Origin of the sequence: Lentilactobacillus kribbianus (assembly GCF_013184075.1) — a bacterium.
Lineage (GTDB): Bacteria > Bacillota > Bacilli > Lactobacillales > Lactobacillaceae > Lentilactobacillus > Lentilactobacillus kribbianus.
Genome location: NZ_JABEQQ010000001.1, coordinates 286,640 through 401,982 on the forward strand (window position 1 = coordinate 286,640; position 115,343 = coordinate 401,982).

The 115,343-nt window shown below is 38.9% G+C and carries 101 protein-coding genes, 3 rRNA genes and 1 riboswitch (1 of these 105 cut by a window edge); of the genes, 41 read left to right on the forward strand and 63 right to left on the reverse strand.

The features are described 5' to 3' along the window. Positions 1-9: 9 nt before the first annotated feature. Complete coding sequence (locus tag HII32_RS01660; protein WP_172187673.1) at positions 10-198, reverse strand: hypothetical protein; 189 nt, start codon at positions 196-198, stop codon at positions 10-12. A gap of 296 nt (positions 199-494) precedes the next feature. Here HII32_RS01660 and HII32_RS01665 point away from each other — a divergent pair, with 296 nt between their 5' ends. The 3 genes from HII32_RS01665 to HII32_RS01675 all read left to right on the forward strand — a co-directional run bounded on the left by HII32_RS01665 (position 495) and on the right by HII32_RS01675 (position 2,059). After that, positions 495-656 carry a hypothetical protein gene (locus HII32_RS01665; protein ID WP_172187674.1) on the forward strand — a complete coding sequence of 54 codons (162 nt, stop codon included), beginning with the start codon at positions 495-497 and terminating at the stop codon, positions 654-656. Positions 657-690: 34 nt separating this feature from the next. Beyond that, positions 691-1,485, forward strand: coding sequence for a type I methionyl aminopeptidase (map, locus tag HII32_RS01670; RefSeq protein WP_172187676.1), 795 nt, complete (start codon positions 691-693; stop codon positions 1,483-1,485). A gap of 70 nt (positions 1,486-1,555) precedes the next feature. Further along, a complete protein-coding gene (locus HII32_RS01675) occupies positions 1,556-2,059 on the forward strand; it encodes a phosphatidylglycerophosphatase A family protein (protein WP_172187677.1) in 504 nt (167 codons plus the stop codon). Here HII32_RS01675 and HII32_RS01680 read toward each other — a convergent pair. Further along, positions 2,056-2,700, reverse strand: coding sequence for a DNA-3-methyladenine glycosylase (locus HII32_RS01680; RefSeq protein ID WP_343034636.1), 645 nt, complete (start codon positions 2,698-2,700; stop codon positions 2,056-2,058). The genes HII32_RS01675 and HII32_RS01680 overlap by 4 nt on opposite strands. A 30-nt stretch (positions 2,701-2,730) precedes the next feature. On the opposite strand from HII32_RS01680, the gene HII32_RS01685 reads away from it, so the two are divergent. Continuing rightward, positions 2,731-3,090, forward strand: coding sequence for a DUF488 domain-containing protein (locus tag HII32_RS01685; protein WP_172187679.1), 360 nt, complete (start codon positions 2,731-2,733; stop codon positions 3,088-3,090). A 114-nt stretch (positions 3,091-3,204) separates the two neighbouring features. Here HII32_RS01685 and HII32_RS01690 read toward each other — a convergent pair whose 3' ends face one another. The 4 genes from HII32_RS01690 to HII32_RS01705 all read right to left on the reverse strand — a co-directional run bounded on the left by HII32_RS01690 (position 3,205) and on the right by HII32_RS01705 (position 6,229). Then, positions 3,205-3,861 (reverse strand): DUF3862 domain-containing protein, encoded by a 657-nt coding sequence (locus tag HII32_RS01690; protein WP_172187681.1) that lies wholly within the window; start codon positions 3,859-3,861, stop codon positions 3,205-3,207. Positions 3,862-4,090: 229 nt separating this feature from the next. Beyond that, positions 4,091-5,152, reverse strand: a complete 1,062-nt coding sequence (locus tag HII32_RS01695) for a hypothetical protein (protein ID WP_172187683.1) — start codon at positions 5,150-5,152, stop codon at positions 4,091-4,093. Between the two features lie 8 nt (positions 5,153-5,160). Then, positions 5,161-5,601, reverse strand: a complete 441-nt coding sequence (locus tag HII32_RS01700) for a hypothetical protein (protein WP_172187685.1) — start codon at positions 5,599-5,601, stop codon at positions 5,161-5,163. Between the two features lie 193 nt (positions 5,602-5,794). Then, positions 5,795-6,229 (reverse strand): VOC family protein, encoded by a 435-nt coding sequence (locus tag HII32_RS01705; RefSeq protein ID WP_172187687.1) that lies wholly within the window; start codon positions 6,227-6,229, stop codon positions 5,795-5,797. Positions 6,230-6,402: 173 nt separating this feature from the next. Here HII32_RS01705 and HII32_RS01710 point away from each other — a divergent pair, with 173 nt between their 5' ends. Continuing rightward, the gene (locus tag HII32_RS01710; RefSeq protein WP_172187688.1) at positions 6,403-6,960 is read left to right on the forward strand and encodes a DUF2179 domain-containing protein; all 558 of its coding nucleotides are present in this window, start codon (positions 6,403-6,405) and stop codon (positions 6,958-6,960) included. A gap of 2 nt (positions 6,961-6,962) precedes the next feature. On the opposite strand, the gene HII32_RS01715 is transcribed toward HII32_RS01710, so the two are convergent. Next, a complete protein-coding gene (locus HII32_RS01715) occupies positions 6,963-7,736 on the reverse strand; it encodes a ribonuclease H family protein (RefSeq protein WP_216655616.1) in 774 nt (257 codons plus the stop codon). Positions 7,737-7,854: 118 nt separating this feature from the next. Here HII32_RS01715 and HII32_RS01720 point away from each other — a divergent pair, with 118 nt between their 5' ends. Further along, the gene (locus HII32_RS01720; RefSeq protein WP_172187690.1) at positions 7,855-8,286 is read left to right on the forward strand and encodes a hypothetical protein; all 432 of its coding nucleotides are present in this window, start codon (positions 7,855-7,857) and stop codon (positions 8,284-8,286) included. Between the two features lie 141 nt (positions 8,287-8,427). On the opposite strand, the gene HII32_RS07850 is transcribed toward HII32_RS01720, so the two are convergent. Next, positions 8,428-8,550, reverse strand: a complete 123-nt coding sequence (locus HII32_RS07850) for a hypothetical protein (RefSeq protein ID WP_281355375.1) — start codon at positions 8,548-8,550, stop codon at positions 8,428-8,430. A gap of 208 nt (positions 8,551-8,758) precedes the next feature. Between HII32_RS07850 and HII32_RS01725 the strand changes: the two genes are divergently transcribed. The 4 genes from HII32_RS01725 (at position 8,759) to HII32_RS01740 (ending at position 12,736) form a co-directional block, all read left to right on the forward strand. Then, positions 8,759-9,178: an OsmC family protein gene (locus HII32_RS01725; protein WP_172187692.1), complete on the forward strand. Its 420-nt coding sequence runs from the start codon at positions 8,759-8,761 to the stop codon at positions 9,176-9,178. Positions 9,179-9,401: 223 nt separating this feature from the next. Next, a complete protein-coding gene (locus HII32_RS01730) occupies positions 9,402-11,471 on the forward strand; it encodes an ATP-dependent Clp protease ATP-binding subunit (RefSeq protein WP_172187694.1) in 2,070 nt (689 codons plus the stop codon). 271 nt (positions 11,472-11,742) lie between these two features. Then, a complete protein-coding gene (locus HII32_RS01735) occupies positions 11,743-11,946 on the forward strand; it encodes a cold-shock protein (protein WP_172187696.1) in 204 nt (67 codons plus the stop codon). Positions 11,947-12,184: 238 nt separating this feature from the next. Continuing rightward, positions 12,185-12,736 (forward strand): NADPH-dependent FMN reductase, encoded by a 552-nt coding sequence (locus tag HII32_RS01740; protein ID WP_172187698.1) that lies wholly within the window; start codon positions 12,185-12,187, stop codon positions 12,734-12,736. 48 nt (positions 12,737-12,784) lie between these two features. Here HII32_RS01740 and HII32_RS01745 read toward each other — a convergent pair whose 3' ends face one another. Beyond that, on the reverse strand, positions 12,785-13,822 hold the full coding sequence (locus HII32_RS01745; protein ID WP_172187700.1) for a lipoyl protein ligase domain-containing protein: 1,038 nt from the start codon (positions 13,820-13,822) through the stop codon (positions 12,785-12,787). 72 nt (positions 13,823-13,894) lie between these two features. Here HII32_RS01745 and HII32_RS01750 point away from each other — a divergent pair, with 72 nt between their 5' ends. Beyond that, on the forward strand, positions 13,895-14,278 hold the full coding sequence (locus HII32_RS01750) for a glycine cleavage system H family protein (protein ID WP_172187702.1): 384 nt from the start codon (positions 13,895-13,897) through the stop codon (positions 14,276-14,278). 80 nt (positions 14,279-14,358) lie between these two features. Further along, positions 14,359-14,562: a P8 family protein gene (locus HII32_RS01755; RefSeq protein WP_172187703.1), complete on the forward strand. Its 204-nt coding sequence runs from the start codon at positions 14,359-14,361 to the stop codon at positions 14,560-14,562. 37 nt (positions 14,563-14,599) lie between these two features. On the opposite strand, the gene HII32_RS01760 is transcribed toward HII32_RS01755, so the two are convergent. Then, entirely contained in the window at positions 14,600-14,914 is a 315-nt protein-coding gene (locus tag HII32_RS01760; RefSeq protein ID WP_172187705.1) for a DUF7671 family protein, read from the reverse strand. A 113-nt stretch (positions 14,915-15,027) separates the two neighbouring features. Here HII32_RS01760 and HII32_RS01765 point away from each other — a divergent pair, with 113 nt between their 5' ends. Beyond that, positions 15,028-15,861: a DegV family protein gene (locus HII32_RS01765; protein ID WP_172187707.1), complete on the forward strand. Its 834-nt coding sequence runs from the start codon at positions 15,028-15,030 to the stop codon at positions 15,859-15,861. Between the two features lie 48 nt (positions 15,862-15,909). Here HII32_RS01765 and HII32_RS01770 read toward each other — a convergent pair whose 3' ends face one another. From HII32_RS01770 to HII32_RS01780, 3 genes are all read right to left on the reverse strand, one after another. Further along, positions 15,910-18,660 carry an MMPL family transporter gene (locus HII32_RS01770; protein WP_172187709.1) on the reverse strand — a complete coding sequence of 917 codons (2,751 nt, stop codon included), beginning with the start codon at positions 18,658-18,660 and terminating at the stop codon, positions 15,910-15,912. Positions 18,661-18,673: 13 nt separating this feature from the next. Beyond that, positions 18,674-19,285 carry a TetR/AcrR family transcriptional regulator gene (locus HII32_RS01775; RefSeq protein ID WP_172187711.1) on the reverse strand — a complete coding sequence of 204 codons (612 nt, stop codon included), beginning with the start codon at positions 19,283-19,285 and terminating at the stop codon, positions 18,674-18,676. 72 nt (positions 19,286-19,357) lie between these two features. Next, positions 19,358-20,272, reverse strand: coding sequence for a DMT family transporter (locus HII32_RS01780; protein WP_172187713.1), 915 nt, complete (start codon positions 20,270-20,272; stop codon positions 19,358-19,360). A gap of 184 nt (positions 20,273-20,456) precedes the next feature. Here HII32_RS01780 and HII32_RS01785 point away from each other — a divergent pair, with 184 nt between their 5' ends. Beyond that, positions 20,457-22,199, forward strand: a complete 1,743-nt coding sequence (locus HII32_RS01785) for a phospho-sugar mutase (protein WP_281355376.1) — start codon at positions 20,457-20,459, stop codon at positions 22,197-22,199. A gap of 179 nt (positions 22,200-22,378) precedes the next feature. After that, entirely contained in the window at positions 22,379-23,251 is an 873-nt protein-coding gene (locus HII32_RS01790) for a DegV family protein (protein WP_172187717.1), read from the forward strand. A gap of 43 nt (positions 23,252-23,294) precedes the next feature. Here the strand turns inward: HII32_RS01790 and HII32_RS01795 are convergent, their stop codons facing one another. Both HII32_RS01795 and HII32_RS01800 read right to left on the reverse strand, forming a co-directional pair. Further along, positions 23,295-24,923, reverse strand: a complete 1,629-nt coding sequence (locus HII32_RS01795) for an ABC-F family ATP-binding cassette domain-containing protein (RefSeq protein ID WP_172187719.1) — start codon at positions 24,921-24,923, stop codon at positions 23,295-23,297. 110 nt (positions 24,924-25,033) lie between these two features. Beyond that, positions 25,034-25,696, reverse strand: coding sequence for a histidine phosphatase family protein (locus tag HII32_RS01800; protein ID WP_172187721.1), 663 nt, complete (start codon positions 25,694-25,696; stop codon positions 25,034-25,036). Between the two features lie 140 nt (positions 25,697-25,836). Here HII32_RS01800 and HII32_RS01805 point away from each other — a divergent pair, with 140 nt between their 5' ends. After that, the gene (locus HII32_RS01805) at positions 25,837-26,487 is read left to right on the forward strand and encodes an MIP/aquaporin family protein (protein WP_172187723.1); all 651 of its coding nucleotides are present in this window, start codon (positions 25,837-25,839) and stop codon (positions 26,485-26,487) included. A 60-nt stretch (positions 26,488-26,547) separates the two neighbouring features. Here HII32_RS01805 and HII32_RS01810 read toward each other — a convergent pair whose 3' ends face one another. From HII32_RS01810 to gnd, 3 genes are all read right to left on the reverse strand, one after another. Then, positions 26,548-27,186, reverse strand: coding sequence for an NAD(P)H-binding protein (locus tag HII32_RS01810; RefSeq protein ID WP_172187725.1), 639 nt, complete (start codon positions 27,184-27,186; stop codon positions 26,548-26,550). A gap of 155 nt (positions 27,187-27,341) precedes the next feature. Next, positions 27,342-28,460 (reverse strand): NAD(P)-dependent alcohol dehydrogenase, encoded by a 1,119-nt coding sequence (locus tag HII32_RS01815; protein ID WP_172187727.1) that lies wholly within the window; start codon positions 28,458-28,460, stop codon positions 27,342-27,344. 132 nt (positions 28,461-28,592) lie between these two features. Beyond that, positions 28,593-29,498 (reverse strand): phosphogluconate dehydrogenase (NAD(+)-dependent, decarboxylating), encoded by a 906-nt coding sequence (gene gnd / locus HII32_RS01820; protein WP_172187729.1) that lies wholly within the window; start codon positions 29,496-29,498, stop codon positions 28,593-28,595. Positions 29,499-29,815: 317 nt separating this feature from the next. Between gnd and HII32_RS01825 the strand changes: the two genes are divergently transcribed. The 3 genes from HII32_RS01825 (at position 29,816) to HII32_RS01835 (ending at position 32,042) form a co-directional block, all read left to right on the forward strand. Beyond that, positions 29,816-30,454, forward strand: a complete 639-nt coding sequence (locus HII32_RS01825; protein WP_172187731.1) for a DedA family protein — start codon at positions 29,816-29,818, stop codon at positions 30,452-30,454. A gap of 164 nt (positions 30,455-30,618) precedes the next feature. Continuing rightward, positions 30,619-31,524: a GH25 family lysozyme gene (locus tag HII32_RS01830; protein ID WP_172187733.1), complete on the forward strand. Its 906-nt coding sequence runs from the start codon at positions 30,619-30,621 to the stop codon at positions 31,522-31,524. A 101-nt stretch (positions 31,525-31,625) separates the two neighbouring features. After that, positions 31,626-32,042, forward strand: coding sequence for a C40 family peptidase (locus HII32_RS01835; RefSeq protein WP_172187734.1), 417 nt, complete (start codon positions 31,626-31,628; stop codon positions 32,040-32,042). Between the two features lie 29 nt (positions 32,043-32,071). Here the strand turns inward: HII32_RS01835 and HII32_RS01840 are convergent, their stop codons facing one another. The 4 genes from HII32_RS01840 to lplA form a co-directional block, all read right to left on the reverse strand. Then, on the reverse strand, positions 32,072-32,974 hold the full coding sequence (locus tag HII32_RS01840; protein ID WP_172187736.1) for an aldo/keto reductase: 903 nt from the start codon (positions 32,972-32,974) through the stop codon (positions 32,072-32,074). Positions 32,975-33,284: 310 nt separating this feature from the next. After that, on the reverse strand, positions 33,285-33,752 hold the full coding sequence (locus tag HII32_RS01845; protein WP_172187738.1) for a hypothetical protein: 468 nt from the start codon (positions 33,750-33,752) through the stop codon (positions 33,285-33,287). Between the two features lie 5 nt (positions 33,753-33,757). Continuing rightward, complete coding sequence (locus HII32_RS01850) at positions 33,758-34,183, reverse strand: hypothetical protein (protein WP_172187739.1); 426 nt, start codon at positions 34,181-34,183, stop codon at positions 33,758-33,760. Between the two features lie 79 nt (positions 34,184-34,262). Then, complete coding sequence (gene lplA / locus HII32_RS01855) at positions 34,263-35,273, reverse strand: lipoate--protein ligase (RefSeq protein WP_172187741.1); 1,011 nt, start codon at positions 35,271-35,273, stop codon at positions 34,263-34,265. 164 nt (positions 35,274-35,437) lie between these two features. Here lplA and HII32_RS01860 point away from each other — a divergent pair, with 164 nt between their 5' ends. From HII32_RS01860 to HII32_RS01875, 4 genes are all read left to right on the forward strand, one after another. Continuing rightward, a complete protein-coding gene (locus tag HII32_RS01860; protein WP_172187743.1) occupies positions 35,438-35,896 on the forward strand; it encodes a universal stress protein in 459 nt (152 codons plus the stop codon). Positions 35,897-35,972: 76 nt separating this feature from the next. Next, positions 35,973-36,863, forward strand: a complete 891-nt coding sequence (locus HII32_RS01865) for an RluA family pseudouridine synthase (RefSeq protein WP_172187745.1) — start codon at positions 35,973-35,975, stop codon at positions 36,861-36,863. A gap of 430 nt (positions 36,864-37,293) precedes the next feature. Beyond that, entirely contained in the window at positions 37,294-38,820 is a 1,527-nt protein-coding gene (locus HII32_RS01870; protein ID WP_172187747.1) for a helix-turn-helix domain-containing protein, read from the forward strand. Then, positions 38,813-40,312: a helix-turn-helix domain-containing protein gene (locus HII32_RS01875; protein ID WP_172187749.1), complete on the forward strand. Its 1,500-nt coding sequence runs from the start codon at positions 38,813-38,815 to the stop codon at positions 40,310-40,312. Before HII32_RS01870 ends, HII32_RS01875 begins: the two co-directional genes overlap by 8 nt. A gap of 55 nt (positions 40,313-40,367) precedes the next feature. On the opposite strand, the gene HII32_RS01880 is transcribed toward HII32_RS01875, so the two are convergent. After that, positions 40,368-42,770 carry a phosphoketolase family protein gene (locus HII32_RS01880; protein ID WP_172187751.1) on the reverse strand — a complete coding sequence of 801 codons (2,403 nt, stop codon included), beginning with the start codon at positions 42,768-42,770 and terminating at the stop codon, positions 40,368-40,370. A 293-nt stretch (positions 42,771-43,063) separates the two neighbouring features. After that, positions 43,064-43,795, reverse strand: a complete 732-nt coding sequence (locus HII32_RS01885) for a GntR family transcriptional regulator (protein WP_172187753.1) — start codon at positions 43,793-43,795, stop codon at positions 43,064-43,066. 125 nt (positions 43,796-43,920) lie between these two features. On the opposite strand from HII32_RS01885, the gene ybaK reads away from it, so the two are divergent. After that, positions 43,921-44,421 carry a Cys-tRNA(Pro) deacylase gene (ybaK, locus tag HII32_RS01890; RefSeq protein ID WP_172187755.1) on the forward strand — a complete coding sequence of 167 codons (501 nt, stop codon included), beginning with the start codon at positions 43,921-43,923 and terminating at the stop codon, positions 44,419-44,421. 1 nt (position 44,422) lies between these two features. Continuing rightward, entirely contained in the window at positions 44,423-45,157 is a 735-nt protein-coding gene (locus tag HII32_RS01895; RefSeq protein ID WP_172187757.1) for a hypothetical protein, read from the forward strand. A 62-nt stretch (positions 45,158-45,219) separates the two neighbouring features. Here the strand turns inward: HII32_RS01895 and nrdG are convergent, their stop codons facing one another. The 8 genes from nrdG to HII32_RS01935 all read right to left on the reverse strand — a co-directional run bounded on the left by nrdG (position 45,220) and on the right by HII32_RS01935 (position 57,544). After that, the gene (gene nrdG / locus HII32_RS01900) at positions 45,220-45,816 is read right to left on the reverse strand and encodes an anaerobic ribonucleoside-triphosphate reductase activating protein (protein ID WP_172187759.1); all 597 of its coding nucleotides are present in this window, start codon (positions 45,814-45,816) and stop codon (positions 45,220-45,222) included. Further along, positions 45,806-47,977, reverse strand: coding sequence for an anaerobic ribonucleoside-triphosphate reductase (gene nrdD, locus HII32_RS01905; protein ID WP_172187761.1), 2,172 nt, complete (start codon positions 47,975-47,977; stop codon positions 45,806-45,808). Before nrdD ends, nrdG begins: the two co-directional genes overlap by 11 nt. A gap of 244 nt (positions 47,978-48,221) precedes the next feature. Further along, positions 48,222-48,887, reverse strand: coding sequence for an HD domain-containing protein (locus HII32_RS01910; protein ID WP_425483249.1), 666 nt, complete (start codon positions 48,885-48,887; stop codon positions 48,222-48,224). Positions 48,888-48,992: 105 nt separating this feature from the next. After that, positions 48,993-50,135, reverse strand: coding sequence for a glycerate kinase family protein (locus tag HII32_RS01915; protein ID WP_172188743.1), 1,143 nt, complete (start codon positions 50,133-50,135; stop codon positions 48,993-48,995). Positions 50,136-50,151: 16 nt separating this feature from the next. Further along, entirely contained in the window at positions 50,152-51,438 is a 1,287-nt protein-coding gene (locus HII32_RS01920; RefSeq protein WP_172187763.1) for a GntP family permease, read from the reverse strand. 222 nt (positions 51,439-51,660) lie between these two features. Next, positions 51,661-54,291, reverse strand: a complete 2,631-nt coding sequence (adhE, locus tag HII32_RS01925; protein WP_172187765.1) for a bifunctional acetaldehyde-CoA/alcohol dehydrogenase — start codon at positions 54,289-54,291, stop codon at positions 51,661-51,663. A 209-nt stretch (positions 54,292-54,500) separates the two neighbouring features. Beyond that, the gene (locus tag HII32_RS01930) at positions 54,501-55,028 is read right to left on the reverse strand and encodes a DUF1836 domain-containing protein (RefSeq protein WP_172187767.1); all 528 of its coding nucleotides are present in this window, start codon (positions 55,026-55,028) and stop codon (positions 54,501-54,503) included. Between the two features lie 152 nt (positions 55,029-55,180). Then, positions 55,181-57,544, reverse strand: a complete 2,364-nt coding sequence (locus tag HII32_RS01935) for an HAD-IC family P-type ATPase (RefSeq protein ID WP_172187769.1) — start codon at positions 57,542-57,544, stop codon at positions 55,181-55,183. Positions 57,545-57,710: 166 nt separating this feature from the next. Between HII32_RS01935 and HII32_RS01940 the strand changes: the two genes are divergently transcribed. After that, a complete protein-coding gene (locus tag HII32_RS01940; protein WP_246224794.1) occupies positions 57,711-58,550 on the forward strand; it encodes an aldo/keto reductase in 840 nt (279 codons plus the stop codon). Positions 58,551-58,585: 35 nt separating this feature from the next. On the opposite strand, the gene HII32_RS01945 is transcribed toward HII32_RS01940, so the two are convergent. Next, the gene (locus HII32_RS01945; RefSeq protein ID WP_172187771.1) at positions 58,586-58,996 is read right to left on the reverse strand and encodes an Hsp20/alpha crystallin family protein; all 411 of its coding nucleotides are present in this window, start codon (positions 58,994-58,996) and stop codon (positions 58,586-58,588) included. Positions 58,997-59,229: 233 nt separating this feature from the next. Here HII32_RS01945 and HII32_RS01950 point away from each other — a divergent pair, with 233 nt between their 5' ends. From HII32_RS01950 to nrdI, 3 genes are all read left to right on the forward strand, one after another. After that, on the forward strand, positions 59,230-60,603 hold the full coding sequence (locus tag HII32_RS01950) for a hemolysin family protein (RefSeq protein WP_172187772.1): 1,374 nt from the start codon (positions 59,230-59,232) through the stop codon (positions 60,601-60,603). Positions 60,604-60,686: 83 nt separating this feature from the next. Continuing rightward, the gene (locus HII32_RS01955) at positions 60,687-63,761 is read left to right on the forward strand and encodes a YfhO family protein (protein ID WP_172187774.1); all 3,075 of its coding nucleotides are present in this window, start codon (positions 60,687-60,689) and stop codon (positions 63,759-63,761) included. 49 nt (positions 63,762-63,810) lie between these two features. Continuing rightward, a complete protein-coding gene (gene nrdI, locus HII32_RS01960) occupies positions 63,811-64,278 on the forward strand; it encodes a class Ib ribonucleoside-diphosphate reductase assembly flavoprotein NrdI (protein WP_172187776.1) in 468 nt (155 codons plus the stop codon). 50 nt (positions 64,279-64,328) lie between these two features. Here nrdI and HII32_RS01965 read toward each other — a convergent pair whose 3' ends face one another. Next, complete coding sequence (locus HII32_RS01965; RefSeq protein WP_172187778.1) at positions 64,329-65,513, reverse strand: MFS transporter; 1,185 nt, start codon at positions 65,511-65,513, stop codon at positions 64,329-64,331. A 156-nt stretch (positions 65,514-65,669) separates the two neighbouring features. Continuing rightward, on the reverse strand, positions 65,670-66,419 hold the full coding sequence (locus HII32_RS01970) for an Ig-like domain-containing protein (RefSeq protein ID WP_172187780.1): 750 nt from the start codon (positions 66,417-66,419) through the stop codon (positions 65,670-65,672). Positions 66,420-66,690: 271 nt separating this feature from the next. Between HII32_RS01970 and zwf the strand changes: the two genes are divergently transcribed. Next, a complete protein-coding gene (gene zwf / locus HII32_RS01975; protein ID WP_172187782.1) occupies positions 66,691-68,166 on the forward strand; it encodes a glucose-6-phosphate dehydrogenase in 1,476 nt (491 codons plus the stop codon). Between the two features lie 172 nt (positions 68,167-68,338). Continuing rightward, positions 68,339-69,766 carry an NADP-dependent phosphogluconate dehydrogenase gene (gene gndA, locus HII32_RS01980; protein WP_172187784.1) on the forward strand — a complete coding sequence of 476 codons (1,428 nt, stop codon included), beginning with the start codon at positions 68,339-68,341 and terminating at the stop codon, positions 69,764-69,766. Positions 69,767-69,820: 54 nt separating this feature from the next. Here gndA and HII32_RS01985 read toward each other — a convergent pair whose 3' ends face one another. From HII32_RS01985 to xylA, 5 genes are all read right to left on the reverse strand, one after another. Then, the gene (locus tag HII32_RS01985) at positions 69,821-70,042 is read right to left on the reverse strand and encodes a hypothetical protein (RefSeq protein WP_172187786.1); all 222 of its coding nucleotides are present in this window, start codon (positions 70,040-70,042) and stop codon (positions 69,821-69,823) included. Positions 70,043-70,131: 89 nt separating this feature from the next. Further along, on the reverse strand, positions 70,132-70,902 hold the full coding sequence (locus tag HII32_RS01990) for a (S)-acetoin forming diacetyl reductase (protein WP_172187788.1): 771 nt from the start codon (positions 70,900-70,902) through the stop codon (positions 70,132-70,134). 86 nt (positions 70,903-70,988) lie between these two features. Further along, complete coding sequence (locus tag HII32_RS01995) at positions 70,989-71,333, reverse strand: hypothetical protein (protein ID WP_172187790.1); 345 nt, start codon at positions 71,331-71,333, stop codon at positions 70,989-70,991. A 151-nt stretch (positions 71,334-71,484) separates the two neighbouring features. Next, positions 71,485-71,652: riboswitch (M-box (ykoK) riboswitch) on the forward strand. Between the two features lie 587 nt (positions 71,653-72,239). Further along, complete coding sequence (xylB, locus tag HII32_RS02000) at positions 72,240-73,754, reverse strand: xylulokinase (protein ID WP_172187792.1); 1,515 nt, start codon at positions 73,752-73,754, stop codon at positions 72,240-72,242. Between the two features lie 73 nt (positions 73,755-73,827). Further along, entirely contained in the window at positions 73,828-75,177 is a 1,350-nt protein-coding gene (xylA, locus tag HII32_RS02005) for a xylose isomerase (protein WP_172187794.1), read from the reverse strand. Between the two features lie 341 nt (positions 75,178-75,518). Here xylA and HII32_RS02010 point away from each other — a divergent pair, with 341 nt between their 5' ends. Continuing rightward, the gene (locus HII32_RS02010) at positions 75,519-76,925 is read left to right on the forward strand and encodes a sugar porter family MFS transporter (protein ID WP_172187796.1); all 1,407 of its coding nucleotides are present in this window, start codon (positions 75,519-75,521) and stop codon (positions 76,923-76,925) included. 85 nt (positions 76,926-77,010) lie between these two features. Here the strand turns inward: HII32_RS02010 and HII32_RS02015 are convergent, their stop codons facing one another. The 4 genes from HII32_RS02015 to HII32_RS02030 all read right to left on the reverse strand — a co-directional run bounded on the left by HII32_RS02015 (position 77,011) and on the right by HII32_RS02030 (position 83,272). After that, positions 77,011-78,189 carry an ROK family protein gene (locus HII32_RS02015; protein ID WP_172187798.1) on the reverse strand — a complete coding sequence of 393 codons (1,179 nt, stop codon included), beginning with the start codon at positions 78,187-78,189 and terminating at the stop codon, positions 77,011-77,013. A 155-nt stretch (positions 78,190-78,344) separates the two neighbouring features. Beyond that, positions 78,345-78,461: ribosomal RNA gene (gene rrf / locus HII32_RS02020) — 5S ribosomal RNA — on the reverse strand. A 77-nt stretch (positions 78,462-78,538) separates the two neighbouring features. Beyond that, a 23S ribosomal RNA gene (locus HII32_RS02025) occupies positions 78,539-81,456 on the reverse strand. A gap of 241 nt (positions 81,457-81,697) precedes the next feature. Further along, a 16S ribosomal RNA gene (locus HII32_RS02030) occupies positions 81,698-83,272 on the reverse strand. Together the 16S, 23S and 5S rRNA genes form the textbook arrangement of a ribosomal RNA operon. Before the next feature lie 490 nt (positions 83,273-83,762). Between HII32_RS02030 and HII32_RS02035 the strand changes: the two genes are divergently transcribed. Beyond that, positions 83,763-84,932 (forward strand): thiolase family protein, encoded by a 1,170-nt coding sequence (locus tag HII32_RS02035; RefSeq protein ID WP_172187800.1) that lies wholly within the window; start codon positions 83,763-83,765, stop codon positions 84,930-84,932. Between the two features lie 52 nt (positions 84,933-84,984). On the opposite strand, the gene HII32_RS02040 is transcribed toward HII32_RS02035, so the two are convergent. Continuing rightward, positions 84,985-87,579 (reverse strand): hypothetical protein, encoded by a 2,595-nt coding sequence (locus HII32_RS02040; protein WP_172187801.1) that lies wholly within the window; start codon positions 87,577-87,579, stop codon positions 84,985-84,987. Between the two features lie 293 nt (positions 87,580-87,872). Between HII32_RS02040 and HII32_RS02045 the strand changes: the two genes are divergently transcribed. Together HII32_RS02045 and HII32_RS02050 are read left to right on the forward strand one after the other, a co-directional pair. Continuing rightward, positions 87,873-88,406: a GNAT family N-acetyltransferase gene (locus HII32_RS02045; protein WP_172187803.1), complete on the forward strand. Its 534-nt coding sequence runs from the start codon at positions 87,873-87,875 to the stop codon at positions 88,404-88,406. A 40-nt stretch (positions 88,407-88,446) separates the two neighbouring features. After that, complete coding sequence (locus tag HII32_RS02050; protein WP_172187805.1) at positions 88,447-88,638, forward strand: hypothetical protein; 192 nt, start codon at positions 88,447-88,449, stop codon at positions 88,636-88,638. A gap of 56 nt (positions 88,639-88,694) precedes the next feature. Here HII32_RS02050 and HII32_RS02055 read toward each other — a convergent pair whose 3' ends face one another. From HII32_RS02055 to HII32_RS02090, 8 genes are all read right to left on the reverse strand, one after another. Beyond that, positions 88,695-89,432, reverse strand: coding sequence for an amino acid ABC transporter ATP-binding protein (locus HII32_RS02055; RefSeq protein WP_172187807.1), 738 nt, complete (start codon positions 89,430-89,432; stop codon positions 88,695-88,697). After that, positions 89,432-90,127 (reverse strand): amino acid ABC transporter permease, encoded by a 696-nt coding sequence (locus tag HII32_RS02060; RefSeq protein WP_172187809.1) that lies wholly within the window; start codon positions 90,125-90,127, stop codon positions 89,432-89,434. Before HII32_RS02060 ends, HII32_RS02055 begins: the two co-directional genes overlap by 1 nt. A gap of 26 nt (positions 90,128-90,153) precedes the next feature. Beyond that, a complete protein-coding gene (locus HII32_RS02065) occupies positions 90,154-90,957 on the reverse strand; it encodes a transporter substrate-binding domain-containing protein (protein WP_172187811.1) in 804 nt (267 codons plus the stop codon). Between the two features lie 27 nt (positions 90,958-90,984). After that, positions 90,985-91,593 carry a L,D-transpeptidase gene (locus tag HII32_RS02070; protein WP_172187813.1) on the reverse strand — a complete coding sequence of 203 codons (609 nt, stop codon included), beginning with the start codon at positions 91,591-91,593 and terminating at the stop codon, positions 90,985-90,987. An 89-nt stretch (positions 91,594-91,682) separates the two neighbouring features. Further along, a complete protein-coding gene (addA, locus tag HII32_RS02075) occupies positions 91,683-95,438 on the reverse strand; it encodes a helicase-exonuclease AddAB subunit AddA (protein ID WP_172187815.1) in 3,756 nt (1,251 codons plus the stop codon). A gap of 2 nt (positions 95,439-95,440) precedes the next feature. Beyond that, positions 95,441-98,989: a PD-(D/E)XK nuclease family protein gene (locus HII32_RS02080; protein ID WP_172187817.1), complete on the reverse strand. Its 3,549-nt coding sequence runs from the start codon at positions 98,987-98,989 to the stop codon at positions 95,441-95,443. 70 nt (positions 98,990-99,059) lie between these two features. Further along, positions 99,060-99,428: a hypothetical protein gene (locus HII32_RS02085; RefSeq protein WP_172187819.1), complete on the reverse strand. Its 369-nt coding sequence runs from the start codon at positions 99,426-99,428 to the stop codon at positions 99,060-99,062. An 11-nt stretch (positions 99,429-99,439) separates the two neighbouring features. Beyond that, a complete protein-coding gene (locus HII32_RS02090; protein WP_172187821.1) occupies positions 99,440-100,000 on the reverse strand; it encodes an NAD(P)H-binding protein in 561 nt (186 codons plus the stop codon). A 239-nt stretch (positions 100,001-100,239) separates the two neighbouring features. On the opposite strand from HII32_RS02090, the gene HII32_RS02095 reads away from it, so the two are divergent. Further along, entirely contained in the window at positions 100,240-101,550 is a 1,311-nt protein-coding gene (locus tag HII32_RS02095) for an NCS2 family permease (protein ID WP_216655617.1), read from the forward strand. An 85-nt stretch (positions 101,551-101,635) separates the two neighbouring features. Continuing rightward, a complete protein-coding gene (locus HII32_RS02100) occupies positions 101,636-102,154 on the forward strand; it encodes a QueT transporter family protein (protein WP_172187823.1) in 519 nt (172 codons plus the stop codon). A 196-nt stretch (positions 102,155-102,350) separates the two neighbouring features. Here HII32_RS02100 and HII32_RS02105 read toward each other — a convergent pair whose 3' ends face one another. Continuing rightward, entirely contained in the window at positions 102,351-102,908 is a 558-nt protein-coding gene (locus tag HII32_RS02105; protein ID WP_172187825.1) for a M15 family metallopeptidase, read from the reverse strand. 334 nt (positions 102,909-103,242) lie between these two features. Next, positions 103,243-104,703 (reverse strand): cardiolipin synthase, encoded by a 1,461-nt coding sequence (gene cls / locus HII32_RS02110; protein WP_172187827.1) that lies wholly within the window; start codon positions 104,701-104,703, stop codon positions 103,243-103,245. 307 nt (positions 104,704-105,010) lie between these two features. Here cls and HII32_RS02115 point away from each other — a divergent pair, with 307 nt between their 5' ends. Then, positions 105,011-106,180: a baeRF6 domain-containing protein gene (locus tag HII32_RS02115; RefSeq protein ID WP_172187829.1), complete on the forward strand. Its 1,170-nt coding sequence runs from the start codon at positions 105,011-105,013 to the stop codon at positions 106,178-106,180. Between the two features lie 50 nt (positions 106,181-106,230). Here the strand turns inward: HII32_RS02115 and HII32_RS02120 are convergent, their stop codons facing one another. Both HII32_RS02120 and HII32_RS02125 read right to left on the reverse strand, forming a co-directional pair. Further along, positions 106,231-107,502, reverse strand: coding sequence for a sensor histidine kinase (locus HII32_RS02120; protein ID WP_172187831.1), 1,272 nt, complete (start codon positions 107,500-107,502; stop codon positions 106,231-106,233). Then, positions 107,486-108,181: a response regulator transcription factor gene (locus tag HII32_RS02125; RefSeq protein ID WP_172187833.1), complete on the reverse strand. Its 696-nt coding sequence runs from the start codon at positions 108,179-108,181 to the stop codon at positions 107,486-107,488. Before HII32_RS02125 ends, HII32_RS02120 begins: the two co-directional genes overlap by 17 nt. 145 nt (positions 108,182-108,326) lie before the next feature. Here HII32_RS02125 and HII32_RS02130 point away from each other — a divergent pair, with 145 nt between their 5' ends. Continuing rightward, positions 108,327-108,863 (forward strand): hypothetical protein, encoded by a 537-nt coding sequence (locus HII32_RS02130; RefSeq protein ID WP_172187835.1) that lies wholly within the window; start codon positions 108,327-108,329, stop codon positions 108,861-108,863. Positions 108,864-108,915: 52 nt separating this feature from the next. Here the strand turns inward: HII32_RS02130 and HII32_RS02135 are convergent, their stop codons facing one another. From HII32_RS02135 to HII32_RS02150, 4 genes are all read right to left on the reverse strand, one after another. After that, positions 108,916-110,241: a C1 family peptidase gene (locus HII32_RS02135; RefSeq protein ID WP_172187837.1), complete on the reverse strand. Its 1,326-nt coding sequence runs from the start codon at positions 110,239-110,241 to the stop codon at positions 108,916-108,918. 113 nt (positions 110,242-110,354) lie between these two features. Beyond that, on the reverse strand, positions 110,355-110,906 hold the full coding sequence (locus tag HII32_RS02140; protein ID WP_172187838.1) for a DUF536 domain-containing protein: 552 nt from the start codon (positions 110,904-110,906) through the stop codon (positions 110,355-110,357). Positions 110,907-110,953: 47 nt separating this feature from the next. Continuing rightward, positions 110,954-111,709: an exodeoxyribonuclease III gene (locus HII32_RS02145; protein ID WP_172187840.1), complete on the reverse strand. Its 756-nt coding sequence runs from the start codon at positions 111,707-111,709 to the stop codon at positions 110,954-110,956. 46 nt (positions 111,710-111,755) lie between these two features. Continuing rightward, on the reverse strand, positions 111,756-111,962 hold the full coding sequence (locus tag HII32_RS02150; RefSeq protein WP_172187842.1) for a hypothetical protein: 207 nt from the start codon (positions 111,960-111,962) through the stop codon (positions 111,756-111,758). A gap of 93 nt (positions 111,963-112,055) precedes the next feature. Between HII32_RS02150 and HII32_RS02155 the strand changes: the two genes are divergently transcribed. After that, positions 112,056-112,697, forward strand: coding sequence for a histidine phosphatase family protein (locus HII32_RS02155; protein ID WP_172187844.1), 642 nt, complete (start codon positions 112,056-112,058; stop codon positions 112,695-112,697). Between the two features lie 61 nt (positions 112,698-112,758). Here the strand turns inward: HII32_RS02155 and lepB are convergent, their stop codons facing one another. Then, entirely contained in the window at positions 112,759-113,349 is a 591-nt protein-coding gene (gene lepB / locus HII32_RS02160; protein ID WP_172187845.1) for a signal peptidase I, read from the reverse strand. A 224-nt stretch (positions 113,350-113,573) separates the two neighbouring features. On the opposite strand from lepB, the gene HII32_RS02165 reads away from it, so the two are divergent. Next, on the forward strand, positions 113,574-114,764 hold the full coding sequence (locus HII32_RS02165; RefSeq protein WP_172187847.1) for a multidrug effflux MFS transporter: 1,191 nt from the start codon (positions 113,574-113,576) through the stop codon (positions 114,762-114,764). 210 nt (positions 114,765-114,974) lie between these two features. On the opposite strand, the gene HII32_RS02170 is transcribed toward HII32_RS02165, so the two are convergent. Further along, positions 114,975-115,343, reverse strand: partial view of a bacterial Ig-like domain-containing protein gene (locus tag HII32_RS02170; protein WP_172187849.1) — the end only. It continues 594 nt past the right edge of the window; 369 of the gene's 963 nt are visible here — the last part of the coding sequence; the start codon falls outside the window, past its right edge — the gene reads right to left on this strand; its stop codon occupies positions 114,975-114,977.

The following is a 115,343-nucleotide window of genomic DNA, read 5'->3' on the forward strand; positions in this document are numbered from 1 at the left end:
AGATCGATTCTACTGGTTTTTATTTAATTGCTTAGCTACCATTTCGGTTAGTAATTCAGTTTGAGCCTGATCAACTTGATTGCTTAAACTCATTAATTTTTTAGCTAGTGCCGCTACTCGAATCATAATCACGCCTACAACCAAAATCAAAGTAACAGTAATCCAAGTAATCCAACTACTAATTGTTAAAATATCCATCTACTCCGCCTCTTTTAGTTGTTGTTGAAGTTCCTTTAAGTGTTGTAATTGAAGCTTCTTATTTTCAATTTTTTGATGATATATTTTATTAATTTTGATAGCTAATATCAGCAAAATTATTGAAACAACTAGCATCAGTATTAAAACAATCATTTTGATACCCCTTTATAATTTGATTTCTTTTAATTCTACTCCTATAATTGACCATTACAAGGTTTCCAGCATTCATTAATGATTAATTGGAACCATTGGTCTATAATAAAACTGATACTAACCAGGAAGGAAACGGTGTAATTATGAAATTAACTGAATACCTCCATGATCAGTTGGCCTTTTTAGATGGTCAGCTTCACGAAGCTAAAGAACAAAATAACGAAACCATGGCCTATCTTGTTGATTCCAAAATTTCAGAAGTGAAATTAATTTTAGAGGCTATCCAAAAAGGCATCATCGATTAATAATAACAATTTTATAAAAGGAAGGAATTACACATTGATCACTTTAAAATCTGCTCGCGAAATTGAAAAAATGGCTGCATCCGGGGCCATTTTGGCTGGCGTTCACGTTGGTTTGCGCGACCTTATCCAACCCGGCTTAGACACTTGGGACATTGAAACTTTCTCTCGTGACTACATTGAATCACACGGTGCCACCGCATCTGAAATCGGTTTTGACGGTTATAAATTCGCTACTTGTGTTTCCATTAACGACGAAGTGGCCCATGGGATCCCTCGGAAGGGCTTAAAACTTAAAAAAGGCGATATCGTTAAAGTTGATATGTGTGTTAACTTGGACGGCTTTGAAAGTGACTCCTGCTGGTCATATGCCGTAGGTGAAGTTTCCCCGGAAATTACCAAATTAATGGATGTTACTAAAACTGCCCTTTATCTCGGTATTGACCAAGCTGTCATTGGTAATCGGGTTGGTGATATTGGTGCGGCCATGCAACAATATATTGAAGACGAAAACGGCTTTGGTGACGTTAAGGAATTAATTGGTCACGGTATTCAACCAACCATTCACGAAGCCCCTAACGTTCCCGGTTATGGTATCGCCGGTAAGGGTCCTCGTTTGCGTGAAGGAATGACCATTACGATTGAACCAATGGTTAATACCGGTACTTGGCAAATTGCCGATCGTTATGATGCTAAAGATGATTGGACTTATTATGTTTCAGCTGATAATACGCCTTCAGCACAATATGAACACACTTTAGCTATTACTAAAGAAGGTCCTAAGATCTTAACTTCTCAAGATCCTGAATTTGATAAAAAATACTTACTATAAAATTCTACAAGGCGCGAAGCAACTAATTGCTTCGCGTTTTTGTATAATATAGTTTAAGGATGTGAAAAAAATGAATAATAAACAATTTAAATACCCAGATACTGCTGCCTTTGAATATGTTACTAATGCTTTGGCAGCCAGAGGGGTTACTTATAAAGATATTGCTGACATTGCTTATCAAATGCAAAGTAATTTTATTGATGATCTAGACATTAAAGAGGTTCAAAAGGATACCATCAGTGTTTTGCATAAACGAGAAGTGTTAAATAATGCCATGGTCGGTCTAGAACTGGATCGTTTAGCTACTGAAGGTCAATTAAGTGAACCCCTTGAAGCCATTATTCGAAATGATGCTGGTGTTTTTGGAGTCGATGAAGGATTAGCCCTAAGTATCGCCAATATTTACGGCACGATTGGGGTTACCAATTATGGCTATATCGATCGTAACAAGGTCGGTATTATTAAGAAACTCGATGAAGATAAAAATGAACACGTTAGTAACACCTTTATTGACGATTTAATTGGTGCGATTGCTAGTGCGGTTTCTGCCAAAATAGCTCATCGATACAGTTAAACTTGCCAACCATAGTTTATGGCATCTACCTCTTTTTTTCTAATTTTGGAAACATAGGGGTTTCCCGCTACAAAAAAACGTAGTGGCCGATCCGCCCAATCACCTTGATGTTCTACTCCAATACGACTACTATGTTGAATTTGCTGCGGTTGTTTGCGTTTAGATAGGTCAATAAATAATGGTGCTTGATTAGCCAAACCACCATTTAAAATCAGGTTGTTAATCCCTAGAGCGGCCATTACTTTACCAGGACCATTAGTAAGAGATATCCCGGTTTGGTAGCGATTTAATTCCATTTGTTCAATGCCTTGTATTGGTTGAATAGCCCGCACTAGAACACCTTGGGGGACACCCTGTGTTTGCGTTGCAACATCGAACAAATAATGACCATAAATCGAATAAATATAAATCGTGCCTGGTGGTTCATATAATGGATCGTTAGCAGCCGTATGGCGTCCCTTATAAGCGTGTGCAGCAGTGTCAACTTCACCTAAATAAGCTTCGGTTTCTACAATAAGGCCGCTGAGAGTAATTCCTTGAGAAGTCACGTAATTTAACGTCGTGCCTAATAAGTTTTGTGCGATTTGACCAGTGGTGCCCGTTTGATAAAATTTAATGCCAGCTGATTTTGAAATTGTCACTTTAATATCCTTTCTGTGGAGGCTTTTCTTATGCAAATTGAAATTCAACGAATTTATGATAAACCAGTAGATACTGATGGTTACCGAATTTTAATCGATAGACTCTGGCCGCGAGGCGTATCTAAGCTTAATGCCCACCTCGATTTATGGGCCAAAGAAATTGCTCCATCTAGTGAATTAAGATCTTGGTTTAATCATGATGCTAGTCGGTTTGACGAATTTTGGCAACGTTATTTAGCCGAATTAAATCAAAATCCTGCTACTTCATCATTTGTGGCAATGGTTAAACAAAACCTTGTTAAACAAAAGATTATCTTATTATATGGCGCTAAAGATCGCCAACATAATAATGCCCTCGTTTTACAAGATTATTTAAAGAATAACCTTTAATTGAAAAAGCAAAAAACCCGCTAAATTGATTAATTCAATTTAACGGGTTTTTAGTTGCATTGGAAATTAAGTGGAAGGCTGGACAGCGTTATTTAATATTAATTTCCATTATTATTAAGCTAAAGTCTTTTCAGTTAACTTCATGTCCTTGAACTTAAGAGTAGCGTTCTTAGCATCTACAGTGTACTTCAAGGTTTGATGTGAATCTTTTTCAGAACCAGTTACAGTTTCATCCATTGGAGTACCAAGGTCCTTCTTAACGGTGTCATACATGTCACCCTTCTTAACCTTGTCGTACTTAGCTTGAGTAAGTTTAGCACCCTTAGTTAAACCCGTAAAGCTCTTAGAAACGGCCTTCTTGTTAACAAATTCAACTTGAACAGTAGCACCTTTAAGTGATGAATCAACATCGGTCCAAGATAAGATAGTCTTCTTTTCAGATTTAGATTCAGTCTTACTGTCACTAGATACATTTGTATTAGCAGTAGTAGTGCTACTTACCTTTTCTGCTTTAGAACCTAGGTATTCTTTTACCTTAGCTTCAGAGGTTCCGCCCATACCGGTCTTTTCGTTACCAGTAGTAATCTTGTCAAATTCAGTCAAGCTGGCTTTCTTATCTGATTTCATTGAAGATGAAGAAGCTTTTGATGATGAAGTTTTTTCAGTCTTCACTGAACTAGAACTCTTAGCCTTGTCAGAACTCTTAGAACCACAGGCAGTCAAAGTCAAAGTAGCTAATAAAGCGGTTGCAATTGTAATTGTTTTCTTCATAATAAAATCCCCCCGATTATGTACAGCTTTTAAAGACATCAGATTTTGGTCTAGTTTTTGTTCTTTGTTCCTCTTTGTTACTTTCATGTTAAATTCTAGCTGTATTTTTAAAAAAATCAAAGCACTTGACTCGCAATCGTAATAAAAGGTTCCAAAAGTTTGCCTGAAAGCCATTACATACTAGGATAATTTCAACTTTTATTTTTATGGGTGACTACCTAGCATTTTTTTATTTATCTGATACCTGAGTATTACCATAACGTTCAATTAATTTCATTTGATTTGTCTTATTTTGCGTTACTTGGACGCCACTGATAGTATGCTGACCAGCAGCAATTAAACGTACTGCCGCTCGGCTTACATGATAGCCATTAAACGAATTATCATCAATTTTAACGTTCAAGGTGTTAAGCATATGACCATAATGATTAGAAATAATAATACAATCTTCCGGGCGTGAGCGTTTCATAGTTGAATTAAATTGGTTGTGAGAAATATCAATGTCACTTGCCGATTCAAAATGAATGGAGGCTCCAAAATAAGCGGTATCAGATCCCATTCCGCTTAATCGGATTGGATCATTAACCGTATTATAAGTGAACGTAATGTGATTAATTTCTCGACTATTACTACTAATTGTGTCGTGTTGTCCAATTGGTGATTGAGCTAACGAAACTAAGCGTTTGCCATCATATTCAGGTTGCCAAGTATTATGGGTCACCGTGATATAAGATGATGGTTCACCGTTAAAGTAGCCCTCACCATATTGATTGAATCGGTTACCGCCACTATCATAATTAGCATAGTCGGTTTGAATAGTTTCTGCATACTCATCATGATCGCTTATTTCACGAATTCTTTGAGTATCTAAGGTATGGCTGTAACCATAAAAATCATTGTTGTTAATATTAATATTCTTGCATCCCATTAAATCAAACACATGGCCGCCAATAGCACTGGTTTGGTGAAAACTAATACCACTAATATTGGCATTGGTAGTTCTTAATAAGCGAAATGTATGACCACCACTACCAATATAGCCACCCTTCCATTGAAGACCACTATTTAAAATGCCATAAAAACAACCTCTTTTTCCCGTAAAAGAAGCACCGGTAGCGTTGATTTTAACATTTTTAGCCGTTGGCAATTTAACGTCACCGTTCATTTTAAAGTTTCCTACCAAAATAATCGTTTCATTTTTTCGAGCTCTTTTAAACTTACTATTTAAGGTGCCATTAGTTTGTTGAGTAACCCTTATTTTTAGTTCTTTAAATTGACCACCAAATTCCAATCGAATAGTTACTGAACCAGCTTTTTTCCCTTAAACGTTCCATTTTGGTTAACCGTAGCTACTTTAACGTTACTCGAACGCCATTTTAATTGTCCCGTCGCGTTTAAAATTTGACCATTTAATCGTTGTTTTTGTCCAACTACCAAGTGGTTACTGCCGGTGAGTTTTAACTCCGGTTTGGTGGTTGATGCCGCTTCTTTAGTTGGTTGATTAGTCGTGGTGGCTGGTTGATTAACGGTGTTACTACTGGTCGTTGAAGTTTTTTCTTTAGGTTGCTGTGGGAAATTTTGATCTGCACCGATACTATCATTAGAATCTGATGGTTGGTGATTATCGCTTACAGTGGTTGCTTCATTAGTCGTAACTGCTTTGGCTAGTGCCGGATCATTAAACCATGACGTTAAAAGTAATACCACTGTCAATAAAAACCACCAGCCTACCTTCTTCATGTCATCATCTCCTATATATCCATCCCTATCAAATATCACGTTATGAAATTATGTAAGCCCTTAACAATTTAATGTTAGCACTTTCACGAACTAATAACTTCATTAACGTCTTCTTAAATAATCTATCCTGATCAACTAGCTCATCCTAACAAAAAAGCACCAATATCTTGTTAGATATTGGTGCTTTTTATTATTATTTTACTGCATTAAAAATCCAGGTTACCCCGTATTTATCCACTATTTGACCAAGCTTGTTTCCAGTTGGTCGCTTTTCATACGAATTAATCACTTTTACTTCATTAGAATTAGATACTTGCTGATATAATTGTTCTAACGCATTAGTTGCCGTGGAATCATCTAATTCCACTCGCAACATCAATGATACCAGTGATGATCCTACTGGTTTTCCCAGAAAACTATCAGCACAACATACCTCATGCCCTAAAATTTTAAAACCGGCACTCATAGTAAGTTCTTCCAAGTCGATATCGACATTTAATGCCAACTCATCAGCTTGTTTGGGTGTTGGAATATTACGATAAACATCTGTTACTCCAAACACTCGTTGATAATATTCCAGAGCGCTTTTCGTATTTTCAAACATCAAGTACGGAATTAACTCTGCCATTAAACAAATAACCTCATCTTCTTGTTTAAATTCAATTACTAATTAAGAATATCTCGCCAGGTCTTAATTGTCAATTTGACAACTACAAACCAATTCATAAATGCTTAAATCAGCATTTTAAAAATACCAGTGCTAAACTAAAGATTAAAAGGTCCTGTTTAGGAGGTGAGCAGATGAAATTAGCCGCAACTATTTTCGTCTTAAATGCATTATATATTTCCATTAACACATTTCGAACAATGTTAGTAGTTAAGGGTCACCGATATTTGGCGCCCATTGTGGCAGTCGTTGAAGAATTAATCTATGTTATGGCCTTGGCCATTGCCCTACAGCATATTGATAGTAAGTTAAATATCGCTGCTTATGCTATTGGGTTTGGGGTTGGTATCTATATTGGTATCATTATTGAAGATCGGATTGCTTTAGGCTACGTTAATTTCCAAGTAACCGTTCAAATTGATCCGACTAACCCACTGCATGCTCATAATGAAGAGTTACCAGAAAACCTACGTGAAAAGGGTTATGGTGTTACCGTTTCTCATGCTGATGGTCGTAGCGGTCCGCGGTTGGTACTAAGTATTTTAGCACCTCGAAAAGCCGAGCGGAGGCTCATGGAACAAATTAAAGAGCTTTCGCCAGATGCCTTCATTATGGTTCAAGAACCGATCGAACTTTCTGGTGGTTTTTGGAGTAAAGAAGTCGACAAACGTTATCACAAGGTTAACAAATAAGATTAGTCATCAAACAAGCCTAGTTGCTTAGTCCCGTGGGTTGATTTATTCACGAAGCTAGTAGCAACGGGCTTTTTATTTGGTGTCATGTCATCCATCGTTTGGTTTAATAATTGATCGACAAAAACGTTGCCGGAATTATCAGCATGACCTTTAGTCCAAACAAACTGTAAATGATTAAACTGTGATAATAATTGATCTAATTGACGCCAAAGTTCACTATTTTTTAATTCAGCATTCCCACTACGATGCCAGTTACGCCGTTTCCAACAAGCTAACCAACCCTTATTAATTGCATCTAATACATATTTAGAATCCATTACTATGCGAATACTTTCATGTTGTAATTGTCGTTTAGCTAAATACGTCAGGGCTTTTACTAATGCCATAATCTCCATGCGATTATTAGTGGCTCCCCATTCACCAGCTGAATCACTAACCACCTCGTTATTAGGTAATTCAAGTCGGTAAGCCCATGCGGCTTTATCACTCGTTAAAACATGACCACCAGCAACATTACCGTGATTTCTGGAACCGCCATCCGTAAAAGCAATAATTTGGGCCGACTTTAATGGTTCGGTGGCCATCGGCTGAGACCGTTTATGAGCTGGCACCCCGGTTTTTGATGATCCTGTCATAAAGGCTCTTGCTTCTGCTCCAGTAGCAAAGCTCTTATACACCGCCCCAGAAAAGCCACTAACTTGTTTTTTAGCGGCATCCCAAGTGTTATATACTCCCGGACGCCGCCCCTTTTTCACAGCATAAAACTTGCTCATAATAATTGCCTCCTCAGTTAAAAAAATTAATAAATGATAATGAAAGTTGTAATTACTTTAAAATTAATAAATTTTGTGCGAAAATAAAAAGTAAAGCAAAAAGGGGGAGATACCTCACATGTCCCAATCTAATGCCCAACTAATTACCATTGATGATGCTCGGGCTCTACTAAAGGATCGTAGTAACCAACTTAATGAACGATTCCCTAAACTAAAGCGACAAGGTAAATTCATTTTACCTGATTTTCGTTTGACCAGACAACGAAAAGCGTTTAAAATTCGTCGCCATACTTTCTTGCAACATCATGCTCGTTCCTATGTTGCGTTTGACTCTGAAAATGGTCAAACTTTATGGATGCACAACTTTCCCAGCTTAACGGAAGCCCTATTTTGGTTAAATACCGGCTTAAAGCCCACTGATAGTGACACTAATGTTTCATTTCAACAGTGGAAAGCGCAACACGAGGATGATATTTTGGCAATGAAAGATGAACTAAGAGCCCTCTCCAAGCAGCGTAAGGAACAAGCTCACGCCCACAAGGTAAAATAAAGTGGCTGTCTTAGATAGTTAAATTATTTTAAAATAAATCTTCATCAAGTAAAAAGGATTCAATATCAATTGATATTGAATCCTTTTTTGGAATATAAAAAACACTACGACGACCATGGCTATCGTAGTGTCTTTTTTTAATTATTTAGCTGGTGCTTGTTTAAGGAACTTTTGCAAATCTGCAACTTCCTTGTTACGCTTTTCAGCTTTTTTTACATTAATTGGTCGACGGCCTTGTACACCGTGTGGATGACAAATACGCATAATAACAGGTCTCCTTATCTTAAATGTTGCTTCAGTTAATTCCTAATTTCCAATAGACCTATTAAGTATAATACAGAACCCAATCAAAATGCAAATTTGACCAGGAAGAAATTTTATAAGCAAATTTTTTAGCGAAAACGCTTTTTTGGGCTAAACTTATTTTAAATACTATCATTGAACTCAGGCAACCCCATCAGGAGGTTTTATAATGGGAAAATTAATCGCTCACACCAAGTTAAGAAAAGTGGGCCGACAAGTTCTGAACCAAGTAGGCCCCCACGTTTTCATTACTGATGAACCCCTGTCATTACACGGGACCGATGCTGGTCCTAGCCCGGTGCAGTATTTACTCAGCACGCTGGGGTCTTGTCTGGCTATCAGTGCCAAAAGTATCGCTGAACATGATCCCGACCTTGAGCTTAGTCTTTTTAATGTAGATGTCGTGGGCGAAACCACTACTTTTGCCGATAAATCATCTAAGTTGATTCAAGTTACCATGCGTATTACCTGTCAAACTAACCTGGATCCGGATAGTCAAGCTGAGTTCATTGATCATGCGCTACACATTTGTACGGTTCATAATACTATTAAAGCAGCAGTACCAATTACCATTGAAATTCTATCTTAATAACTTTTTGTGTTAGCACTCTATAATAATTAGTGCTATTTTTTAAAATGTTATATTTGTTCATCGTTGATATAACTATGTTTTATATCTAAAAAACGTGAGCATATCTTTTGTAATCATAACAATAAGGTGATAATATTTAAGTTGTGTAAAGAAACAAAGCTTTCTTATTGCCGCATCATTACAGTCAGACAATCACTCGATTTAAGGGAGGAATTTTTGAATGAATAATAATGATCTTTTCGGATTTAATAATTTAGATGATATTTTAAATGACCCATTTTTCCGCGACGCCTTTAACAATGGCAACAGTCGCATGACCATTAACGGCCAACCGGTCTCTAAAGACCAATTACGACAAATGCAAGCTAATAATGGTCAACAACCAGTACGTCAACAACAGCCTAAAAGCAATCATCCATTGCTTGATGAATACGGTACTGATATGACCCAAATGGCTAAAGACGGTGATTTAGATCCCGTTATCGGTCGTGATAATGAAATCGAACAAATGGAAGAAGTTTTAAGCCGTCGTAGTAAGAATAACCCTGTGCTCATTGGTGAAGCCGGGGTTGGTAAAACTGCCGTGGTGGAAGGCTTAGCTCAAAAAATTGTAGATGGTGACGTTTCTGAAAAATTACTGAATAAACGCATCATCTCTATTGACGTCGTTTCCTTAGTACAAGGGACTGGAGTTCGGGGTCAATTTGAAGAAAGAATGAAACAATTAATCGACGAAGTATCTGAAAACAGCGATGTTATTCTTTTCATCGATGAAATTCATCAAATCGTTGGTGCCGGTTCAACTGGTGAAGGCGATAAAATGGATGCCGGTAATATTTTGAAGCCTAAATTGGCTCGAGGTGATTTCCAATTAATTGGGGCCACCACTAACGCCGAATTCCGTGATATTGAAAAGGACCAAGCCCTAGCTCGTCGTTTCCAACCTATTACGGTCAACGAACCTAACGAAAAAGATACGATTCAAATTTTGGAAGGCTTAGCTCCTAAATACGAAAAGTACCACCACGTTCACTACACTCCAGATGCTTTGCAAGCTGCTGTAGTTTTAGGTAATCGCTATATTCAAGATCGAATGAATCCTGATAAAGCAATTGATTTAATCGATCAAGCCGGTGCTAAGGTTGCGATGAGCTCTCATTTATCAAAAGACAAAGCCACCTTACAACAACAAGCAGAACAATTAGAAGTGCAAAAGAATGAAGCTTCCAATAATGAAGATTTCGAAAAAGCGGCTCAATTAAAGGATAAGTTAGGTAAGATTAATCATCAAATTAACGCCATTGACGATGGTGAAGAAGTCGAAGTTCCCGACGTTACCGTGGAACAAATTCAAGCTGTCGTTGAAAAAATTACTGGCGTCCCAGTTACTAACGTTAACGAAGACGAAGTTAGTCAATTAAAGAACCTGGATAAAGACATGAAGGCTGAAGTTATCGGCCAAAATAAAGCCATTGACTCTATTGCTGCTGCCGTTAAACGTAGTCGGGTTGGCTTTACTGAAAGCAATCGTCCAATTGGTAGTTTCTTATTTGTTGGCCCTACCGGGGTTGGTAAAACTCAAACCGCTAAGGCTTTGGCTAAGGAATTATTTGGTACTGAAGATTCTATGATTCGCTATGATATGTCTGAGTACATGGATAAAATCAGTGCTAGCAAGCTCATCGGTTCTGCTCCTGGTTATGTGGGTTACGATGAAGGTGGTCGCTTGACCGAAGCTGTTCGTCGTCATCCATATAGCTTGATTTTGATGGACGAAATCGAAAAAGCTCATCCCGATGTTTTAAACCTCTTATTACAAATTTTAGATGATGGTCGTTTAACTGATGCACACGGTAAAACCGTTGACTTCAGTAATACCGTTATCATCATGACTAGTAACGCTGGTCAAGACAACATTGAAGAACAACCAGATGTTATCGAACGACTCAAGCCTTACTTTAGAATTGAATTCTTGAACAGAATTGACGATATTATTCAATTTAAGTCCCTTTCAAGAGAAAACATCCTAAAGATTTTAGACTTGATGTTAGCCGAATTAAGTCAACGAGTAGAAAACGCTCGAGGCATTACCTTTACGGTGACTAACGATGCTAAGAGTAAGTTAGTTGATTTAGGTTACAACGAACAAATGGGTGCTCGCCCAATGCATCGGGTGATTACTAAAGAAATTACCGATCAATTAACCAACGTTTACTTGTCAAATCCTGATGTTAAGGAATACAAGGTTGCTGTTAAAGAAGGCAATATCGTGGTAGAACCCGCAAAATAATTAAATAATTTCTATAAGACCGCCAACCCCATAGTCGGCGGTCTTTTATTATCAAAAAGTCCGTTAAATATTGTTATTAAAACCTTTTTCGTGGATTTAATCGTTTGACAATCTGGTGGGTTGTTGGTATATTATTGTCAATGTGTTTTAGAGTTTCACTTTATTAAGGTACTTGTTTTATAGCTTTATGAAATAACTCCTTAATCATGTTCAACTAGTTAAGATGCATTATAAATATTAAAATGCGCACGGCGCAAGGAGGTTTCATATTATGAAACAAGGTACTGTTAAATGGTTCAACGCTGATAAAGGTTACGGCTTCATTACTACTGACGATGGTGACGTATTCGTTCACTTCTCAGCTATCAACAAAGATGGTTTCAAGTCACTTGACGAAGGCCAAAAAGTTACCCTTGACGTTGAAGACAGCGACCGTGGCCCACAAGCTGCTAACGTTTCTGTTGTTGAAGACTAATTTTAAAAAACTAAAATTAAACTTTACAATTTAAAGGATATATGACATGAGTCATAATTCGTAAAAGACCCGATATCAAAGATATCGGGTCTTTTTTGTTTGCTAATATCAGTGTCAAATCCCCCTCTTTTTTCTGCCAATGATATTATTAAGTTAACAGTTGCATTTATTCCCAGATTAGGAGTATAATAAACTTAACTTATTAAAAGTAAGTAACTTTATTTGGAGGTATCACCATATGACAAATGTAGGTGTAATTGTAGGGAGTTTACGTGAAGGTTCCTTCACTAAAAAAATTGCTAAAGCCGTTGCTGATCAACTACCAGCCGACTACAACGTTTCATTAATCGATATCAACTTGGATCTTTACAACGAAGATTTAGATGTTGATGGTAAAGTTCCCGCTTCTTGGACCAAATTCCGTGAAGCGATGAATAATGTGGACGCCGTTATTTTTGCCACACCAGAATATAACCGTTCTATTCCTGGTGGTTTAAAGAACGCGATTGATGTTGGTTCTCGTCCAATGGGATCAAGCATTTGGGACAAAAAGCCCGCACTTATCATTAGTGTTTCTCCAGGTGCTATTGGTGGTTTCGGTGCTAATATGGCCCTACGTCAATCACTTGTCTTCTTGAATATGCCAGTAGTTCAACAACCCGAAGCTTATATCGGTGGAGTCACTAACATCTTAGATGATAATGGTGAAGTAACCAGCCAACGTGAGTTATCTTACTTTAAGTCGATTGCTGACACATTTGTTGATTTAATCAATAAAATGAATAGCTAAAATTATAATAAAAAGGTTCGCTATCAACTGATAGTGAACCTTTTTTATTTATGAAATTAAGCCTTGATTATTTTGCAAACTACTTAAAATAAAGTCAGTTAATTCTTTTTCACTAATATTTCTGAGTTTACCTGGATAAATGGCCGTTCTAATTCCCTTGGCATCAGCCGTTTGACCAATTAGTTGCTTTGCCACTAAATCCAAATCTCCCTCAACTGGGAAAAACGGATTGAATTTAAACCGCAAGAAGTGGTCATCCATTATGGAAAAATTAATTTCCATCTTACCAGCTACTAAGTCGCGGGTAAAGTAACGATCATAGCCCGGATTACGACCAAAATTCCATTCATCGGTCCCATAAGTATCGGCTAACCGCTTATCAATAATATCCCAATCATCACTATTAATGGCGTAATCTTCAATATCATCAAGTTGTTTTACGTCAAAAATAGCTTTTAACAATATATCCCGTAATTCTGCCATCGTCATTCCGGTTGGCAAATAATCGCCTAAATTTATCATCTCGGCCACTTTAGGATCATCCGTAGTATTCTCATTAAGATGAGTTTCTGCGTCGTTCAAGACGTTTTTAGCGTCATTAAAATCCATATCATATAAAATGGTACCGCTAACTTTTACGGTATTATCAAATTGAGCCATATTCAACTTAGCAAATGCTTTATCGTGAAACAGTAACCGGCCACTTTTAACCTCTAACTTAGCATCAATTCCTAGGTCTTTTAAGGCGGTTAAAATGGGTTGCGCATAGTAAGCATAATCCCCAAAATGCTTTTCTCCTTCAGTTATGATGGCCTCAAAGATCAAAGTTCCAAAGTCATGAAGGACTACCCCACTATCAGTAGTTCGCCAGGCTAATTGAAATCCATGTTCGTGTAGATAAGAAATATTGACGGTTTCCCAAACATTTTGATTTCGTCCAATGACCACAGCGGGTTGGTTGATATACATCATTAACCCATTTCCAGGTAACTTCAAATCACTAACCAAATAATTTTCAATCGCCTGATTAACGCGGGCATCATATACTGGTTTATTATTGCGCTTAACATCAACTAAATACATCATAAATCTCCCTTCACTTATGTCTTAATGTCATTATAGTGTATAATTATAAGAAAATGTAATGAGGTGACTCTTATGGCACAAACAAGTTGGTGGCAACAAATAAATGATGCTTTAGATGAATCCAAGAGTACTGATGAATCTGGACCGATTACGGTCAAAGATGGTATCTGGTACCGCACCTTGCCTAATGGCCATTATTTAATGGGAATTGATCAATCAGTGATTGATCGTCTAGGTGAACTCACCTTTGCTGATTTTCCGACCAAGGTGCAAGAAATGGCCGTCGGTGACGATCTCTTAGACGTTGAAGGCGAAAAATCAGTAGAAACCCTTCAAGCCCCTGTAGCCGGAACGGTTATTTCCCGTAATCAAAATCTATTAAATAATATCGAACAAGCTAGCGCTACTGCTCCGCTACAAAACTGGATTATGGAAATCAATCCCCAAAACAATTAATTTTTTGAGCATATTTCACGCCACCTTTTTCATTTAGGCCTACAATAGAATTGTACTAAAAGTTTGAGGAGGTAATTGGAATGGCAGAATCACCAATTTTGGACAAACATATGAACGAAGTTTTTGATTGGAGCGACAGCGACATGCCAGTTCGTGACGCATTGTGGGATTACTACATGGAAGCAAATAATCACGACACCAAGGCCACCGGAAAAGCGATGGATAAATACTTGAGCATGTCTACTGAAGACATCAAAGCAGATGCAGAAAAATTACTAAAGTAATTGCATAACAAAAAGAGCCTGAGTTAAGGCTCTTTTTTTATTGGCTTATTTGAGTCATCGCTTGTTCAAGAACCGCAGCGGAAACCATTTCATTGGTGAACCGTTGTAGTGGTGTATAAGCATGACGTTTCTTAAATGGAACTGGCCGAGTTTTAATCACCACAACGGACATATCATTTTCAGTGATAAAAACCTGACCTAACTGTTTAAACTTTCCTTTAGTATGCTTACCCGTTCGCCAGCTATGCAGTCGAAACTGACCATTGTCATCTAATTTTATTTGATAATGACCGGAGTTATCCAGGCTAAGTGGTACCCCAATATATTCGGTAACTTCATATTTATCCTTCATTTGTACCTCCCATTATTAAAAAGAACGTTATAATAATTATAGACCTACAATTTTATTATCTTATCATTATCTAATATACTTAATTTAGGAGCCAAACGAAAGGAGCGATGAGTTTGTCTAGGATTAAAATCGTTACTGATGCGGTGGTAAATGCTACCCAATGGTCTAATGATATTGTAACCGTAATTGATCTTCCCATTATTATTAATGGCCAAGTTTACAGTCATATTAGCAAAATTAGTAATGCTAAATATTTATCATTATTACAAAGGTCTTCAACTAGCCCCAAAATTGGTACAGTCAGCGTTGAAGAGTTAATTACCTTATATGATCAGTTAGGAGCAGATGGCAGCAAAATTTTATCACTGCATCTTAGTGACCGTTTTACAGACACTTACAGTGTCGCTAGACAAGCCGCCGTCCAAAGTCTAGCCGATGTCACCGTGGTTAACAGCGGAGTCCCCGCAGCCGGTTTAAGCTATCAAATTCAAACCGCAGTGAACCTAATTCAGGCCAACGCTAGTTTTGCCACCGTCATTGCCCAAATTAGGCACACCTTAGAAAACACCCGGGTATATTTATCGATTTCTGATAATAGTCAGCTGGTGGCCCAACATCGCATCAGTTGGTTTCGAGCCATCGTAGAAAATCGCGCCAACGTCAAATATCTAATGCGCTTTAAGGATAACGATTTTCAGTTTATTGAACGAACAACTAATGATGATTACGTCAGTGATTTTTGGCGCAATCAAATTCAAAAAATGCACGAACTTAATATCGCAAGTTTAGATATCATTCATACCGGTGATAGTCATCGAGCTTATCTAATTTATGATTTAATGGATCAAGAGTTTCCCCTCATGCCTATACACTTACGAACTGCCAATCCCGAAATGGCTAATTATTTAGGCCAAAATGCGACTGGCGTCACCTACTTATTAGGCTAAAAAGGACTTCCTTCATTAATTGAAGGAAGTCCTTTTTATTTATGCTTCTTAGTTACTACTTCTAGTAGTTTTATTGGTATCACTGTGTTTACCTGTAGCGTTCTTGCTCCAAGGGAAAACAAATGGTTCGTAAGTTAATTTGATTAAAGCAGGGAAAACAATTGGAATTGCAATCACAAGAATAATCAAACCAACAATTACGGCAACCGCCACTTGAATCAAAGTTAAGACTCCAGAAGGAATCAAGGCTGCAAACGTTCCGCAAAGAATAACGGCTGCAGAGATAACCACTGTTCCAATAACTCCGGCAGCTGCCACAATGCGTTGACTTGGAAACATAGTATGATCTGGATCGTTGCGATATTGCATGATCAAGAAAATACTGTAATCCACACCCAAAGCAATCAACATAATAAATGAGAAGAATGGGGTATTCCAAGTTAACATATCTTGGCCTAGACTCTTACTACTAATCCATTCAGTCAAGCCTAGAGAAGTAAAGTAAGCAATTACTAACATAGTCATGACATAGAGTGGTTGTAATAATGAACGAGATACAACAATGAGGGCTAAAGTAATCCCAACGATCATAATTGCTGCTGTTCGAACAAAATCACTAGTGGCAATATTCTTGGTATCGTTTAAGTTGCTTGATTCGCCACCAACAGCTACTGTAGCGTTCTTTAATGATGTACCCTTTAAGTTATCCTTAACGATCTTTTGTAAGCCAGAAGCTCGTTTCATAGAGGTTTCCGTACTTGGATCAGTCTTCAAGATAACAATCATCTTAGTAGCTTTTTTGTCTGATGACATGTAAGTGTCAGTAGCCGTCTTAAAGGTATCACTCTTTAACACATTCTTTGGAATGTAGAAAGTATCACCAGCAGCAGATTTAGCCACCCCACCAAGGTAGTCATTGGTTTGACCTAAACCTTTTTTAACCGTATCAATACCGTTACCAGCTGCTACCAATTTAGTTTGCATAGCTTCTAGTTCAGTAGCCAATGCCTGAGCATTTTCACCGATAGATTGAGCATCACTACCTACCCCAGTCAATGAACTCTTCATTCCGGCAGCGGTTTGCGATTGTTGTGCCATTACTTGGGTCAATGCTGAAGTTAACGCACTTTGTTGAATAGCATTAAGTGGTTGACCACTAGCACTTAGTTGTTGGTTTAATTGCCCTACCAATTGACTTGGTGTAGCACTCTTACCAGCTGCAGCAGAACTCCTTTGAATATCAGTTAATTGACTGGCAATACTCTTAGTGGAAGTCCCAATATCGCTTAATGGTTGGGTATCAAACTTGGAACTCTTCATTCCTTTAGAAACCTTCTTCAACCCTGATTCCATGCGATCAACGTTACCAGTTAAAGTATCTAATTGATCACTCAAGTAAAGTTGTTTCAAAGCTACTCCACCTGGTTGAGTTACAGAGTTAACAGAATCAATACCTTTTTCACCCTGAATTTGTTTAGTAACTCGGTCAAGTTCTTTTAAATCTTTTTCATTATTTAAAGTGTGTTTAGCTTGAATATAAACCGTAGTTGGTTCAGCCGTTCCCTTTGAGAAATGGTCTTGAACCGTCTTGAAACCTTTTCGAGCCGTCACACTCTTAGGTAATTCAGCCACATTATCGTAACTCAAGTGACCGTTATATTGTAATGCAAATGGGACAGTAGCTACTAAAGCAATCAACAAAGCAATGATTGGATGTGCCACTGAATGCTTAGATAAGAAACTCCAAGTCTTGTTGTCGCTTTCGCCCTTTAAACTCTTTGAAGGCCAGAAAATCTTTTGACCCAAAGTAGCCATAAAGAACGGATTGAATGTTAACAAGACTAATAGTAAAACAGCTACCCCAATAGCAACACCGACAGCTGATTTGTAAATGGAGAAGCGAGCCAAGCCCAAAGCAGAAAAACCAATCAATAGTGATAAACCACTGTATAAGATGGTACGTCCCGCATTCTTGCGAGCACCAATTGTGGCTTCAACCTTATCTTTACCAGCAGCTAATTGACTCTTAAATTCATTTAACATCAAAATGTTATAGTCAGTCCCAATCCCAAATAAGACAACCACCATAAAGATTTGGGTGTAACTAGAAATTGGGAAATCAAATTTATCTGCTAAATTCATAACGATACTTTGAGAAATCAAGAATGAAATCCCAACTGATATCAAGGAAATGAATGGCACAATCAATGAACGGAATACAATAATTAAAACTAAGAAAATAAAGACAATCGTAATTGCTTCTGTTTTATGCAATCCTTGTTCGGTAACCACACGGAAATCATCATTTAAAATGTCACTACCAGTGACGTAAGTTTTAACCCCTTGGGTTTTAACCGCCTTAGTAATATCCTTGTTCATTTGTGAAACCGAATCTTTTTTACCTACGTCTAGTTGCATCAACTGCGTAGTTTTATCTTTGGAAATCAATTGTTTCTTAGTAACTGCATTTTGGTTAGGACTAGTAATTTTTTTAATATCATAACGAGATTTATGGGCATTTAAATCACTAATCGTGGAATTAATTGCATCAATCTGTGTATTAGTTAACTTATCATCGCCATTATTAAAGACCACGACCACTTGTCTAGTATTACCAATTTTATGACCCCAATGGGATTGAATGGTATTGGCAACTTGACTTTGGGCCGACTTAGGAATTTCAGTTTGGCCTTTATTAGCAATCAAGTTCGAGACGTTTGGCAACATCAACACACTTGCTACTAAGACTACCAGCCATAGTATAAAGCTGACAGTATACCTTTTTACAAATTTATTCATTCTTCAACCTCTTCTAATCAATTTTAATCCAATTTTGTGGAGCGGTAACTCGATACTGCAAAATAATCTGGGCTACTTCAGCTGCTGGCTCTGGATTATCCTTTGATAGCCAGTGCAAGACGATGCCCATTAAGGTATCTAGTACCATTTCTTCAATATAGTCTTTTGGAATAACAGCATCATAAGTTACTGTGCCATTAAATTCTAAAAACTTCTTGCGAATTTCGGTGCTAAATAATCCTTTTAGCTGTGATAAAAACGCCGGATCACCCTGATTACTAAGTAGCGAGGTCAACAATTCACGGTCATTAAAGAACTGACTTAGTGTTGAAATAACCATTTGATACGGAAAAGTTTCAACATTATCTTCATCTTTTAACTGCTTAATTGCTTTTGGAATCATATCATCCAACGTTTGTTGCAGCTTACCTAATAATTCGGCTTCCACTTGATGGAGTAAATCAAATTTATCTAGGTAATGAATATAGAACGTCCCCCGACTAATGCCAGCTCGCCGAGAAATATCGGTCACGTTAATATCATTAAAGCCCTTCTCGTTAATAAGCTCAATTAACGCGGCAATAATTCGCTGCTTAGTCTGAGCCGTTCGCTTATCAACTGCCATTAAAATCCCCCTTTCTATCTAAACCTAACAGTATAAATTATAGAGAATTTCATCAGTAAGTCAACACGTTGTTCATAATTTTTTCTTACTGGGAAATCGAAACGGCAACGCCAAAATAAACACGGTGCTAATCGTTAAAATAGCCCCAATTGTTTCCGCCCCACTAAAGGAAGTATTTAGAAATAACACTGCACCTAAAGTGGCCGATAATGGTTCAAAAACATCCAGTAATCCCGCCACGGTTGGTGAAATATACTTTAGGCTGGCAGTAAAACAAAGATAAGCTAAAATAGTGCCAAATAAAACAATAAAACCAACTCCTAGAATAACACTTAACGTTAGTGGCGGGGTGTTTTGCCACACCGGATTAATTACAGAAAAAATAAGACCACCAAGTAGCATCCCCCAACCAATCACCATTAACGAACCATAACGATTAATTAATTTAATTGGAATCAAAGTCTGCATTGCACCACTCAATGCCAAAACCAAACCAATCAATAAAGCATGTGGTGAAATAGCCAAATGAGCCAGATTACCCTTGGTAACCAACAACCACGTTCCCAGTAAGGCTACTAAAACAGCTGTGGTTTCTTGCCACCGGGGATACTTGCGATAAAACACAACCGTAATTATCACAATCATTACCGTTCCTAAACTCTGCATAACGGTTGCCGTCGCAGCATTACTGGCTTGTACCATTAAGAGATAGGCATATTGAACCGCTGCTAGCCCGAATATAACGTAGGCAATTAAATGAAATCCATCCCCCGGGCGTTTGAAAATAGTCGTAATTGGCTGACGTTGTCCAATTCGAACATATAATAAAATGGCTAAACCGGCTAATAACATTTTAACTGCCATTAGCCATTCTGGTGATAAGTTAACCGCCGCAAATAAATATTGTGATACTGGCCCTTGAATGCCCCAAAAAATACCAGCACTACTGGCTAATAGAATACCTTTTTGAGTATTTGACACAACCATTCTCCTTTACTACTCATCAAAATTATTAACCTAAAAAGTTTAGCATATTTTCAGCATCATTTTGCCAATTCTTCTATAATAAGGAAGATTGTTATTTTTATGCCTAATAAAATTGACGCGTTTCTAGATAGTTTCTATAATGAGACTAACGCTTAACGTAAAAACATTCTCGGAGGATAAAATATTGACTGAAACAGCTGAACAGTTGTACCAAAATTGGTTAAGCCAACCAAACTTACCAGTTGATTTATTAAATGAACTTAAGGAAATGAATAACCATCCTGATCAAATCGCTGATGCGTTTGCTGCTCCCCTTTCATTTGGAACGGCCGGCATGCGTGGTGTCATTGGCGCTGGTATTAATCGGATGAATATTTACACCGTTCGTCAAGCTGCCGAAGGTTTAGCTCGTTTTATGGATACCTTAGATGCGGCCACTAAAAATCGTGGTGTCGCCATCAGCTTTGACTCACGTTACTTCTCCAAAGAATTTGCTCATGAATCTGCTAAGGTTTTGGGACACCATGGCATTAATACTTTTGTTTTTGACGAGATGCGGCCCACCCCAGAATTATCCTTTGCCGTTCGCCACTTACATACATACGCCGGTATCATGATTACTGCTAGCCATAATCCTAAACAATATAACGGCTTTAAGATTTACGGCCAAGATGGCGGCCAAATGCCACCTAAGGAATCAGATATGATCACCCAATATATTCGTCAAGCAAGTGACTTGTTTGCAATTGAGGTAACTACAGAACCACAACTACGTGCTGATAACGTCATGCAACTAATCGGTGAATATGTGGATGTCGCTTACCTCGATAACTTAAAGACGGTTAATATTGACCATGAACTTATCAAATCTGCTGGTGCTGACATGAAGTTTGTATACACTCCGCTTCATGGTACCGGTAAAGTAATTGCCAGAAGAGCTTTGGAAGAAATTGGTTTTAGTGATTATGAAGTGGTACCAGCCCAAACTATTGCTGATCCAGAATTTGCTACGGTACCCTTCCCTAATCCTGAATTTCCCCAAGCATTTGATTTAGCCATTAAGTTAGGTACTAAAATCAACGCTGATGTCTTAATTGCTACCGATCCAGATGCTGATCGTTTAGGAGCGGCTGTTCGTCAACCAGATGGTAGTTACAAACTATTAACCGGAAATCAAATTGCCAGCGTTTTATTAAACTACATTTTAACCGCTAAAAAAGCGGCTAATGATCTTCCAGCTAATGGTACGATTGTTAAATCTATCGTTTCCACCGAATTAGCTGCTGATATTGCTGCTTCTTACGGAATTGCTACTCAAAATGTTTTAACCGGCTTTAAGTATATTGCTGAAGCAATTCAAAACTACGAAAATGATCATAGTAACACTTTCTTATTTGGTTTTGAAGAAAGCTTCGGTTATTTAATTCAACCATTCGTACGCGATAAAGATGCCATTCAAACATTACTTTTATTGGCCGAAGTAGCTGCTTACTACAAGAGTCAAGGCCAAACTCTTTACGATGGTGTGCAAGCTATGTACCAAAAATTTGGTTACTTTGATGAAAAGACCATTTCAAAAGAAATGGATGGCTTGGCCGGCAAACAAAAGATTGCCGATATGCTAACTCAATTACGCGAACAACCATTAAAAGAACTCAATGGTGAAGCTGTTGTAGCTTATGCTGATTACCAAACTGATCAATATACTGATCAAGATGGCAACGTTACTACCACTGGCTTACCTACTTCTAACGTTTTAAAGTATTGGTTTGCTGATGGAACCTGGCTAGCCGTTCGGCCTTCTGGGACTGAACCCAAAATCAAATTCTATCTGGGCACTAAAGATAAAACTCAAGCTGCTGTTGATCAACGCCTTCATAATTATGAAGAAGCAGTTAACCAATTAATCGCCAAATTATTAGCTTAATAATAAAATAAAAACAGGAACTGAATTCATCAGCTCCTGTTTTTTAATTATTAAGTTGAATTACTTTTAGTTTCCCTGTTCTTTTAATATCTGTATAATACAAGATAATTGTAACCATCGAGTGAAACTCTTGCAAATATTTCCGTTTCACGAACCTCAAGTAGAAAAGAGAATTTAAAATGAAAACTGCTGTAATTACCGACAGTGCCAGTTATTTAACCGCGGAGCAAGCTCAACAATATCACATTACAGTCCTACCCATTACTATTATCTTTGGCATGACTCAATATGCCGAAGGCGTAGACATCACGGCCGCAGAATTTTTATCCAAATTAGCCGCCAGTGACAAATTACCGACGACCGCCCAAGTTTCTATGGGGCAAATGCAGGCGGCCTTTGATCAGTTAAGTGCCGCGGGTTACGATGAAGTTATTTGTGTGAACTTATCATCTGGTATTACCACTTTTTACCAAAATCTAGTAGCTTACGCTGCTCAAGTTGCCAATATTAAGGTCTATCCTTTTGACTCTAAAATCGCCAGTGCTGGAGAAGCTGACTTAACTTTACTGGCTGCCAAAATGGCTCTGGCCGGCAAAAATGCTGCAGAAATCTTACCCAAACTAGCCATTTTGCGAGATTCCATCAACGTTACTTTGGTCGTGGATAGTCTAACGCATCTATTAAGAACCGGACGAATTTCCAATACCTCTGCCTTTATTGGCAGTATGTTACGAATCAAGCCGCTTTTAACCTTTGATGACGATGGTAAAATCGTTCCTCAAGGCAAAGAGCGCACGATGAAAGCCGCTTTTAACAAAATTTTAAGTCACTTAGAACAATCAATTCCCACGTATGATACTCCCGTGCGAATTTCAATTGTAGATGCTAATAATCCTAAAGCGCTTAAGGAATGGCAGGCAACTATTCAAGCTAAGTTTCCTAATGCCACTATTCAAATCAGCAAAATTGGACCATCCATTAGCGTTCATACCGGTGAAAAAGCGATGGCAGTGCTATGGGATATCGATTGGCAATATTTAAGTGAAAACTAAAGAAAAATCCTGATAACCACTAAATTCGGTTACCAGGATTTTTTTAATCATTATAAAGATCTTCTAATTGTTTCTTCACTTCTGGATGAGCAATAAAGTCATCATAAGTAATTTCACGACGATCAATAATTCCATTAGATGATACTTCGATAATATGGTTAGCAATGGTTTGAATAAATTCGTGATCATGAGACGTAAAAATTAATGAGCCTGGGAAGTTAACTAAGGCTTCATTTAAGGCTGTGATAGATTCTAGATCCAAATGATTGGTCGGATCATCTAATAGCAAAACGTTATCTTTTTGCAACATCAGTTTGGATAACATCACCCGAACTTTTTCCCCACCTGACAAGACATTAACGTTTTTATTAACGTCATCACCAGAAAAGAGCATCCGACCTAAAAAGCCCCGTAAAAAGGCATCGTCATCGGCCCCCTTTTCTGCATATTGCCGAAGCCAATCTAAAATGCGTAAATCATTACCGTCAAATTCAGCAGTAAAATCACGTGGTAAATAACCTTGAGAAGTGGTTTGACCCCAAGTAACGGTACCTTCATCTGGTTTCATTTCGCCAGCAATAATTTGCATCAAGGTCGTCGTAGCCAAATCAGAGCGACTAACCAAGGCTGTTTTATCGCCGGGACGTAAGGTGAAAGTAACGTTACTTAAAATTTGGTTACCATCAATGGACTTACTAACGTTATCAACTCGAAGTAAGTCATTACCAATTGGCCGATTTTCTTCGAATTTGATGAACGGATATTTTCGAGATGATGGCTTAATATCATCCAAAGAAATCTTGTCCAATTGCTTTTTCCGTGAAGTGGCTTGTTTAGACTTAGAAGCATTGGCACTAAACCGCGCAATAAATTCTTGTAATTCCTTGATTTGATCAGCTTTTTTAGCGTTAGCATCGGCCTTTAGTTTAGCAGCCAATTGACTGGATTGTAGCCAGAAATCGTAATTACCTACGTACATCTGAATCTTACCAAAGTCGACATCACACATCATTGTGCAGACGGCGTTTAAGAAATGCCGGTCATGAGAAACCACAATGGTAATTTTAGGATAATCAGCTAAAAAGTTTTCGAGCCATTGAATGGTATAAACATCTAGTCCGTTGGTTGGTTCATCCAAGAGCAAAATATCGGGTTCACCAAACAAGGCACGAGCTAATAATACCTTCACTTTTTGCCCTTCGTTTAATTCACTCATTAGTTCTTGATGTAAATCTTCTGGAATTTCCAATGATTGTAACAACGAAGAGGCGTCTGCTTCTGCATTCCAGCCATCCATTTCAGCAAATTCACCTTCGAGTTCAGCCGCCTTTAACCCATCTGCTTCTGAAAAATCAGGTTTAGCATAAAGAGCGTCTTTTTCACTCATAATATCAAACAGTTTTTGGTTCCCCTGAATAACTGTTTGCATCACGGTTTGATCTTCAAAGCCATAATGATCCTGGCTCAAACTAGACATTCGTTCATTTTTATCAATGTGAATATTACCAGTGGTAGGTTGAATTTGTCCTTGAAGTAATTTTAAAAATGTTGATTTACCGGCTCCGTTGGCACCAATAATGCCATAACAATTGCCCGGCGTGAATTTAAGGTTTACGTCTTCATAAAGCTTCTTACCAGAAAATTGTAAACCCATGTCGGTTACTGTAATCATATTTTTTCGTACCTTTCTTCAATCACAAAAATGACCAGCTATTAACGCCGGTCATTTAGCAACAATAGTCATTTCACGATACCATAATTAATTCCAACTCTCAACCGCTTTTAAACCGTGTCCAGGTTGTTGAAATACTCTACTTGAATATCGTCATCTGTAATAGTTAATTTGGTAACACTACCATTAGCGGTCGCTACTCCTAAATCTAATTCAGGTGCATAACGATCTACAATCGAACGAATAGTCATGCCATGAGAAACCACTAAAACTTGATCACCATCTTTAGTGTTTTGCCGAATTTTGTCAAAGCCGCGGTCTAAACGATGCCAAAACATATCGTTATTTTCAGCTTGGTCATATAAGTCAGCTCGGGCAATTAAGTCTCGAGCCCGTTCCAAACCATACTTATTTAAGACTCCCGCTTCGGTGGTAGTTTCCACTTGGGCGCCGACAAATTGCCACATTTGGTTTAAATCGTTACCTTCAAAGTAACCATGAAATTGTTCTCTTAATTCGGGATATTGGTATTGGACAATGTTCATATTGTGCTCTGCATTTTCCTTTAAAATCAAGCGCATTGTATCAATGGCTCGACCTGAATCACTAGAAAAAGCAGCATCAAAGTTGATTTTGGCCAATCGTTTACCGGCACTATGGGCATCTTGTTGCCCCTTTTCGGTAAGCGGTGAATCAATCCAGCCCTGAACTTTATTGTATAAGTTCAAGTAAGTCTGGCCGTGACGAACTACGTATGCTGTAATTTTAGTCATTAAATCATCCTCCCTAACTATCGTTCTTACTATATATTATAACTTATTTTCTACTTACTTCCTAGAATAGGCTGTTCACTTAGTTTATGATAGAATAGATAAGTATTATTTTAGAAGTTATTTTATGGGAGGAATTTATTATGCAAAAATACGTTGCGGAATTTATCGGAACGTTTATGTTAGTCTTCTCCGGAACAGCTGCCGTTGTTTTAGCTAAAGGTGATGCTTTGACAATTGGATTGGCTTTCGGATTAGCAATTACTGTAATGGCTTATGCTTTCGGTAATGTTTCTGGTGGTAATTTTAACCCGGCCGTATCATTAGCTATGTTGATCAATAATCGCCTAAGTGGGATTGATTTTATTGGTTACGTGGTTGCTCAATTTTTAGGCGCCACAGCTGCTTCAGCTATTATTAAAACCCTTGTTGGTGATTTAGGCTTAGCTACTAATCAACTTGGCCAAACTGATTTTCCTAAAATTGGTGCTGGTACTGCCTTTTGGTTTGAACTATTAATTACTTTCATCTTCGTGTTAGTAATTGTTATGACTACTAGTGATTCATTAGGCAATGCTAACTTGGCTCCTTTAGCTATCGGTTTAACCCTTGGCTTTTTGATTATCGCTGCTTTAAACTTAACTGGCGGTTCATTAAATCCAGCTCGAAGCTTCGGTCCAGCTATTATGGCCGGTGGTTCTGCTCTCAAGCACTATTGGGTTTACTTGCTTGCTCCCCTCGTTGGTGGCGCTCTTGCCGCTGTCGTTGGTCGTTGGTTTGGTAGTGAAAACTAATAAATAAAAAAAGAAACGGTAACGAATTTTTAAGTTCGTTACCGTTTTTTATTTTGTCAATTAATACCAAGCTGGTTTATCACCATCAGTGTTGGGCTTATTTAAACCAATCGAAGCTCGTTTGTACTTATCTGGATGAGCCACAATCTCAGTTACTACTGTCGCCACTGATTTACGAGATACTTCTGTACCTTTAAAAGGATCGTTACGTTGCGTAACTTCATAATCCACTTCATCTTTATCGGTCAACCACGCTGGTCGGATAATAGTGTAATCTAAATCGGAATCTTCAATGATTTTAGCGGCCGCCGCGTAGTTAGTAATGTAATCGCCCAAAATAGTGTTGTTCCATTCACCGAACTTCCCTGGTACTTCGTCATAAATTCCTAAAGTAGAAATCCAAACAATTCGATTAACTCCGGTCTCATGCATCGTGTCAACGATTAGTCGAGCCATATCAATAACCTTGCCGGCCAAATTAGCATAAACGATATCGACCCCCGTCATAACCTTTTTTAATAAATTAGCATCCAAAACATCACCGGTTACTACGGTGGCCTTAGCTAATAATTTTGCGTCTAATTTCAATTTGGCAGTATCACGTAAAAATAGGGTCACATCATTATTATCATTAATTAACATCTGATCAGCTAACTGGGCAATTTGGCCAGAAGCCCCTAAAACTAGTACTTTTGTCATTAAAACATACCTCCTTGATTTAATTCTATCATAGCATTACCACTTACTATTAACAAGTACTTTATTAAGTAATTATTTATAATGATATATGATATTTATAATTAACGTGCTAATAAAAAAGGAATGAAGTTTTTAAACTTGCATTCCCGCTTTATCTATTCAGGTTGATATTGCTCATCAATAATTAGAACTGGTTTAATCGTTTCACCGCTAATTGAATCCGTATTAGCTTGATTAATATCCGCAAATGAATAAAATTTTTCAGTTTTATCGAAATCAAACATGCCGGCTTGATAAAATTCAATTAAGCGTGGAATATCAATTTGTGGAATGGCATCCCCCATGTTAACTCCAATCACCGACTTATTATCTACACACAAGTCATTCCACGTATCAATATCAATATGATTAGCAGTGACTGCAATTTCTGCTGCGACCCCACCTTGATCTAAAGCCGCAATGGCTTCTTTCATCACTTTAGTTACTCCGGTAGTGTCAACCGTAAAGTCTACTCCACGGCCATGGGTTAACGCTTTAATCGCCATTACCACGTCGCCACCACGACTATTGATCGTGTCGGTGGCCCCCAGTTCTTTAGCTAACAATAACCGACTGTCGACTTGATCTACCGCGATAACTTTAGTACAACCCGCGATCTTAGCGGCCATCATCGCCGCTAACCCCACCGCACCAGTACCAAACACAGCAATCGTGTCTCCTGGGCGAGGTTTTAACGTATTTAACACGGTTCCACTACCGGTAACATACCCACATCCTAAAGGCCCCAGTTTGCGTAAATCTAAATCATTGGGTACCTTAACGACGTTGCGTTCTCGTACTACCGTTGTGGTAGTAAACGAAGATTGGTTAAACATATCATCAATGGGCTGATCATCTAATGTAAAGTGGGCAGAACCATCAGGCCTAGTCCCAGATAAATTATTTTTAGCATAATTGCGACATTGTGTTGGAATTCCCCGTAAACAATTATCGCAAACGCCGCAAGCATAAAAGGATAATACCACATGATCACCAGGTTGCACGGATTCAACACTACTTCCCACCGCTTCGACAATCCCAGAGCCCTCGTGACCCAGTATAATTGGATAACCAATTTTAGCGTCCCCTTTGCGCAGGGCCTCATCTGAGTGACAGATACCACTGGCTACCATGTGAACAATAACATCGTCAGGTCCCATTGCTGCTAATTCAATATCATCTGTAATAACAAATGGTTCTCCTTGCCGTTGTACAACCGCTGCTGTTATCTTCATGATAATATCCCCTTTTATTAAGTATTTCACAAAGTTATTATATCAGGTTTTGTAACCGGTTTCAAACTTGGTTTTATTAAATTGAATCTACTAAAAAACTCTCACCTAAGTGAGAGTTTAAAATCAAATTAATTATTTTTTCATATCCATTGCGTGACCACCAAAACCATTACGTAAGGCAGAAACTACTTTACCAGTGAAAGAATCATCATTATTCATTGAATCCCAACGTTGATATAGTGAAGCGGTAATAACCGGAACGGCAACATCTTCATTAAGAGCTTCTTGAACAGTCCACTTACCTTCACCAGATGAGTGCATTGTTCCGGTAATCTTAGAAAGATTATCATCCTTTGCAAAGGCTTCTTCAGCCAATTCCATTAACCAGCCACGTACAACTGATCCATGAACCCAAACTTTGGCTACAGCTTCATTGTCATATTCAAATTGGCTGTTTTGCAAAACATCAAATCCTTCACCAATAGCACCCATCATCCCATATTCGATTCCGTTATGAACCATCTTTAAGAAATGACCTGAACCCGGTTTTCCTGTGTATAAATAACCATCTTTTTCGGCAATTCCTTCGTAAATTGGACGAATATGATCAAAAGCTTCTTGGCTTGGACCACCAATCATAAAGTTACCATCATGGCGAGCACCATCTTGACCACCAGAAGTGCCACAGTCAAAGAAGTTAATGCCCTGAGCTTTAGCAATTTCACTGTGACGAATTGAATCTTTGTAAAATGAATTACCACCATCAATTAGGTAATCACCAGATGATAATAAACTAACCAATTCTTCAACAGTTGAATCAGTTGGCTTACCAGCCGGAACCATAATCCAAACAATTCTTGGTGCACTTAACTTAGATACTAAATCAGCATTACTAGTAGCTCCAGTGGCTCCAGCTTCTACCGCTGCTTTAATGCTATCTGGGTTCAAATCAAACGCAACTACATCGTTGCCGTTATCAATCAAATTTTTCACAAGGTTAAGACCCATTTTACCGAGACCAATCATCCCAATTTGCATTCTAATTACCTCACAATTTATGTTTACTAGATTTAATACACTTTTATTATATATTTTGAAAGTAATTTTCGCAAGAGAAACTATTATTACTTTATGATAGTGATTGATTCGGACTTTTCATATTATGAAAAATGCTGATATATAGGCGTTTTTTCGATATTTTTCTTTTTTATTTAACATTACTTTTCAATTAACCGTTTTTAATTATTTGAAAATTTTTTTCATTTATTGATTTTTGAAAATTACTAATACTAAATGTCACTCAAGTCACTTCATGCTAAAATTGAAGTAATAATTAACGATAGGAGTAGTTATCAATGAGAACCAATCCATATGATATTTACACCACTACTAAAAATATCTCGATGACTCTTGATCATTCTATCAAAGCTGCCGTCGATGCTGGTGGTCTCGGTAGTTATTTTGTTTTCTTTTTTATCATTTTTTTAGGTTGTGCCTTTATCTTTTTGGCTTGGCTTCCTAGTGACGTTTTAATTTTTTTGTGTGGTAGTTTAGCTAACAGCGGTCACATGAATATCTTGATGGTTATTATAGCCGGTAGCGCTGCAGCCTTTTTAGGCAACCAGCTAAAATACAAAATGGCATTTCACCATCAACAACGCAACCCCAATCATCATGTTAAATTAAATGACAAATGGGCTGCCACTTATTTCAAGCGAAACAAAGACGGTTCCGTCGTCACCGGTAATCTCATTCCCGTAGTTGGTAACTTAATTCCAATGATTGCCGGTTATAATCGGATGAACTTTCAACGCTTTACTAAAGACAATATTAAAGGAACCTTTCTTTGGATCATCATCTTTACTATGATGGGATTTATCTCAAATAACATCCCGATCATTGAACATAATATGGTAATTTCTTCATTAATAGTCAGTCTATTAGTCGGGCTATTATATCGTTTGATCGAAAAAATTATCGTCAAATTCAAATAACGTAAAAACGACTATCACATAACGGATAGTCGTTTTTTGGCATTATTTTGCATTAATATTACAAATTCCGAAATATCTTTTAACCAAATTGAAACCTTGCTGAGATTTTCTAGTAGTATTGACTCGATATAATGATTTTTGTACTGATTTAGGAGATATTAAAGATGAAATTAAATACTAAAAAAATTATGGCTGCACTTATGGGTGCCTTTGCTGCATTAAGTTTTTCTACAACCGCTTTTGCTAGCAAAAATAAAATTGCCGACGTATCCCAATATCAAGGTAACATTAATTGGAAAAAAGCTTCTAAAGAAATGCAAATGGTTATCATCCGCGTACAACACGGTAACAAAGGTGATGCTGATTTTAAGGTTGATACTCACAAAGATATCAACGCTAATGGAGCTTACAAATACAACGTCCCCTTTGGCCAATATGACTACACAGAATTTACTAGTGTAGCCGATGCTAAACAAGAAGCCAAAGACTTCTACAAACGAACTAACAAACATGCCAAGTTCTTCGTATTAGACAACGAACACCGTAAAGGCAAAGGTAGCGAACAATCTTACGTAAACGCTTGGTACAAACAAATGCGCAAGTTAACTAATAAGCCACTGGTTTATTACACTTACGAAAGTTTTGCTAAACAACACAAAATCAATTTTTCTCAATTTAACGGTTCCTGGATTGCCAAATATTCCAATAAGAAACCAAGTGGTGTTAAGGCCGATCTTTGGCAATATACTTCAAAGGGCCATATCAGTGGTATCACTGCTAATACCGTGGATTTAAGTAAAGCTTTAAACGCTAGTAAAGTGAAGTCTTGGTACTCAACTCCTAAAAAAGCCAGTTATTACACTAGCTTACCAAGCAGCAAGCATTTCAAAACGTTAAAATCAATCGGTATTTACAAAACTGCTGAATTGACGGGTCATACCGGTTCCTTTAAAAAAGGTCAAAAATTAACCATCAAAAAAGTAGTTCGGTCTAAAGGCGGTGCTTACCGTCTTCAACTACTAAACGGAAAATACATCAGCGCCAACAAAGATTTAGTTAAAGCTGAATAATTTAATTAAAATTTTAAGGAGAGTTTATTATCAAATCAAATCGTCTTACTAACATTATCGTGAAACCATTTATTCTTTTTGCCTTCCTATTCGGGTTCGCAATGACCATGGCTACTACAGAAGTTAACGCTGACGCTGCTACTACTCAAAGTTATTCTAAAGTTTATGAAACTGCTAAAAAGCAATTAGGTAAAAGATATTCTTGGGGTTCCGTTGGTCCTCATTCATTTGATTGTTCTGGTTTAACTAAGTACGTTTACAAAAAATCAATCAAAAAGAGCCTACCAAGAACTGCTCAAGCCCAATACAACGGCACTAAAAAAGTTTCTAAACACAATCGTAAAAAAGGCGACTTAGTATACTTTGGTACCAGCAAGCACAACATTAGCCACGTAGGTGTTTATATCGGTGGTGGTAAGATGATTGATGCTCAAAATCGTGGTGTCATTATTGAAAAAGTTTCTGCACCATGGTGGCATGCAGTTGGTTATTCTCGTCCGGTTGCTAATTTAAAATAAAAAAGACTGCCTAATGGCAGTCTTTTTTATTAGTCAGCATAATTAGCTGGCGAATCATCCCATTTATCCACAGAATCACCCCATGGACCATCAGGATTGTGCCATTTAAAGTCATCATACCAAAGGCCGCGCTTGCTTTTGTCCAAGGCATTTAATTTGGCCACATCATCTGAAGTAATTTCAAAATCAAAAATTTGACTATTTTCAACAATTCGTTGTTCATGAATGGACTTAGGAATAATAACTAAATCCCGTTGGTATTCCCAGCGTAAAATAATTTGAGCGGCAGTCTTACCATACTTTTCAGCCAAGCTTAGTACAGTAGGATCACTCAATGAATCACCACCGCCTAGTGGTGACCAGGCTTCTAATTGAATTCCTTCTAAGTTAGCTTGAGCTAAAATATCTTTTTCTTGGTTCGTTGGGTTAAATTCCATTTGGTTAACTGCTGGCACTACATCAGTATGTTCTAACAGTTCAGCCAATCGTTCGTTATCAAAATTAGAAATTCCCAATGCTCGAATTTTACCTTCATGATAAAGTTTTTCCATCGCTTTGTAGGTATCGATAAACTTATCATCAACTGGCCAATGAATTAAGTACAGATCAATATAATGTAATCCCAGACGCTTTAATTGACCATCAAAAGCGCGTAACGTACTTTCGTAACCTTGGTTACCGTTAAACAGTTTAGTAGTTACAAATAGATCTTTACGGTTCATCCCGGTTTCTGCTAATCCTTCTTTGATTCCTTGACCAACCCCAGTTTCATTACCATATTGCTTGGCAGTATCAATTAGCGTATAACCATGCTTAATTGCTGTTGTCACCGCATTTTTAGCATCCGTATTGCTACTTTTCCAAACTCCCAAACCAAAACGAGGCATCAATATCCCGTTATTTAATTGGACGGTACTCTTTAAATCGCTCATTTATCTTCCTCCTAAAATTGTGAAGTCAAATCAACAACCCAATTTCATTTTGGTCATCTTTAATCTGATTGTCAACCATCTGGTTTTGAAGACAAAAAAAGAGGCGAACCATAAAGGCCCGCCTAACGGCATTTATCAAAGATAAATGGATTACTTAAATTCCACAATTCAGTAATCAGACACCTACATCCGGTAGAAAACGTGTCCCGTTCGAAAAAACACTTAATCGCTTTCGCGAACAACTTTCGTTGCGTGTCTACTCGACTCATCGCATAAATACATAATACCACATCGTTAGAATCAACGCTAGTTATTTTTCATCAATAGCTGATTCATTGCCTTCAAAAGCGTCTAATTGTCCTTGCACCCAATCATCCATAGCCGTTAAATGATCAGTAAGGTGATCAGTAAATTCTTCAGCATTCGTCATTTCGTCAATTCGTAGTCCAGAGGGATTTAATTGTTCCCCCACCGCTACTAGATATACATTCACCCCTGCCGTTTCTTCATCACTCATAAACTTTTCGATTCTAGCAGGTTCACCAAGTGGCAAATTAACTACGTTAGTTTCTACTCGAAAAACTAAATCCGTTTTTTTCACTTTCAACTCAGCCACCGCTAATTCTTCCTTAGCTAGATGTTGTTGCACAAATTCATAAAGTGGCAACATAGTTTTAGCAATATTTTTCTTTAGAGCAGCTAAAGTAACCTCACTTGTCTGACTAGCAATTTGATCATTATTAATAGCATCAATAAGTGCTGCGATATTTTGCTTCACGATTTTTACCCCTGTTTCTGTTTAATTTGTGCAATTCGTTCATTAATATACATTTGGCGTAACTTATATGCTTGCATGTACCAGTAAACGGCGATCACAATACCAAAAACGGCAATCAAACCAATGATAAACCGCACTACTAGTAAGCCTTTGGCACCTGAAATCATTGTCCCAATAACTCCGACTTGACCAATCGCATATACCGCCACGATTGCTGCCATTAAATAATAGCTTAAGCGCAAGTTTAGGGCCGCTAAAATAATGGCAACAGCATATAGCCCAATAGCTACTAAACTAATCCGTAGAAATTCACTAGGATCAACCGTCTTGGTTAATTTCAGGCCAGGAATCATGGTTAACGCACTCACTAATAAGTAAGTTATCATGGAAACCACTGCCCAACTGATAACCAGTTTCTTTTGCTTTTGCATTTTATCCTCCAAATAAAAACGATAAATTCAATTTGAATTTATCGTTAAACTATCCTTTATCTTACCGTATTTAAGTTAATTAGAAAAGCATTCCCAACAAGTCTTCCACTGAGATACCACTAAAATACTGACTTAAGTCGACCTCATTTAACACCTTCGCTACACTTTGACGATCAAATCTAGTTCCTGCTAATTTTTCAGCTAGCTCAGTTGCGTCACCAGAACCAAAGAAATCACCATAAAAGGTAATTTGTTCGATTTTACCATCATCAATTTGCAAGCGGGCATCAATCGTGCCGTTAGTAAAATGTTGCCGCTTTTTCAGCGTAAATTCAGGTGATTTACCGTAAACCCAGTCCCAATTATTATATACATCATCAAAAATAGTTTCGATGGCGGCATTATCTTCATCAGTTAATTGATATTCTTTATCCGCAATTTCTGCTAAATCATCAACATGAAATAGCTCTTTTAATAAGATATCGCGAAATTCAGGAGTGGTAATGTTTTGATATTTGTTATCCAGATATGGTTTTAGGTTAGTTACTCTAGAACGAACTGATTTAATACCCTTTGATTTAATCTTATCTTCAGGTACGTTTAACGCCTTGGTAACCACATCCAAATCCACATCTAGCATCAAAGTACCATGTGAGAAAGTCTTCCCATTTTTAGTGTACATAGCGTTACCAGAGAATTTCTTACCATCTACTAAGATATCATTTCTACCACTCACTTCTACCCCAGTGGCTCCCATGTCATGCAGTGCGTCAACAATGGGTTGAGTAAATGACTTAAAATCACCAAACTCTTCGCTATCACTATTAACCACGAAGCTAAAACATAAGTTACCCAAATCTTGATAAACAGCACCACCACCAGAAAGTCGACGAGTCACCACAATCCCATTTTCATCAACGTATTGTTGGTTAATTTCTTCTAGTGTATTTTGGTTACGACCGACAATAATACAAGGTCCCTCAATGTAAAATAATAGCAGTGGTTCATCAAAGTTTTTTTCATTCATTAAGTAGGTTTCTGTGGCCAAATTTTTCCGAATATCATTAGATTTCATCGAGACGTAATACATTCCAAAGGACCCCTTTATTGTTGAATTTGTCCATATCATAGCACTAAAAGTAAGCGATTACAAACTGATTTTTTCACAAGAAAAGAATAATCCTATTTACTTACAAATTACTCAATGAATGGTAGAATTAAGGTATAAATAAAAGTGTTGCTGGGGTGATAATTATGGATTCACAATATAAAAACGTCTTAGTACCAGTTGACGGTTCCGATGCGACTGCAGCTATTTTGCAACGAGCTATCGAAATCGCCAAAGATAATAACGCTCACTTGGACATCTTAAACGTATTAGAAGTTAATCAATTTAACCAAACTTACGGTAGTGTCGTTAGTGGCGATGCAGTTTTTCAATTAACCGAAAATACCGAAGCTGCTTTACGTAAAATGGAAAAAAGAGCTCACGAAGCTGGTTTAATGGATGTGGACATTCATATTCGTTTTGGTAATCCTAAACCCATTATCGCTAAAGAATTTCCAGCTGACCACGATAATGATATCATCGTGATTGGTTCTACCGGCTTAAGTGCCGTCGAACGTTTAATTATGGGCTCAGTTACCAGCTTTGTTTTCAGAAACGCCAAGTGCGACGTTATGATTGTCAAAGATAAAACTGATAAAAAATAATCTTTAATTCATCATTAAAAGGCATTATCGCACAGCGGTAATGCTTTTTAAATTGAAATCAAAGGAGTAAATTGGCATGCAAGAAAACGTCTGGCAATACCGTCGAACGGTAGCTGTTCCATGGAATCAACATAGTTTACGCCAACTTTTAAGTAAAGATTGGTTAATTCCTAAATACCTCATTCGCGCGTTGCGAACTAATCAACGGGTACTAGTCAACCACCAATACCAACCAGTTAACCAGTTAATCCAGGAAAATGATCAAATTGATTTAACGTTTAAAGCCAGTGATTTTCCACATTTACCACATCCCATCACTCCCGATTCCAGTGCCCCGGTTGTCGTAGCCTACGAAGATGATACGCTACTCATTGTCAACAAACGGCGCGGTGAAAAAACCCATCCTAATCAGCCTCAAGAAATAGGTAGTACTTTAAACTTTGTTGCTGCTTATCTCAATGCCAAAAATGAGGCTCCCTACATGGTCCATCGCTTGGACATGGCTACCAGCGGCGCCTTGATCGTGGCTAAATCACCAGCCGTCGTCCCTATTTTAAATCGCCAAATTAGTAGTAAAATGATCAAACGGCAATATTTAACTTGGGTGCACGGTAATCATTTACCTACCACCGGGACCATTAAGCTCCCCATCGGGCGTGATCCACTCGACAAACGCAAACGTATGGTGGCTGGCTTGAACTCCCAATCAGCCGTGACTCATTATCAGGTCCTGGCTAGTCGAGCCAATTATAGTTTATTAAAAATCAATCTTGAAACGGGCCGAACTCATCAAATTCGAGTACATTTGGCGGCCATTGGGCATTCCTTAGTGGGAGATCCCCTTTACAGTCACGATGCGGTTGAACAACCCATGTTACTGCATTCCTGGCAAGTTCAATTTCCTTTGCCTTTCACTGATGATTGGCATACCATCACGGTAGCTCCCCCCACTGATTTTTGGCGGTAATTCAGATTGTATCCTGACAAATAAAAAAGACTCCCCACCGGGAATCCTTTTTATTTTATAAGGGACTAAATGTCCGTGTAATTGGCAGCGTTTGTTGTTTTCCGTCCAAATCGGTTGAGATAACTTATTGCCCCCACAATAAGTTATCTCAAACCATGATTCGATTCTAATCGGTTAAATTTCAAACGTGGTCATGTTAGTATTTATCATAGCTATTTTAAGCATTTTTTAATGCTTCCCCTAGAAACCAGCGGATAATTACTAACCCCTTTGTCTAAATTACCCCTGCATTCTCCCCTGGCTTTCCTATGTCTTTAATTATAGAATAAGACTAACTAAAAAAGCTCTCAGCTTCCTTTAGAAAAAATATTGTTTTTGAAATTTATTACTGTTAAACCCCTTGCCTGCACTAACTAAGGAATAATAAATTATGTATAAAAACGATTTGCTAGATTCTACTGAACAGCAAAAAATCGAATTAATCAACATCTTATTGCAAAATGGTACCCCACCATATTTTCAGTTCGATAAGCCTCAGGTTTTAAAACAACTGGGGGTCAATACTACTAAACTAACTCAAATTGTCACTAGCATACGGACCGATTTAGCGGCAGAAATTAGCAGTGGCTTATTTGAAATTGGCTTAAATCGTCTACAAGTGTCCCTTCATTTCACCCCCAACTTTAATTATGCCGAGTTACTACACAAATATTTAATGCAATCACCCAACGTACAAATGTTGTTATACTTGTTAACTCATTCTTCAATGAATAAGCAACAAATTAACACTGAACTCGGAATAAATGCTTCGGCATACTTTCGCAGAATCCGGTATCTCAATCAGTTATTGACCGAATTTGATATTCAAATTAAAAATGGCATTTTAGTGGGGAATGAATTAAATATTCGGCATTTTTACAACCGTCTCGGTATTATTTTTAATCAACATCCTCTCTCAGATGACAACAACGCTGCGTTGTGGCAGACCGTTAGCGATTTGGAAGCTCACTTAAAAATTACTTTTAACCCCGATGCCCGTTTTATTATTTACTGGAATAGTTATGTCATTCAGTATCGTCGTCGTTTTATGCGACCGCAAAATTTAGTTGGATTAGAAGATCTGATTGATTTTATTACCCCTATGGCCGCTTTTGAAACCTTCCTAAGCAATTATCACTTTAACTATTCAACTATTGTAGATATTAATGAAGCGGTATTAGAGTTTACTATTTTATGGGTCAGCGATATCTTTACGAGTAAAAACGATAATTTCACTCATTTTTATGCTGGCCCATATTTACAAGGCAGTCCGCTTTACCAACGGTACCGTTTTTGTATGAATCAAATCAAACACTTATTTCCACGTCTAGCTCCCAGTTCGCAACAAGAAGTCACTCAAAAAATTTGGTTGATAGTCATCAAATTAACCTTTACTAAGGGCTTTTTATACACTATGACCGCGTTTGAAATTAGTCATTATCATTACACTATTGGACCCGACGCCCCTGTTTGGCCTCAGGAACAAGTCACTAACTTCATTAATGAGTTCACTCAACAAACCTCGTTAACCTTAGATGAGGCTGATTATCAATTTTTAAAAATCAACTTATTAAGCATCATTGCTAATACCCAAAATGCATTAATGGGCGCCTTAAAAATTGGGGTTAGAACCAACATGCATTTACCGCTCGCTCGCCGTTTTTACAGTCATATCCTTCAAGAGCTCACTTATTTTAGTAATATTAGTATTGAAGCGTTTAATGATAATAAAAATTATGACTACGTAATCACTAATATTTACGATTCATTACCAATCAACGAACCTCATTACTATATTTTAGGTTTAGGTGTATCAAGCGATTATGCCAATATTCAAGTGGCGTTACTACAAATCTACCAAAATAAATACAGTCAGTCTAAACCCACCTCTCCTGAAAGGAAACGCTCAGATGGATAAGAAAGACCTTTTAAACACGGCTGATCAGGCCACGTTAAGCTTAATTGATAGCACTTTAATCATTAGTAACCGTCAGCAGGCAGTGCCATTGAAAGATTTAGAAGAACAATTATCAATCAACACCAGTCGCCTTAATCAACTCATCGAAACTATTCAATACGATTTTGCTGACGAAATCAAACAGCAAAGATTTACGTTTGCCGTTATTGAAAATGAATTGATAATTCAATTCACTGCCAATTTTAGCTACGCTGACTTATTGCGTAAATATTTATTTACGTCGGTAAACGTTCAAATATTCATGTATTTATTACAGCACCCCAAATTAAATAAGGTCGAATTACTCTATCAATTAAACATTAGTGAGGCCACTTATTTTAGACGCCTACAACATCTAAACGAACTGTTAGTAGAGTTTAAATTAGAACTAAGTAACGGCGTTTTAGTAGGTAGTGAAATGGATATTCGTTATTTTTATTTGAATTTGGGGGCTATTTTTGATTTAAAATGGCCGACCGCTAAAGACAATCAAATCGTTCAAGAGGTAAAACAACTAGAACAAATCCTGCAAACTAATTTCAGTCCCAGCATTGCTTTTAACGTCTACTGGCTCATTCAAATTACTCATTATCGCAGTCAATTTGCCGATGCTAGCAACTATGAGCAAGCCGAGTGGATTCAAAAATTTGTCGCCCCACTCCCATTTTTTAAAACATTCAAGCAAAATTATTTTAACCAACTCAGTTTCGTCAAACAGAATGGCCATCACTATGATATAGAAGCCAGTTTATTTTTCGTCTTACTTTGGACCATTGATCCCATGCCATTTGCCACCAGTAGCTATTGGCACCAACTAGAAACTAAAGAATTAGCTCAAGCTCCGTTTGTACGTTCATACCTCGTTACCATGCAGCAAGTAGATGATTATTTCCCCAAAATGATCCCTACTATTCGTGAAGGCGTCGCTCACGAAATTGCTTTAATTTGTCTCAAAATATTTTTCACTAATGGCTATCTTTATCGCATCAACAATTTGGAACGAATGCAAGACGCTACTTTATCTTTTACTATCGAGGATCCTTGGACAAATCAATTCGCTAACCGCTTAATTGCTACTATTGATGAAAATCATTACTTAACCTTGAATCCGACCGATATTACTTTACTTACCGAAAACTTTGTCAGCATCGTCAATAACACTCATAAAGCCTTAGCCGGTAAAATTAAAATCGGTTTATCCAGCGCTCAATCTAGACCGCTAGTAAACGTTTTTCGACGTTATATTATCTTGGGATTATCGTACTTTACTAACGTAGAAATCGAACTATATTCCGATACTCATCAATACGATTATGTCATTACTAATCGACCCAATTGGGATACTGATAAGGCCCCTGTTAGCTACGTTACTAATTTCGGAACTCCTGCTGAATACCACCAATTACAGTGGCAACTACTAAAAGTTTATCAACAAAAATATTCAACTCATTAACCACACAAAAAAAGAGACCGCCTAAGCGATCTCTTTTTTTATCTAATTAATTAGATTATTTGTTAAGTGGAGCCCATTTCCAGTTCATAACTTCTGGCAAATCAGTACCAACTTCGCGGATGTAAGCATTGTGCTTATCAACCATGCGTTGCATTTCGTGAATGAATCTCATTCCCTTAACGTTGTATTCTGGGATGCTCTTAACAACATCAGCAGCAACGTGGAAACGATCCATTTCATTAAGAACACGCATGTCGAATGGAGTAGTGATATCACCATTTTCACGGTAACCGTGAACGTGTAGGTTATGGTTGTGACGGTCAAAGAAGATTGACTTAATCATATCTTCGAAACCGTGGTACAAGAAGACAACTGGTGCATCAGTTGTGAACAATGTATCAAATTCTTCGTCTGACAAACCACGAGGGTCAACATCTGGACGACGTAATTTAAGAATGTCAACAACGTTGATGTAACGAATCTTCATTTCTGGGAAGTTCTTGTTCAAGATTGAAATAGCAGCAAGTGCTTCCAAGTTAGGTTCTGAACCAGCAGCAGCGATAACAACATCTGGTTTTTGACCTTGATCAGTAGATGCCCAATCAATGTAGCCAAGACCGTTGTTTACCAAGTTAGTTGCTTCTTCAATTGAGTACCATTGTGGACGTGGGTGCTTTGAAGTAACAATCAAGTTGATAGTTTCGCGAAGCTTAAAGGCAACATCACCAACAGCTAACAAGGTGTTAGCATCAGCTGGCAAGTATTCACGAACAAGTTCAGGTTTCTTTTCAGCCATGTGAGTAAGCATACCTGGATCTTGATGAGTGTAACCATTGTGATCTTGTTGGAATACAGTTGAAGTATTCACAAAGTTCAATGATGGGTAATCATGACGCCATGATTGTTCAGCAGCCTTACGCAACCACTTCATGTGTTGAGTCAACATTGAATCAACAACACGACCAAAGGCTTCATAAGTTGAGAAGAAACCGTGACGACCAGTCAAGACGTAACCTTCCAACCAACCTTCTGCTTGGTGTTCTGAAAGTTGTGAATCAATCAAACGACCTGAGTGAGCAACATCTTCATCGTAAGGAAGGTTGATGTCTTCCATCCATTGACGAGGAGTTTCTGCAAGTAAGCCGTAAAGACGGTTTGATTTAGTTTCATCAGGACCAAATGAACGGAATGAGTCAGGGTTCATTGCAGTAACGGCACCCAACCATTTTGACCATACGATCATGTCTGAAGCTTCTTCAGCACCATGTTCTTTAATATCTACAGCAAATTCCTTGTAATCAGGAAGCTTCAATGGTTCTGGGTTAATCCCACCATTAGTGATTGGGTTCATTGCCATCCGTTGGTCGCCCTTAGGAGTGGTATCAGCAAGTTCTTGCTTCAATGAGCCGTCTTCGTTGAACAATTCTTCTGGCTTGTATGACTTCATCCATTCAACAAATTGATCTGCATCTTGCATGTCATTTGATGAAAGGTTCAATGGCACTTGGTGAGCACGGAATGAGCCTTCGATTGGTTCACCGTTGTCATCCTTAACTGGACCAGTCCAGCCTTTAGGTGAACGAACGATAATCATTGGCCATACAGGAAGAGTTGCAGTTTCTGCAGTTTCGTTTTCACGAGCATTCTTTTGAATAGCTTTGATTTCTTCGATAACAGTATCAAGAGTCTTGGCCATCTTTTCGTGCATTGGCATGTGATTGTTCCAGTCTTCCATAGTGTCGCCAGTTTCGACGAAGTATGGTTTCCAGCCCATACCTTCGAAGTACTTAGTAAGTTCTTCGTCAGTCATGCGTGAAAGAATAGTTGGGTTAGAAATCTTGAAACCGTTCATGTTAATGATAGGCAATACAGCCCCATCTTTAACTGGGTTGATGAACTTATCTGAGAACCATGATGCAGCCAATGGGCCAGTTTCAGCTTCCCCATCACCAATTTCAACAGCGGCAATAACGTCTGGGTTATCAAAGATAGCACCAGTACCGTGTGAAAGTGAGTAACCAAGTTCGCCACCTTCGTGGATTGAACCTGGAGTTTCAGGAGCAGCATGAGAAGCAATTCCGCCTGGGAATGAGAATTGCTTGAATAACTTAGCCATACCTTCTTCATCTTGAGTGATGTTAGGGTAGATTTCAGTGTATGAACCGTCAAGGTATGAGTTAGATACCATAACTTGTCCACCGTGACCAGAACCTTCAATATAGAACATGTTCAAGTCATATTTCTTAATAGCACGGTTTAAATGTGCATAAATGAAAGTTTGAGAAGCAATAGTTCCCCAGTGACCAATTGGCTTAACCTTAACATCTTCAGGTGTAAGCGCAGTCTTCAATAGTGGGTTGTTACGTAAGAACAATTGACCAACTGATACGTAGTTAGCAGCGTTCCAGTACTTGTCAACAAGTTCTAAATATTCTTTAGAATCGTAATCTACCATCAATTAACACTCCTTTTAAATGTCATAAATAAAGTTACAAGAATGCTCGTAAAAAATCTAATATCATTCTTTGATTATTTTACAACTCCTATCTTAACCGATAAAAAGTAAAAGTCAACCTTTTTATAAATTGATACGGTCCAATTTCAAAAAGCTATAAAATAACCTAACAACATCCCCAATTATGGACTGTTGTGAGCCAATAGTCCACCAATTGGAATTGATAATAACTAATGGGACTTAAAACCAACTTAATCCATAAAAAAAGCAGTGACTCCATCAATGAGTCGCTGCAATTATTTATTTTCATCCAAATTAACAAACGTATTGTAATTCAAATATTTATAATGAAGGCGCATGCTGGAAACTTCAAATGGAGTACCATCATCCATAAAGAAAATGCCTTCCATCGTCCCCACTGGTTCTACCGGCTGTAATTGAAGTAAGCGTTGGTCTTCAGCTGTGGACGGTTCCGCTGAAATAGTCATAAATGACTTAGTCACTGCCTTACCAGTTGAATCTTCTACAAAATTAAAAATAGAGCCCCCTACTGTTTGTGGGGTTAATTCAGGCGCAACTTTAATCGGAATATAGCCCAATTCAATCATAAACGGTTGCTCATCAAATGAACGAAGTCGTTTAATTTCATAAACAAAATCACCCGCGTTCAAAAATAATTCTGTTTGTAGTTCCGGACTGGCCGGAATAACCTTAAAATCCAATACTTGGATGCTTGGAATTTTACCCTCACTTTTGAAACTGTCGGTAACCCCTAAGTTAGAACCTTCATATTGAAAGATAGTTTGGTTCTTTTGGTATAACGGGTTAATAAAAGTCCCGGAACCCCGTTTTTTAAAAATAATTCCTTCATTGGCCAAGACGTTTAATGCCCGTTTAACTGAACTACGACTTACACCATAGTGTTCAGTTAAGCTACGTTCATCTGGCAGTTTTTTAGTGTTAAATTCATTATCTTGAATTCGTTGTTTCAAATCGGTCACGATTTGACGATAAACTAAATCAGCCATAGTTTACTCCTATCGTTATTGTCCATTCGTTAGTATAATCACTAACTTAGTATATCAGAACTCGATTGGAAAACCAGAACTAATCAGGAAACCAATGTGATAAAATGTCGGTTAGGAGGTTGATTATGTCGAAAAAAAGTAAAAAGAAGATTCATAAAACCCTAGTTGAACAAATTTTAGATAAACATAAAATTCCGTACGAACAGGCCATTTTCCCTACCGTTCAACAAGGCGATGTGGCCCAATTAGATGTTGATCATATGGGCGAAGATGAAAGCCGCATTTATAAAACGTTAGTGTTAAGCGGCAAAACCACCGGCCCTTTAGTAGGAGTGGTACCCATTGATAGTCATTTAGACGAAAAGAAATTAGCCAAAGCCTCTGGCAACAAAAAAGTCAGCATGGTGCCCTTAAAGGATCTGCTTAAAACTACCGGTTATGAACACGGGGCTAACACCCCCATTGGGATTTACGAAAAATTCCATTATCCCATTTATATTGATAATCGAGCTCAAGAACAAGGCACTATTTTAGTGTCGTCTGGTCAAATCGGGCGTTCCGTTAAATTACAAGCCGAAGACATGAAGAATTTAGTTCACGGTACCTTTACTGATTTAGAGGAGTAATGTGATTAATCTAGCAAATTTAGGCCATAATTTAGTAGTTGTTTTTTTCAGCATCGTGATTGTTCCTTCACTATTAACCTTAGGATTATCAACCATTAATCGTCGTAACAAGCAACTAATAGTCAACTATTGGGGCGTTAAAAGTCAACTTTGGTTCGGCGGAATCGGTGTAATCATTCATGAATTAAGTCATTTAATGATGGCCCTGCTGTTTGGTCACAAAATTACTCAGGTCACCTTATTAAACGTACCAACACCAGAAAATACCACGTTGGGCTCAGTTCGGCATTCCTGGAATGAACAAAATAAATACCAACAACTTGGTAACTTTTTTATTGGTTTAGCGCCCATAATTGGCTGTTCTTTGACGTTGTTGGGACTTAGTTACTTATTAGTTCCGGGACTAATTTCTTCACTACTAGCTACATTTACTGACACTATTGACATTGTTGACCAGAACCTTATTTGGTGGAAAATGATCTTATTTATTATAATTTCACTCAATATTGTTTGTGGTGGTTTTGATTTAAGTCGTGCTGACCTTAGTAACGCCGGCTTAGGTGTGGGCTTGTGGCTTTTGTTTCTTTTAATAATTACACTATTATTATCAGTTATTGTCCCGACAGGAAGCTGGTTGGTCATATTCACTAATTTAGGTTGGTTAATCGGACTGACATTAGGATATTCGTTACTATTATCGTTAGTCGTTTGGTTATTTTTAAAAATATTCTCATGAAAACGACAATAAATAAAAAGAACTATGCCAAAATTAAAATTTTAGCATAGTTCTTTTTTAATCTACCGAATTAACTTATCCCAAATGACCACTTGGTTTTGCTTAAGTGATTTCTGAACATCAATAATTCGCTGATTACTACTGCCACGAAATTGTAACGTGAGATCTTTAAGGTCTTCCATAAATCGGCCATCCACCAAAATATCGAGATAACTTAGTAGCCGCAATTTATCAATGGATTCTTTCGCTAATTCATCCCAAGTATATCCGGTCCAAGACCAGATATCTTTTTCATGACCGAATTCAGCACGAATGCGACGAACCAAGCGTAAGCATACCTGCGTATTTAAGAATGGTTCCCCACCTAGTAAGGTCAATCCTTGAACATAGCTGTGCCGCATATCTTCAATGATTTGATCTTCTAGTTCTTGTGAATAGGGTTTGCCATAATGAAAATTTTGTGCAGCCTTGTTATAACAACCCGGACAGTTAAACAAACAACCGGAAACGTATAAGCTACAACGAATTCCTTCTCCATCAACCATATTAAACGGCTTGTAGTCAGCAATGTATTCCTGACTACGGTCAGAAGCTAACCATTCCTGAGGTTGCGGATTTTTCGGATACCGTTTCGGACGTGGTTGTCGACTAGTCATCATTAAGCGCCCCCAAGGTCATGTTTTTAACCCGTGAGGAAATTTCCTTATGCCGCCCCTTAACCATTGGCCGAATCATCGGATTACCTAAGTAACCACAAGTTCGTTTGACCACATCACAGGTCTTAGGATCCCGGTTACCACATTGAGGGCATTCAAATCCCCGTGCTGTGGGTTTAAAATCACCATCGAAGCCACATTTAAAGCAATGATCAATCGATGCATTAGTCCCTAAATAACCGACATGATCATATGCCCACGTCCAAACTGCTTCTAGTGCCGCTGGATTTTGCTTGAGGTTAGGATACTCACAGTAGTGAATAAAACCACCGGACGCATACTTAGGGTAATCCTCTTCGAACGTTAATTTTTCAAATGGCGTGGGATTTTTACGCACGTCATAATGAAAACTATTGGTGTAATACTCTTTATCGGTAATATCTTTGATTTTACCGAATTTTTCAATATCATCTTCACAAAAAGTATCCGTTAACGATTCGGCTGGAGTAGAATAAACACTAAAATGATAACCATACTCTTCTTCCCAATCAACACACGCATCATGAAGATACTTTACAATTGAGAGAGTAAAATCATGAGCAGCCTGGTTAGTCTCCCAATCAGGACCAAAGAAAGTCGTTCCCACTTCATATAAACCAATGTAGCCTAGTGAAATGGTGGCCCGACTATTTTTAAATAGTTCATCAACATCATCACTGTCTTTTAATCGGACCCCAAAGGCGCCGTTTTTATATAACGTTGGTGCATTCAGTGGTTGAGCTTCCTTGCACCGAGCAATGCGAAATAGGAGTGCTTTTTTAGTTACCGCTAATTTATCAGCCAAAATTTCCCAAAAAAGAGCTTCGTTGCCCTGAGCTTCTAACGCAATTCGTGGTAAGTTAATCGTGACCACGCCCAAATTCATTCGACCACTATTAACTTCTTCACCCTGTTCATTACGCCAGCCTTGCAAGAAACTACGACAACCCATCGGCGCCTTAAAACTACCCGTTAATTCCACAATTTTGTCGTACATCAAAATATCTGGATACATTCTCTTAGTAGCACACTCCACCGCCAGTTCCTTTACATCATAGTTAGGATCAGCTGGTGCTAAGTTTAAACCGCGCTTCAAGGTAAATACTAGTTTAGGAAAAATTGCCGTTCGGTGTTGTTTTCCTAACCCTTTAATCCGTACTTTTAAAATAGCTTTTTGAATTTCTTTTTCAATCCACGAAGTGCCCAACCCAAAGCCCACGGTAGTAAATGGGGTTTGCCCGTTAGAAGAAAACAGAGTATTTACTTCATATTCTAAGGCTTGCATGGCATCATAAATGTCTTTTTTAGTTTTAGTGCGCGCAAATTCTTCGCGTTTATCAGCTGCCACCCACTCACTAGCTTCTTGCAAATGCTTTTGGTAATTCAATTCGGCATAAGGAGCTAATAATTCATCGGTTCGATCGGCTGAACAACCACCATATTGGCTTGAAGCCACGTTGGCAATAATCTGAGACATTTGAGCAGTAGCAGTTTGAATGGATTTAGGTGATTCCACTTCGGCATTGCCAATTTCAAAACCATTAGCTAGCATCCCTTTAAAATCAATCAAACAACAGTTAGTCATTGAAGTTAGGGGTGAATAATCCAGATCATGAAAATGAATATCACCGCGTAAATGGGCTTTGGCCACTGTTTCTGGCATCATCGTTAATCCCATAGATTTTCCCACCATGCCGGCCGTTAAATCCCTTCGAGTACTAAAAATATTACTGTCTTTATTGGCATTTTCGTGCACCAAATGATCAGTACCATCAAATAATTGACCTAATTTATTCTTAGGATCAATCGCTTGTTTCCATTTAGCCATATCTTGTTGACGATATAAATCATATTTAGCCACTAGATCGGGCCGTTCATTAGTCAATAATACTTGGCGAAACGCTCCGCGAATAGTTTGCACGTCGATACTATCAGGTTCGGTGCTTAACTGTGTCAATATCTGCTCAGTAATTTGTGCTTGTTGAGCTTCATCATTTACTAAGCTACGAACAACCATTTCGATTTTATAAGGATAGAATGGGACTTTCTCACCGTCCACTTTAATCACTTGTTTAGTTTTTAATTCGGTTAACTCAGCCGTCATTGCTACCGCTTGATTCTTCATAATGTGACTTCCTTCCTATGTAAAATTGAAAAATACGGGTGGTTTGAATTAAGAGTTGCTTTTTTTAAACCTCTTCCAATACATTCCATCTTACTCCAAAAAAAATCTCAATATAAGCCTTGAAAAATCAATATGTATGTGTTTCTAGACCACAAAGACACTATATCTTGTGTTCAAAGCATTATTTGATCATAATAAAAACCGTTAACCTAATAATTGCATTAACGGTTTTATAGCTTAAATATTAACGTTCACCATTCCATTCAGCCTTAAATTCAGCCAAATAATCTTTCATTACTTGATTACGATGTTGTGCAATTTGTTTAGCTGGTTCGGTATTCATTTCATCAGCCAACTTTAACAACTTTTCATAAAAATGATTGATTGTGGTTCCGGGGCGCCGATATTCTTCTTTGGTCATATGTTTACGGGGCTTAATGGCTGGATCATAGATTTTTTCACCATGATGACCACTATAATAAATTGCTCGGGTAATGCCCACGGCCCCAATCGCATCTAAGCGATCGGCATCTTGAACTATTTGTCCCTCTAGGGTTAGTTTTTGATGGTGATGTAAATTAGCACTAAATGATAACTTTTCAATAATATCCATCACTGCATTCGCTTCGTCTTCACTGTATCCCGCTGTTAGTAGTAATTCCTGCATTTCCACTTTACGAGCCACTGGATCAGCCACTAATTTATCATCAGCTAAGTCATGCATGTAAGCTGCAGCGTAGACAATAGCGGCATTCGCATCAGGTAGTGAGGCTAAAATCATTTTGGCATTGTTCACCACTCGTTGAATGTGATCAAAACTATGTCCCGTAGTGTCATCCTTCATTGCCAACTGAACTCGGTCCTTAATTAAGGTTAAATTAACTGCCATTAAATCATCTACTTTCGTCATTTTCTTCTATTATATGCTTAATTGTACCAGTAGGTTAAAATAAGCAATCCATTACCACAAAACCGGGATAGTCCTAGTGACTACCCCGGTTTTTTAATTTCACGATTATTTAATAGTTTGTTTAATCAAACGAGCTGTATTTTCGGCCGTTTGAGCTAAATTAATACTAGCCGTTTTAATAGCCGTTGGTAAATCAATTAACCCAGGAACCGTGCTAAAAATAGCATCAATACCTAGATCATATAACACATCGACTCCTTCACCAATTTGACCCACTAAGGCAATAACTGGCACGTGGGCATCAACTGCTTTGGTAGCTTGAGCTACTCCCATTGGGGTTTTACCATATTGAGTTTGAAAATCAATCCCCCCTTCACCAGTAAAGACAAAGTCTGCATCTTTGACCCGTTGCTTAAATTCAGTCTCTCTTAAAACAATATCCACACCACTTTGCATTTCTGAGTTAGTAAAGACTAATAACCCTGCACCTAATCCACCAGCAGCACCGGCACCAGCTTGATTAGCCACGTCAATATTTAGGTCGCGGTTAATAACTTCAGCATAATGTTTCAAATTAGCATCCAAAGTTTGTACCATGGCTGGTGTTGCTCCTTTTTGAGGTCCAAAGACGGCACTAGCTCCTTTAGGTCCCACTAATGGATTGGTTACATCCGAAGCAATGATAATTTTGGTAGTCGTAATTCGGGGATCAAGCTGATTAAGATCAATATGATCTAATTGGGCTAAGCCACCGCCACCACGAGTGATCATTTGGTTATTGGTATCTAAGAGTTTTACTCCCAGTGCCTCGGCCATCCCGGCCCCGCCATCGTTAGTAGCACTACCACCAATACCAATAATAATGGTTTCTACGCCTTGATTAAGGGCATCTTCAATTAATTGTCCTGTACCGTAAGTAGTCGCAATTAACGGATTATGGGTTTGCTCATTAACAAATTGAATCCCACTAGCAGCTGCCATTTCAATCACAGCCGTCTTTTGATCACCTAAAATACCATACTGAGCTACGGCTGGTTGCCCCAAGGGGTCAATCACCTCAGTATCGATTAAGTGACCGGCAGTGGCATCGACTAGTGATTGAACGGTCCCTTCACCACCATCAGCCATCGGAATTAATTCAAATTCAGCATCAGTAAAAACGCGACTAACACCTTGTTTCATTGCTTCAGCTGCTTGTTTAGCAGTTAAACTACCTTTATATGAGTCTGGTGCAAAAACAAATTTCATCATCAATAACTCCCTTTTAAAAGAATCCGTACATCACAGTGGCCACAATCGTCATAGTTAATCCGACGATTGCTTCGTAAGGAACCACCTTCATCCGGTCTTGAATGCTCATATTCAATGATTTCGCAGTCACATGGAAATAGTTACCGTGTGGTAATTGATCAATAACCACTGCACTTGTATGCATCATAGCGGCAGCGGCAATTGGCGTAACCCCAAAGGCCAAAATTGATTTGGCAAAGGAACCAGTTGCCAAGATAACCCCAGTAGAAGTCGAGGCCGTTGCAGCTGACATAAGTAATCCAGAGATTGGGGCCAAGAACACGCCAGAAATTCCTGAAGACTTAATTAGAGATACCACTTGTGCTGGTAGAGTGGATTGCGTAATCAATCCACCAATGGCACCGGCACCAATTAAAATTAAAACAACATCCGTCATTCGTTGAATTCCTGAAGTAGCGTAGGCTTTGAGCATTTTGCCTTTCCCCATAGCAATCGCTCCCACAATTCCGGCAAAAGGTAATATGTACATCGCATCTACTTGAAATTTAGTTAAAACAGCAATGTGTAAAATACTACCAATAGGATTAATCATTAATAAGACAATTGCTACTAACGGTGTCACGATAGCCGACTTTAATGATGGCAAATCTTTAGTATCAAAGCTTTTAACCCCATCCAAATCAGAATCTAATACCATTTGGCCATGACGTTTCAATAATGATGCCACAATGACCGTAGCTAACAAACCAAACAAGGCGGGAATAAAATCAGCCACCATCAATTGACTTAGTTCAACGTTAAATCCGTGAGCTGCCGCAATGGTATTTGGGTTGGGCGAAATAACGTTACCGGCTTTACCACCACCAGATAGGGCTACTAACAACGCAATTTTTGAAATTTGCATCTTTTTACCAACTTCTAAAGCAATCGGGGCCACAATCAAAACGGCAACTGGAATGAAAACCCCCACGGCCGTGATAATCATAGTTGATAGCGCTAGTGATAAAATAGCTAATCGCTCCCCTAACTGATTAACAATAGCTACCGCAATAGTGTTAGCTGCCCCCGAGTCCATCATGACACCGGCCAAAACGCCGGCAGCTAAAACCCGGACTACCGTTCCCATCACACTTTGAGTCCCAGTGGTCACTACATTCACCGTTTGAACTAAGTTAGCTCCACCAATAACGGCTCCAAAAATTGCACCTAAGAATAATGAATAAACGGGATTAATTTTATATAAAATCAAAATAATAGCCAGCGCTAACCCGATCAGCGCTCCAATCCAACTAATTTGCATTTGTTAATTTCCTCCAATATTAATTAAAATAAGTGATATATGCCAATGTATAAGATGATATATAGACCAATATAATATCATATATACGTTTTACGTTCCTAATAATACAACAAATATATTTATAAAGATAGTGAAAACGCAAACATTTTTTGATTATTACTCACAAAAAGAGTCGTAACTCATTGATGAGTTACGACCCCTAGTGCTTTTTAGTAACTTAATTTATTTAGTTTCTACCCCAGTACCTTCATATTCATCAATCATAATTTGCTTAAGATCAGCCATTAATGGTTCCTTAGGATTGGCAGTAGTACATTGATCTTCATAAGCTAATTCGGCTAATTTATCGACCGTTTCATCAAAGTGCTTCTTATCAACACCCCAGTCCTTTAAGCTGAGTGAAACCCCAACTGAATGGGCTAATTCGATGATTCGTTGAACCAAAGCCTCTTTTAGTTCTGCGTCGGTTTCCCCTTTTAGACCAACGTAACGAGCAATTTCAGCATAATCTTTATCAGCACGGAAGTATTCGTACTTAGGCCATACCGCAATTTTTTCTGGTAATTCAAAGTTATAACGAATGACATGTGGCATGGTGATAGCAATGGCAATTCCGTGAGTTAAGCCAAATTCCCCACCTAATTTATGAGCGATAGAATGGTTAATTCCTAAGAAAGCATTACCAAAAGCCATTCCGGCTAAAGTCGCAGCATTATGCATTTCTGCTCGAGCTTCTGTATCGCCATTATATGAAGCAGTTAAGTTTTCAAAGACTAACTTAATCGCTTGTAATGATAGTGGTCGAGTATAATCTGATGCCATTGTTGAGACAAATGATTCAATTCCGTGACAGAGAACATCTAAACCAGATGCAGCTACTGTTCCCTTTGGTACTGTTTCTACGAATTGAGGATCAATAATGGCAACATCAGGAGTTAGTGAGTAATCAGCCAATGGGTATTTGACGTGAGTTTTAGAATCAGTAATAACTGCAAACGGAGTAACTTCAGAACCAGTTCCAGAAGTCGTTGGAATAGCAATCATTTGCGCCTTCTTTGGCTTCTTGAAACGATAAGCTCGCTTTCTAATGTCTAAGAATTTTTGTTTAGCTCCAAAGAAGCTAGCTTCTGGATCTTCATAGAATAACCACATGTTCTTTGCAGCATCTAATGGTGACCCCCCACCTAAGGCAATAATAGTATCTGGTTCAAAGGCCCGCATTTGTGCTACCCCTTTGTTAACCGTATCAGTAGTTGGGTCTGGTTCTACACTAGAGAACAAGGAATATTGAACTTCATTAGAACGTCGTTTCAATTCGTCTAAAACAATGTCAACAAAGCCCAGTTCAACCATGGATGGACTAGTAACAATAAATACCTTGTTGATGCCAGGCATATCATCGAGGTACCGAACTGAAGTTTTTTCGAAGTAGATTCGAGGTAATTTTATCCATTGCATATTATTTCGTCTCTTTGCGATAGTTTTGATGTTTAATAAATCGTAATCAGTAACGTTATGAGAAATAGAGTTAGCTCCCCATGAACCAGTTCCCAGTGTCATAGATGGTGTCATTTGGTTGTAGAGATTACCAATACCACCAAAACCGGCCGGACTATTAACAATAACTCGAGAAGCCTTCATCTTTCGACCAAATTCAACCGCCAAATCATCATCTTGGGTTTGAATTCCAACAGTGTGACCCAGGCCACCATAGTTGAGTAAAGCTTCACAAATAGCAAAGCCTTCTTCATGACCACTAACCCGGTAAACGGATAGTACTGGACTTAATTTTTCTCCAGAAAGTGGGAACTTAGGACCAATTTCTTCATTACTCATTTCAGCGGCTAATACTTTAGTGTTAGCTGGTACTTCAATACCTGCTAATTCAGCAATTTGCTTAGCTGATTTACCCGCGATAGGCCCTTTAACGCCCCCACGCTTAGCATCAAACATTGCTTCTGCTAGTGCTGCTTTATCTTCTGGTTTAATGAAGTAAACCCCATTTTTAACGAACTGTTCTTTGATATCATCGTAAATATCATCGTCAATGACGGCACTATTTTCAGTGGCACAAATCATCCCGTTATCAAAAGTTTTAGATAAAACGATATCGTTAACTGCCCGCAAAATGTTAGCGTGCTTTTCAATATAAACCGGACCGTTACCAGGACCTACCCCTAAGGCTGGCTTTCCAGTGGAATAAGCGGCTTTAACCATCCCCGGGCCACCAGTAGCTAAAGTACTAGCAACATCTGGATGATTGATTAACTTAGTGGTAGCTTCCAAGCTAGGTTCTTCAATCCATTGAATAATTCCAGCCGGTGCGCCAGCAGCTATCGCAGCATCGCGAACAACTCTAGCAGCGGCAATAGAAGATTTCATTGCTTGTGGATGGAAACTAAAAATAATTGGATTTCTAGTTTTCATAGAAATAATTGATTTAAACAAAGTGGTAGAAGTGGGATTAGTAACCGGGGTAATTCCCGCTAATACTCCCAACGGTTCTGCTACTTTAACTAGTTGACGTTCAGTATCATCTTCAATAATACCAACCGTTTTATGGTTTCGAATGTGATGCCAAACTTCTTCAGTGGCAAAAATATTTTTTACAGCTTTATCTTCAGCAACTCCCCGACCAGTTTCATTGGCTGCCATAATGGCTAATTCCATATGTTGGTCTAAACCAGCCATCACCATTTGGTGAGTTATATAATCAACTTTGGCTTGGTCAAATGAATCCATTTCTTCAAGAGCAGAAACAGCGTTAGCAACTAACCCATTGATCATGTCATCAACGGATGTTTTTTCTGGTGCTACTACTTTTTTATCTTGGTTTTTAGCGTCTTTTGCCATCTTCGTTCCTCCAAAGAAAAACATTGTTATTTATTTCACAAAAACATCATATCACGTTTTCAAATAATGTAAACAGTAATTGATCAGAAAAACACAAAATAAATTAAAAAGGCGTTACTCTTTGTTTTATCAAGGAATAACGCCTTTATTATAGATTGAAAATATTTTCAATTACTGAAAACGGTTCCATTACCGATACGTGAAAGATTTCACTTATCATGTACTTTAGGCAATGGTTGTGCAATTATTTCTAACAATTTCTTGGATTCTAACCGATCAATAATAGTATTAACTGCAACTTGTAATAATTTATCGTTCAAATTTTTTTCGGCCATTGCACTTTGATTACGATGATCGATATTTTTAAACGAAAATTCTAGCCGTTTAACAAAATCATCATAAGCCTGTTGTGGATAAATTTTAGCTGTCACTTGATCAATTCCGTGACGAATTGTTTCCAATGAAAAAGTCGGTTTTAACAAGCTAATTAAAATAATATCAGCAATTTGCATCGTTTGATAACGCTTCTTGACCGGGGCCATAATGGCCTTTTTCTTAACATAATTATTAATCATCGCTGGCGTGATTGGATCAATTTCTAATGGTCCCAAAATGCCGTTAATCAGTGCCGTTACTTGATCCATGTATAATTCAAATTTGGGTAAATCGTTCCAAAGTGGTAATTCTACCGTTTTAATTTTTGCTTCCCAATTGTGGTAGCGTTCGATTTCGGCCATAAATTGATGTCCTCCTAATAACTATTTCAATAACTAGTATAACACACTAGATGTTCTATATTTCAATTATATTTATTTCAGCAATACCGTAGTAGCTTAATTTTAGCAATAAGAAAGGCCGACGCAAATTTTTTTGCATCAGCCTAAGATAACTATTCCATATTTTGTAATCGGCGACTGTGATTTAAATACTGAATGATTAGACTTTGAATAAATACATACACCGGATAAACGCTCGCAATTAAAGGTACCGCATATAACCAAATGGCTGGATTAAAGAAAGATACCAGTGAAAATAATCGGTTAAAGAACACAATAATAATCCCGAATGCTACCAAAACACTGACATCTAATATTATTTTGAGGCGATTTAGTGGCCGCGATACCATCACCAACGATAACCAACAAATTGCTCCCGTTAGTAATACGCACAAAGTCGATGAAAACTGGTAATCAAATTTAAAGATAAAACCTAAGAATTCAATTACCATAATGTAGCCCACCACCAATAGAGCCGCGGGCAGTGAAATTTTCAAAACTTGCTTTAAAAACTGATTGGTAATTTTTTTAAAGTTAGGTTGTAACGCTAAAACAAACGATGGAATTCCTACCATTAATGTAGTAATTGGCGTTAGCTGAATGGGTTCAAAAGGATAATTGGTAGCCATGAAGATAAAAATGATCGACAAAGCTACCGAATACATCGTTTTAATCAAATACATGGAAGCTACTTGCTCGATGTTATTAATTACCCGACGCCCTTCATTGAGCACCCCTACCATAGCGTCAAAATTGGAATCAATCAAAACAAAATCAGCAATACTTTTGGTGCTCTCACTACCAGACGCCATTGCAATACCACAATCAGCTTGCCGCAATGCCAGTAAGTCGTTCACTCCATCTCCAGTCATTGCAACGGTGTGACCGGCGCTTTGCATTGCTTCAATTAAATGTTGTTTTTGATCTGGTGTAACCCGGCCAAAAACGGTTTTTTCGTTAGCAACCGCCGCTAATTGTTCATCACTCACTTGACTCATATCGACCAAATCACCGGCATCCTTGATGCGAGCATTTTTAGCAATCGTAGATACAGTGGTTGGGTCATCTCCGGAAATAACTTTAATTTTGACCCCTTGATTGTTAAAGAAGCGAAAAGTCACATCCGCATTAGGACGAATCACATCGGTAATTAACACCAAGCCAACTAATTGCGGGGCAATCAGTTCGTGATCGTCGGTTACTTCGGTGGCCGTTGCTGTAGCTAATACCCGAAATCCTTGGGTCGCGAATTGTTGAATTTCTTTTTTAACCTCCGGCGTTAGTTGCTTAAAAATGAACTGGGGGGCTCCCATTACCACTACTTGCCCATTTCTTAGTAAGACCCCACTCCACTTACGTGCTGATGAAAAGGGAAATGATTGAGCCACCTGCTCAGTAGGTTTAGCAATGCCTGCTTGAATTGCCCGGGCGGTTTCATTTTCATCACCGGTGCCATAGGCTACCGCTGCCGTATAGTCAGTTAGTTCTTGTTTGGAAAAATTTCCATAGGGCACTAAGCGGCTTAATTTTAAATCACCGCTAGTGATCGTTCCCGTTTTATCCAAACAAATGGTATCTACGCGCGCCAAAGTTTCAATGGCTGGCAGATCTCTGACTAAGACTCGTCGTCGTGCTAACGCTGCCGCGGATACTGCTAAAGTAACTGAAGTTAGTAATACCAATCCTTCTGGAATCATCCCAATCATGGCTGCCACGGTACCTAAAATGGCTCGGTTAATGTCGTTACCACTAATTAACTTAGCCACAAACAAAGCGACTCCCACCGGAATGATAATGTAAGTTAAAACTTTAATAATCTTATTAATGGTCGTTAATAAAATACTGTTGGTATCAGAACCTTCTCGAGCCTGGGCCGATAAATGATTAACAAAAGAGTCGTTGCCGACCTTTGTGACCTGCATCTTGCCAGAGCCACTTTCCAAATAACTACCAGAAATCAGCGAATCACCAACTTCTTTGGAAATAGTATTAGGTTCTCCGGTAATTTGCGATTCATTGACTTCCATTGCCTGACTAGTCACTACTTGACCATCGACCGGTACCTGATCGCCACGACCTAGTAAAATGATATCGTCTAACACAATCTCTTCTGGCGTCACTTCCACCACTTGTCCCGCCCTTAAAACGTTTATTTTGCCTTCAGCTAGAATGGCCATTTTATCGATTTGCCGTTTAGAACGAATTTCTTGGATAATACCAATGGCAGTATTAAAAAACGCAATACCTAAAAAGAGTAAGTTTTTGTAGCTACCGGTATAAAAAACCAGTGCCCCTAATGCTAAATTAATAAAGTTAAATAACGTTAAGATGTTAGACCGTAGAATTTCTTGTACGCTATGCGTTAAAGATTCCGGCGCAGTATTATGTTGGCCGGTTTGCATTCGTTGCGTTACTTGGTCGGTGCTTAAACCAACGTTGGGATCGACTGGCGTTAGCTTTGGATTTTTATTAGTCATACTTGTCCACCTCGTTGCTTTTCATTGTACAAAGATAATCGTGGTTAATCACCTAATTTAATCTAATCATAACCTAAAACAAAATTTTTCTTAAAGTAAGTGCTCACCAAAATGGTCCTGAAACTTGTGGTACAGTATAAGCAAACTAATTTATGGAGGGAAAAAGATGGACAAACAACATGTGGTCACTCTCTCAGATGAACATAAAATGCCGCTGGTAGGTTTCGGTACTTATAAAATCACCGATCAAGAGACTATGGATCAGGCGATTGGTACCGCCTATAATACCGGCTACCGGTTATTTGATACAGCTCAATTTTATAATAACGAACAGGTATTAGGGATGGCGTTACAACATAATGGTATCAACCGCGAGCAAGTCTTTATTACCGATAAAGTCGCCGAACCTAATCAGGGTTACGAACTGACTCGCTCCAGTGTAGATTTCTCACTACAACAATTAAATACCGACTACATTGATTTATTATTAATTCACTGGCCAGTTAATACCCTCTTCTTTGATACATGGCGCGCATTTGAAGACCTCAAACAAGCTGGTAAAGTTCGTTCTATTGGGGTTAGTAATTACAACCGGGCCCAACTAGAGCTCCTCAAAACCCAGGCCCACGAAATGCCCGTAGTTAACCAAATTGAAAATCATCCCTATTTGAGCCAAGCTCCCCTTGTGGAATTTGATCACACAGAAGAAATTGCTACTCAAGCATGGAGTCCGCTTGGTCGTGGCGTAGTATTATCCAATCCGATGCTTCAAACCATCGCCAACCACCACCAACGTTCTGTCGCCCAAATTATTTTACGGTGGCATATTCAAAGAGGGATTGCTGTTATTCCTAAATCTGCCACTGCCAGTCGGATTCAAGAAAACTACCAAATTTTTGACTTCGAATTAAGTACTGACGAAATGGATATGATTGACTTACTAAACAAAAACCAACGTACTGGTAATGATCCCGAAATGGTCTATGAATTAGGTAAACAATATTAAAATAAAAAAGTCGGGTCATCGACCCGGCTTTTTGTTTAATCAATTTTAATTTGATGACCTTCATTTTCTCCCGGTTGTTGCTTTGGTAACGTAATCGTCAAAACACCACCATCATAAGTGGCCTTTACTTGTTCATGATTAACATTAGGCAGATAAAATGAACGACTAACGGCTTGCTTAGAACGTTCATGCCGAATTAAATGTCCATCATCATTATGTTGTTCAGCACTATATTCATGATTAGCCTTAATACTCAAATTATTATTTTGGTAACTAATATGGATATTTTTCTTTTGAAATCCCGGTAACTCTGCTGCTACCACGTATTGATCCGTTTGTTCGGTAATGTCAGTTTTAAACCGGCCCACAGCACCAGTTGAGTGCATCATCGTGCGCCCTAAATCATCCCAAAAGTCATCTCGCCAATTAGATAAATCATTTGCCATTACAATTATCTCCTTTCATCAATCAAATAACCGTTACTTTAATTAACTATTCAATTTTGATTTTAGCACCACCTTAATAAAGCATTAAGAATTTTGCCTTTAAAGACGATATTCCTTTCAAAAACACTTCAAACCAGAGTATAATAATGAGTAGTTTACATAGAATCAAGCTTTGGTTTAGACCAATGAAATTCTAGGGAAAATATTATGTATCAGGAAATGAGGAGTAAGAGTTGTCCGATAGTCAGATAATAATCAATTTAGTGATTGTAATTGTCACCTTTTTCTTTGCCGCCTTTTTTGTAGCTGGTGAATTTGCTTTGGTGCAATCACGCCTAAGCGCGTTGGAAGAACGGCGTAAGACTGCTACTAAGTCCACTAAAAAGATCGACCGTGAAATTAAAATGGTCACCAATTTAAACGAATACTTATCCACTACTCAAGTAGGGGTTTCGGTGGCCGGAATTATCCTAGGTTGGTTGGGTGAATCACTAGTATCTACCTTTTTAGTAGATATCTTGGAAATTAATAACTCACCAATTAATCCGGCTACTGCTCATACTATTGGGGCCATTTTCGGGGTATTAATTTTAACTTATTTAGAAGTTGTATTAACTGAAATCGTGCCTAAAAACATTAGTATTGATATGCCGATGCAAGTACTAGATTTAGTTTCTACCCCACTACATTATTTCCACATTATTTTTTACCCATTCGTTTGGTTACTCAATGCTTCTGCAAGTGGCATCGTTAAAATGATGGGCTTAAAGGTTGCTGATGATAGTAATGAGGCATTCTCACAAGCTGAAATCTTAAACCTATCACGCAATGCCGTCAAAACGGGGGAACTAGAACAAAACGATTACGTCTATATGCGGCGGGCCTTTGAATTAAACGATAAGGAAGCACGCGATATTATGATTGATCGAACTCAGCTAACAGTTATTGATATTACAACCACTGTTAAAGAGGCCGTTCAAGTTTACCTTCAAGAAAAATTTAGTCGCCTCCCAGTCGTGGCCGACGGTGATAAAGATAAAATTTTAGGTTACGTTTATAGCTATGATTTAATTCGCCAATCGCAAGTCGACGCTTCAATTGGGGTTGATCGTTTGCTTCGTCATATTTCTACTACACCAGAAACCACACCTATTGCCGACGTCTTGCACCAAATGATTAAAAAGCGGACCCCAATTGTGGTGGTGGTTGATGAATATGGTGGTACTTCTGGAATTATTACCGATAAAGATATCTACGAGGAATTATTCGGAACCGTTCGTGATGAAATCGATCCTTCCTTTACAGAATTTATCTTTAAACAACCTAATGGTACCTACCAAGTTAATGGACGTATTACTACCCATGACTTCGAACGTTACTTTGACCATGATGTACCGGAATTTGAAGATTCCGACTCCGTTACTTTAGCCGGATACTTCATGGATAATTATCCAGGCATCAAGCGTGGTGACGTCATTAACATTAACAATTTTGAATTTAAAATACTTGATTACGAAAATTCATTTATTAATTGGTTCGAAGTTACCAGACATGTTTCTAACACTGATGATAACGATGATGAATTCAATGATCATTTGGATTACTAGGAGTAACAAATGGCTGGAGCTCTTTTATGATCTCCGGCTTTTTTCTTGGGTAATAGTTGCACAGCTTATATTGGAGGAATATTTTGAAAAAATTATTAAAGAAAACCCCGGCATGGCTTTATTACACCATTGGCTTTGGGCTTTTGGCCGGAATGATGTTTGGTTATCTATTACTAGCAGATAAATCACTAGTTTGGTTTAAAGATGGTATGGCCCAACATTATCCCATCTTGAAATCATTTCGACAAATGTTAGTTAATTTTATTGCCCATCCCAGTCAAGGATTCACTCACTGGTCTTGGGATATTGGTTTAGGTGGCGATCAATTAACCAACTATTCTTACTATGTCATGGGTGATTTGTTCAATTACCTAATTATTTTCTTCCCTAAAGGTCACTTAGAATTAGCTTATGGTATTTTAGTCTTCTTACGTTTGTACTGTGTCGGATTAGCATACATACTATTTGCCTCGACTCACCGCTTTAGTAAAATTGCTCAAGTCGGCGGTGCTTTAACTTATACTTTTACCGGTTACTTGCTTTACTCAAGTTTGCACCATCCCTTCTTCATCTTACCAATGATTTTCTTCCCGCTATTGGCCTATGGAGTTGATCGTATTGCTACTGGGCATTCGTTTGTTCCCCTAGCGGTAGCCGTATTTTTCACTGTTTTAGCTAACTTTTATTTTGCTTGGATGTTGGCAATTGCCACTATTTTATACGCAGTATTACGTTTTGCTAGTCGTTTCAGTGATTCTCACTTTAAAGTTTGGCCTTACATTAGACGAGTAGTGCTGGGTGCGGTCATTGGTGGTTTAACTGGATTGGTTACTTTCTTACCAACCGCTTTATTTGCCTTACATTCCACTCGTATTAGTGGCAAATTTGCTAGTGGCTTGCTATTTTACTCTCTACCTTATTACCTAGGTATTCCAGATAATATTTTGACCCCGATTGGCTCGATGCAATACTGGATGATTATGGGAATGAGTTCCGTTTCTTTTCTAGGAATCGTCTACGCCTTCAAACACTTTAAAGCTAACTTATGGTTAAATATCGGCTTAATCAGTATTTTTGTGGGAATTTTATTTCCGGCTGTCGGTGCCGTCTTTAATGGTCTAGCAGCTCCATCCAATCGCTGGGTCTTTTTAGGAGCCTTAGGTTTTAGTTTTGCTGCGATGATCTTAATTGATCATTTAAACGTGTTAACTCGTAGCGATATTGCCACCATGATTATTGCTTCCTTACTTTTAATCGTTTCAGTTTGGTTAGCTGGTGGTGGAATTTTAAATCTTTCGCATCGTCAATTCGTTACGTATGGTATGTTGTTATGTACTTTAATTTTATTATTAATGGCCATTGTCTTTAATTGGCGGCCACAAACCAAAGCGCTAGTGATTACCCTATCCCTTAGTTTTAACTTAGCTGCCAATATTACTGGAATTTATAGTACTAATGTCGGGACTGTCACTAAAAAACAATTAAATCGTGGTTTAGCCCAACGCTTTGATGATGAATTTTATAATGGCGCTAACAATTACCTAGCTAAGAAAAATGGCTTTTTCCGGACTGCAGCGTTAGGTCATTATTCTAATCCGACTGCTGCTAACTCTACCAATACCAACACTAACATCGGCATGGATACTGGTATTAACGATGAAAATTCTTATTTGACTCTTCAAAACGGTTATCCAGCTGATTTCTCACGGGCAATCGCTAATAGTCAATTTACGGCTAATACGCCTATTGGTGAATTAGATTACCGAACTGCTGCTAATAACCTGTTAGGTGTTCAATACTTTTACGCCCGGGCCAGCACCGTTTGGAAGCAGGCCCTCCCTTATGGTTATCATGTTGTGAAAAATAAAGATAATACTACTAAGGTCTTTAAAGCCAAAGCTCATACTGGTGTAAATGAATACCTCAGCAATATCAACAACACTGCTTTAGTTAAGTCAGATAATGCTTTGCCATTAATTTATACCCAAAAACAAACCATTTCTAAAACTGCTTTTGACAAACTGAATGCTTTAGATCGTGAACAAGTAATGACGCAGGCTGCAGCTGTAGAAAATAAAGCTGATGAAGGAACTGCCGTTAACTATCGATCCAAGAATAAAACAATTAATTATAAGGTAGCAATGGATACTAGTAAGGTGGTAGATTCCAAAACCCAATTAGCTGCTTATCGATTTGGCATGCTAGGAACTGATCCTAAAAAAGTTGATGAACGACTTTCTACTATTCATAAACAACTTAGTCTAAACGCCAACAAAAAAGCTACCAACCAAATGATTAAAGATAATCAAGCTATTATTGCCAAAAGCAAAAAAGCCAATAAAAACGGCTTAAAATTCATTGCTAATGATGCTAGTGGTAAGAGAATTCCTTATACCATAACCCTTGATAACCCTAACCAAGCTAAAAACGCAGAATTATATTTAGTTTTGGATGGTATTCGCAGCGATAAAGAAAGTTTAATCGATAAAACTCAAATTGATACTAATCAACATTTATTAAATAACACTGAATATTCCGTGATGGATAGAATTGCTGATAAACGAAAAAACATTTTGCACCCTTCTTATCAACAATACCGGCTTCATGCTAATACTAATAATAATCGTAATGCTCTTTATCAATACCCTATTAATAACTTATCCAATTACCAACCCGTTGATAAAGTCACTTTAAATCTGGGTTACTCAAGTAAAACTAGAAAGACGATCAAGTTAAAATTAAATGGTGATATCAAAGATCTCCACATTAAGAGTGCCAAGTTAGTAGCCGTTCCTTATGATAAAACGTACACTAACCGTATGCAGGCACTTAAACAGACCGGCTTGAAGAATCTTAAAGTTGATCAAAATGTGGTTACTGGTACTTCTCATACTCAAAATACCAGTACCATGGTAACTTCTATTCCTTATTCTACTGGTTGGCAATTAACTATCGATGGTAAAAAAGCCGATACTTTTGTAGTTAATAAAGGGTTTGTTGGTGCTAAGCTTCCTGGTGGTAATCACAAGATTCGGTTAACTTACACGACGCCAGGACTTAAGCTAGGTAAACTGGCTACTATAGTTGGAATAGTTGCTTTAATAATTTCAATGATTGTTAGTTTCTTTATTTTTAGAGGTAGCAAGAAACAAAAATAGATTTAATGATATGATAATGACATCAATAATTGATTGAGGAGGCTTTATCTTGGAACCAATTCGCTTACTTTATATTTCTATCGAAGGTAACACTCGCTCATTTGCTAATAATTTACATAAATATGCTAATGGGATCCATGACCAATTTCCTGAAAATCCATTAATTGAATTGAAAGAAATTTCTGACCAAACAGATTTTGCCGATGAGGTTAACCCCTACTTTCTCTCAGTACCCACTTATTTAACCGGAGGCAACGGTATTGATACCGGCGTCACTGAATTGATGACCAATTCTTTGGGTGAATATGTTGCTTATAATAATAATGCTGATTATTGTTGGGGCGTCATTGGTAGTGGTAATCGTAACTTTAATGAACAATATTGCCTAACTGCCCGACGTTACGCCGAAAACTTCAACACTCCCTTCATCGCTGATTTCGAATTGCGCGGCACTGGTCGAGATATTGAACGAATCTATAAGATCTTAGTAGCAGAAACTAAAAAGCATCTGCACTAATAAAAAAGCCTTTAACACTATTAAGTGTTAAAGGTTTTTTAGTTTGATAATTAATTATTAGTATTTAACTTAGCTCGATTAGCTACCTTTTTATTTCTGATAACCAAGATAATTAAGAAGAAGATAATCAAAGCTCCACTAAAGCTAAACAAGACCGTATCGGTAGAATATTGTAACACAAACCCACCAATGACTGGACCTAATGCTCGACCAATAGAGACAAAGGCATTAAACATTCCTTGGTAGCGACCGCGATCTTCTGGCGCCGACAATGAATCAATCCAAGTCGGCATCCCTGGAAAGGCAATAATTTCACCAATTGTGGTAAAGACCATGGCCATAATGAAGGCCGTATACTGACGAGCAAAAATCAAGCCAACCGTAGCCAGGGCAAAAATGATAACCCCCACATATGTTTGAGTACTTAACTTAAAGTGACTCCCCAAACGGTTAACCAATGGTTGCAAGGTCACAATCATAACCCCATTTAAAGTCCAAAGTAAACTGTACTTTTCAAATGAAATCCCTAGAGAAGTCATGTGAACTGAAATGATACTTTCCCAGAGTGAGTATGAAATGTACAGCGATAACACTAAGAGGCAGATTAATAAAATAGTTCGATTAAGGCGGCGTGGTCCTTGGGCAGCTTTCTTTCGGTTTCGTTTTCTCGTTAAATCAAATTTAACGTTGAACTCAAAGATAGTGATCAAAAGTAAGATAACGTAAAAAATCAGCGCTACTGAAAATAACAGTGAGATTCCTTTATCTAACAAGAACCCGGTTAACAGGGTTCCGATAACAACCCCTAGGTTATTTCCAATATAAATGATGTTAAAAACCGAACGTGTCGAACGACTTTTAATGGTTGTAGAATACGAATTCAACAACGTTAATCCCGCTCCGTCACCAAAGCCGACAAACATCAACATAATTCCAAAAACTGGCCATCCGTGGAAAAAAACCAGGATAGCAATTCCAATGGTCGAAGTTAAAATACTTAGTACAGCCGTTTTATACGGCGACCATTTATCAAACAGCACTCCGGCAACGTAACTTCCTAATACCATCATCATCGACATTAAGAATAAAACGATTCCGGCCAAACTCATTGATTTTCCTAAGTAATCATGCATATAAACGGTAACTAACGGCCACATGAACGCCGCCCCTGCATTTAAGAGCAGAGAATAAATCAGTACTGAACTAAAACGAATTTCCGTTCGTTCTTTTATCACAATATCATTCCTCTTTCGACAAATTAAAGTTTCTCTTATTTATATTCTCTCATATCTATTAATTAAAGCAATTAAGAAGGTTTTGGTACCCATTTTAGGGTACAAAAAAGGACCAAGTTAAAAAACTTAGTCCTTAAAAATTATCATTTAGTGAAATTACTTAGTTAAATCAAAGCGGTAGGTATTAGCAGCTAACCCAGCAATCTTGAATTTAGCAATCATATTTTTAGAATTAACTAAATCAAAACGCTTGTTACTGCTGAAACGAACGTAAAATGTTTGAGTCTTTTTACTTCCTCTGGTCCGGTAAGTGATGGCCCAGAAATTGTTTTTTGCTGGTTTGACACTATAAGCAGCATAACTAACAACTGTTTTCTTCAACTTTTTACCATTGTATAGGTATTCGTTAAAGCCTGTACTTTGGCTGAACTTCATTACTAATTGATTTCCATTTTTATCTTTACCAGATTTCCAAGTTCCAGTTGGGGTACTTGGAGCAACATTAGTAGTCTTGGAACCACTATTGTTTTTGTTGGTAGTAGAACTAGGTTTATTATTACCAGAAGTCTTTTTAGCTGGTTGAACAGTCATAATACGGTAGAAATAAGATACTGATGAACGTTGTGCATAAATATAGTATCTTTGGTTAGCTTTCATAGCCGTTTTCAATTTAACTGTGTATTTACCAGTAGTTTTAGAAGCCTTCGATTTGGCAATTGTTTTTTTACTTGAGTTTTTAACTAGGACATCCACCCCTTTGGTGGCTGTACCAGTTACCGTTTTGCTGTTAGCATACATCATGTTAACAGCTAATGACGGTGATTTCGCCGCACTAGCTGTACTCATACCTACAAACAACGTTACAACGAGAGTAGCAATGAACGGTAATAGTTTAAATTTCTTCATTTCGAGTTCTCCTTAATTGAATTCTACCCAGATTATACTGGGGGCAGTCGCCAGTTCCGAGAACTTTCCGTGTTAATTATAGAAATCTTAACAATCGATTCCCCTATCATAACATAGCCTTTTCATTTTTGCATTCCCTCATTTTCATTATTTTCATAAAAAAACGCCGGCTATCCCCTTTTACCTTATTAAAATGTAGTATATAATATCCGTAACTGGTATAGACATATCAGTTACTACTTAGTTAAATGATGAGATAGGAGTGAACGTTTTGGCAAAAGAAAGACGTGCTTTAATTATGTTATTCGGTGGTACCGGTGATTTGGCCACCCGTAAATTATATCCAGCACTATTTAATCTTTATGAAAAAGGTAATATCCGTGATCATTTTGCCGTTTTAGGTACTTCTAGAGCGGAATTAAGTGACGATGAATTCAAAGCAATGGTAACTAAATCAGTTGCTAAAGAAAGCAACGATAAAAAAATGATTCAAGATTTTGTTAGTCATTTTGCTTACGTTGCTCACGACGTTACCGACGTTAAACATTACTCAGTTCTGCGTGAAAAAGCCGATGAACTCGATAAAAAATATGAAATTAATGGTAACCGTGTCTTCTATATTTCAATGGCACCAAACTTCTTTGGTACTGTGGCACAAAACCTTAAAACTCAACACTTACTAACTGATAACGGTGAATTCAACCGATTAGTTATCGAAAAACCATTTGGTCGTGATTACAAATCAGCTAAACAATTAAACGATGAATTAAGCGCTGCATTTGATGAAAACCAAATTTTTAGAATTGACCATTACCTTGGTAAGGAAATGATTCAAAATATCGAAGCTATTCGTTTCGGTAACACTATTTTTGAAGCTCTTTGGAATAATCGTTACATTGATAATATCCAAATTACTTTAGCCGAAGACTTAGGGGTTGAAGAACGGGCTGGTTATTATGATAATTCCGGTGCTCTTCGCGATATGGTTCAAAACCATATCATGCAAATCGTCAGCCTTTTGGCCATGGAACAACCCGTTGCCTTTAAGGATGTTGATATCCGTTCTGAAAAAGTTAAAGCTTTACGGAGTCTACGGGTCTATGATGTTATCGAAGCTTCTTCTAACTTCGTTCGCGGTCAATACGGAGAAAGTCCTGACGGCAAAACTAAGCCATACCGTGAAGAAGATGATGTACCAGCTGATTCTAATACCGAAACTTTTGTAGCCGGTAAATTATTATTTGATAACTATCGTTGGTCAGGAACCCCATTTTATATTCGAACCGGTAAGAAATTAGCCGGTAAATTTACCCGTGTCGACGTTGTCTTCAAAAAACCATTAGTCGATATTTTTGCTTTCCCACAAAGTGGCAGCACCCCACTTAATGACAATGTCTTAACTATCTTTGTTGAACCTAACCAAGGTTTCTCATTGCGAGTTAACGCTAAAAATAACGAACAAGGCTTCCATACTGAACCAGTTGATCTTTCCTACATGGAAGACCAAAAAGACGTCCCACAACCTTACGAACGTTTGATTCACGATGTTTTAAAGGGTGATGGTACCAACTTCTCTAGTTGGCCAGAAGTAGCTTCTGCTTGGAAATTTGTTGACCAAATTCGCCAAGTTTGGGATATTCAACAACCTAACTTCCCTAACTACATCCCTGGTACAATGGGTCCTGTTGCCGCTGACGAATTACTTGCCAGAGACAATCGCCAATGGGTTTATCGTATTAACCAATAATCATTAAAATAGCGACTAATCAGTTAGAATTTTTTTCTAAGTTGATTGGTCCTTTTTTATTAATTATCCTAATGAATTCACTTACAAAAACTTCATCATTTTATTTCACAATTAGCTTGTGCAGTGTTACACTACTTGTGTATCAAATCTAACACACAAAGGATGGAATCTAATGGCTGAACAAAAAGCAAATATCGGCGTTGTTGGTATGGCCGTAATGGGCAAAAACCTCGCCTTAAATATTGAAAGTCGCGGCTACACCGTTGGCATTTTCAATCGTTCCAGTGAAAAAACTGAAAATGTAATGAAAGACCACAGTGATAAAAATTTAGTTCCTAGCTATACTATTGAGGACTTTGTGAATTCATTAGAAAAGCCTCGTCGAATCATTATGATGGTTAAAGCTGGGAAACCAACTGATGCTGTGATTGATGAATTACTTCCATTACTTGATAAAGGTGATGTCTTGATTGATGGTGGTAACACTAACTTCCACGACACCATGGCTCGTAATGCTCGCTTAGATAAATCTGGCATTAACTTTATCGGTATGGGTGTTTCCGGTGGTGAATTAGGTGCCTTAGAAGGTCCATCACTAATGCCCGGTGGTCAAAAGGAAGCTTATGATCTTGTTGCCCCAATCTTAACTAAGATTGCTGCTAAAGCTCCTGAAGACGGCGAACCTTGTGTGGCATACATCGGCCCTAATGGTGCTGGTCACTATGTCAAGATGGTCCATAACGGAATTGAATACGGTGATGAAGAATTAATTGATGAAAGTTACAACATTTTACGTAATGTAGCTAACATTGATGTTCCTGAATTAGCCAATATTTTTGCAGAATGGAATAAAGGCGAATTAAACAGTTACTTAATCGAAATCACTGCTGATATCTTAACTCGAAAAGACGACCTTGGCACTGACAACTGGATTGTCGACATGATCTTAGATCGTGGTGCCAACAAAGGAACTGGTAAATGGAGTTCTCAAGACGCTCTTGAAGTCGGCGTAGACCAATCAGTAATTACCGAATCAGTTTATGCTCGTTTCATCTCAATGCTTAAAGACGAACGAGTTAATGCATCTAAAATTTTACCTGGTCCTGATGGCAAGGTTGATTTCAATGCTGACGAAATTGTCGAAAAAGTTCGCGAAGCTCTCTACTTTGGTAAGGTAATGAGTTATGCTCAAGGCTTTGCTCAATTAAAAGCTGCTTCAGAACAATATGATTGGGACCTCAAACTTGGCGAATTAGCTAAGATTTGGCGTGCCGGTTGCATTATTCGTGCTCAATTCCTACAAAACATTACTAACGCTTACGACAAGAACCCAGAATTGGATAACTTGTTGTTAGACCCATACTTCACTGATATTGCTTCTAAATACCAACAATCAGCTCGTGAAGTGGTTGAACTAGCTACTAAAGCTGGTGTACCAGTACCATCACTTTCAGCTGCTGTTGCTTACTATGATTCATATCGTGCAGCAATCTTGCCACAAAATCTATTGCAAGCACAACGGGACTACTTCGGTGCTCATACTTATGAACGAGTTGACCGCCCAGGTAACTTCCACTACCCATGGTACAAAGAACAATAATCTAATTGTTAAATAAAAAAAGGTAAACGAGAAATTCTCGTTTACCTTTTTTTATTATTCATAACGTAATCCGGTTAAATGTTGCCGGGTTTGCCGTCTAATTTCTGCTGGTAACACTCCTTGAGCAATTGATTGCTCAATTAATTGAGTGGCCATTCGTTGATTAGTTAACGTTGGGACCTCAATTGCTAATAGGGAGTGCGCTTGTAGTAATTGGCGCACTCGTTCAGTTGCCATTGAAACTGTTTGGGTTGGTAACGCGACTCTTTTTGGCATTTTAATCCCTCCATTCATTTCTAAGCCTACTTTAATAATAGCAAGTTATCAAAATGAAGAACAATTTCATGCCTAGCAGCTAACCCATTTTAATGAAAGACCATCCCACCGTCAACCGTAATGGTTTGACCAGTAATATAATCCGAATCAGGACTAGCTAAAAAGCCAACTGCATTGGCAACATCTTCTGGTTCAGACAAACGTCCTAAGGTGATGTCTTTAGCAAAGGTTTGCATCCCCCATTCATCGTCTTTACCTGCATTTTTACCAACTTCATGGGCAATATCCATCATCATTGGCGTCCGCACAATTCCTGGAGCATATGCGTTAACGGTAATATCATCTACAGCTAATTCTCGCGCAGTTGTTTGAGTGATACCTCTAATCGCAAACTTAGTGGAACCATAAACTGTCAAGTTAGGGTTACCTACTTCACCAGCTTGTGAAGCAGCATTGATAATTTTACCGCCATGACCTAATTGTTTCATCGCAGCATGAGCGGCTTGAATACCCCAAACCACTCCACCGGTATTAATCATGGTAACTTTTTCTAATTGTTCAGGCGTAACCTCATCAATCGGTGTCGTTGGAGCAACTCCAGCATTATTAACCACTACATTTAAATCACCTAATTGTGATACGGTTTGGTCAACTGCTGCAAAAACCGCTTGCCGATCAGAAACATCCGCCGCTAGCGAAATACTAGTTCCACCGGCAGCTTTAATTGCTGCCGCCGTGTTCTTGGTATTTTCCTCAGTCAAATCAACTAAAGCAACCGCAAAACCATCATGAGCCAATCTCTTAGCAATTGCTGACCCAATTCCTTGGCCAGCACCCGTAACTAAAGCAACTTTACTCATAGCGTTAATCTCCTTAAAGTTATTTAATACTTAGCCATATTATTACAGCATCTATATTTTTATGCAACCGCTTTCTCTCACTAATTTTATTGCCCAGTCTGTAAGTTAGCTGCTGTTTCTTGATACCATTTTTCCCAATCACCGTTAGCTAAAGCACCATTTTGTTGATATCCGGGATTAACGGCAGCAATAATATCAATAAAATACTGCTTTAAATCAGCTAATAATAAAGCTTGCATTTGTTCTGGTTGATAAGCATTATTTTCAAAAATAAACTGGTTAATTTCAGCAACATAGTGATCCACTGGATATTGCGCTAAAATGTCTAGACTCCCATCGCGGTAATGGTTCAAATAAAATTCGATGAAGACCTGAACGGCCGTATCCGAAGCCTTTTGATCTAAATCAGTAATGGACAATTTGTCTGTCATAGTTAATCCTCCTTGAATTCTTCTAATTCTATTATTACACTTTTTACGGTGTTGGTTGAAAAAGATCTCCCAACTACGTGAAATATAATGACTGCAAACTAGTTTCTTGCATTTTAAGTTTTCTATTGTTATACTTATTATAGAAATGAATAGGACTAGCTGTTAGGTGAGGCTCCTATACAGAAAACGCTACTACTCAGAAACGTCGAAAGACGCCAATGAGTCAGCAGTTCTCGTCAAACTAAGGCTTGAACTAATGTAGCTGTTATCTTAGATAACTACGCTGTATAGTGCTAAAACTCAACGATTGGCTGCAAGTTTTTTTTAAAGTACTCAGCCAATTTTATGGCCGAGTACTTTTTCATTTCAAAAAAATTTCCCGGAGGTGAACCCTGATGACAGCTGAATTACAAGATCCTGGAGCGTCGTCTAAATATCAGTCTACCAAGGGAAAGTCGGTTGTGATCAACTCACCGGTTTAGTTAACCACTAGCCGTAGAAGTTATCTCAATTGATTTTCCCACCTAATTTAATTTTCAATTGGAGTTTTAGCAAATATCTCATTCTTCGTTGGCAGCTTTACTGTTGCCCGATCCACGAAGAAATTCCCGTATTCGTTGATTTACTAAAACTACCGGAAAGTCGATTGAGATAATTTCTCGGTGATTTTGCATCCCTCAAGAGGTTGACGCCTTGGGAGGCAATGGAGCAAATTGCTTCAATACGCTTCACCAGATAGGGAACTATTTGGGGAGACTTTATTTCATCGCAATTGAATTGATAAAATTGTAATCATGAGGAGCAAACCTCCAAGAAATTGCGGAAGCTTTTCTTGTATCTTGACTGCATTTTATCAACCAAAATATTATAAAAGACCTGACGTCAATAGTCGTCAGGTCTTTTTTGTTATTTAGTTTCCTGCTCGCGGCGGAAGTTAACTAAATCATGTGAAATTTCTTTGGTTTGATTGTAAATCTTGGCATACATTGCGTGTAGTTGTTTATATTTAGCAACATTATCTGGATTAGGTAAGAAAACATTAGAATATTCCACAAATTTAGCAGTACATTCATGAATGTCTTTAAACCAACCTAGTCCCACAGCGGCTAACATAGCGGCTCCTAAGCCAGGACCTTGTTCATTTTTAAGTGAAACTACCTTAGTGTTAAAGATATCAGCCTGAATTTGTTGCCACATAGCACTCTTGGCCCCACCACCGATAGAAACGACGGTATCAAACTTAGCTCCTTTAGCACGATAAATTTCCATAATATCTTCAAATGAGAAAGTAATCCCTTCTAAGACGGCCCGCACAAAATCCCCCTTATTATGAACACCATCAATACCGATGAAACTACCACGAATATCAGCATCAGCATAAGGTGCCCGTTCTCCAACAATGTATGGAGCAAAAAGCAAGCCATTAGCACCAACCGATGATTCGGCAGCACTATTTACGAAGCCATTAAAGTCTTCATCATCGCCAAAGGTCTTCTTAAACCAGCTCAATGAAAAGCCAGCGGCTAGTGTAACTCCCATTGAATAATAAGAATTTGGTACTGCATGATCTTCAAATTGTAACACGCCATTATAATTAGTCCGATCGTCATCTTCAAATTTCAAGACCACTCCAGAAGTTCCAATACTAGATAATACTTTATTAGGAGTATCAATCCCGGCGCCGACTGCACCACAAGCGTTGTCAGCTCCACCACCAAAAGTCTTGGTAGTCGTTGATAATCCGGAAAATTCAGCATATTTTTCGGTAACATTGCCGGTAAATTCAATTGATTCCACTAATGGTGGACACATTGAGGCGGGAATATCAAAGGCTTCTAAAATCGTTTGACTCCAGTCAGCTTTTTCAATATCTAGCATCACCGTTCCAGTAGCATCAGAGAAATCCATTGCCAACTTACCCGTCATTTTATAACGTAAGTAGTCTTTAGGAAGCAACATCGTTTGAGCTTTAGCAAAAATTTCTGGTTCATTTTCTTTCACCCAAAGTAACTTCGGCAACGTAAATCCTTCTAAAGGTCGGTTATGGGTGATATCAATAAATTCTTGCCCCATTTTAGCCATGATTTCTTCACACTGCTTAGTTGAACGGGTATCATTCCATAGCATTGCTGGTCGTAATACTTTACCATTTTCATCTAGTAACACCAGACCATGCATTTGCCCAGAATAACTAATGCCTTTAATTTCATCAACCCCAATGTGATCATTTAAAATTAACCGAACAATTGCTACCGTAGTACCATATACCCAATCTTCGGGATTTTGTTCAGCATAACCTGGTTGAGGTTGGTTTAAATCATAATCAAAACTTTCTTGAGCCGCAATGGTACCATCCGGGGTAACAGCCGAAACTTTAACCGAACTTGTTCCTAAATCGACTCCTAATGCATATTCACTCATATTTTTCACTCCTAATAATCAAAAAGTGATTGGCCCAATATGAACCAATCACTTCTCTTATTGATTAACGATATTAGTTATTACCCAAAGTATTAACGATGTAGTGGTTAATCGTGTCTTTTACTTGTTCCAAGTGATCTGAGTGAGTTGCAGCAATCAAATCAGCTTGCGGAATATCGATAGCATATTCTTCAAGAGTCTTGAAGTCAGCCTTGCCATTTTCAATATCAGCACCGATACCTGAATCAAAAGTTGAGTAACGGTTAGCAACTAAGTTTTCAAGGTATTTGTCTTCCTTCATCTTAGCAGCAACTCGTAAACCAGCAGCAAAGCTATCCATACCAACGATGTGGCCGTAGAATAAATCTTCAGCATCAAATGATGAACGACGTGGTTTAGCATCGAAGTTCAAACCACCCTTAGGTCCAATACTACCAGCTTCAAGAACTTCATACATAACTGCAGTAGTTTCGTATAAGTTTGAAGGATATTCATCAATATCCCAACCAATTAACTTGTCACCTTCATTGGCATCAAGTGAACCTAACATGTTAGCTTCACGAGCAACGCGAACTTCGTGTTGGTAAGTGTGACCAGCTAAGTTAGCATGGTTACCTTCTAAGTTAAGCTTGAAGTCTTTGTCCAAGTCATAATCTTTCAAGAAGTTCAAAGTAGTAGCAGCATCAAAGTCGTATTGGTGAGTCATTGGTTCTTTTGGTTTTGGTTCAAGTAACATTTGGCCATCGTAACCAATTTCATTAGCGTAGTCTTTAGCCATGTGGAAGAACTTAGCCAAATGTTCTTGTTCGCGCTTCATATCAGTGTTCCAAAGTGATTCGTAACCTTCACGACCACCCCAGAAGACGTAGTTTTGTGATCCAACTTGTTTAGCAATATCCAAGCTGTTTTTAAGTTGAGCAGCTGAATAAGCAAAAATGTCAGCAGATGGTGAACTAGCACCACCAGAAACGAAACGTGGGTTAGTAAATAAGCTTGAAGTGTTCCAAAGAACTTGCATGCCAGTTTCTTTTTGGTTAGCAACAATCTTATCAACAACTTTTTGCAGATTAGCGTTAGTTTCACGAAGTGTGTTTCCTTCAGGAGCCAAATCGCGATCATGGAATGCAAAGAATTGAACACCTAATTTTTGGTAGAATTCAAATGCATAATCAACTTTAGCTAAAGCCAATTCCATTGGATCAGTGTATTTGTCGTATGGACGATGAGCAGTACCATCACCAAATGGATCAACTAAGCGTTGGTCAAATGTGTGCCAGTAAGCAACTGAGTAACGCAACCAATCCTTCATCTTCTTGCCGGCGATTACTTCTTCTGGGTTGTAGTAGTGAAAACCTAAACCAGAACTTAAATCTGAATTGCCAACGTATTCAATCTTATTAATACCTTTCCATAAATCACTCATGTGTATGCCTCCGTATTATATGTTCGATTTCAATAGCATATAGTTTGTTTAAACAACCAACTTACAAATGCAAGTATAAATGCTAACCTAAAAATTTGCAAGCACTTTCATAAAAATATTCACAAAAGTTTTTCCCTACTATATTAAACACATTTAGAAATTGACGCTAAGGTAATTATGTAGCCATGCTCAACAATGCACTTTTTATTAAAATATTCTGAAAGCGCTTGCCTTTTTTCGAGATTAATTGTATCATTGTGCCATTAGATAAGTTTAGACAACCAACCAACTTATTTTATTGCTTTTGACATTATCTATATAATTCTATGAGGTGAATTTACATGCAAAATTCAAATAATCAAACTGCCCCAAAGAAGAAGCACCATGTTTCAGCCGCGTTTGTCTACTTTTTCGGTGCCTTAGGTGGACTATTATTCGGTTATGATACAGGAGTTATCTCCGGTGCCATTCTTTTCATTGAAAAACAACTTCACTTGAATGCTTGGCAACAAGGCTGGGTAGTTTCTGCCGTCCTATTGGGGGCGATTTTAGGTTCCGCCATTATTGGACCAATGTCTGATAAATACGGTCGACGTAAGCTAGTTCTTCTATCATCCGTCATCTTCTTTATCGGTGCGATCGGTTCCGCCTTTGCCCCAGAATTTTGGACGTTAATCATTTCTCGAGTAATCTTAGGGGTTGCCGTTGGGGCCGCTTCAGCATTGATTCCAACCTACTTGGCTGAATTATCACCAGCTGATAAGCGTGGTTCAATGTCTAGTTTATTCCAATTAATGGTTATGACCGGGATCTTACTAGCCTACATTACTAACTACACTTTCTCAGGAATGTACACTGGTTGGCGTTGGATGTTAGGTTTTGCCGCTCTTCCTTCAGCATTACTTTTCTTCGGTGCTTTGATTTTGCCAGAAAGTCCCCGTTTCCTTGTTAAAAAAGGTGACGTTGACGATGCTCGTAACGTTTTAACTACCATGAACAATGGTAATACTGCTATTGTTAACCAAGAATTAAAAGAAATTGAAGCTCAAGCTAACATTAAGAGTGGTGGCTTCAAAGAATTGTTTAGTAAATTAGTTCACCCAGCTTTAGTTATTGGGGTTGGTTTAGCTATCTTCCAACAAGTAATGGGATGTAACACTGTGCTTTACTACGCACCTACTATCTTTACTGACGTTGGTTTCGGGGTTTCTGCAGCCTTGATCGCGCATATTGGAATTGGGGTCTTTAACGTTATCGTAACTGCTGTAGCCGTTATGATCATGGATAAGATTGATCGTAAAAAGATGTTAATTGGTGGGGCCATTGGAATGGGTATTTCATTGGTTATCATGAGTATTTCAATGCACTTCTCTGGTGGTAGTACTTTAGCTGCTTGGATCTGTGTTCTTGCCCTTACTGTTTATATCGCCTTCTTCTCAGCAACTTGGGGTCCCGTTATGTGGGTTATGATTGGTGAAGTATTCCCACTTAATATTCGTGGTTTAGGAAACTCATTTGCCAGTGTTATTAACTGGAGTGCTAACATGGTTGTTTCATTAACTTTCCCACCATTGTTGAACTTCTTTGGTACTGGTAGTTTGTTCATTGGTTACGCTGTTTTATGTTTCGCATCCATCTGGTTTGTTCACAGTAAGGTATTTGAAACTAGAAACCGTTCCCTTGAAGAAATCGAAGCAACTTTACGCGAACGTTCCGGTGAAGTTAATGCTAAGGTAGAAACTGAATAATTTTAAAAGTCTCGTCATTGACGGGACTTTTTTTAGATCAAAAAAGGATCTCCTGCCATTAAATGATGACAAGAGATCCTTTTTGTTAGTAATTTAATTTATTTTCGTTGAAAAATTGTAATTCATAATCTCTTAATCCCAATACCTCATGGGTAATTAAGGAACAGGCCCCTAGCAAGGTAGCTCTATCCGCGTTATCAATTAAGAAAACCGTATAGTTATCGCCACCTAGGCTCTTAATTTTTTCTTCGATGGCATTTAACATTTCCGGCATCTCTTCGATTAAAGGCGAACTAATGAAGAACGATTGAGGATTAAATGACCGCCCTACGTTATAAATCAGTAAACCGATGGTATCAACGAAAACGTCTAAATGTTTGACGATAATGGGGTTACTTTTACGATACAGCCGCACTACATCGTTTCGGTACAATACCTCACCATATTCAGCGCTAATAGAATTAATAATGGCGTCTTCGGAGCAAATATCTTCAACTTTGACATTATGACCGTCCATATTGATTAAGCCTCGTCCAATTTCACCGGCTTCACCATCGGAACCTCGAAAAACACGTCGATTAATAATAATACCTGAACCTATCCCTTTATGAATACTAATTGTAATGGAATTATCGGTTAATTTATGTTGATCAAAATCACGCTCATATAAGGCCGTTACGTTCGATTCATTATCGATTAGGACATCAACCCCAGAAAAGGTTTGTTCGAGCTCAGAAACGATGTTTACCCCATCTAAATCCAAAAATGGTGAGTAAGTAACTTCTTTTTCTTTGACATCTACAATTCCGTGATAAGAAACGGCAATTCCCACTAAGCCATTATCAGATTCGATTTTGCGGCTAACATCTTTAATTAAATCAATAATGATGGTCATTATTTCATGAATATCTTTTTGAAAAATACGGATTTCACTAGCTTCAATAATATCACCATTTAAATAGTTAAACATATAGTGCAAGTTACGATAGGCAATGTCTAAGCTAACCGTAAAGCCGTAATGAGCGTTAATGCTTACCATAGTGGGTTTACGACCACCATTATTAGAAGCAGCTCCATCACCGCCCTCTTGAATAATATCTGTAGCCATGAGGTCATTATAGATAGACGATACCGTGGATTTATTAAGTTTTAGGTCACGTGCTATTTGAGCTCGTGAGGTACCACTATTATTAAAAATATTTTGTAAGACCAATTTACCATTTAACTGACGTAATTGGTTTTTTGAATCAAATAATCCATCCATGTTTTTTCTCCATTAATTAAATCGTTACAATCATTGGTAGTATTAATAATATCATGTTTTGAAGTAACATAACAGTTGATTAGTTTTGACAACAAACTTATTTTTAGACAAACAAAAAAAGCAACCTCATCACTGTGAGATTGCTTTTCACATTTGCGTGGCAACGTCCTACCCTCGCAGGGGGCGATCCCCCAACTACTCTTGGCGTGCAGAAGCTTAACTTCTGTGTTCGGCATGGGAACAGGTGTATCCTTCTGGCTATCGCCACCACACTTATGTTACTGAAAGAACTTCGTTCTCTCAAAACTAGCTAATATTAATTTCTGTATCTTTGAACACCATTTTCTACTTGGTTAAGTCCTCGACCGATTAGTATTGGTCCGCTCCACACATCACTGTGCTTCCACTTCCAACCTATCTACCTGATCATCTTTCAGGGGTCTTACTTCCATATAGGAATGGGAAATCTCATCTTGAGGCGAGTTTCATACTTAGATGCTTTCAGCATTTATCTCATCCATACATAGCTACCCAGCGATGCGCCTGGCGGCACAACTGGTACACCAGCGGTATGTCCATCCCGGTCCTCTCGTACTAAGGACAGCTCCTCTCAAATTTCCTGCGCCCGCGACGGATAGGGACCGAACTGTCTCACGACGTTCTGAACCCAGCTCGCGTACCGCTTTAATGGGCGAACAGCCCAACCCTTGGGACCGACTACAGCCCCAGGATGCGATGAGCCGACATCGAGGTGCCAAACCTCCCCGTCGATGTGGACTCTTGGGGGAGATAAGCCTGTTATCCCCAGGGTAGCTTTTATCCGTTGAGCGATGGCCCTTCCATACGGTACCACCGGATCACTAAGCCCGACTTTCGTCCCTGCTCGACCTGTCTGTCTCGCAGTCAAGCTCCCTTCTGCCTTTACACTCTACGAATGATTTCCAACCATTCTGAGGGAACCTTTGGGCGCCTCCGTTATTATTTGGGAGGCGACCGCCCCAGTCAAACTGCCCACCTGACACTGTCTCCCGCCACGCTTAGTGGCGCGGGTTAGAGTGTTCACACAGCGAGGGTCGTATCCCACTAACGCCTCCACCGAAACTAGCGTTCCGGTTTCTACGGCTCCGACCTATTCTGTACAAGCTATGCCAACACCCAATATCAAGCTACAGTAAAGCTCCATGGGGTCTTTCCGTCCTGTCGCGGGTAACCTGCTTCTTCACAGGTATCTTAATTTCACCGAGTCTCTCGTTGAGACAGTGCCCAGATCGTTACGCCTTTCGTGCGGGTCGGAACTTACCCGACAAGGAATTTCGCTACCTTAGGACCGTTATAGTTACGGCCGCCGTTTACTGGGGCTTCATTTCTGGGCTTCGCCGAAGCTAACTCATCCACTTAACCTTCCAGCACCGGGCAGGCGTCAGCCCCTATACGTCATCTTACGATTTTGCAGAAACCTGTGTTTTTGATAAACAGTCGCCTGGGCCTTTTCACTGCGGCTGATCTTGCGATCAGCACCCCTTCTCCCGAAGTTACGGGGTCATTTTGCCGAGTTCCTTAACGAGAGTTCACTCGCTCACCTTAGGATTCTCTCCTCGACTACCTGTGTCGGTTTGCGGTACGGGTAGTAGTTAATTCGCTAGAAGCTTTTCTCGGCAGTGTGACGTCAGTCGCTTCCCTACTAAATTTCGGTCCTCATCACTACTTGTCAACACGTAAGTAAGCCTTTCACTCCCTTACTGACTTATAGCTTGAACGCACATTTCCAATCGTGCGCACAACTTAGCCTCCTGCGTCCCTCCATCACTCAAACATCAACTACTAGTACAGGAATCTCAACCTGTTATCCATCGCCTACGCCTCTCGGCCTCGGCTTAGGTCCCGACTAACCCTGGGAGGACGAGCCTTCCCCAGGAAACCTTAGTCATTCGGTGGATCAGATTCTCACTGATCTTTCGCTACTCATACCGGCATTCTCACTTCTAAGCGCTCCACCAGTCCTTACGGTCTGACTTCTTCGCCCTTAGAACGCTCTCCTATCACTTGACCATAGGTCAAGTCCACAATCTCGGTAATATGCTTAGCCCCGGTAAATTTTCGGCGCAGAATCACTCGACTAGTGAGCTATTACGCACTCTTTAAATGGTGGCTGCTTCTGAGCCAACATCCTAGTTGTCTATGCAACTCCACTTCCTTTTCCACTTAGCATATATTTAGGGACCTTAATTGGTGGTCTGGGCTGTTCCCCTTTCGACGATGGATCTTATCACTCACCGTCTGACTCCCGGACATAAATCAATGGTATTCGGAGTTTATCTGAACTTAGTAACCCATGACGGGCCCCTTGTCCAAACAGTGGCTCTACCTCCATGATTCTAATTCCGAGGCTAGCCCTAAAGCTATTTCGGAGAGAACCAGCTATCTCCAAGTTCGTTTGGAATTTCACCGCTACCCACACCTCATCCCAGCACTTTTCAACGTACACGGGTTCGGTCCTCCAGTGCGTTTTACCGCACCTTCAACCTGGACATGGGTAGATCACCTGGTTTCGGGTCTACAGCTACATACTTAAACGCCCATTTCAGACTCGCTTTCGCTACGGCTCCGGCTTTTCACCTTAACCTTGCATGCAACCGTAACTCGCCGGTTCATTCTACAAAAGGCACGCTATCACCCGTTAATGGGCTCTAACTGCTTGTAGGCACATGGTTTCAGGAACTGTTTCACTCCCCTCCCGGGGTGCTTTTCACCTTTCCCTCACGGTACTGGTTCACTATCGGTCACTAGGGAGTATTTAGCCTTGGGAGATGGTCCTCCCGGATTCCGACGGAGTTTCACGTGTTCCGCCGTACTCAGGATCCTGAACTGAGAGATATCGATTTCATCTACGGGGCTATCACCCTGTCTCGCTGACCTTCCCAGATCATTCAATTATCAATATCTTTGGTAACTCAAATGTTCAGTCCTACAACCCCAACAAGCAAGCTCGTTGGTTTGGGCTGTTCCCCGTTCGCTCGCCGCTACTGAGGGAATCGAATTTTCTTTCTCTTCCTGTGGGTACTGAGATGTTTCAGTTCCCCACGTCTACCTCTAATCAGCTATGTATTCACTGAAAAGTAACAATCGACTAAGATTGCTGGGTTTCCCCATTCGGAAATCTCCGGATCAAAGCTTACGTACAGCTCCCCGAAGCATATCGGTGTTAGTCCCGTCCTTCATCGGCTCCTAGTGCCAAGGCATCCACCATGCGCCCTTGATAACTTAACCTCACAGCACTTTCGTGCTGCGTTAAAGTTATTGAGTATTGCGATACTTCTTTTAAAAAACTCAATTTAATACGCGGTGTTCTCGGTTGAAATTATATTTAAAATATAATTCACTACAGAAATTAATATTATCTAGTTTTCAAAGAACCAAGTCAAAGTACCAATGTACTTTGGGTTTGAGGGTAGACCCCTCAAAACTAAACAAAACTTCGATTAATGTGCTGGCTTCCTTTATTCCTTAGAAAGGAGGTGATCCAGCCGCAGGTTCTCCTACGGCTACCTTGTTACGACTTCACCCTAATCATCTGTCCCACCTTAGACGGCTGGCTCCTAAAAGGTTACCCCACCGGCTTTGGGTGTTACAAACTCTCATGGTGTGACGGGCGGTGTGTACAAGGCCCGGGAACGTATTCACCGTGGCATGCTGATCCACGATTACTAGCGATTCCGACTTCATGCAGGCGAGTTGCAGCCTGCAATCCGAACTGAGAACGGCTTTAAGAGATTAGCTTGACCTCGCGGTTTCGCGACTCGTTGTACCGTCCATTGTAGCACGTGTGTAGCCCAGGTCATAAGGGGCATGAGGACTTGACGTCATCCCCACCTTCCTCCGGTTTGTCACCGGCAGTCTTGCTAGAGTGCCCAACTAAATGCTGGCAACTAACAATAAGGGTTGCGCTCGTTGCGGGACTTAACCCAACATCTCACGACACGAGCTGACGACAGCCATGCACCACCTGTCATTCTGTCCCCGAAGGGAACGTCTTATCTCTAAGATTGGCAGAAGATGTCAAGACCTGGTAAGGTTCTTCGCGTTGCATCGAATTAAACCACATGCTCCACCGCTTGTGCGGGCCCCCGTCAATTCCTTTGAGTTTCAACCTTGCGGTCGTACTCCCCAGGCGGAGTGCTTAATGCGTTAGCTGCGGCACTGAAGGGCGGAAACCCTCCAACACCTAGCACTCATCGTTTACGGCATGGACTACCAGGGTATCTAATCCTGTTCGCTACCCATGCTTTCGAGCCTCAGCGTCAGTTACAGACCAGACAGCCGCCTTCGCCACTGGTGTTCTTCCATATATCTACGCATTTCACCGCTACACATGGAGTTCCACTGTCCTTTTCTGCACTCAAGCCTCCCAGTTTCCGATGCTCTTCTCCGGTTAAGCCGAAGGCTTTCACATCAGACTTAAGAAACCGCCTGCGCTCTCTTTACGCCCAATAAATCCGGACAACGCTTGCCACCTACGTATTACCGCGGCTGCTGGCACGTAGTTAGCCGTGGCTTTCTGGTTGAATACCGTCACTGGATGAACAGTTACTCTCACCCACGTTCTTCTTCAACAACAGAGTTTTACGAGCCGAAACCCTTCTTCACTCACGCGGCGTTGCTCCATCAGACTTTCGTCCATTGTGGAAGATTCCCTACTGCTGCCTCCCGTAGGAGTTTGGGCCGTGTCTCAGTCCCAATGTGGCCGATTACCCTCTCAGGTCGGCTACGTATCATTGCCTTGGTGAGCCGTTACCTCACCAACTAGCTAATACGCCGCGGGTCCATCCATAAGTGATAGCCGAAACCATCTTTCAAACTCAAACCATGCGGTTTGAGTTGTTATACGGTATTAGCACCTGTTTCCAAGTGTTATCCCCTGCTTATGGGCAGGTTACCCACGTGTTACTCACCAGTTCGCCACTCGTCTCAATGTGAAATCTCTTTGGTGCAAGCACCGCCAATCATTCACCAAGACGCGTTCGACTTGCATGTATTAGGCACGCCGCCAGCGTTCGTCCTGAGCCAGGATCAAACTCTCAGTTTTAAACTGAGCTGTTTGTAAGCTCATTATTTTTTGATTCATTTACTAGCGAATTGACTTCGCAAATGTTTTGGTCTTGATTTAAAATCAAGACGCCCAGCACATTTGTTTAATCGAAATTTTGTTCAGTTTTCAAAGGTCTACCTTGTCGATCGGAACTTGTTAGCTCCTTGCGACAACTACTTAATAATATCACCAATCAAGCAATCCGTCAACTACTTTTTTTAATTTCTTTTTTTCGTTGATGGCTTTTTGTTTCTCTCAATCAGCAACGTATATAAATATACCAGCTACTCCAGAATTCGTCAACACTTTTCGACATTACTAAATTGGTTATTTTAAGCCCCTTTTTATAACTGAAATTAATTTCAGTTAATTAACCACTTTAACCACTCCTAAACATATGGTTAAATCCAGTAGTTAGACCGCACTCTCCACTGTAAAACCGTGTATACTACTATCGAATAAACTTAATGAATGTAAGAGGGACACTATGGAAGAAGTTGTAATTATTTCAGCTGCTAGAACTCCAATTGGTAAACTCAATGGCCAACTAGCTAGCTTCTCAGCCGTGGACTTAGGAACAATTGCCGCTAACCACGTCATTAAACAAGTACCTACAATTAAGAAAGACATTGACCAAGTCATCTTTGGCAATGCCATTCAAGCCGGCAACGGCCAAAACGTTGCTCGTCAAATTGAAATTGGGGCTGGTATCGACACCGAGAGTACTGCCTATACCGTTAATCAGGTTTGTGGTTCAGGTTTAAAGGCCGTTCAACAAGCAGTTAATGAATTAAAATTAGCCCAAGCCAACGTCATTTTAGTCGGTGGTACTGAAAGTATGTCTAACGTTCCTTTTTTTGATCGCAGTCAACGACGGGGGCACAAATACGGTTCTATAATGATGGAAGACGGCATTCAAAGCGATGGCTTAATGGACGTTTATTCTAATCAGTTAATGGGAATTACCGGTGAAAATGTTGCTAAAAAGTTCAACGTAACTAGACAACAACAAGATCAGTTTGCTTTAAACTCACAACAAAAGGCTCTAAAAGCTACTCAAAGCGGAGCATTTAATGATGAAATCATCCCCATTAACCTACCCGATGGCAATGTCATGACTCAAGACGAAGCTATTCGGGCCAATACCAATTTAGAAAAACTGGCTAAACTAAAACCCGTCTTCACTGCTGATGGTTCTGTCACCGCTGGTAACGCTCCCGGATTAAACGACGGGGCCACGGCATTAATCTTAACCACTGCCAGTTACGCTCAAGCACACAATTTAAAACCATTAGCCAAAATAACCGGTTATGCTGAACGGGGTATTGATCCTAGTATCATGGGCTACGCTCCTTACTACGCGGTCAATAAATTGCTGCACCAAATTAACACCACTATCGACGCCATTGATCTTTTTGAAATTAACGAAGCTTTTGCCTCTCAATCCATCGCGGTTAGTAGAGACCTACAGATCCCTGCCAACAAACTCAATATAAATGGTGGGGCAATTGCTTTAGGTCATCCCCTCGCTGATTCAGGCGCACGTATATTAACCACGTTAATGTATAGTTTGATTCATACCCAACAAAATAAAGGTATTGCCACTCTTTGTATGGGCGGAGGCATCGGAGCCGCTATGGCGATTGAAATCATATAAAGTATGTGAATTAAAAGGAACCTTCTATAGTTATATAGAAGGTTCCTTTTAATTAACGATAAAATGCCAATTTCTCATCATCTATATCCACCATTTGGTTAATGTTACTTAGCGGTGAACGTAATGCTAGCACCTCTTCAATGGCTGCGTTAGCCGTATCTTGTTGTTGACTACTAATAGCTAAACTAGCTTCAGCACTAGCCTGTTTCCCCCTAGTAATTAGTTGAGCTAAATGATCTTGTTGTTCCTTTAAATCACTCAAAATATGGTTAACACTGGCGTAATCTTCTAAATTATCTTCATGGTTATAATCACGCACCGCTGCAGTATCACTAATAAGCGACCGAATGCGGGCCTGCAAATTCCGAGCATCATCGATTACTTCTTCCGCATCAGCTAACTTGACTTGGAGCGGATTTAGTTGGGCTTGCTTATGGGGCGTTAAACTCGTGGTATTTAATGGAGTGGCTTCCGTAAACACAGCGCTTTGGGAATTAGGTGCACTCGGATAAAAAATTTCATTGGCATTAGCCAAGGCCATGGTGGCTGATTGTTGTAATTGATTAGTCACCTGAGTAATTTCGACCAGGTCATTTTGATTAACCCCTGCCAATAAATGTTGCAATCCCGCCAGTAATTCTTCTGCTTGCTGATCAGCTTGTTGTGCTCGAGCTAATTGCTCGCTTAAATAATTTTGCTTGGTTTCACTTAACGATTGTTGCATTGCCATCGTAGTTACGTTGGCCACATTAGTAACCACCTGCTCCGTCAATTGCTTCGTATTGGTGACTTGACTTTTAACCACTTGCATTACTGGACTAAGAGTTACCTTAATAGGATTCTCTAATTCGCTAGGCGTTGGTTGTGCGACGGTTTTAACCTTTTGAAATAAATCATTCACCAAATTAACATCATCGCCACTAAATTGACTGGTTTTATTTTCCACGTGAGCTCGTTGGGCCGGTGTTAATTGATCAGCAAATGAGCTTTGATAAAGCCAGAAATAAACTACCCGAGTTTGTTTCAATAATAGTTGGTAATTGTCGCCACCAAGATTACGGTCACTAGGTGCCAACCGCATCATTTGGTTAAATTCTGGCAAAGTCTTAACCGCCATATTTTGTTCATAATCAAACTCACCTTTAGCAATCAAACCAATCGACTGATCAAGTGCATAGCTAGCAGCCTGATCAACTATTTCTGCTAAAGATTGTTCCTTAGCCAAATCAGGTTTTAAGACGTTGCGACTCTTGGTATATTCTCCACTGTTAATTTGAACTAATAACCGGTTTCGTGCGAGCGTGTATTCACTGAGTACCGGTAAAAGCAAGGCTTTTTGCCAAGCTAAAAACAACTTTTCAATAATTCCGTAACGAACCACTAGTGGCTCGCCGGTAATATCGTTATACATTTGATTACCACGTACATCGCGGGCAAAACTGAATTTAGCTTGCAAATCAGGATGCTGCACACTAATTTCATGTCCCTTAGCTAGGTTTAAGATTCCTAATCGAGCACTGGCGCTAGCAATAGATTTCGGTCGACGCAACCAATTCATCATTTCGGGATAGTTTAAAGCTACCACCGTTTCTACTTCACTAGGTTCAGTACTCATGGTAACTGGCACGCCTAACCAATCACGCCCGTTATTAGCTAATTGGTAAATTACATCGTACAGTGACAACGGCACCACTAAATTAATAATTTGCATCAAAGTTTGATTAACAAAGCGATCCACCACACTGGTTAGTGAGGTTAAATCTTGGAAATCTAATTTTTGCTTGAGCTCCCGATCTAACACATCAGTATAATCGGGTCCTTGATAGCTGAATGTTTCTAACCAAGTAGTCGCTTGATTAGGTAAGTGATAACTACTTAAAAAACTATGGTTAGTTTCGCGCCGTAAAAACTTGCCGGTTGCTTCGTCATTAGCGACTACCGATCGTTCGGGATTTTGACCGTTAAGCTGGTGATCGAAATGTTGGAACCACCGACTAGTTAAATCTTTCTGTTGTTCAGTAGATAACTGAGTAATCTTTTTCATTATTACTGGCAAGAAGGCTTCGTGATTACTATCATCTTGTTGATCGCCGACTATTGCTAGGACAAATTGTCCCACTGCCGTTTGATATCCCCGTTCAAATTGTTCCCCATCTTTAACTTGATTGAGATAATGAGAATAATTACTGCCAGCCGCGCGGTTAATCACTTCAGTCGTGTTATCCCCACTAGTCCATAGTATTAGATAGTAGAATTGGTTGATTCTTAAATTAACCAAATCACTGATAGCCGCCCCATAACCGAGCCGGGCCGCTGCATTTTTACTAAGAGCGCCCCGACTTAATAGCCGCTCACCCACTTGAATTAAGACTGGTTGTCGATTTCTAAAATTATCTTCTATCCCAAATCGTTCGCTAGCAAAACTAGTAGCTCCCAAAATATTGGCTGTTGTATCTTGCAACCATTCACTCACGTGCAAATTAGTTCTACGCGTAGGTCGTGGTGCTTTCGGTTTTTGTGGTGTTTTACTATTATTAGCGGCTTGTTTTTGGCGGTTATTTACCTTAGCCTGATTTTTGTTATCCCGCCGACTCGCTACTCGACTCAACTGTAGTCCATTGTTAGCGGTTGCTTCGTTTTCTTTCATATTCTTACACCCCAGGGTTGTAATTTATGGATATTAAATTTAAATTTATCTACTATAATGATAAGTGATTCCATTCGCCAGCTGATAAGGTCCGTCCCTGACTTAGGATAATCTTAAATTAATTATAGCCTATTTTTCGACTTTTTTTCTTCAGGCAAGATACTAAACTATTTTTTTACAAGTGATAGAATTAGGTTGCGGAACTAGATTTTTTGAATTATAATCTTTGTCTATGTTGTTATACTAGCAAAAGCTAATTATACAAATAAGAAAAATAGAAGGATGTGACACGAATGGCTGCAAGTTACTTACGGCAAGCACGGAACGAAGATATTCCAGAGATTAAAAACATTATTCATGGGGCAATCGAGTTTTTACACGAGCAAGGGATTGACCAATGGCAAAAGGGCTACCCAAGTGATGGTGATCTCGAAACCGACGTCAAAAATGGAATTGGTTACGTCTTGATTTTCGATGACCAAATCGCTGGGTTTGCTGCATTGCACCAGGGACTAGATATTAACTATCTAAACATCCACGATGGTGAATGGATCAATGGTGTAGAAGGACGCTATACCGCTATTCATCGAATTGCCGTTTCACCAAACTTCCGGGGCCAACGACTCTCCCAAAAAATGATGAGTGGTCTAATTACCATTTCCGGTATCTTAGGTTATCGTGATGTCCGCATTGATACTCATCCTGAAAACATGGCAATGCAACACGTTATTACCTCAAATGGTTTTGAAAAACGTGGTGTTATCTACATGCAAGAAAACGGACACGAAGAAACTCCTCGTTACGCTTATCAGTTTATAATTGATTAACCAATTTGATTTGTTGTAGAATGTAGCTGAGGTGAAAAATATGTCAGCTGCAAATAATTCTGTTAAAATCGCCCTCATTACTATGTATCTTATCGGTATCTTGTGCTTGGCTATCACCTTTTTCATTTTAAAACGGGTGAACGGTCGTCCTTGGACTCGTTTTTCAACGGGTTTAATGACCATCATTATGCTGATGGCGGTTATTTTAACAATCAGTTTTAATTTAGAATAACAAATAATTTAATGTATAAACTAAAAGACCCCCGATAACTTGGGGGTCTTTTTTTATTAAGCCAGTGATAAACCAGCTAAGAAGTTTTGAATTCGCTGATTTTCCGTAGTAAAAAATTCAGTCACCGGACCAGCAAAGAGCACTTGCCCGTCTTCAACAAAGACAATTTTGTCAGCTACTAACCGAGCAAACTCCATGTTGTGAGTAACCACTACCATAGCTTGTCCCTTAGCAGCAATTTCTTCTAAGATTCGAAGTACCTGAGTTTCTAACTCCGGATCCAAAGCACTTGTTGGTTCATCCAGTAATAAAAATTCTGGTCCCATTGCTAATGCGCGGCAAATGGAAATTCGCTGTTGCTGCCCGCCGGATAATTGCGTTGGATATTGAGCGGCATACTCAGCTAATCCGACTGATTGCAATAACTCATATGCCCGGCTCTCGGCCGCTGCTTTTGACTGCTTTAAAACGGTGCGCGGAGCCTCAGTGATATTTTGCAACACCGTCAAATGCGGGAATAGGTTCCAGTTTTGAAACACCATTCCTGATTTACGCCGAATGGCTCGGACCGTTTTACGTGAAATTTCCTTCGTAAAATCAACCGTAATATCATCAATTTGCATAGTACCACTATCCGGATGGGTTAACAGATCAATTGTTCGCAACAACGTTGATTTCCCAGAACCAGATGGTCCGACAATAACCGTACTTTGATTATCTTCAAAAGTGACTGAGACATCATCTAACGCTCGTTGATTTTGATATTGTTTCACCAAATGTTCGAGTTTAATCATTAATTTTCACCCCGCTTAATGTAACGGCTGGTACGCTTTTCTAAGTAGTGCTGCAAAATACTTAAAATGGAGCACAAAATAGCGTAAAGAGCGGCGACTAAGCAATACATTAGTAATGGCTCATAATTTTTCGCCGTAATTTGTTGACTAACCGTAAACATTTCTAGAATAGTGATGGAACTAGCTAAAGACGTATCTTTAACTAAACCAATGAACTCATTGGATAATGTTGGCAAAGCAATCCGAATTGCTTGCGGAAAGATAATCTTAAATAAGGTTTGGCTTTGGGTAAAGCCCAACGTTTCTGCCGCTTCCCATTGATCTTGAGGGATCGAAAGTAAGGCACCACGAATATTTTCAGATGCATAGGCACCAGTGTTGAGTGAAAAGGTGATAACCGCCGCAGTAAATGCCGGCATTTGTACCCCTAAATTGGGTAATCCAAAGAAGATAATAAATAATTGAACTAGGAGTGGGGTTGAACGAAATAGCCAAACATAAAAGTAAGCTATTGCCACTAATACGCTCCAAGCTCCCTTAACTAATGCATTGCCACGCGGACGGGCCAGTTTAATTAAAGCGGTAATCACCGCGATTACTAACCCAAAGGCAAACGAAATAATGGCGAGTGGAATCGTAAACTTAATTCCAGCCGCCACTAATTCGGGCAATGACGTCATAATTGTATTCCACATATAATCAGTCATCCCTATCGTTATTTTTATTTTTTAGTAATATCAGTCGTAAAGTACTTCTTAGATAACTTAGTTAAAGTACCGTCAGCTTGTAATTCCTTTAAGGCTTTATTAGCTTTATCGCGTAATGCTGGTGATTGCTTATTAAACATTGCCGCAATTTCTGAAGCCGGAATCTTAGAAGTTGGAATTTCGGTAACTTTCAACTTATTATCCGGATTGTCTTTAGCCCAGCTATAAAAGGCTTCGCGCGAATTAATAGTTCCTTGGGCCCGACCTTCTGAAATTAAGGACACCGTATTTTGGAAAGTATCTGATGGCATCACATCGGCTCCGAATTTTTCAGCGTAAATAGCATTTTCGGTTCCTGTACCTTCAGGAAACTTCTTACCCTTAATATCATCAACGCTCTTTAATTTACTATCCTTAGGCACAATCAAAGCTGACTTAGAGTAAATGTATGGCGTTGAAAAAATAAACTGTTTCTTCCGTTCTTTAGTAACCGTCACGTTGTTGATTACCACATCAAACTTCTTAGCTTGTAACCCTGCAATTAAAGAGTCCCATTTAGTGGGAACAAACTTAGCCTTGAGGCCCATTTTTTTAGCCATTGCTTGACCGAGTTCGACTTCAAATCCCTTTAACTTGCCATCTTGGCGGTAGGAATATGGTGCATAGGTACCTTCTAGACCAACGGTTAGCGTCTTATTATCACCTACTAGTTCTGATTTGGCATCTTTTTTTGTATTACCACAACCAGCTAAGACCAGTACCAAAGCCATCACAGTTCCTAAAACAACAGTTAGTTTCTTTAAATTAATTTTCTTCATGATTAGTCTCCCATTAAATGTGTCAGTTTATTTAATGACAACCTTCGTCCCCGTTGGTACGTTTTGGTTAATCCACTTAGCGTCTGGAATTGATAGCCGGACACACCCGTGTGAGTTAGCACTCTTCCCTAAATTATCAGCTTCTGCTTTAATATAATCACCATTCTCATCGGTTGGTACCGTGTGGAACAAGTAAATTCCGTGGTCCTTCCAAGAAGTCCAATATTTGGCACCTTCTTTAGACTCCTTATTATAGAAGAAATCACCGCGTTCAGCTTGAATTTGGTATGTTCCTCGTGGCGTAGAATTATCCTTTCCCGTTGAAGCATACATAGTGTATAGAATCTTTTTCTCCGGACTCATCACGTAAACTCGTTGTTTTTTGATATCAACTTGCAAATAACGACCGTTACTTGTCGTGATTTTAGGATAAGGTTTATTTTCAGATGGCTTCCGCCAGTTAATTTTAGGTTGATTAGTTGGTTTCGATTTGGTTGTCGACTTCTTAGCAGTTATGCTACTTGATGATGCGCTGTCGGTCTTGGATTCGGATTTGGCTTGTTTGCTGTTAGAACAACCGGCAATGACCAAAACCAAAGCCAAGCCCATACAGACACGTAGAATTTTTTTCATCATAAAATCAAATCTCCCAACTTTTACTTATTATTATAAAGTGCGTACTTAGATTAACCCAAAATCAGCGCAATTTCAAGCCAAATCACCGACTACTTCACGGCAATCGTTTGGTTAACGTCTAATAAATAAAGATACTTATGGTTAACTGGTCGCTTTAAAATTTGGCTTAATGCCGTCGCATATAATTCTACTTGCCCTCGATAACGGGCCACAATTTGATCAACTGAATTTTGGGGAGTCACATGATCAGTTTTGTAATCAAATAAAATCAATTCGTCTTCAGCTACCGTATAGCCATCAATAATTCCATGAATTAAAACGGACTGGTTAGGATCATCTTGAAATCCGGTAAAAATTTGATTGGCATTAAGTAAAACTGAAAACGGTACTTCTCGATTGATAGTAGCTGCGTTAGCTAAAACTAACTGACCTAGCTCACTTTGATAAAAGTTCATAATACCAGTTACATTAATTTGGCTGGCTACCATTTCACTTATTACCTGATCAGCAACTAATTGCTGAATTTGAGCCGTAATGGTTGGTATGGTTGGCGGTTCCTTTAATTGCATTTGTTGCAGGACTAAGTGAGTAGCCGTTCCGACTTCAGCCGCACTGGCTTGACTAGTAGTTTGCAAAAATTTAGGACGACCAAATGGCGTAACGAACGCTGGCTTGACCTGACCTACTTGATCCACATCTAATAATTGATAACTACCTAACTCAATATTGTCGGGATCATCAAATAGTCGTTTCACTTCCGAAACCGACTGGTACGCAGTGGTTTTAGTAGCAGCTTGATAAGGATAAACAAAATCCATTTCGTGATCAATTTGTTGTTTAGTAATTACTGCATCTTCCATTGCAGCATCGTTAACCTGGTTTAAAGCTGTGATCCAATTAGTGGCTTGTTCCGTCGTTTCAATTTCCGTGGGTTGATGCTCAGCTAATTGGGCCGCTGTCACTAGGTGAAAGGCCAGTTGTGTTTCGTCTTTAGCTAACACTGACATAGTTGGATGACTGCCACTAATTTGGGGGTGCCGAGCAATCGCCGGGCCCACCCAATCAAGGTAGTTATTAGCTTTCAAGCGTACCGATTCTGGTAGCAACAACTCATTAGCATTAGTTTTACCTTGCCAAAGTTGCACAAAGCCGGCCTCATCTGTCGGCTGATTCTTTTTGTGCTTAAAGCTCCCTACTAGATAGAGCTTTTGTTCCGCCCGGGTAACCGCCACGTATAATTTACGCATTTCTTCTGAAATTGCGGCCCGTTTAGCATGATTAGAGATGATCTTTTTTTGTAAAGTGTTGCTTTCTTCTCTGGTAGCTAAATTAAAATACGTAATACCAACACCTAATTGATCATCTAATTCATATTTAGCCCTGGTATCTTGCATATTAAATTGACGGTTCAAGTCGTTAATGAACACCACCGGAAATTCTAGCCCCTTACTACCATGAATCGTGGTGACTAACACGGTATCTGCCCCGGTTTCAATATTGGCTTGCCCTAAATCATCATCGCGTTCTTGCATGCGTTCGATAAACCGGACAAATTGAAATACGCCTTTAAAGCTGGTTTGTTCATACTGGGCCGCCCGTTCGTAGAGTGCATGTAAATTAGCTTGACGTTGATACCCAGCGGGCATGCCCCCCACATAATCTAAAAAACCGGTCTCTTGATAAATAGTCCAAATTAAGGTTACCAAATCGCTTTGTTGCGCTAAATCTCTAAATTGTTGCAGTTGTTCCATAAAGCGACTGATTTTAGCAAAGACAGCAGCTCCAAAAGGGGTAGCTTGGCTAGTTTCAAAGTTTTGATAGAAATTAAGCACCGCTTGGTAGTAGTTACCAGTCTGTTGATTAATCCGCATAAATGCCAATTGATTTTCGTCTAGGCCCACAATTGGTGAACGTAAAACTGCTACTAGTGCAATATCTTGATAAGGATTATCAATAATTGACAAGAGGGCCATCATAATTTGAATTTCGGTCGTTTTAAAGTAACTTTTGGCCTGATTGACAGTGGCTGGAATCGCGTACTTTTCTAAGACTTCAGCTAGAACCAAATCATTGGTATGAGTCGGCGATAAAATAGCCACATCCCCATATTTAATCGGTCGCATTACTTGGGCATGGCGATCGTAAATTTCGACCTGATCATCCACCAATTGGCGAATTTGTTGTGCGATTAATTCGGCTTGGCCATTCGCCCCATCTTCTGGTACAAAAGTAGCATTAACCGCCAACGATTGCGCATCCTTAGCGTTATTTTCTTGGTATAACAGTAATTCAGCCGTAGTGGTGGCAGCTTCAGGGTAATACTTAGCCCCAAACTTTAAATGAGCGGGTCCGACGTAATCTACATCCCCAACTCGTTGATCCATTATTTGTTCAAAAATCAAATTGGCAAAATCAGTAACATTTTTGGTCGAGCGAAAGTTTTCTACTAGATTAATTAATTCATCAGCTGTGTTGTCGGTAGCGTAACGCGTCTGTTTGTCAATAAACATCGTAGGATCAGATAATCGGAAACGATAAATCGATTGTTTCACATCCCCCACCATAAATCGATTGCCGGCCTCCGGCTTAGCCAATTGACTTAAAATGGCTTCTTGCAGCCGGTTATTATCCTGATATTCATCGACCATGATTTCAACGTATTGATTTTGTAATTTAGCTTTAATTTGTTGTCCGGGTTCACTAGCATTAGTCAAAATTCGGTAAGCTGCGTGTTCCACATCGATAAATTCCATTAATTGGCGGGCTTTTTTAGCTTGGTCATAGGCCGCACTAAACGCTTGCACTACCGTCACTAACTTATCAACTCGTTGCATGGCTTGTTGAATTAAGGTTACCGTAGCTCCTTGCGCCAATTCAAAATAGCCATCAGCTAACTCATTGATGGTTTTGATGATATCGGTTTTTAATTGCTTATTTTGTTCATGCAACTCTTTTTGCTCTGGTTCGGCCCCTCTAGGCGCAGCACTCAACCGGGGATTATTAAATTGTTGCAATAAATCGCGCAACTCGTTCCAATCCGGCTGAAGTAGTTGTGTTTGAATCATTTTCACTTGTTCATTAAATTGATTAGCTAGTTTTTCATCCTTAGGTAATTCTCCTAACTGGGCATTTTGAATCATTTGGTTAATCATCATCTGCATGGATGACACTGCCAATTGGAGTTCTGGTTGAATGTATTGTTTAAATAATTGGGTATCAGCTAATTGCTCACTATCTAAGTGATAAAAGTTAGCCGCATTAGCCAACCACTGAGCTGGATGATCATTGACGTTAGCAAAATCATATATTTTCATGATGAGCTTAGTTAAGCCATCATCACTTCTATCATTGGAAAAGTTTTCGGTCAAGGCCGCAAAGCTACCATCGTCATCATCACGATATAGTTCTTCTCGTAAATCATCCCAAACTTGTTCCCGTAATAAATCAATTTCAGTAGCATCGGTTAACATCCGAAAATTAGGATCCATCCCTAATAAATAGTAATAACGCCCGACTAATTTTTGGCAAAAGGCATCAATCGTAGTGATATCAGCTACTGGGACTTTATGCAGTTGCCGTAATAAATGACGCTTTTGTTCCGGATTATCGGTAGCCTGATACTCGCTGCGCAAAGCTAACTGCAATCGTTCTTTCATTTCTTTAGCGGCCGCTTTGGTAAAAGTAACCACTAAGAGTTGATCAATGTTAACGTTTTGCGTGATCACCATTTTAATAATGCGATCAACCAAAACGCGGGTTTTACCTGAACCAGCAGAGGCCGACACCAAGATATTACCCTTCGGATGATCATTAATCGCCTGTTTTTGCCCTTCTGTGTATTCCATGGCTATTTTTCCTCCCTGAGTAGTCGCAAAACATCTTTGTCTGATAGTTTAGGGGCCATTCGATAATTATTTTTGGCTAGCAGCGGATCAAAATTCATAATGGCCTTGTACGGAGTATATTGCATCGCACTAGTGTTATCACTATAACGAACTGGAGCTAAGGCAATATCACCATTAAAAATACGCTGAGCTGCCGTTTTAATTAATTGTTCATTATGTGCTAAGAACAGGGTTAGATCCGGTGCTGTAATCAACGGATCGTTAGCTCGTTTAGTGGAGGTAACCCCCTCTTTTTTCTTCTTAAGCGGATAAATTAACGAATTAGTACTTTCGGCAACGTCTTTAACCATTTCATCGACCAGAGTAGCATCGTCAACGATTAAGCCATTATATTGATGATCTTTTAAAGCTAATTTTTCAAAATTATAATCATTGGCCTGTAAATCTTTGGTCTTAAACCGGGGATTATGCACCTGTAAATACAGGGCGCCCGCAATGAGGGCTTCTTCTTCATCTAATTCTACTAAGTTTTGCCGTAACACATCTAAGTAAGTTAACAATTGCAGTTCCGTGCCATCATAAGCCTTGCCATAATCAAACGTTTTAGCGCCCGACTTATAATCCACAATGCCATAATAATGCCGCGTGTCAGCTTGAATCATATCAATTCGATCAATTCGACCGCGAACGTTGACTTGGCGATCATCGGCCACGGCAAAGCTTAATCCTTTTAAGGCGGTTTGCACCGGTTGCCCAAAAATTAATTCGGTTTTTTTTGGCCGCATAGCGGTTAACCGGCTTTGATTTCTCAAGGTTTTGGCCATTTCTAGTACTGTTTGAGTCAGTTGTTGCGTTAAATAATTCATACGACTGGAACTGGTCAAAATTAAATACTGTTGTTGCTGAGGATCATTGACAATTCGTTGACTAATATCCGTTACTAAACTAGTTAACGTTTCATCACTGACATCAGCTAATTGCCAACCTTGATCATTAATTGTGCGAATGACTAAATCTAAAGCCTCGTGAAAAAACTGCCCCGTACTAGCTGATGACAACGTAAAGATTTCTCGTTCTTGTAGGCGTAAACCATACTGTAAAAAGTACTCGTAAGGGTTGCGGTAAAAGAGTTCTAATTGTGAAATCGACGAATTAATCGTTTGGCCATAAAGACCCGTAACGATATTATCGGTTAACTTGGTTGGTACGTTTTGGTAATTAATACTTTGCAATAATTGTTCAGTCAAAGTCTGGCTGCTTGGATCATTGATTAGCTTGTTATAAACCATCCGCCAAGCGGGACTTAACTCTTGCTGGTTACTAAAACTAGCTTGAATCACCTGAATTAAATGATGTAATGTGCCCCGTTTAGTCCCCAAATAAGGACGAATGTGATTATCATTTTGTGGAATAGCAGCATGGTGCTGAATCTTTAAATTAAAGAAGTTCTTAATCCGTGAGACATATGGCGAAATAGCCACGTCACTTTCATCGCCGGTTGACGGACAAAACGTAAAAATCAATTGTTGACTACTACTCAAAAAAGCCAGGTAGTTTAAATAAGGTTCCCCAGCCATTTGAATATCACTAGAATCACTTAAATATTGATTCTCCGTTAAGCCTGTTTGTAATTGCACTAAATCATCGTCACCAAATAGGCCTTCGTTAACTTGTTGCGCCGGCATATTATCATCAGTAGCTCCAATCATAATCGTCACTTTACGATTATTAGGTTGGACAATCCCGCTTTCTGAAATCCGTACTTGATCCAAAGTAGAAGGAATGGCTGAATATTGGGCGTTTTGAAAACCAGTCAACAAAATGTTCCAAAACTCCTCAAAGTTAAAGGGTTGCTGCCCTAAAATCAAAACTTCTTCGTCTAGTAAGCTATTAAGGTTGTTTACCACTTGTTCAATTTGATTGGCACCCGTAATGTCACCTTGATCCACATCATTTTGACGCCACTGTTCTAATTGGTTAAAGACCCCACTGTTTTGCAAAAATTCATATAAAACAACGGCTGCATCCTGGTTAGTTTTAGCTTTAAACAGTTTTTTATAAAAGGGTGGTAAGGTTTGTTTGACATAGCGCCGAATTTGGTTAACCAAGTCCGTTGCAGCTGCATCCTTATCAGAAACTACTCGATCATCTTCAATTCGATTAATATCGTTATATTGCCAATCAGCGGCTTGAGTCCAACGAAAATCTTCGTAACCCGTTTTCAAAATAACATTTTCGGTTAAACTCACTGCTTGGCGGTATTGTTTTAAGGGCATTGGTTGTCCTTCAACTATCGGAATAAATAATTCACTCTTCAACAAACGCATCATGTCCGCATAGCGGTAGTGCCGTTTATTTTTAGTCGGTGTCTCAATTGAAAACAAAGCGGCAATCAATTCCACCAGGGGATGATCTGCCATCGTTTTTTGTTGATCTTCAAAATAAGGAATAGCTTGAGACTGCATCACTGGGGCAATAATTTGTTGATATTGATCCAAGTGCCTAGTCAAAATGACAAAATCAGTGTAACGATAATCCCCCATTGCCACTTGTTGGCGAATCCAGGTAGCCACTTGTAGTAGTTCTGAATAACGATTATCAGCTTGCCATACTTGAATGGTGTCACCCACGTCACTACTACGTGGCAAGTCAGTCTTTAAGTTAGTCGACGCCACCCAATAATTTTCCAACGATTGTAAGGCCGAGCTCACCCGTGGTGTAGTAGCCTTAATTGGTGATAAATACGGAACTTGATTATCCGCCGCAAAATGATACAGGCGCCAGAAAGTTTTAGCCGACTGGTAAAACAAGTTAGTAGCATCCGGTAATTCAACTGGATACGGTTTATCCAACGTTAAAGAAATAACCACCTTATGGGCTCTTTGGACTAAAGTCTCAACTAAACGTAATTCCGTAGCGGTAAATCGCGAAAACTGATCCAAATAAAAGTCAGTATCACTTAAATCAATCGTAGTTAAATAATCAGTAAGTAAATTTAAGATGTTTTGATTATCGAAATATTGATCCTGCACTTCAGCTAAGTATGCTTGATAAACAATGTTAAAATCATGCAATTTATCTTGTAAGTCATTAGTCAAGGTTTCACCCGCTAATAACCGATTTAAATCAGCTGGCAAAACATTACCTGCTTGCATTTCACTAATTTGACGAGCTAATTGATCCGTAAAGCCTAGTTGACTTACCTCTTGATCAAATAAGCGTAGTTCATCTTGGTGATCTTTAATGATTTGATAAAGCGCCATACTAATCCCCGTACTACTGATTCGTTGTTTTTGATACGCTGGTTGATTGCGCAGATAATACCAGGCTAATCGGGTAAACGATAAAATTTGTAATTGACTCGTGGCCACTATGGGAGCTTGATTATCACCATAGCGTTTCATTACCTGCACTTCGGATTCGAATTTAACGTGATTAGGAATTAAATAAAAACTGTGTTGTACCGCGCTATCAGTTGATTGCTTAATTAAGTTAAGCAATTCTTGTTGATGATCCATCGCTGCCGTACCTAAAACAAATTGTAATGCCATGATGACTCCTTTCGTGACGGTCCTTTTATTTTAGCCTAACTTGATTTCGCAAAAAAAGGAACCAAAACATTTACCGTTCCGGTTCCTCTCCAGTAGTATCAACGTAATTTTCTGCCATGACCGCACTAGAATAAAAATCTAAATCATCTAATGCATTCACCTTTTGATCATCTGGTAAGCTGGCAATTAAATCACTAGCTTTGGCCCAATAGGCCAAATTATCTGTAATGGGTAAAATATCACGTACAATTTTGAAATCAAACACATCAACATTTTGTTCGCGCATGCGCCGATAATTATGATAATCAGAAACTACATGAATGGTTTCGTGAGTTTCTCTGGACGTTAATTCAACGATAACAAAATGTGATTGCCGATTGGCTTCACTTAATTGCTGCTTGATTTGGGGCATTTCCTCATTAGAAATATTGATCGTCATGATATCCTCCGTTAATTATTCATTATTCCAATTGACTCATTGACATAATGGTGGTGCAAAATGGCGTCCGTGCAAATAGCAGCTACAGTACCGTCAGTAACGGTACCCACCGGCATCACTTGACCTTCCAAATATAATTGATAAGGTTTTGGTGCTCCTATTACGACCCGACTTTGGCGAATAATGGTGTATGGCATTTCAGCCTCATCCACGACCTTGATAGCATACTGTTGTTGTAACAAGTATTCACGTTGATCGGTGACACCTTCATATTGAAGTGATTCTTCTTGTTCATTATTAACCCCAATTACCGATAACAAAATAAAGTGATCTATTGATTGGTGGTTAAGTCGTAAAGCCTCATAAAAGCTTTCAACATACCAATCCACATCCATGGGACCATATGTACAAAGAACCGTTGTGATTTCATGAGTAGTTAAGACCGCTTGATATTTCGCAATTGATTTGGGGTCCTCATTATAAATTACGACAGAAATGCCTTGTTGCTTTAAATTATTAGCAACTTGGTGGGTAACCGGATTGGTTGCCCCCAAAATTAAAACAGTTTTCACTTTCTTTTCCCCTTATTTACACAAATAAATCTATCCTTATTATAAGGTATTTCCATCAATATGAAAACGATTAAATAACCGTTCAATCATTAAACCAACCGAGCACACTAAACGATCATCTTGGGGATAACTAAACTTTTCTCGTTCGTCTATTGAAACAATTATGGGATAATGATATGATTATTCTGTTGTTTCAAGTCGCAAACACGAACATTATTTTAAAAGGAGATTGCCATACTATGTTAAATTCGATTTCGAAATTCTTTGATTTTGAAAAACGAAACACTAATTTTAAGAAAGAAACGATTGCCGGAATTACCACATTCGTCTCCATGGTTTATATTCTCTTTGTCAATCCCAACGTGCTGGGCGTTACTGGCATGGATAAGGGCGCTATCTTCAGCGCTACCGCTTTTGCTTCTGCTTTTGGTTGTTTTTTAATGGGCTTTATCGCTAACTACCCCATCGCCATTTCAGCTAGTTTAGGAATCAACGCTTTCTTTGCTTATTCTGTTTGTTTAGGTATGAAAGTGCCTTGGCAAACCGCTTTATCAGGCGTTTTTGTTGCTTCCATTATTTTTATTTTACTAACTGCCTTTAAACTACGGGAAAAAATCATTGATGCCATTCCCGCTGATTTAAAATCAGCCATTGGTGGCGGAATTGGTTTGTTCATTGCCTTTCTTGGATTACAAGAAGGTGGCATCGTCATGGGTAATAAAGAAACCCTAGTTAGCTTGGGAACTTTACATAGCGGGACTACTTGGTTAACTATTTTTGGTTTATTAGTAACCGTAGTTTTAATGAGTATGCGTGTGCCCGGCGCCATTTTTATCGGGATGGTGCTAAACGCTACTTTAGGGATGGTTACTGGTTTGATTCCCGTACCACATCAAATCATTGCCGGCGTACCAAGTATCGCTCCCACATTTGGTCAAGCCCTCACCCATATTGGTGATATTGACTCTGTTCAAATGATTGTCGTCGTCTTAACCTTTTTATTAGTCACGTTCTTTGATACTGCTGGTACTCTAGTGGGACTAGCTGAACAAGCTGGCTTAATCAAAAACAATAAAATTCCTAACGTGGGTAAAGCCCTTATTGCTGATTCATCTACTATGATGGTCGGCTCTATTTTAGGGACTTCACCAATGGGTGCTTTCGTAGAATCATCTGCTGGAATTGCTGTGGGTGGTCGGACTGGTTTTACTACCATTGTGGTCGGAATCCTCTTTATTTTAGGAACGTTCTTCTCCCCATTACTGACTGTGATTACCAGCCAAGTAACTGCCCCAGCTCTGATCATCGTGGGTATTTTAATGGCACAATCTTTAAAGAGCGTACACTGGGAACAATTCGAAATTGCCGCTCCATCATTTTTTATTCTTGTCGGCATGCCTTTTACTTACAGTATCGCTGATGGAATTGCCCTAGGCTTTATCGTTTACCCTATCACTATGATTGCTGCTAAACGGGGAAAAGAAGTTTCCGCAATGATGTACGCCCTAGCAGTAGTCTTTGTAATTTTCTTGTGGATTTTAAATAGTTAAAACTATTTTGACCTTAATTTCAAAAAGCGGTAAAGTTATTAGAGGTTGTTTACAACTGAAAATTAAATAAGGAAAGGAATTTGTAATGAATTCTAAGACTAATTTATTCGGCATCGACAGTCTAATTGATTTAACTAAGGCTGCCGTTGTCGCTGCACTCTACATTGTAATTACAATGGTCTTTGCAGCCTTTAGCTTTGGCCCGGTACAACTGCGGTTGTCTGAAGGGCTTAATAACTTGGCCGCTTTTAATAAGCGTTATGTAGTGGCAATTACTTTAGGTTGCTTTATTTCCAATATGATGTCGCCCATGGGGGCCATTGACTTGATTGTCGGTACGGCGGAAACTTTTATCGCTTTGGTCACGATTAATCTAGTCACTCGTCATATGTCGTCTACCATCATGAAGTTAGTGGCTTCAGTATTGATTGCAACATTTTATATGTTCATCATTGCTTTTGAAATTGCGTATGTTGGTAACAGTGCCTTTTGGCCCACTTTTTGGAGCGCTTATTTAAGTACTGCCATTGGTGAATTTTTATCAATGACCATTGGCGCGGTCGTCTTTTATATCGTCGATCTCAAATTTGATTTAAGCAAATAAAAAAACGTCTGCGTAAGCAGGCGTTTTTTCTTTGGAGTTTTGAGAGTTTACCATGAAGAAAACATACGATGACTTTATAATTTGGGGGAATCATAAAATCTGCTTGGCTTCTGGATTTGGTTGGTCAATTGATTTAATTGACTATGGTCAGTATAGATGTGGTAGCTTAAAAACAACTTAAAGTAATTTAATTAGTTCAATATTTTTTAGGATCCACTGGTTTGGGACCAAATTCAGCCATGTCGGCATCCCGAAAATCCCACCATTCATTTTCGTAACCGACAAAGCCAGCTGCTTCCATCGCCTCAGTTAAAATCCGATAATGTTTATCAGCAACCGGGTTGCGGGGCGCATCCCGTTTAGCCGCCGCGGTAAAATCATCAAAAGCGGTCGGCATTTCTAGTTCATTACCAGCCATATCAGTTAAAGTAACATCGAACGTTACTCCTTTTTGGTGGCTGAAATTAGGATTAGGTTTAGCTACCCAAGTAGGATCAGGCCAAACCTCAAATAGTTTTTCTTGAGCATATACCGGTCGATAAGCATCCCATACTTTAATCCGATAACCTTGTTTTCTTAATGCTTGATTGGCCTCACGGAGTTTTTTAGCAGTATCGATTCGAGCAATTGCCTGCTTAAAATCATAAATCACCTGATGAGTAAAATTATTAGTGGTCGCATACCGTAAATCAACAATAATCGTGGGATCAATTTCAGCTAAATTGGCATAATCCTGGTCCTTTTTACTTGTCATTGTTGGTCCTCCTGACCTCAACTTAAATTAGATAATAAAAAATGGAGGCCTGCGCCTCCACCGATTGAGCTGAATTACGATTCTAAAATCGTACCAGTCGGTCAATCTAAAGAGCAATGCATATCGCGAAGTCAGGTTTTCCTATTTAAAGCGACTAAGGCCTGCGTTTCGCTACCTCAATCCTAACAAACCTATTATGACTTCCAGTTAGCGATCTAGCACGCTGGCATAGTTCCACCATCTTCGGTGATTTATCGCTAAGTGGTAACTCTAACATTACCCTTCATCGTTATTATATCTAAGTAAACCAACTAGAAGCAACTATCATGCCTTACTATAAAATGGGCGAGAATAACCGGCTAAACGTTTGTTTAAAGTTTAACCACCATGATTGTTTTTTAAACATCGCTGGGGTTTGTAAAGTACTTTCTACCATGTCATCCTCATAAATTCTAGTTAATTCCTTGGCCAACTTTTCATCATACAAAAAGGCATTGATTTCAAAGTTTAACTTAAAACTACGATAATCAAAATTAGCCGAACCGACCGAAGCAATCTCACCATCAACTACGACCGTTTTAGCATGCATAAATCCTTTTTGATAATAGTATATTTTAGCCCCAATATTAGCCAATTGTCGCGCGTAATATTGCGTAGCCCGATAAACAAATGGATGATCTGGCATATGTGGGACCATGATGCGCACATCTACACCAGAACTCACCGCAATTTGAATTGCATCTAAAACACTATCGTCTGGAATCAAATATGGGGTTTGAATCCAACAGTATTTTTTAGCAGCTAAAATCATGCGAATATAGCCGCGTTTAATCTGCTGTTTATCATTATTGGGACCACTAGAAACTATTTGCATATCGACTACCCCTTTAGTGGTCGTTATCGGAAAATAAAGGGGATCTACTTGTTCTTCATTGATTTGATCATGTGAACTAGTCGCATTCCAATCCAAAATAAACCGTGATTGTAACCCAAAGACGCCGGAACCAATAATGCGTAAATGAGTGTCACGCCAAGGACCAAACTTCTTTTTACGGCCTAAATATTGATCACCAATATTGTAGCCTCCAACATAACCTACGGTACCATCAACCACCACAATCTTACGGTGATTACGAAAGTTTAACCGAAAATCTAAGATAACTGAATGCGTATTTAAGAATGGATAAGCCAATCCGCCCGCATCTCGTAGGGGTTGAAAAAATTTACGCGAGGTGCCCATGGAACCCCAAGAATCATAAATCACCCGAACTTGAACCCCCGAGCGAGCTTTTTTAACTAATAAATCTAAAATTTCATTACCAATATCATCATTGTAAAAAGTATAAAATTCAATGTGAATACTACTTTTAGCCGCTTCGATGTCTTCAATCATTCGGTGAAAAAATTCTTTGCCGTTGGTGAAAACATGTACCTTATTACGTCGAGCTAAAAAGGCGGCATCAGTAGTTTGAAATTGTTCCACTAACGTTTTATATTTTTTAGCCACTGCATCCGCTGGGGTAGGCTCATTGTTTCCTGACTGACTACGCTGCTCATCTAAGCGCTCGCTAAGTTGCATTTGCACATGATTATGTAATTGAAACATCCGATTTTGGGGCAATTGCCGACCAAAAAAGGCATATAAGATAAAACCAACTACCGGCAAGAAAATTAGGACCATTAACCAAGCCCAGATAGCGGCAATATCTCTTCTTTCTCGAAAAACCGTGATAATCGCTAAAATAGCATTAATTGTCACAATAATCGAAAAAACTGCTTGCCAATTAATTGACATAGGGAGCTCCTTTCCTTATGTTACTTAAAAGAATACTTTAAATATAACTCAATTAGGTTGGAGTTTCTAGAAAGAAGGTACAAAACTATCTCAACTATTAGTTTTTTTAACGTTGGTGTTCATGGGATTCACAGTTTTCATATCTTTCATCTTCTTTTCAAGGAGCAGCCACTCCTTGGTACTGCTATTATCGTTGCCCTAATTTTGTATTTCATTTATCGAACCATAAATCGTTAAAATGAACTTTTATCTTTATCCGTGATAAGATGAACTTAATCATCAATAGTAAATTTTGGAGGGGACAAACATGGCAATTAATGCAGATATTAAAAACTTATTAACGGTTTCATCACACAAAGGCCCAATCGTAACGATTGTCTTACCACTCAATCCCAAGGCTGATAATGCCTCTGCCGATCGGACCCAACTAAATAGTTTGATTGCGCAAGCCAAGAAAGCTTATCTATCAAAATACTTGAGTAAATTTTGGCCTGATTACGAAGAACAATTAAACCAATTCTTACAAACTGAAACGCTAGGTAACCATGTGGCCCAAGGATTAGCGATTTATGTCACCGCTGATCAAATTAACGTCTTTCGGCTAAATTATCCTGCCAAGCCTGGCTTTGCCGTTAGTGATACTATGCAAGTCTTACCATTGCTTAAAGACTTCGAATTCCCACTAGCTTATAACTTAGTGGTCTTACGGAAAAATTCATTCCACTTATTTCAAATTCAAAACCGGCTCATCGAAGAAGCCGAAGTTACTGCTGACACACCGACAACTCTTGTAGATACTTTGGGTAATTATGTTCCTGGTGATGACCAAAAAGTCAAATCAGCTGGTCAAGGACGTGGCCATGGTGCTACCTTTAAGCGGGGCTATGATCCTAAAGAGGAATCTGACAGAAGTGATCAACTCCGTTATTTCCAAGCAGTTGATGAATACGTTCAAAAGAACTTTACTAATCAAGATCACTTGCCAGTAGTATTAGCAGCTGAAACCAAGGTTCAAGGTGAGTTCCGCAAGATTTCCAAGAACAACTTGTTATCAAACGTTAAATTTGAAAAGATTCCTAGTCTCCGCACTTCTCACGAGGAATTGTTAGACATGGTTCACAACATTAATGATCAATTTAATCATTTAACGGTGATGGAACTAGCTGTTCACTTTGATAACGCTACGGGTGCTAAGAAGACCGTCACTAACATCAATCATATTGCTGATGCTGCAGTGGCCGGTTCAGTTGCCACCCTCTTTATTAAAGAAGGAGCTTACGTTCCTGAAAAAGATGCTAACCACGTTCAATTCGATAGTGAAGCTGTTGAAGGTCACGCAAGCAACTTGCTTAATGATTTGGCAATTACCGTCACTGGCTTTAACGGTGATGTTTACATCTTACCAGAAGCTGAAATGCCAATTCATGATTCAGATTACGCAGCCGTTTTGCGTTTCCCAACCACTGAAGTTAAATAATAATTAGATTCAAAAAAAGATAACGGTCGTTTGACCGTTATCTTTTTTATTTAGCCTTTAATGGGTACAATACAAGTGAAAACCACCCCACTGGGCTGCATGTCGGCTACTGAAATTTTACCGTGGTGTTGGGCGATAATCCATTGAGCAATTGAAAGACCTAACCCATTACCACCAGTTGTTTTGTTTCGTGACTTATCAACTCGATAAAATCGTTCGAAAATTTGTTTTTTATCTGCATCAGAAATTGATTTCCCAGTATTAGCTACCGTCAGTTTCCAGTTATTACGACCACTGGGTTCAGTAGTTACTTCGATTTTATCACCCGCGTTAGTATATTTCAGCGCATTATCTAATAAGATAACCACAACTTGTTTTAACAAATCTGGATCAATCGTCACAAAGCCTGCCACCGAATTACTATAAGTTAATGATTTATCCTGACTGGCCGCTAATTCTTCATATGGTTCCACCGTTTCAGGCAAGAAATCAGCTAACTTTATTTCCGTCGGTTTCACTTGTAGCGTATTAGAATCAGATCGGGCAATGGTTAATAATTCAGTCGTTAAACGGCTTAAACGCTTAGTCTCGTTAAGTGCCTGATTAATGGGCTCGGTTTCATCAATGATAGATCGTTTAGGCTTGGTAAATAAATATTCTAATTTGTTTTGAATAATCGTTAATGGAGTTCGCAATTCATGCGCTGCATTAGCCACGAACTCTTGCTGTTTGTTCCAAGCTTTTAAGATTGGCTTCATGAAGTAACGAGATAGCCAGAAACTAATCAAAATAGCGACAGCCCAAAAGACAATCAAAATCACCATCAATAATTTATTAAAGGCAGCAATAATATTCATTTGTGTATCAATATTTTCTGCAATTAAAACATAGCGAGTATTTTTTTGATCAACGGTATTAGCCCTAATTAATAAAACTCGAAAATAATTGCCATTAACATCTTTGGTAGCTAGTTTATTTTCCATTTGCTTAGGATTAAACTTAATTTTTTTCAACACGCTATAACGATTACCCAACGCATTGGCATTTAAAATTTTACCGTTTTTATCATAAATGACGTTATCGGCTTGAAATCTAGTGGGACCACCACCGGAATGATTTTGCTGGTCATCTCGACTTTGTACGGGTTGCAATAAGGCTTGCTCTTGGTGAATGATTCCCTGATCAATGTTAGTGTAAACGGAAACTTCAAAAAAATGCGAAACCACTAATCCTAGCAAAGCAAATAAAACAGCAAAGGCAGTTAATTCCACCACAAAAAATTTACGTTGCTGGTATTTATTTAGCTTATTTTGTGCCTTCATCACTTTCCTCCACAATGTAACCTACGTTGCGAATGGTTTTAATTAAGCCGTCAGCTTGAACTGGCTTTAATTTTTTGCGAAGATTACTCATATATACTTCCACCACACTTAAGGACGTTTCAGAATCAAAACCCCAAAGGCGATCAAAAATTTGTTCCTTAGTTATAATCATTTCTGGATTTTCAATCAAATACTCTAATAGATCAAACTCTTTGCCTTTTAAATCAACGACTTGGCCGTTAACCATTACCGTATGCTTAGCCAGGTTAAGATTAATAGGGCCAAATACCATTTCAGTTTCTTTATTTAATTTACCAGCTCGTCTTAATAAGGATTTAACTCGCATCAATAACTCTTCTCGATGAAACGGCTTAGTAAGATAATCATCAGAGCCAGCCTGAAATCCTTTGAGCTTATCAACAATGGTATCTTTGGCCGTCAAGATTAGGACCGGGATATCCGAGCCCATTTGCCGAATGTTTTTAAGTAACGTTAAGCCATCTTGGCCTGGTAACATAATATCTAAAATCAATAAATCGGCATGATTATCCAAGGCTTTTTCTTCGCCGACTAGGCCATCATAGGCCATATCTACTTTGGTGGTATCAGCCAAAAAATCGGCTAACCCGCTGGCTAGTTCACGGTTATCTTCAATAATTAGAATTGTTGGTTTATCCATATTCTCACCTCATAATAGTTCTAGTAAATAGTTTTCCAACCTGATTGTCAAATAATGCTACCTGTTTTTTTAAGCTTTATTTATGGTAGAATCTACGTATTGGAAGTCAAAAACCGTGTAATGTATTTCATGGAAAGGAATTCAAATGAAAATCAATAAATTAACCGGCACTGTGGGAACTACCCTAGCTCTAGTATTACTATTAGCCGGTTGTGGTCAATCAAATTACAAGAAATCGCAAGATCACAGTAAAGCCAGCATGCAAAATACCGCGAAAACAGTGAATGTTAAAAAACAAATTACTAAAACTAAGCATCTTTGGTATTTAACCGATTCGATTAATGGCAATGCCAGCCATGGAATTGATGCTTATTATTTCAAGGATAATAAAGTAACCCTTTATAGTGCTGATAAAGTATACACTTCACTAGCAGCCGCTAAAAAAGCCCACGGTTTAAATAAACAAGGAACTTTAACTTATACCGTGTCGGGTACTAAATCCGCCCCTAAATTCAAAATGAAGGGTAAACTAAGTGGCATTTCGATGACCCAAACGCTTACCATTAAAAATAAAACTGTGAACGGCACTAATAAAGCTACTCATCATAAAATGACTGGTTACAAAGCCGTCCATGATTTAGATGGCGATCGAGCTAATCGCGTTTTGGTTCGAGTTAAATAACTAAAAAAAGCTATGACAAAATAAAAATTTGTCATAGCTTTTTTAGTTACCGTTAAGCTAATGAATCCCAAGCTGGCAAAACAATTGGCGTTTGCTTTAGAATTGCTTGTTGTTCATCACTAAGATACTTCTTATTAACAACAACTTCGTATACGTAATCTTGCATCCAGTTTTCATTCATGGTGAAGTAACCCGCGTTACCGCTCTTATCACCCCAGGAGTTTTCGACCTTCCATTTGCGTGGTTGACCATCCACTAAGTCTACTCCAGTTAATGTCATGGCATGAGAAACTGCTGCATCATGGTAAGCCAAGCGCTGCGCCTTAGTCATTTGAGTATTAATATCAAATAACTCATCATATCGATAAAGTTGGCTATCTAGATAACCTGTTTTGCGATCCATTTGTAGTAATACATCGTTACCAAACCAAACCGTTTCACCATCTTGCAATTGGGCAATTGCTGTTTGTTCGAGTGCTGTCATTGGTAGGTTCACAAATTCAATTTTACGACCGCCGATAATATTATCTTCGCTGGGAAGGGAATATAGTTGATTCATTGGCTTATCGGGTGAGTTAGTTGCTACCACGTAATCACTCAAATCCATATCAAAATATTGATGGTAAAAGTCTAATGGCTTAATTTGATTATCCCGATGATAGTTATCCTTGTCGTCTCGATAAACTAAATCAAAACTAGTGGGCGGTTCACCTAAGGAATAAACCGCTAGTCGGTATACTTCTTGAAGCATTGCTTGGCGGACGCGTTTGATTTCAGCATCATTGTCCCCATGATTAACTAATTCGCGTAGTTTAAGACCATCCTTACGTAATTTTTGGTTCAATACTAGGCTAAAACCACTACTATCTTTGGAATTAGCCGTTTCAGGATAAGCACTAGCGGGCACGACTCCGTACTTTTCGACTAAACCAGCGGCCATCGCCCATTGGCCCCCGTCTTCATCCGGCATGCTCAAGTAAAAGGCCACTTCACGATCATCTACTGGTCGACTGGCAGTCGCAATCATGCGTTCGTAAAAAATATTAGCTCGTTCAATTTTATCCCAGAAAAATAAATATTTTTCGGACAATTCAAAATCTTTGACGTTATACTTTTGGGCAAAATTATGGCGCAACATGTTGGTAGTAGAAAAAATCCAGCACCGGCCACTACGACGTTGATTAGTTACTTTACCAGTCTTTACCTCTAATGAAAAAACCGGGTCTAATCTGATCGTCGCTGCTGGATCTGTTGCTGCAGCGTTAACCCCATTTTGCGTAATAGTACGCTGTAAAACGTCAGCTTGGGGCGTGTTCTTATAGTTTTCGTGTAGTTGTTTTATGACCGCTTGATCTAATATTTGTCCGTCATCATTCATTAGCGAGCCTCCATTTAATTAATTTGGTTACTAGTTTAGTTGGTTCAACCCATTTGTACAACCAATTTAACTGTAGGTATAAAAAAAGCGACGGTATCCCGTCACTTAATTAATTAATTTTTACGACCAAATGGCCACCAACCCCGACGCTTAGTTTGTTTTTTAGGATTGGTAAAAGTTTGGTGGCTAGCATTAGACTTTTTTTCCGGTATTTCTGTTTTCGAGCCAGCAACTGAATCAGTGGTGGCCGCTGTTTCGATCGCTGCTACCGGTTTTTGTTCACCTTCAATTTTCTTCATTCGTTGTTGGACATCGAGTTGAAGTTGTTGAGATTGATCGAGTAGCTTATGTAATTCAGCAATTTGGCGATCCTTTTCCTTTAATTGATCGTTTTGGCTAGTTAATTGATCACTTAAAATCTCTAGCTCTTGGGCGGTCAATTCAGATTCGTCGCCATGATCATCCACTGAATTATCATCGCTGGTATTAATAGTACCGGCTTCTTCAAATTGGCGCTTTAATTCAGCCACTCCTTCATCCTTAATTAGGATTTTATTACCTTGCTTTTCGGTTTGTGTTTTTCGGAACTCATCGGTCATTCGTTTGCGAATTGCGGTTTTCGATACACCAAGTTCGTCCGCGATATCTTTGATTGATTCTGCCATTGTATCACCTCGCCTACTAGTATACCATGGATTTGCGGTTCGCAAAGTTAGTTTGCGAAATCGAGTTCAACTGGGCAGTGATCGGAGCCATAAATATCCGTTAAAATTTGGGCATCTTTAATTTTAGATTGCAAACTATCACTGGTAACAAAATAATCAATTCGCCAACCAGCGTTGGTATCACGCGCATGAAAACGATAACTCCACCATGAATAAATACCACCTTGTTCAGGATACAAATACCGGAACGTATCCGTATAACCTGACTGCAGCAATTTGGTAAAATCAGCCCGTTCTTCATCAGAAAAACCCGCATTATGGTGATTGGTTTTAGGATTTTTCAGATCGATTTCTTCATGAGCTACGTTTAAATCACCACAAAAGATGACTGGTTTGCGAGTGTTTAATTGATTAATATAATTTAAAAAGGCAGCGTCCCAGGTTTGGCGAAATGCCAAACGCTTTAATTTCGGTTGAGAATTAGGCGTGTAACAACAAACTACGTAGTAATCCGCAAACTCCGCGGTTAAAAGACGGCCTTCTTGATCTAATTCGGCAACCCCTAGACCTTCCGTTACGGCAATGGGTTTTACTTTAGTAAATATTGCCGTCCCCGAATATCCTTTTCGTTGCGCGTAACTCCAATATTGGTAATAACCCGGCAAATCAAGCGTTACTTGATCTGCTTGGACCTTGGTTTCTTGCAAACAAAAAACGTCCGCCTCTAACTCATTAAATACATCCATAAAACCATGAGTTATGGCGGCACGAATTCCATTGACGTTCCAAGAAATAAGTTTCATAAACCGCACCCTCTTTTTATTTACTTAGGGTCAGTTTATCATTCATTTATTTTTGCGACAATTTTTTGTATAATCCTAAAATAGTAGCATCTACTCCCAGGTCAATGGACTGACCGTCAACATCAGCTTTAATCACGCGATAATAATCTTCTAAATCGGGTACTTCTAGCCGTTGGTTAGCCACAAAAGCAGCTGCAGATGGGTATTGAATGACACTTTCAGAACTGCTATCGTGATATTTAATCGTTAACATAGTAACTCCCCCTTTGCCTAATCATATAAATTTGATGGTAAAAGTCAATTAATTTGATAAGCTAAAGGTAGTATAAAAAAAGAAGGTTAGAATGTGAAAACCATTTATCTTGTTCGCCATGGGCAAACACTGCTCAACCACTTCAATAAAATGCAGGGATGGATTGATTCTCCCCTCACCCAAAAAGGTCAACAACAAGCGTTAGCAACCGGTCAAAGATTAGCCGACGTCACTTTTGACTATGCCGCTAGTTCTGATTTAGGACGTGCCATGCAAACTCTTGAATTAATTCGGCAAGAGGCAATGCCAATGGGACCAGCATCAGAACAATTAAGTGATTTAAGAGAAGCCTATTTTGGCTCATTTGAAGGCTTAAATAGTACTCACACTTGGAATATGATTTCTCGCCCGTTAGGATATCAACGTCAGGCCGATTTAGTGGCCGAATTTGGTATTTTAAAAATTCGTGATTTCATGAAAGATACTGATCCTTTTCATGAAGCGGAAGCGGGCCAAGAAGTAGCTGATCGAATCCATGCCGCCTTGAGCTACTTAGCTACTCAACTAGAAGATGGTCAAAATGGCTTAGTGGTTAGTCACGGTACCTACATTCGTACCTTGGCCACCTTATTAACACCAGATCAACCATTACTAAAGCAGCCAGAAAATGGTAGTATTACTACTATCGATGTCACTGACGTCAAAAAGCCCCGTATTATTAAATACAACCAATAGAATCCCTTAAGTAGCGTTAAATAAAAAGCTGGTACAGATTTAATCTGTACCAGCTCTTAATTTAGTTATAAGCTAAATTATTAACGTTATTACGTTTAGTTTTATTAGTTTCCCAGAATGGTACTTTAGCCACGCCAATCACTTTATCCTTAGGAACGAAGCCCCAGTAACGGCCATCATTAGATACACTACGGTGGTCACCCATTACAAAGTATTGTCCCTTAGGAACCTTAGTAGCACCGTTATTCTTTTGCCAACGAGCTGATAAACTCTTTAAGTCCCAGTTACCAGTACCTTGAGTTCGTTGATACTTGCTGATGTAATTTTGTTTAACCAGCTTATTATTAACGTAAAGGTTACCATCTTTGCTGGAAACCGTATCACCAGGCATCCCAATTACTCGCTTAACGTAATCAGTATTTTTAGTGGTAGCAGCTGGGTCTTGCCCATAAGCATCAAAAACAATGACGCTATTATGTTTGATTTGGGCTTGACGCCAAACAATCATTCGTTCGTTGTTTACTAAGTTAGGTTCCATCGAAGGACCATCTACCCGCGCGATTGTAATAACAAAAGTTCTTAGTAAAAAGGCAATTGCTAACCCAACCGCAATGGGAATAATCCAACTCAATATTTCTTTTAATGTTTTCATTAGTTGAGAAGACTCCTTTAACGACTTTATTAGGAATATTTATCCCTGATCATTATTGATTATACCATAAGCCTCTCGTCATATCGTTAATCCACCACTGGATGAAGAGGTTTAAGGACATCAATTATATGACATAAAACTAGTTGGTACTAAACCAGCTTTACTTGTTAAATGTTTGTTAATTATTACTTATCTAGCTCATTATTACCTAAAGGAGGTATTTTATGACATCCAATAATCCGTCATTGGCCAAACGAATTTGGTTAATTATTCTGTTAGGCACCATTAGTGCTACGGGTCCTCTGTCCATTGATTTATATTTACCAGCCCTGCCCGAAATGACTCAGGCCTTACACACCTCCGCTAGTTTGCTGCAATTGAGCTTGAGTGCTTGCTTGTTAGGTTTGGCATTAGGGCAATTAATTGCGGGGCCTTTAAGTGATAAGTACGGTCGCAAAATTCCGTTAATCATCGGTTTTTTAACTTTTGCTTTAGCTTCCCTATTAATTGCTTTTAGTTCTTCTATTTATATTCTAATTGGGCTGCGCTTCATTCAGGGATTAGCGGGAGCTAGTGGACAGGTATTATCTCGGGCTATTGCTCGTGATCTATTTTCTGGTCCGTTATTAACTCAGTTTTACGCAATGCTTTCTGCCGTTAATGGTATTTTCCCAGTAATTTCTCCCGTCATTGGTGGCATGTTGGTTCATTATACTGGTTGGCAAGGTATTTTCATGTTGTTGGCCGTAATCGGTATGATTGTAGTGGCAGCCATTATCCTAGGGTTGCCAGAGACCTTAGCCATTGATCAACGCGTAACCGGAAGTTCTTTCACTACCATTTTGGAAATGTTCAAGTTGCTAAAAAAATGGTCCTTTGTTCGGTTACTGATCATTGCCGGTTTGATTTATGGTGCTTTGTTTAGTTATATTTCTGCATCATCATTTGTTTTTCAAACAGATTTTCATATGTCTGTTGGTGCCTTTAGCTTATTATATGCGGTTAACGGAATTGCAATTGCCCTAGGTTCTGCCCTCCCTGGCCGCCTTTCTAAGCACTATTCACTATCAGGACAAACCTGGTTTGCGTTTATGAGTGCAACTTCTTTAAGTGTTATTTTAGTAATCAGTTCACTATGGTATCAAAATCTGGTTTTAGTAATCGCCCTCATTTTCTTAATTTTGATTATGGTGGGAATGTTGCTTACTACCATTACTTCTATTGTCATGAACAGTAATAGTACTAATTCCGGTGGTACTTCCGCTTTACTAGGAGTTTCTCAAAATACTATCAGTAGCCTAATGGCTCCTATCGTTGGCTTAATGGGAACTCATACTTATCTACCAATGGCCGTGACGTTGCTTTGCTGTTGTTTAGGTGGTAGCTGGCTGCTTCGTTTAGCTACCAAAAAATAAAAGGATGATCGCTCACCACTGCGACCATCCTTTTTAGTATTAGAGGGAAAATTCATCATTACTGATTCTGGCTGGGAATCAGTAATCATGTGCTGCTGTAAATTAAAGTTAGAGTTTGCATCAATCCTTCGATTGACTTGTTACAGAGTATAGAAAAGGTGACTTAAAACTGCCTTAAAATGAGTTTAAGGAAAGATTAATTCAATATTTTTAGTTACGCTTCTTTTTGGTTAACCCTAATGAACCGCCGATTAAAGCTAAAATCACTAGTCCGGCCACGGTTAATACTGAGGCAGAAGCTTTACTTTCATTAGTTTGTGGTAATTTTGCTTGAGCAGTTTTACTTACTTGAGTTTTAGCGGAAAGATTGTTTTTACCACTATTAACCGTTTCGGGCTTTGCTGCTGGTTCATTAATATGATTATCGTGTCCCGGTTGCTTTCCTGGATTACTTGGTTTAACTGAAGTATTTGGCAAATCAGGCATAGCTGGATTACTTGGTTCTTCCGGTTGGGGTTGATTTGGTTCACTGGGATCCAATGGTGTCGAAGGAATATTAGGTTCAGTGGGATTACCAGG

What these genes read in the sequence shown, in the direction of transcription:
- HII32_RS01745 (WP_172187700.1), bottom strand. Translation starts at nt 13,822, where the DNA reads ATGATGTATTTAGTTGATGTTAAGCGCAATAATAAACCAGTATATGAT.
- HII32_RS01870 (WP_172187747.1), top strand. Translation starts at nt 37,294, where the DNA reads ATGTATAAAAACGATTTGCTAGATTCTACTGAACAGCAAAAAATCGAA.
- HII32_RS01815 (WP_172187727.1), bottom strand. Translation starts at nt 28,460, where the DNA reads ATGAAGATAACAGCAGCGGTTGTACAACGGCAAGGAGAACCATTTGTT.
- HII32_RS01835 (WP_172187734.1), top strand. Translation starts at nt 31,626, where the DNA reads ATGACCATGGCTACTACAGAAGTTAACGCTGACGCTGCTACTACTCAA.
- HII32_RS01875 (WP_172187749.1), top strand. Translation starts at nt 38,813, where the DNA reads ATGGATAAGAAAGACCTTTTAAACACGGCTGATCAGGCCACGTTAAGC.
- HII32_RS02035 (WP_172187800.1), top strand. Translation starts at nt 83,763, where the DNA reads ATGGAAGAAGTTGTAATTATTTCAGCTGCTAGAACTCCAATTGGTAAA.
- HII32_RS01760 (WP_172187705.1), bottom strand. Translation starts at nt 14,914, where the DNA reads ATGAAGGATAAATATGAAGTTACCGAATATATTGGGGTACCACTTAGC.
- HII32_RS01945 (WP_172187771.1), bottom strand. Translation starts at nt 58,996, where the DNA reads ATGGCAAATGATTTATCTAATTGGCGAGATGACTTTTGGGATGATTTA.
- HII32_RS02085 (WP_172187819.1), bottom strand. Translation starts at nt 99,428, where the DNA reads ATGACGATCAATATTTCTAATGAGGAAATGCCCCAAATCAAGCAGCAA.
- HII32_RS01850 (WP_172187739.1), bottom strand. Translation starts at nt 34,183, where the DNA reads ATGCAAAAGCAAAAGAAACTGGTTATCAGTTGGGCAGTGGTTTCCATG.
- HII32_RS01990 (WP_172187788.1), bottom strand. Translation starts at nt 70,902, where the DNA reads ATGAGTAAAGTTGCTTTAGTTACGGGTGCTGGCCAAGGAATTGGGTCA.
- HII32_RS01915 (WP_172188743.1), bottom strand. Translation starts at nt 50,135, where the DNA reads ATGAAATTTGTTTTTGCACCAGACTCATATAAAGGTAGTTTAACTGCT.
- HII32_RS01660 (WP_172187673.1), bottom strand. Translation starts at nt 198, where the DNA reads ATGGATATTTTAACAATTAGTAGTTGGATTACTTGGATTACTGTTACT.
- HII32_RS01810 (WP_172187725.1), bottom strand. Translation starts at nt 27,186, where the DNA reads ATGACAAAAGTACTAGTTTTAGGGGCTTCTGGCCAAATTGCCCAGTTA.
- HII32_RS02055 (WP_172187807.1), bottom strand. Translation starts at nt 89,432, where the DNA reads ATGATTAAACTCGAACATTTGGTGAAACAATATCAAAATCAACGAGCG.
- HII32_RS01775 (WP_172187711.1), bottom strand. Translation starts at nt 19,285, where the DNA reads ATGGCAGTTGATAAGCGAACGGCTCAGACTAAGCAGCGAATTATTGCC.
- lplA (WP_172187741.1), bottom strand. Translation starts at nt 35,273, where the DNA reads ATGTATTACGTCTCGATGAAATCTAATGATATTCGGAAAAATTTGGCC.
- HII32_RS01805 (WP_172187723.1), top strand. Translation starts at nt 25,837, where the DNA reads ATGCAAAAATACGTTGCGGAATTTATCGGAACGTTTATGTTAGTCTTC.
- HII32_RS01825 (WP_172187731.1), top strand. Translation starts at nt 29,816, where the DNA reads ATGAGAACCAATCCATATGATATTTACACCACTACTAAAAATATCTCG.
- nrdD (WP_172187761.1), bottom strand. Translation starts at nt 47,977, where the DNA reads ATGAAGAATCAAGCGGTAGCAATGACGGCTGAGTTAACCGAATTAAAA.
- xylA (WP_172187794.1), bottom strand. Translation starts at nt 75,177, where the DNA reads ATGAGTGATTTATGGAAAGGTATTAATAAGATTGAATACGTTGGCAAT.
- HII32_RS02135 (WP_172187837.1), bottom strand. Translation starts at nt 110,241, where the DNA reads ATGAATGATGACGGACAAATATTAGATCAAGCGGTCATAAAACAACTA.
- HII32_RS02040 (WP_172187801.1), bottom strand. Translation starts at nt 87,579, where the DNA reads ATGAAAGAAAACGAAGCAACCGCTAACAATGGACTACAGTTGAGTCGA.
- HII32_RS02165 (WP_172187847.1), top strand. Translation starts at nt 113,574, where the DNA reads ATGACATCCAATAATCCGTCATTGGCCAAACGAATTTGGTTAATTATT.
- HII32_RS01710 (WP_172187688.1), top strand. Translation starts at nt 6,403, where the DNA reads ATGAAATTAGCCGCAACTATTTTCGTCTTAAATGCATTATATATTTCC.
- HII32_RS02100 (WP_172187823.1), top strand. Translation starts at nt 101,636, where the DNA reads ATGAATTCTAAGACTAATTTATTCGGCATCGACAGTCTAATTGATTTA.
- HII32_RS02095 (WP_216655617.1), top strand. Translation starts at nt 100,240, where the DNA reads ATGTTAAATTCGATTTCGAAATTCTTTGATTTTGAAAAACGAAACACT.
- ybaK (WP_172187755.1), top strand. Translation starts at nt 43,921, where the DNA reads ATGTCGAAAAAAAGTAAAAAGAAGATTCATAAAACCCTAGTTGAACAA.
- HII32_RS02015 (WP_172187798.1), bottom strand. Translation starts at nt 78,189, where the DNA reads ATGGATGGATTATTTGATTCAAAAAACCAATTACGTCAGTTAAATGGT.
- HII32_RS01995 (WP_172187790.1), bottom strand. Translation starts at nt 71,333, where the DNA reads ATGACAGACAAATTGTCCATTACTGATTTAGATCAAAAGGCTTCGGAT.
- HII32_RS01970 (WP_172187780.1), bottom strand. Translation starts at nt 66,419, where the DNA reads ATGAAGAAATTTAAACTATTACCGTTCATTGCTACTCTCGTTGTAACG.
- HII32_RS02105 (WP_172187825.1), bottom strand. Translation starts at nt 102,908, where the DNA reads ATGACAAGTAAAAAGGACCAGGATTATGCCAATTTAGCTGAAATTGAT.
- HII32_RS01675 (WP_172187677.1), top strand. Translation starts at nt 1,556, where the DNA reads ATGAATAATAAACAATTTAAATACCCAGATACTGCTGCCTTTGAATAT.
- HII32_RS01865 (WP_172187745.1), top strand. Translation starts at nt 35,973, where the DNA reads ATGCAAGAAAACGTCTGGCAATACCGTCGAACGGTAGCTGTTCCATGG.
- HII32_RS01930 (WP_172187767.1), bottom strand. Translation starts at nt 55,028, where the DNA reads ATGGCCGAAATCGAACGCTACCACAATTGGGAAGCAAAAATTAAAACG.
- HII32_RS01750 (WP_172187702.1), top strand. Translation starts at nt 13,895, where the DNA reads ATGGCACAAACAAGTTGGTGGCAACAAATAAATGATGCTTTAGATGAA.
- cls (WP_172187827.1), bottom strand. Translation starts at nt 104,703, where the DNA reads ATGTCAATTAATTGGCAAGCAGTTTTTTCGATTATTGTGACAATTAAT.
- HII32_RS01725 (WP_172187692.1), top strand. Translation starts at nt 8,759, where the DNA reads ATGGGAAAATTAATCGCTCACACCAAGTTAAGAAAAGTGGGCCGACAA.
- HII32_RS01740 (WP_172187698.1), top strand. Translation starts at nt 12,185, where the DNA reads ATGACAAATGTAGGTGTAATTGTAGGGAGTTTACGTGAAGGTTCCTTC.
- xylB (WP_172187792.1), bottom strand. Translation starts at nt 73,754, where the DNA reads ATGAGTGAATATGCATTAGGAGTCGATTTAGGAACAAGTTCGGTTAAA.
- HII32_RS07850 (WP_281355375.1), bottom strand. Translation starts at nt 8,550, where the DNA reads ATGCGTATTTGTCATCCACACGGTGTACAAGGCCGTCGACCAATTAAT.
- HII32_RS01985 (WP_172187786.1), bottom strand. Translation starts at nt 70,042, where the DNA reads ATGCCAAAAAGAGTCGCGTTACCAACCCAAACAGTTTCAATGGCAACT.
- HII32_RS01830 (WP_172187733.1), top strand. Translation starts at nt 30,619, where the DNA reads ATGAAATTAAATACTAAAAAAATTATGGCTGCACTTATGGGTGCCTTT.
- HII32_RS01840 (WP_172187736.1), bottom strand. Translation starts at nt 32,974, where the DNA reads ATGAGCGATTTAAAGAGTACCGTCCAATTAAATAACGGGATATTGATG.
- HII32_RS01705 (WP_172187687.1), bottom strand. Translation starts at nt 6,229, where the DNA reads ATGGCAGAGTTAATTCCGTACTTGATGTTTGAAAATACGAAAAGCGCT.
- HII32_RS02080 (WP_172187817.1), bottom strand. Translation starts at nt 98,989, where the DNA reads ATGGCATTACAATTTGTTTTAGGTACGGCAGCGATGGATCATCAACAA.
- HII32_RS02060 (WP_172187809.1), bottom strand. Translation starts at nt 90,127, where the DNA reads ATGTGGAATACAATTATGACGTCATTGCCCGAATTAGTGGCGGCTGGA.
- HII32_RS01700 (WP_172187685.1), bottom strand. Translation starts at nt 5,601, where the DNA reads ATGAAGAAGGTAGGCTGGTGGTTTTTATTGACAGTGGTATTACTTTTA.
- HII32_RS01885 (WP_172187753.1), bottom strand. Translation starts at nt 43,795, where the DNA reads ATGGCTGATTTAGTTTATCGTCAAATCGTGACCGATTTGAAACAACGA.
- lepB (WP_172187845.1), bottom strand. Translation starts at nt 113,349, where the DNA reads ATGAAAACATTAAAAGAAATATTGAGTTGGATTATTCCCATTGCGGTT.
- HII32_RS01685 (WP_172187679.1), top strand. Translation starts at nt 2,731, where the DNA reads ATGCAAATTGAAATTCAACGAATTTATGATAAACCAGTAGATACTGAT.
- HII32_RS01800 (WP_172187721.1), bottom strand. Translation starts at nt 25,696, where the DNA reads ATGACTAAAATTACAGCATACGTAGTTCGTCACGGCCAGACTTACTTG.
- HII32_RS01780 (WP_172187713.1), bottom strand. Translation starts at nt 20,272, where the DNA reads ATGGTTGTGTCAAATACTCAAAAAGGTATTCTATTAGCCAGTAGTGCT.
- HII32_RS01665 (WP_172187674.1), top strand. Translation starts at nt 495, where the DNA reads ATGAAATTAACTGAATACCTCCATGATCAGTTGGCCTTTTTAGATGGT.
- HII32_RS02125 (WP_172187833.1), bottom strand. Translation starts at nt 108,181, where the DNA reads ATGGATAAACCAACAATTCTAATTATTGAAGATAACCGTGAACTAGCC.
- HII32_RS02120 (WP_172187831.1), bottom strand. Translation starts at nt 107,502, where the DNA reads ATGAAGGCACAAAATAAGCTAAATAAATACCAGCAACGTAAATTTTTT.
- HII32_RS01735 (WP_172187696.1), top strand. Translation starts at nt 11,743, where the DNA reads ATGAAACAAGGTACTGTTAAATGGTTCAACGCTGATAAAGGTTACGGC.
- nrdG (WP_172187759.1), bottom strand. Translation starts at nt 45,816, where the DNA reads ATGATGACTAGTCGACAACCACGTCCGAAACGGTATCCGAAAAATCCG.
- HII32_RS02065 (WP_172187811.1), bottom strand. Translation starts at nt 90,957, where the DNA reads ATGAAGAAAATTAATTTAAAGAAACTAACTGTTGTTTTAGGAACTGTG.
- HII32_RS01910 (WP_425483249.1), bottom strand. Translation starts at nt 48,887, where the DNA reads ATGACGAAAGTAGATGATTTAATGGCAGTTAATTTAACCTTAATTAAG.
- gnd (WP_172187729.1), bottom strand. Translation starts at nt 29,498, where the DNA reads ATGCAAATTGGGATGATTGGTCTCGGTAAAATGGGTCTTAACCTTGTG.
- HII32_RS01755 (WP_172187703.1), top strand. Translation starts at nt 14,359, where the DNA reads ATGGCAGAATCACCAATTTTGGACAAACATATGAACGAAGTTTTTGAT.
- HII32_RS01920 (WP_172187763.1), bottom strand. Translation starts at nt 51,438, where the DNA reads ATGCAAATTAGTTGGATTGGAGCGCTGATCGGGTTAGCGCTGGCTATT.
- HII32_RS02070 (WP_172187813.1), bottom strand. Translation starts at nt 91,593, where the DNA reads ATGATGAAAAAAATTCTACGTGTCTGTATGGGCTTGGCTTTGGTTTTG.
- HII32_RS01795 (WP_172187719.1), bottom strand. Translation starts at nt 24,923, where the DNA reads ATGATTACAGTAACCGACATGGGTTTACAATTTTCTGGTAAGAAGCTT.
- HII32_RS02045 (WP_172187803.1), top strand. Translation starts at nt 87,873, where the DNA reads ATGGCTGCAAGTTACTTACGGCAAGCACGGAACGAAGATATTCCAGAG.
- adhE (WP_172187765.1), bottom strand. Translation starts at nt 54,291, where the DNA reads ATGGCAAAAGACGCTAAAAACCAAGATAAAAAAGTAGTAGCACCAGAA.
- HII32_RS02130 (WP_172187835.1), top strand. Translation starts at nt 108,327, where the DNA reads ATGAAAATCAATAAATTAACCGGCACTGTGGGAACTACCCTAGCTCTA.
- gndA (WP_172187784.1), top strand. Translation starts at nt 68,339, where the DNA reads ATGGCTGAACAAAAAGCAAATATCGGCGTTGTTGGTATGGCCGTAATG.
- HII32_RS01715 (WP_216655616.1), bottom strand. Translation starts at nt 7,736, where the DNA reads ATGAGCAAGTTTTATGCTGTGAAAAAGGGGCGGCGTCCGGGAGTATAT.
- HII32_RS01720 (WP_172187690.1), top strand. Translation starts at nt 7,855, where the DNA reads ATGTCCCAATCTAATGCCCAACTAATTACCATTGATGATGCTCGGGCT.
- HII32_RS02115 (WP_172187829.1), top strand. Translation starts at nt 105,011, where the DNA reads ATGGCAATTAATGCAGATATTAAAAACTTATTAACGGTTTCATCACAC.
- HII32_RS01940 (WP_246224794.1), top strand. Translation starts at nt 57,711, where the DNA reads ATGGACAAACAACATGTGGTCACTCTCTCAGATGAACATAAAATGCCG.
- HII32_RS02140 (WP_172187838.1), bottom strand. Translation starts at nt 110,906, where the DNA reads ATGGCAGAATCAATCAAAGATATCGCGGACGAACTTGGTGTATCGAAA.
- HII32_RS01935 (WP_172187769.1), bottom strand. Translation starts at nt 57,544, where the DNA reads ATGACTAATAAAAATCCAAAGCTAACGCCAGTCGATCCCAACGTTGGT.
- HII32_RS02150 (WP_172187842.1), bottom strand. Translation starts at nt 111,962, where the DNA reads ATGTTAACGATTAAATATCACGATAGCAGTTCTGAAAGTGTCATTCAA.
- HII32_RS01690 (WP_172187681.1), bottom strand. Translation starts at nt 3,861, where the DNA reads ATGAAGAAAACAATTACAATTGCAACCGCTTTATTAGCTACTTTGACT.
- HII32_RS01770 (WP_172187709.1), bottom strand. Translation starts at nt 18,660, where the DNA reads ATGAATAAATTTGTAAAAAGGTATACTGTCAGCTTTATACTATGGCTG.
- HII32_RS01790 (WP_172187717.1), top strand. Translation starts at nt 22,379, where the DNA reads ATGAAAACTGCTGTAATTACCGACAGTGCCAGTTATTTAACCGCGGAG.
- HII32_RS02010 (WP_172187796.1), top strand. Translation starts at nt 75,519, where the DNA reads ATGCAAAATTCAAATAATCAAACTGCCCCAAAGAAGAAGCACCATGTT.
- HII32_RS01860 (WP_172187743.1), top strand. Translation starts at nt 35,438, where the DNA reads ATGGATTCACAATATAAAAACGTCTTAGTACCAGTTGACGGTTCCGAT.
- HII32_RS02050 (WP_172187805.1), top strand. Translation starts at nt 88,447, where the DNA reads ATGTCAGCTGCAAATAATTCTGTTAAAATCGCCCTCATTACTATGTAT.
- HII32_RS01730 (WP_172187694.1), top strand. Translation starts at nt 9,402, where the DNA reads ATGAATAATAATGATCTTTTCGGATTTAATAATTTAGATGATATTTTA.
- HII32_RS02145 (WP_172187840.1), bottom strand. Translation starts at nt 111,709, where the DNA reads ATGAAACTTATTTCTTGGAACGTCAATGGAATTCGTGCCGCCATAACT.
- addA (WP_172187815.1), bottom strand. Translation starts at nt 95,438, where the DNA reads ATGGAATACACAGAAGGGCAAAAACAGGCGATTAATGATCATCCGAAG.